This is a genomic window from Streptomyces sp. NPDC050147 (assembly GCF_040660195.1).
Classification (GTDB): Bacteria; Actinomycetota; Actinomycetes; order Streptomycetales; family Streptomycetaceae; genus Streptomyces.
Map to the genome: position 1 here is coordinate 1 of NZ_JBFALJ010000014.1, position 112,577 is coordinate 112,577.

Below are 112,577 nucleotides of genomic sequence, written 5' to 3' on the forward strand. Positions count from 1 at the left end.
GTCGGTGGGGGGGGCCCCGGGCTCCCGCGCGCGGCGGCCCCCCCCGCCCCCCGCGCGGCGGCGGCCGAAGACTCAAAGCCTCCCACCACCGTCCGCCACATGGCATGTCGAGGTGGTTCAGGCCCCGAAACCAAGCGCGTCGGAGGCTGCCTGCCGCGCCTTGATGACTTCGGCCTGGGTGTACCGCTCTTCGTGCTCGATCTCGTCCAGCCACGTGGTGATCTCGTCGGGGCTGCGCTCGGCCAGATCCGGGGGGATCGTCAGCCCGAACGGGGCGCACTCGTCATCGTGGTCCTTCCACGGGTCGAGACCCGTGCCACCGGACTCCACTGACGTCCGACGACACTGCGTACAGCGCACAACCCGCAGGCCGTCGGGGATCGGACCGGGGAGCCGGCGGCGCTGTTCGTCGTTCAGCTCCGCCACGTCGACCGTCTCGAATCGGTCCCCCACGTCTACTCTCCTTCCACTCGTGACCTGCGGCCGGCATGCAAGGGCCTCGTTCAAGGTGCCGCCCACGCGTTCACCACAAAGCGCGCCCCGTCCGGATCGCTCAGCTCTGCCTCATCGGAGTCCGTCCCTCTGCGCAGAACACGGCCGCCGTGGGCTGTAGCGGCCTGGACACATGCCGCTACGTCCGTGACCGTGAAGTGGATCTGCCAGCGCGGGCGGATGGCGGGATCGGGCGCGGCTTCCACCGCGCCCGAGTGGATGCGGGCCACGACGTCACCCTGGCTGCGCAGCACGACCTCTTCGTCTTCGTACTGGACTTCGCAGGATCCCGGGTCCGGGGTGGCCCAGCCGAGGACCTCCGCGTAGAAGATGGCCGCGTCGAAGGCGTTCCGGGTGTGGAGCTCCATGAAGGCCGGCGCCGCGCGACGCCAACGCTCCCAGTCCGCCAACAGTTCGCCCTCCCAGATCCCGAAGACCGCTCCATCGCGATCGGCGAGCAGAGCCGCCCGGCCCGGAGGGAAGGAGATGGGTCCCACGGCCGTCGTGCCCCCGCGCTCCCGGCCCCGGGCCACGGTTTCATCCGCGCTGGACGCAGCGAAGAACGGAGTCCATTCGGCAATCGCCCGCCCCATGCTCTCCACGGCAGACACCCCGGCCACCGGTACGCCGTTCACACTGGCGAACCTGTACTGGTCACCCAGCCTGCCGGTATGCCACTCCCAGCCCAGCACGGCGTGGTAAAACTCCTCCGCAGCCTGGAGATCATGCGTGGTCAGGCTGACCCAGCAGGGTGCGCCCACCACCGAACTGCTGATCACGTCACCGCTGCCGGCTGCCTTGCGACTGTTCATCTTCCTACGCCTTACCTTCGGGGCTACGGCGCTGACCACTACCGGAACGGAACCGCAGCGGACGCCCGAGGTTCGTGTTCCCCGGCAAGCCCATTATCCCCAACTGTCTATCCCCGGCTGTCGCATCGCATCCCGGAAGAAGCGCAGATAGAGGATGGTGCGCTCCCGCTCAGGCAGGTGCCGCAGTCCTGCCTTGGCTGCCTCGCGGGCGGCGACAAGATCGAACGACGGATCCGGCGCTCCGAGCCTGTCGGCCATGCTGCAGCCCTCACCGTCAGCGAAGGACAACTCGGCGTCCAAGCTGCCAGGCTGCTGTACCAGGTCACGGCGGGCGACGCGCACCTTGTTGCGCAGTTCCTGCACGCTGCGGGGCACGTGCACATCCCACCGATGGTCGCGAAAGTGCCGACGCAACTCGCCGGTGATGGTCGGCACCGCGTACGCCTCGAACGCTCCGCGCTCGGGGTCGAAGCGTTGCACCGCCTTGAGCGATCCCATGGCGGCGATCTGCTTCAGGTCGTCCAGGCTTTCGCCCTTGTTGCTGAAGCGGGTGGCCATACGGTGCGCCATGGGCAACCACGCCTCCACCACCTCCTCACACAGCAGATCACGCTCAGGGCCGGCGGCCAGGTGGGCCTGCCTGGCAAAGGCAGCCGTGGTGTCAGGGGAGTCGTCGTGGTCGCGGCGTGAGCGCCTGCATCGTGGCGGCTCGGAGATGCTGTCGGTGAGCGTAAAAAAACGCTCCTCAACGGGTCGGCCGGCATAGATCCGCGCGCTCGGCGGAACCCCCCGTTCCCGCGCCCCGAACGGATCCACCTGTCCCACCTGATCCACCTCCAGCCGAAGAGCAGCGGGCGCCCTACGAACAGGGGAGGCCCGACCGGCAGAGGCTGCGCGAGGATCTCACAGCGACGATCGAGGCGCTCCAGAGACGGAAAGACGCAGCTGAGGGAGTGATCGAGGCCCTGTGGGCGGACTGCGATCTCGATGCGGCGGACGTCGGCTCGACCCGCGCGGCCGTCGCGGAAGAACGAGTCCGCGCCGAAGAGGTGCGTCAGCAGCTGGAAAGGACCCTGGACGCCCGGCGCCGCCTGGACGACGGCACCTTCGGCTTCTGCGTCTCCTGCGGCACTTCCATCGACAGCGACCGGATGCTCGCTGTTCCCCACACCGAACTCTGCGTCTCGTGCCGCCGCGACCAAGAGAAACACGGAGCGAGCACTCAAGCGGCTCCGCCCGAGCGGTGAATTCTGAAGTACGGGTAGTCATTGTTCGAGGCCAAATACTCGGTCCCGCCGCACGGGCGAAGCCTGTCAGACCTACCGTTTTCTCCTCACTTCGTGGGGAACCGATTGGTTTATGGACCACTCGAAGGCACCGGTACTGGAAGCGCTCAGGGCCTACCACACCGAGGGACAGACGCCGTTCACCCCTCCGGGCCACAAGCAGGGAAAGGGCGCTGACCCACGTGTTCTCGCCGTCCTGGGTGACGCCGTCTTCCGCTCGGACGTGCTCGCCATCAGCGGGCTCGACGACCGTATGTCCTCACACGGCATTCTGGCCGAAGCCCAGGCACTGATGGCGGATGCCGTCGATGCCCAGCACACCTTCTTCTCCACCTGCGGGAGCTCGCTCTCCGTCAAGGCAGCCATGCTGTCGGTCGCCGGCCCGCACGAGACGCTGCTCATCGGCCGGGACGCGCACAAGTCCGTCGTGTCGGGCCTCATCCTCTCCGGTGAGAAACCCGTCTGGGTCGACCCGCAGTGGGACCCCGCCCTCCATCTGGCCCACCCGCCGGCCAGTGAGGCCTTCCAGGCCGCCTTCCGCGCGCACCCCGAAGCCAAGGGTGCGCTGGTCACCAGCCCCACCCCGTACGGCACCTGCTCCGATCTCCGGGCCACCGCGCGTGTCTGCCACGATCACAGCAAGCCGCTGATCGTCGACGAGGCGTGGGGAGCGCATCTCCCCTTCCATCCAGACCTTCCCACCTGGGCCATGGACGCCGGTGTGGATGTGTGCGTCACTTCGGTGCACAAGATGGGTTCGGGTCTGGAACAGGGTTCGGTCTTCCACCTTCAGGGGGACCTGGTCGACCCGCACGTGCTCAGCGCTCGGGAGGACCTGCTGGGGACGACCAGCCCCTCCAGCCTGATGTACGCCGCTCTGGACGGCTGGCGGAGGCAGATGGTCGAGCACGGCCACGCTCTCTACGACGAAGCCTTGGCCCTCGTCGCTGACGTACGGTCGCGCATCGACGCGATCGACGGCATGCACGTCCACGGGCGGGCCGACTTCGTGGGCCCGGGACGCGCCGCTGACATGGACCCGCTCCAGATCATCGTGGACATCTCCGGGCTGCACATCACGGGATACAGCGCGGCTGACTGGGTGCGCGAACACCACCGGGTCAACCTTCACCTCAGTGATCACCGCCGGGTCAACGCGCAATTCACCCACGCCGACGACGACAAGTCCGCGGAGCGGCTGCTCACGGCCCTCGAAGATCTCGCCCGGCATGCGCATGAGCTGCGGCCCGCACCGAAGATCTACGTCCCCGACCCCGCCGAACTGCGGTTGGAGCAGGCCATGCTGCCGCGTGACGCCTTCTTCGGCCCCACCGAGCAGGTGCCGTGGCGGAAGGCGGCCGGTCGTGTCAGTGCCGAGATGCTCACCCCGTACCCGCCCGGCATCCCCGCCGCCCTGCCCGGTGAACGGCTGACCTGCGACGTCCTGGAGTACCTGCGGGACGGGGTCGACGCCGGCATGGTGGTCCCGGACGCGGTGGACAGCGAGGTGACCAGTGTGCGCGTCGTGGTCGAGGAGTGAGAGCGCGCGGCCGAAGGAACGGGCGTTTGCGTTTGCGTTTGCTGGCGGATGTACGGGTACCTGTGGGGCATGGACGACAGGAAGCCTCTGGCCCTCGTCACGGGTGCCTCCAGTGGCATCGGGTACGAGCTGGCCAAGCAATTCGCCGAGAACGGGTACGACCTGCTGCTGACCGCGGAGGACGGTGAGCTGCATCTGGCCGGGGACGAGATTCGCGCCTACGGAGCCCGGGTCGAGGTCGTCCAGATCGACCTGGCGGAGCCGGACGGCGTAGAGCGGTTGCATGCCGCCATCAGCGCCCTTGGGCAGCCGGTCGCCGCCGCGGCTCTCAATGCCGGTGTGGGAAAGGGCGGGCCGTTCATCGAAACCGAACTGGCCGACGAGATCCGCCTCATCGATCTCAACGTCACCTCGACGGTCCGCCTCGCGAAGCGGCTGCTCCCGGACATGATCGCGCGGGGCGAGGGCAGGGTGCTGTTCACCTCCTCGATCGCGGCGAGCATGCCCGGATCGTTCCAGGCTGTGTACAACGCATCCAAGTCTTTCGTTCAGTCCTTTGCTCAGGCTTTGCAGAACGAACTGAAGGACTCGGGTCTCACCATCACTTCGTTCATGCCCGGCCCCACGGAGACAGAGTTCTTCCGACGTGCCGGCATGGAGGACACCAAGATCGGCCGGCAGGAGAAGGACGAACAAGATCCTCCCGGACAGCGCGAAGGCGGCCGCCCACCGACGGATGGCCGAGCCGGGTTCTGCCGACGAGGACAACACCGGGCAGTCACGAGGACGTCCCACGAGCTGACGTCCGACGTCCGATCGAAGCTCATCCCCGGCCGGCTGAGACGCACACCCCGGGCATCCCTCGCCCAGGCAGCAGCCGGCAGCAAACGTTCGTAGGAGGTCCCTCTCATGACAGACAACACCGCCGGTGCCCCCAACGCCGCGTCCGCCTCCGCCCAGGTGTCGGACGAACTCTTCCCGCCCTACCCGGTGCAACGCTTGCGGCGCCCAGGGCTCGAGTCCGAGATGGACCTCGCTCCCCGCTACCGGGCCGAGAACTACCAGCCGGCCGACAAGCTCGCGGGCAAGGTCGCGCTGATCACCGGCGGAGACTCCGGCATCGGACGCGCCGTCACCCTGCTGTACGCCCGCGAAGGCGCCGACGTCTCCATCGTGTACCTGCCCGAAGAAGAACCGGACGCCAAACACATCCAGCAGGAGGTCAACGCCCTGGGACGGCGCTGCCTCCTCATCCCCGGCGACCTGTGCGACGCCGACTTCTGCGCCGAAGCCGTACGCCGCACGGTCGAGGAACTCGGCGGACTGAACATCCTGGTCAGCAACGCCGCCTACCTCAACAGCCAGACGGAACTGGACCAGTTGACGGCAGAGGATTTCGACCGGGTCTTCAAGACCAACGTCTACGCCTACTTCCACTTGGTGATGGCAGCCGTCCCACACATGTCCCGGGGCGACTCGATCATCGCGACAGCATCAGAAGAGGCGCTCAAGGGAAGTGAACTGATGATGGACTACGCCGCTTCCAAGGCGGCCGTCGTGGTCTTCACCAAGTCCATCGCCTCGCACCTGGTGAAGAAGGGCATCCGAGCCAATGTCGTCGCGCCAGGACCCACCTGGAGCGCACTGAACCTCGCGGGCCAGCGCTTCACCGACGACTACCTGGAAAACCTGGGCGCACAGACCCCGCTGGGACGGGTGGCGCAGCCCGAGGAGCTGGCGCCGGCCTATGTCTACCTCGCCAGCGACGCCGACTCCAGCTACACCGTCGGAGAGACCATCGCCGCCACCGGCGGGTACACCGACTCCCGCTGAACCGCCCACCGAGCGGTTCGCTCACCCCTCGACGCCGGTGGAGGGGTGAGGTGCTCCGACGGGCTTGGACTCGGGGGAGCCGCGCTGGCGCAGGTAGACGGAGAGGATGGCCATGGAGGCGACGGCCAGGAGCTCGGACTGCCAGTTCTGCAGGCTTCTGTTCCAGAAGTCGGCAGACGCGATGTACTGCGTCCAGCTGATGGGTGCTTGGAGCTGCCTCAGCTGTTGCTCGTTGTAGGCGGCAACGCCGGCGATCGACTGAGCCAGCCAGGACAAGAGGAAGAGCAAGGCCATCACCAGGCCCAGTGAGCGGGAGAACACCGCCTGACGTGCCCCGCCCACTCCCGCCCAGCGTGGTGAGTCGGGCTGCGTGTGCGCCCCCATGCGCTGGTCCTGATCCGACTCCGGACCGTCCTTGTGCATCTCCTTCGATTCCGGTGAACCCCGTTGGAGGAGCCAGACGGTGGCGAAGATGTACAGGAAGAACTGCAGGTACTCCGACTGCCAGTTCTCCGTCACGTCCACCGCGAAATCGGAGGACGCGAGGTAGCCGAGGAAGCCGACGTGTGCGAGCCCATCGGTGGCGAGCTGGTTGTTGAACTCCGTCCACCCCGCGACCGCTTGCCCGGCCAGGGCCAGCAGGAATGCGATGCCGAAGCCCAGAGTCATGCCGTTGTCCCGTACGAAGCGGCGCATGCGGTGGTCCCTCGTGGTGTCGACCTCGGTCCGGCCCTGTACGTCGCGCGAGGGCGGCGACTTGTCGGCAGTCATCGCTGCATCAGTCCCACCGCGATGAAGTAGACCAAGCCGCCCACCACCAAGGTCAGACAGAGCGTGAACATGAACCGCACGTGTCAGCCTCCTTTGACCGAACACTGGTAGGGCCGGCCAGGGCGGGGCTCGCACCCCGCCGCCACGATCTTCCAGCCGTCCGGGAACCGAGACAGGAACAGCGTGTCCGACGCCATCACCGCTCGTGCCTGACGGCCATGGACATCCACGTCGCGGACCGGCCCACCGGCCGGAAGTTCCAGCGCGCTGATGGCGTCGGCGCACGCCTTCTTCTCCGACTCCTCCACCTCGCGTCGCGTTTCCGGTGCCAGAGCCGCACACATCGCTGCTCCGTCGCCCGTGTCCCGTGCGCGTTCGAAGGCCGTTGCCGCGGCAGAAGAGGCAGTACGGCGTTCTCCCGGGCCGCCACACGCGCTCAGACCCAGCAGGAGCGCGAAGAGGGGGAAGACGACCCCTGCGGTGCGCCGATGTCGTCCGCTCATGCTGTCTCCCCATTCCGCGGGCCATGTCCTGCCTCATCGTGGGTCGCCCTGGACCCGAAACCGCTGCGGGACACGCGTTGTCCCCCGGACCGTGACAATCACTCCTCACCCTCGACACCGGCTCCCGTGGCGGAACGGCGTGAGGATCCGCGGCTCCCGGGGTACCTACATGTCTGTCCGTCTCAGGTCTGTGAGGAAGGGTGCCCATGGTCCCGACGCGTCATTTTTTTGCGGACGCCTGGGAGCAACTACGCCGGGAAGCGAGCGCGATCGGGCGCAGCGCGAGCAACGCCGCTCACCGTCAGGGCCCCGAACGCGACACTCTGGTGCAGGCCTTGAAGGCCGCCGGGGCGGCTATCGCGGCGTGGGCCGTCGCCGGCTGGTGGTTGAAGGCACCGATGGCTCTGATGGCCCCCTGGACGGCGATGGCCCTGGTGGACGTGACCGTCTACCGCTCCCTGCGCGTGGGGCTGCAGCAGCTGGCTGTCATCGTCGCCGGCACCTTGGCGGCATCCTTCGCGATGGTCCTCACCGACGGGAACACCATGTCGGCCATGGCGCTCGCTCTCCCCCTCCTCACTCTGTTCGGAACCTACCGGCGGTTCGGTACGCAAGGTTTCTACGGTGCGAGCTCGGCTCTTTTCGTCATCACCTACGGCTCCTACCAACCGGCACAGATCGGTCACCGCCTCCTGGAGACCGCCATCGGCGCCGGCATCGGCATCGCCGTCAACGCACTGGTACTGCCGCCGGTGCACTTGCGCGATGTGCGCGAACAGCTCCAGCGCCTGGGCAACGAGAGCGCCGACCTGCTGGAATCCATGGCCCGCACCATGCGGGAGGACGCCGACTGGGGCGTGGGCGAGGCCGAGGAGTGGTATGACCGCGCCGGTCGGCTGGAGTCCGTCCTGGCAGCGGTGGCAGAAGCGCGCCAATGGTCGATGGAGAGCTCCAAGTTCAACCCCGGAAGCTACTTCCGCCGTACGGTGCAGCCCCCACCGGTCGAGACCGACGAGGAATGGAGGACCGTCGTCATGCACCTGGTGGCGGCCACCCGCACACTCGCCAGTGCCGTTAGGGAGCATGCTGACCTGACTGCGCCCACCGGCCCGTTCTCCTCAGCCCTCGCCGATGTCGCCAAGCAGGCGGCCCGCATCTGCCGAGCCGACGCCATCGCGCTCCAGCCCGCGAAGACGCACAGCGACGCGGTCAAGAAGGAGCGAGAGGAGGCCTGCGAGGACGCGCTGCGCGCCTACGAGAAGCTGAGAGACGGGTTCAGCAGGGAGCGCGGCCTGGCGGCGGCGGTCAGCGGCGGTCTTCTGGTCGAGACCAGGCAACTGCTGGAAGCCCTCATTCGTGGTTAGTCGGCCTCTGCTCGCCTGAGCCCCCTGAGCCCCCTGAGCGGGCACGGTTGGGCTTCCTGAAGCATCGCCGGGGTCGGGCGCGTATTCTGATTGGGGTAAGAACACGCCGTCTCCCGCGGCTGACCGCGGACTACACTCCGCCGCCCCGTACGGACACCGCTTCCGTATCGACGGGCAGTTTGCGCCCCTTTGCACAGGGGACCCGCAGAGGCAGGAGGTGATCGCCATGCCTGAACCCGGTAGCAAGAAGTACGACACCCGGCGTGCGCGGATACGCAAGGACGCCGAGGGCGCCGGAATCTCCGATCAGGACGCCAACGACAGGGCGAACGAAACACTGCAGGACGACCCCACGTGGCAGAGCCGTGGGCCGCGAACGGAACGGGGCCGCGGCCCCGAGGGCGAACGCTCGGGGAACGACAACACCGACTGAACCGACGGACCCGACTGACCGACGAACCCGACCGTGGGCCGGTCGCGGAACGCGGCCCACGAGGAGCGAGTCACCATGCGTCTTTCATTTCTGCAACCACTCCTGGACCGGCCAGGCCCCTGGGCGACGGTGTACTTCGATCCCGGCCAGGCGGACGAGGCGGGCGCCAAGCGCCGTGAACTGTCCGTACGGGAAATATGCCGGACCCTGGAACAGGAAGGTGCGGACGCGGCCACCGTCGCGGCGGTCCGCGACGACCTGACAGGCCTCTCACCCGCCGACGACCCGGCCGGACGCGTCGTCTTCGCCACCGGCGGCGAGGTCGTGCTGAGCCACCGTCTGTCCCGGCGCCCCGAGGGCGAGTTGGCCTGCTGGGCGCCCCTTCCGCGGCTGACGCCCCTGTTGGAGCTGTGCGGCCAGGACCCGGTGAGTCTCGTCGCCTACATCGACCGCACGGGCGCCGACTTCGAGTTGCGGACCGCGGCAGGGCCGCAGGACTCCGGGCACGTGGAGGGAGAACAGTGGCCGGTGCACCGCACCACCACCTCCGACTGGTCCGAACGGCACTTCCAGCTCAAGGTGGAGAACACCTGGGAGCACAACGCCGCGGAGATCGCCGAAGCGCTCGCCGCGGCCCACGAGGAGTCGGGCGCCGACCTGGTGGTGCTGGTGGGCGACCCGCGTGAGCGGCCCGCCGTGCGCGACAGGCTGCCGGAGGCGGTGCGCGCCGTGACGGTCGAGACGGAGCACGGTGGCCGCTCCGCCGGTTCGGGCTCCGCGGCACTGGAAGAGGCCATCGACAACGCCCGCCAGGAGCATCTGCACCGGCGCGTCGACGAGGCGCTGGACCGCTTCCGGGCGGGCCGCGTGGGCACGGAGCGGCCCACTGACGCGGTGGAGGGCGTGCCCGCCGTGGTGGACGCCGCCCGCGAGCACCGCATCGACACCCTCCTGGTGCGGCCCGACGGACCCGATCTGCACCGGGAGATGTGGGCGGGGGCCGATCCGGACCAGGTGGCGGTGCGGCGGACCGACGCCGACTTCCTGGGCGACGACGACCCCGTATCCGTACGCGCCGACGACGCACTGCTGCGCTTGGCCGCGGCCACGTCCGCCGATGTCCTGATCATCCCGTTCGAGGAGGTGACCGACGACATCCCGGCAGGAGGGCTCGGTGCCCTGCTGCGCTGGACGTACGAGCCGAGTGCGGCCTGAGTGCCAGGAGCTCGCGAAGAGGGAGGTGCATTGCCATGGACCGAGGCAGCAATCAGGTGAGTCCGCGCGAGGACGACGAGCTGAAACATGAACTGGAGGGCTACATGCGCTCCGGTCAGCACACCCACGTCGAGGAGGCGAACGACCCCGAACCACCGGCGGACGACGACATCGTCGTGGACCCGAGCGGCCCGGTGCCGCCACCGGGTGAGGAGCGCGACCGGGCGCGCGCGACCGCCGACGCCGATGCCCTGCGCCTGGAACTGAGCCGTCATCTGGAGCGCTCCACGTTCCCGGCCGACCGGCAGGCGCTGCTGACGACGCTGGAAGGTCACCATGCGCCGGGCCAGGTCCTGGAAGCGGTGCAGCGACTGCCTGAGGGAGAGACGTACAACGACGTGACCGAAGCCGTGCGCGCCCTTGGGGCCGCACCGTCCGGGGGCTGAGGCGCCACCGGCCTGTCCGCACAACAGAACCGCCAGTTGGAGGTGGACGCGATGACAACGTCCCCGAAGTCCCCGTCCGGAACCCCGTCCTCGATGTCCGGAGCCCATGCCCCCATGTCCGGGGCTCCGTCCGCCGCGTCCTCTATGGACACGCACCCCGACATCGTCGACATGCGTGCCCGTCACGAGAGCGCCGAGCGCGCGGCAAGCACACCCAAAGTGCAGGCCATCGACGCGCTGGCCTTCCTCACCGGCCTCTACCTGGCCGCATCGCCCTGGATCGCCGGCTTCAACAGCTTCACGCGGCTTTCGATCGTCAACCTGATCGTCGGCATCGCCTACGCGCTGTTGATGAGCGGCGGTTTCGGCCGGGCCTACGAGCGCACCCATGGCATGGCGTGGGCCGCGTGTGCGCTGGGCATCTGGACGATCGTCGCGCCATGGGTCGTGGCGGGTGACGCCAGTACCACCAGGACGGTGGTCAGCAACGTCATCACCGGCGCCCTGGCCACCCTCCTCGCCCTGGCCGCCGCCGCGGCCGCCAAGGCGGGAGAGTCGTCCGGCGCGGGCCGTGGAAAGAGCGGCAGGAAGGGAATGCAGGGCGTCGGCTCCGGCTGACCGGTCATGCCCCCTGCGACCGCGCCCCGTGGCATCGAGCCACGGGGCGCTGTCGTAGTCCGGTGTTCAGCCGTTCGCCGGTCCTCCGGTTTCGTTCGTACGCCGCAACGGGCCCCAGGCGCCTGCCTCTCGGGCCACCTTCTCGCGGGCCTCGGCGATCATCTTCGCGTCGATCCAGGCCAACGGCTCGACGTCGTCGACCAGCGGCTCGTTGTCGGGACCGCGGGCGCATTCGTGGCCGAGCAGCACCCAGGGACGGACTCCGGGGCCCTTCTCGCGCGGCAGATGCGAGTAGTCGTGCAGACGGCGGGCCACCCACAGCTCGACGGGCCGGTCCTCCCACCACGGCTCGACGTCGAGCGGGTTGGCCGAGAGCCCGGGCATGCGCATGCCCGTCAGGTCGTCTCTGCTCATCACCTTGCCGAGGTCCGTGGCGGGGCCGCGGGACCAGCGCACGTACAGGCCCTGATGGCGTTCTTCCACCAAACGGGCCAGTTCCCCCAGCGTGTGCAGGACCGGCAGGTCGTCCGAACCGCTCATGCGTCTGGTCACTCTCCTTGTCGCTTCTTCTCTCCTCGCGCCATCTCACGCCACCAGCCGCTGGGCCGCCTCCTCAAGGGGCACCCAGGTGGCCGGACCGCACGCCGCTGCCGCTTCTCACGCCTGTCCCAGGAGTGCCCACAAAGCGCGTCGGCAGACCTGGTGGCGACGCGTTTGGCGGAGTCCGCCACGGGCACTTCGAGCACCGACGCGCGACGATCTAAAGGCGAAGCGCGATCTCCCGAGACCCCTAGCACGAGGTAGTCATGAGCGACCAGAACATGGCGGACGACGCCTACCAGCCCACCGGCGACAACGAGGAGCAGGAGGACGCCGCCCCGCTGGACCTTCAGGACGCGGTGGACGAGCGTAGTTACGACGACATGCTCGACGAGGGCTATTCGCCGCCGGAGAAGCCGCTCGGCGTCACCAAGACGGGGACGACGGCGGAAGAGCAGCACGAGGGCGAGACGCTCGACGAGCGTCTCGAGCAGGAGGTCCCGGACGTCGAGCCGCCCGCCGGTGACGGCATCGGTGATCTGCCCGGCGGTGAGGGCGAGCCCCTCGACCCGGAGTCCGGTGAGAGCCGCGCGGGGCGTCTGGTGGCGCCGGACGAGGGCGCTCATCCGGACACCACCAAGGAGGTCATCGCCACGGACGAGGGAATCGACGGCGGCGCGGCAGGGGCCGAGGAGGCGGCGGTACACATCGTCCCCGACGAGGAGCTGCCGCCCGCCCCCGGGGGACGTGACTGACAGGGTGGGCGGCTGGGCACCCGGATCGGGCACGCACGATCACGCACCAGGGTGTCCCGGTAGGCCGGGGCGCCGGAACGGACGGCTATGAGCAGCGGTTTCATCGGGCCGGAAGGATACGGACAGGATCCGTTCGGGGAGCTCTTCGCGCGCTTCCTCGGCAGCGGCCGACGGCAGATCGACATCGGCAGGATGATGAGCGGCCCGGCACGGCAGCTGGTGGCCGCAGCGGCGTCGTACGCGGCGGAACACGGCAAGAGCAACCTCGACACGGAGCATCTGCTGCGGGCGGCGCTGACCATCGAGCTGACCCGTGGTCTGATCGCACGCTCGGGGGCCGACCCCGAGCAGCTCGCCGAGGAGATCGACCGGCACTCCACGGGGACCGAGAGCCCCGTGCCCACCCAGGCGGTCGCGCTCACCCCGGCCGTCAAGCGGGCGCTGCTCGACGCGCACGAGGTGGCGCGGGCCGTCGGCGCCGGTTACATCGGCCCGGAGCACATCGTGATGGCACTGGCCGCCAACCCCGACTCCGCGGCGGGCCACATCCTCAGCGCGGCCCGCTTCGATCCCGGTCCTGCCCCACAACCGTCGCAGGGCCAGCCCGGGCACGCCGAACAGCGGCCGCAGGGTGGCGGCGGCGGATCCACGCCCACGCTGGACCAGTTCGGGCGCGACCTGACGGCGCAGGCCGCGGAGGGCCGCGTGGACCCGGTCATCGGCCGTGAGGAAGAGATCGAGCAGACCATCGAGGTGCTCTCCCGGCGGGGCAAGAACAACCCCGTCCTCATCGGTGACGCGGGCGTCGGCAAGACCGCCGTGGTGGAGGGCCTCGCCCAGCGGATCGCCGACAGCGACGTACCGGACACCCTCGCGGGCCGTCGTGTCATCGCCCTCGACCTGTCGGGCGTGGTGGCGGGCACCCGCTACCGCGGCGACTTCGAGGAGCGCCTGAACAACATCATCGAGGAGGTGCGCGCCCACTCCGACGAGTTGATCGTCTTCATCGACGAGCTGCACACCGTGGTCGGGGCCGGCGGCGGTTCCGAGGGGGGCGGCTCGATGGACGCGGGCAACATGCTCAAACCGGCGCTGGCCAGGGGTGAACTGCACGTCATCGGCGCGACCACCCTGGAGGAGTACCGGCGGTACATCGAGAAGGACGCGGCGCTCGCCCGTCGCTTCCAGCCGATCCTCGTCGCGGAGCCGACGGCCGCGGACGCGGCGGAGATCCTGCGCGGGCTGCGCGACCGCTACGAGGCACACCACCAGGTGCGCTACTCGGACGAGGCGCTGCTCGCCGCCGTGGAGCTGTCCGACCGTTATCTCACCGAGCGGTTCCTGCCGGACAAGGCCATCGACCTCATGGACCAGGCGGGAGCCCGGGTGCGGCTGCGGGCCAGCACGAAGGGCACCGACGTGCGGGCGCTGGAACGTGAGATGGAACAGCTCACCCGCGACAAGGACCAGGCGGTGGCAGCGGAGCAGTACGAGCGCGCCACCGAACTGCGGGACCGCATCAACGACTTGGGCCGCAAGATCGGGGCGGGGCAGAGCCGCGAGCCGGGTGACGGGCAGATCATCGAGGTGACCTCCGAGGACATCGCCGAGGTGGTGTCCCGGCAGACCGGCATTCCGGTCAGCACCCTCACGCAGGAGGAGCGGGACCGGCTGCTCGGCCTGGAGGAGCATCTGCACCAGCGGGTCGTCGGGCAGGAGGAGGCCGTCAGCGCCGTGGCCGAGGCGGTCCTGCGCTCACGTTCCGGCCTGTCGAGCCCCGATCGGCCGATCGGCAGTTTCCTCTTCCTCGGCCCCACCGGAGTGGGCAAGACGGAGCTGGCCAGGGCCCTGGCCGAGGCGCTGTTCGGCAGCGAGGAGCGGATGGTGCGCCTCGACATGAGTGAGTTCCAGGAACGGCACACCGTGAGCAGGCTGGTCGGGGCGCCGCCCGGTTACGTGGGCCATGACGAGGCCGGCCAGCTCACCGAGGCCGTACGGCGTCACCCGTACTCGCTGCTGCTGCTCGACGAGGTGGAGAAGGCCCACCCGGACGTCTTCAACACCCTGCTTCAGGTCCTCGACGACGGTCGCCTTACCGATGCTCAGGGCCGGACGGTGAACTTCACCAACACCGTCATCGTGATGACCAGCAATCTCGGCTCGGAGGCGCTCACCGGGCGCGGCGGAACCCTCGGTTTCCGGGTGGACGGATCGGAGGCCGACGAGGAGGCACGGCGCGAGCAGGTGCTGCGGCCGCTGCGCGAGCACTTCAGGCCCGAGTTCCTCAACCGCATCGACGAGATCGTCATCTTCCGGCGGCTGACGGACCAACAGCTGCGGCAGGTCACCGATCTGCTCCTCGAGGAGACCCGGCGCAGGCTGCACGCGCAGGACGTGACCATCGAGTTCACCACCGAGGCGGTGGACTGGCTCGCCCGGCGGGGGCATCAGCCGGAGTACGGCGCGCGTCCGCTGCGCCGCACCATTCAGCGTGAGGTGGACAACCGGCTCTCACGGCTGCTCCTGGACGGGAAACTCACCGCGGGCAGCCGTGTCCGGGTGGACGTCGAGGGCGACACGCTGGACGTGCGGGTCGCGGCGGATGCAGCGGCGGGGTGACGGGCCGTGGGGGGGTGCCCGGCCCGGGGTCCGGCTCACGGGCGGGGGTTCTCCCGCCGCCACGGAGACCGGGCGTCGGCCCCCGCGCGTCCTGCCACGGAGGCGCACCGCCTGCACAGCCGCTGGACACGGTCGGCCGCGCCGCCGGACTCGGGGATGACGTCCGTCCAGGGCACGTGCGGGAAGCGCGTGAGCTGCGAGCGGCTGAGGGAGAGACCGCAGACGGTCTCGTTGCGGCCCTGTTCCCAGGCGTGCGCCTCACCGGCGGGCAGTCGCCGCCGCCCCTCTTCCTCGTCGACCCACTGACCGGAAGCCGCCACCGCGTATGTCGTCCGTTGAGCGTGCCGAGCCATGCTCACCGATTCCTTTCACTTTCACACCTTGATGTGCTACTCCCCCCACCCCTCACTGGAGGCGTCATGACAGCCGCTGAGAAGCGTTTCGGCCATGAATACGATGAGAGCGGAAACGTCCCGCTCGCGGGTTACGCCGTTCTCGCGGCGACGTTCGCGGCCACAGCCGGCGGCCTCGCGTTGCTGGCGCGCCGGCGCGGTGTCGTCCTGCCGGAGCGTGTGCCGCCGTGGGATGTGGCGCTCCTCGGCGTGGCGACGTACAAAACCGCACGTCTGCTCACCAAGGACAAGATCACCAGTTTTCTCCGGGTGCCGTTCACCCGCCGCGTCGAGGACACGACGGCGGGCGAGGTCATGGACGAGCCACGGGGCACCGGCCTCAGGCTGGCGGTGGGCGATCTGGTGTCCTGCCCGTTCTGCGCGGCGTCCTGGGCAGCCACCGGATTCCTGGGGGCCTACACCCTCGCTCCCCGGGGCGCCCGGCTGGTGGGAGCCGGCTTCGCCGCCATGACGGTGGCCGACTGGTTGCAGTACGCCTGGACGTACACCCAGGAGAAGGCCGAGGGCTGACGGACCGCGCCCACGCTCACGACCGGCCCGGGTGGCCGGTCGTGAGCGTGGGCGAGACCTCTCCGGGGACCTCTATCGAAGTCAGCGGGTCACGACGTGCCGCTCGTCGGGGACACAGTGCGTCATGGTCAGCCCGTTGACGTCCCGCGGCGGGTTGTCACCCAGGGAGCCGAGCCGCTTGCGGTCCTCCTCGGTCAGGTCCTGGCTGGCCAGCGGCTGGAGCCCCGCGACATCCTTCGGACCGATACCGAGTCCTTCGCCGACCTTGAGGCCGAGCTCGTTCTCGACGAGGAGGAAGTGCCAGACCATCCGCTCCTGGACCGCCCGGTCGCACTGCGACAACAGCCCGATGAAGTTGGCCACGAGATCGTCGCGCTCCCACTGCTCCATCAGGAGGTAGCGCTGCCCGGCCTGGAGGTAGTCGTTGGTGCGCGGGATGCGCTTGCGCGTCAGTCGGCCGTGGATCTCCGGACCCACTTCGTCGTGGGTCGGGTACTGGGCCTCCCGCAGGCCGCCGGTGATGGACGGCTCGTAGTTGACGATGGGGTTCTCGCCGCCGCCGTCGACGTGATAGGTCATCAGGCCGTCGCGCTGGTTCGTGCGGACCTCGGCGTTCTTGGCCTGGTTGACGGGCAGTTGCAGGTAGTTGGGGCCGACGCGGTAGCGCTGGGTGTCGCTGTAGGAGAAGGTGCGCCCGACCAGCATCTTGTCGTCGGAGAAGTCGAGGCCGTCCACCAGGACGCCCGTGCCGAAGGAGATCTGCTCGTTCTCCGCGAAGTAGTTCTCCGGCATCCGGTCGAGCACCATCCGGCCGACCGGCTTGGGCGGGAAGTCCTGCTCGGGCCAGGTCTTCGTGTCGTCGAGCGGGTCGAAGTCCAGCTCCGGGTGGTCGTGGTCCTCCATGACCTGGACGAGCAGCTCCCACTCCGGGTACTCGCCGCGCTCGACCGCCTCGTACAGGTCCTTGGTGGCGTGTCCCAGACCCTCGGCCTGTACGTTGGCCGCGTCCTCCTCGGTCATGCTGCGGACGCCCTGCTTGGGCATCCAGTGGTACTTCACCAGGAGGGACTCGCCCTGTTCGTTGACCCACTTGTACGTGTTGACGCCGAAGCCCTGCATGTGCCGGTAGTCGGCGGGGATGCCACGCGGGCTGAACAGGTTGATCAGCATGTGCATGGACTCGGGCGTCTGCGACATGAAGTCGAAGATGCGCCGGGGCTGCTGCTCGAACGTCACGGGGTCCGGCTTGAGTGCGTGGATGACGTCGGGGAACTTGATCGCGTCCCGGATGAAGAAGACGCCCAGGTTGTTGCCGACCAGGTCCCAGTTGCCGTCTTCGGTGTAGAACTTGACCGCGAAGCCGCGTGGGTCGCGGGCCGCCTCCGAGGAGTCGCGGCCTCCGATGACCGTCGAGAAGCGCACGGCGACATCGGTGCGCTTGCCGCGCTCCTGGAAGAGCTTGGCTCGGGTGAAGCGGGCGATGGGCTCGTCACCGAAGGCGCCGTACGCCTCGAAGTACCCGTAGGCCGTCACGCCGCGGGCGTGGACGACGCGCTCGGGGATGCGTTCGCGGTCGAAGTGGCTGATCTTCTCGAGGAACTGGTAGTTCTCCAGCGTCGCCGGGCCGCGTGAGCCGACGGTGCGCTGGTTCTGGTTGTCGTAGACCGGATGGCCCTGCCGGTTGGTGAGCGCCTCCCGACCGTCGTCCGACGCGGGACCCTTGCTCGATACATCCGTCACGTTCGTCGTCTCCTTCGACCCGAATGTGTTCGTTTTGCTCCGATTCATAAAGCTATGCGAGGTTGCAGACCGGAGAGCTGACGGGCAGGTGACCCTGTCAGCGCGTCGGCCCCGTACGGCTCAGCCGTCCGTGCCGCCCTCGCCCTGTTCCTTGTCTCCCTCTGCCTGCGACGGCGTCGTCCGGGGAGGCTGGGTCCGCTCGTTCTCCGCCGGCTCCCCCGCCTCGTCGTCCGTCGTCTCGCGCTCGCCTTCGGCCTTGGACGGGGTTGGTTCGCTCATCATGTGTCCTGCCTTCGGTCCTCACTGATGCCTGTTGGGTCGCTCCTTCACGTCCCACCACCTTCCTCGGCCCCTCCCCCGCGTTACAGCAGCAGCACGAGCGCGTAGACGAGGAAGAACGCCGCCACCAGCGCCACAAGGCCGATGATCACGGCCAGCGGCCCCTTCGCCCAACCCTTCGGCGGATTGTGCGTCTCCTCCGGACCCGCCCCCGACATGCTGCTCTCGGCGGGCGGGGTCTCTCCCGGTGGCACGCCCCCTCCGGGTTCGAGTCCCGTGGAGCCTTCGGGATCGGGATCGGGGCCCGGCAGGTCCGGGTCGGGGTTCGAGTCCGGGTGGTGAGAAGGAGTCATGTGATCCAAGTTCCCACGCCGTCCGAGCCCTCACCTCTCCACAGCGACCGATTTGGGCCCGTGCGCGACTCGGGGCCCTGCGCGGTGATTGCGTCGCGCTCTCGAAGGGTCCGCAAGCGCGCATGACCGAGCCTCGAACCGAGGCGGCAAGCGAACCGTCCATCGGCCCGCCCTGACGCCCCACCCGACCCTCCTGGCCCTTCGTCCGGCCGGGCCCCGGCCGTGGCCACGAGGAGGGTTTACGACCGACCGGCCTGGTACTACCGCCCGGTGCACCCGGAGGACAGCCGAGGAAGCGCACGGGCACGGCCGACGCGCGGCCGTCGCCCACGTGGACCTGTCCTGACTGCCCGTCCCGCCTGCCCGACGCCGGGAGGCCGCCGACGGCCTCGCCCGAGTGGTTCGGCCGAAGCGATGTGGCGGCCCGCGTAACAATGTCCCGCCTACCGCCAGTCGAGGCACCCGTGGCTCACACCGATCCGCCCGTCTGCCGCCTGGTGCGCTGTGGGGCGTGGCGCCCGCGATGGCGGTTGGCCGTTGGCAGCTATCAGCCAGTCGCTCACAATGCCTCGCGCGCTCGCCCCGGCTACGGCCCGGTACGCGCCCTGGCGCCGCCTCGCCGACCACGTCCGTGCGGGCCCGCTACCCGCCGCCCCAGAAATGTGGTGGCCGCGTGTATCGCCGCCACCACATCACTTGTGCCGGTCATCTCACACAGCGTGCCTGCGCGCTCCTCGCGCGCCCGAGCAGTCTCGGGCGTCGAGCGTCGCTCGTCCTCCAGGACCGCTTCGGCATAGCGAGTCAACGCCTGACGCAGATCGATCGCCATGGACAGCAGCACTTCTCTCTCCTTACACAAACGTCCGGTACGCCGGGCCCCGGGCCCAGCGTCAGCTCATCTGCCGTGCCGATTGCCTCGCAAGCGGGCGTGCCGAACAGGGCTTTGGTCCCCGTTCGAGTCGTTACGCCCATCGCGTCCGGCCATGGGTCTATGCCAGTGATCAGTCGGTTGTTCCTGGCATCGCGCCTCCAAGAGGAGCGACTTTGCGCCGTGTTCAGCGTGTATGACCTCCGCGTGCCCTGGGCACCCGGTCTGCGTGCACAGGTCCGGCCACCTCACGGCCGGAACGCCCATCGACCGGCAAGGAGTTCCACGTGACCACCGCACGCGACATCATGACCCCCGGCGCCGAGTGTGCCGGGGCGGAGGAGACCATCTCGCAAGCTGCCGCCAAGCTCACCGAGCTCGACGTGGGGGCGCTGCCCATCTGCGGGACTGACGACCGCCTCAAGGGCGTCCTCACTGACCGTGACATCGTCATCAAGGTGCTCGGACAGGGCAAGGACCCGTCCAAGGTCCTCGTCGGGGAACTCGCGCAAGGCGAAGCCGTCACCATCGGTGCGGACGACAGCGTCGACGAGGTTTTCGCGACGATGACCAACCACAAAGTGCGGCGGCTACCCGTGATCGACGGGCACAGCCTCGTAGGCATGGTCGCACTTGCCGATGCTGCTCGCGCCCTGAGCGACCCCAAGGCCGGACAGCTCCTGGAAGCCCTCTCGACTGACTGACGCCCAACCGCAAGAGCCCTGCCCCTAGGAGGGCAGGGCTCTTGGTCCGGCCGCGAAACGCGGCCCGCAACCGCTCGATCTCCTCTGTCAGACTGCCCGAGGCCAGTGGGGCATTGTCCTGCACCGTCGGCAGCCTCGTCGACGGGCTCGCCACAGCGCCGACTGCGTCCCGGGCGCGCCCCGCGTGCGTCCCGTAGATCTTCAGCCGCGTTGCGCCCGATGGACACTGACGGCATAGCCGCCACCTTCGTACGGGTCGCCGTCCCACGTCGCGAAGCGGTCTACGAGGGTGAGGCGGGCCTCGGCGCAGTAGGCGTCGAACTCGGGCAGGGTGATGGTGGGCGGTACCGGCAGGTGCGCTTCGTCCAGGCCGAATCCGGCGACCATGAAGCCCCCGGGACGCAGGACCCCGGCCAGGCGGCTGACCACCGCGGCCTCAGTGCCCGAAGCAAGGAGGGGGAAGATGTTGCCGGCGGCGACCACGAGATCGAAGCCCGCCCCCGCCTGGAGTTCGGCCGGGTCGAACGTGGCCAGGTCTGCCTGGATCCAGGGCAGTTCGGGCGCCTGCCTGCGCGCCACGGCCAGCATGGAAGCGTCCAGATCGACCCCGACGCAGTCATACCCGAGCTCCGCCAACCGGATCATGACCCGGCCGGTACCGCACCCGGCATCCAGCACCCGCGCTCCGGCGGGCACCAGCTTGGCGCACAACCCCGCCTCACCGTGCATGTCCTTGCCGCTTCCCTCCAGGGCGGCGAAGCGGGCGGCATAGTCCTCCCCGGATGTCCCACCGGTCAACTCTTCCCAACGGCTCATGACAGACACGGTAGACGCATGAGACACCTGCGCAGCAGGCGTGCTCGGTCTCTACCAGCGCACCGGCACCTCGCTCAGGCTCCGCATGAGACTGGTGCGCCACTGCGGTGTGCCGTCGCCGTCGAAGGCCAGGCGCGGGAAACGGTCCAGCAGGATGCGCAGCGCCACGGTCGCTTCCAAGCGGGCCAGCGGGGCCCCCAGGCAGTGGTGCAGGCCGTGCCCGAAGGCGAGGCGTGCGCGGGTCACGCCGGGATCGCGGCGAATGTCGAACCGTTCGGGATCGCAGAAGCGCGCGGGATCGCGATTCGCGGCGGCGATGGAGAGCACGACACGCGCCCCGGCCGGTATCCGCGCACCACCGAGGGCGATCGGTTCGGCGGTGTAGCGGTAGGTGCCCGCTGGTGCGGGCGCTTCAAAGCGGAGCGTCTCCTCCACGGCGCCGGTCAGCAACTCGGGGTCGGCGCGGAGGGCGGCGAGCTGGTCGGGGTGGCCGAGCAGCAGGTGGACGGCGTTGGCGATGAGGTTGACGGTGGTCTCATGACCCGCGACCAGCAGCAGGAAGGCCATGCCGAGCAGTTCCTCCGGGGTGAGCCGGTCGGCGCCGTCCCCGTCGTGGGTGCGGACCAGGGCGTGCAGCAGATCGCTCTCCGCCGCGTCCGGCAGCCGCCGCTTCTGCTCCGCCAGCCCCGCGAGGTACGCGGCCATCTCCTGCGAGGCGCGGGCTGACTGCTCCGGTTCGTCGAGGGCGACGACCTTCGTGGACCACGCGCGGAAGGCGGCCCGGTCCGCGTCTGGCACACCGAGCAGCTCGCAGATGATGGTGAGCGGCAGCGGATAGGCGTAGGCGGCCACCAGGTCCGCACGGCCCTCGGCGGCCACCGCGTCCAGCAGCGCGTCGGCCGCTTCCTGAACGCGGGGCCGCAGCGCCTGGACGCGGCGGGCGGTGAACTCGCGGGCCACCAGCGTCCGTAGGCGGGTGTGGTCGGGCGGATCGGTCTGGAGCATGTTGCGGCCCACGGCGTACAGCCCGTCGTCCTCGAAGTCGGCAGAGTGCCGTACGTCGTTGCGCAGCCTGGGGTCGGCGAACGCGGCGCGCGCTTCCTCGTACCCGACCACCAGCCACGATTCGCCCCCGGTGGGGAAACGTACGTGATGGACAGGCCCGCGGGAGCGCAGTGCGGCGAAGGCGGAGTACGGGTCGGCGGTGAAGTCCTCGGTGAGGTCGGCGAGTCGGACGGTGGGCTGCTGCGTGCGCATCGATGGCTCCCGACAAGAAGTGGGGAATACTCCCCGTTTAGGTGACAGGGGCGACCATACAGGAAGCGGGGAATGGCCCCCGCTTCGAGGTCGCCAGGAAGCCTGCGGTCAGGGCGCCGGGCCCTGGAGTCGCCGGGTCATCGAGTCGCCGGGGCACGGGGTCGGCGCTCAGGCCGAACTGCGGATGACCGGACGGGTGGGGGTGATTACGGTCGGCGAGGTGGCGGACGGCTTCCCGGGCGCCGCCGCGGTTGTCGGCGTCGACGTACGTGTAGACGTCGCCGCGATGCACGGGGCCGAGGAGGACAGGAGTCGACGAAGAGCCGGTTCTGAGGTTCGGTGACCACCACGGCGACGGCGTTGTTGCGGCGGGTGACGAGCCTCCTGGCAGCCTGATTCAGCACATATCCAAGCTTCTCCAGCGCTTCCCGAATACGTTCGGCAACCACTGGCCGCACCGTCGGCTCGCCGTTGATCATCCGCCACACCGTGGACTTCGACACCCCTGCTCGCGTCGCCACGTCCTCAAGGGTGGGGGGTTGCCCTATCAGCCTTTCAGCCAATTCCATCTCCAGCTTCCGCAGTTCAGCGTTACCGCTGGATACGACAGTCGCCCGTGGGGCCATACCCAGCGACGAGCCGGTGGAGGGGCAGTCAACACGCCTCGCGGAGCAGCCACTTGATGCGGCTCGGTATCACGATGGCGGTATCGGCGCCAACAGCGCCTGGCAGCCCGGGTGTTGCCGGTGCCGACCGCTCAGAAAACTCCCGTTGTCACAGGTCACAAGGCGCCCCTCCCATATCAAGGCGCCGCAGGTGATCACCGGCCAGTTGAACAAGCTTCAAAGGTTGACCACAAATTACACACATCCCCTCTTCAGACCGGCGCCAATGGTCTAGATTGACCGTGCTTCACAGGCGGACACGAGCGACAAATGATGATCTATAAATCCGGTGCCATGAACGATCAGTAGTCGCGTATCCCGGCGCCGGGCTCGGGGGAGATCAATTCGTGCTGCCCGAAAAGGGCTTGGGGTGTGGGGAACACCCGGGGTTTCCACGGGGTCTTGCACACGTAAGGGGGCCGACAGGGCATGCGTGTCCGTTGGCGCCTGGGTGGGATGTTCGAGTAACGCCGCAATAGCCGGGATGTCATTCGCTGGGGGCGGGGACCTCCCGGGGGGAGGAACAGCGTGGCGTGGCGGGAGGCGGGGGCCTCCCGAGGGGAGGACACATCACGGGGGGCGGGGGCCTCCCGAGGGGGAGGAACCGTGTGGAGCGAACGCGTCGAGCCCACTGACGACCTGGGGGGGTCTGTGCAGCAGGGGGAATTAGTCAGCCCGTTTCCACCGGCGCACAGGCGTCCGGGGAACGGGTCAATCACCAAGCCACCGATCGACTGGGAGCAGCGCTACCGCCGTGCCGTGATCACCAGCGATGCCGTGGTCACCGCCCTCGTGGTGGGGGCGATCGGAGGCTTCTTCGGGGTCCGGGATGCCGCGAACTGGCACGAGAAGTGGCGCATCCTCGCCTTCGGCACCGAGCTTCTCGTGATCGGAGCGCTGGCGGCGAACCGGGCGTGGGCGCCGGCCGTGCTCGGCCAGGGCGCCGAGGAGTTCCGTCGGCTCGGGCGCTCACTGTTCACGGCGGCCGTCGTACTGTCGCTCGGCGGGATCGCCCTCACCTCGCGCAACATCAAACTCTGGATATTCGTCGCGATCCCGGCGGTCGCCCTCGTCATCATGACCGAGCGGTATCTGTTACGCCTGTGGCTGCACAGACATCGCAAGGAAGGACGGTGCCTGCGCCCGGTGCTCGCCGCCGGGAGCCCGGCCACCGTACGCGACCTCATCGCCCGCACCCGTAAGCTCCCGCACCTGGGTTGGCGAGTCGAGGCGGTGTGCACGCCGGACGGTTACGGGCTCGACGGCGATCACCTGGATGGAGTGCCGATCGTGGGCCGGCTGACGGACGTCGCCGACCACGTCCGCCGCGACGGCTACCGAGTCGTGGCGGTCACACCGGACCCGCACTGGTCACCGGACGGACTGCAGCGACTGGCCTGGAACCTGGAGGGCAGCGACGCCGAGATGGTCGTGGCTCCCGTACTGATGGAGGTGGCCGGACCGCGGCTGCACGTCGACGCGGTGCTCGGCATCCCCCTGCTGCGGGTCAGCATGCCGACCTTCTCCGGGGGCCGCCGGGTGGTCAAAGGGGTCGTGGACCGGACGGGCGCGGCAGTCCTGCTGATGCTGTTCGCGCCGCTGATGGTGCTCGTCGCGTTGCTCGTGCTGATGGACAGCCGGGGCGGGGCGGTGTACCGCCAGCGCAGGGTCGGCAAGGACGGCCGCGAGTTCACCATCTTCAAGTTCCGCACCATGGTCGTGGGAGCCGACGGGGCACGTGCCGAGCTGGCCTCCCGCAACGAGGGTGCGGGGCTGCTGTTCAAGCTCCGCCGGGACCCCCGGGTGACCCGAGTGGGAGCGGTGCTGCGTCGTTACTCGATCGACGAGCTGCCGCAGCTCTTCAACGTGCTCACCGGCTCGATGTCGCTCGTCGGCCCGCGGCCTCCGCTACCGGAGGAGTCCGCTGCGTACGGCCCGGACATCCGGCGGCGGCTCCTGGTCAAGCCCGGGCTCACCGGCCTGTGGCAGATCAGTGGACGCAGCGACCTGCCCTGGGAGGAGGCGGTCCGCCTCGACCTGCGGTACGTGGAGGACTGGTCGCTCGCCCTGGACACAGTGATCTTGTGGAAGACGCTGCGTGCGGTGCTCCAGGGCCAGGGGGCCTACTGATGCGACTCATGCGACTGATGCGCGGGGACCGTGGTCCGGCCGGCGCACGGAAGGCACGCCGGAAAGGCGTGCCTGGGGGGAGGAACGGGATATGAGGGTCTGCGTCTTAGGGCTCGGCTATGTGGGCTGCGTGTCGGCCGCGTGCCTGGCAGGCATGGGTCACGAGGTCACCGGGGTGGACGTCAGCCAGGTGAAGGTCGACCTGGTCAACGACGGCAAGGCCCCGGTGGTCGAGGAGCGAATCGGCGAGCTCGTGGCCGAGGCCGTGCGGACCGGAGCGTTGCGCGCCACCAGCGACGTCCGCGAGGCGGTCATGGGCAGCGACGTGTCGCTGGTCTGCGTGGGTACGCCGTCGGAGCCCAACGGCAGCCTGTGCACCACGTACTTGGAGCGGGTCACCGAGCAGATCGGCGCCGCGCTGGCCGAGCGGGGCGGGCGGCACACCGTCGTGTTCCGCAGCACCATGCTCCCGGGCACGTGCCTGAATCTGCTGGTACCGATCCTGGAGAAGCACGTCGGGGGCACGGCCGGGGTGGACGTCGGGGTCGCGGTCAGCCCGGAGTTCCTGCGCGAGGGCACGAGCGTGCGGGACTTCTTCGATCCACCCAAGACCGTCATCGGCGAGCTCGACCCGGCAAGCGGCGACGTGGTGGCGGCGCTGTACGAGGGGCTGCCCGGCGAAGTCTTCCGGGTGCCGGTCCCGACGGCCGAGGCGATCAAGTACGCGGACAACGCGTTTCACGGTCTCAAGATCGGCTTCGCGAACGAACTGGGCGCGGTGTGCCAGGCGCTCGGGGTGGACTCGCACCAGGTGATGGACGTGTTCCTGGCCGACCGGAAGCTCAACATCAGCCCCGCCTATCTGCGACCCGGCTTCGCCTTCGGCGGCTCCTGCCTGCCCAAGGACCTGCGCAGCCTGGTCCACGCGGCGCAGCGGGCCGACGTCTCGGTGCCCATCCTCTCCCACGTACTGGCCTCCAACTCCGACCATCTGCAGCGCGCGGTGAAACTGGTCGAACGCACCGGCAAGCGCCGCGTGGGCCTGTTCGGACTTTCGTTCAAGCCCGGCACCGACGACCTCCGCGAGAGCCCGCTCGTCGAGCTCGCGGAGAGACTCCACGGCAAGGGCTACTCCTTGCGGATCTACGACGCCAACGTGAGCCTCTCGCGGCTGATCGGCGCGAACCGGGAGTACATCGAGACCCGGCTGCCGCACCTCGCGCAACTGATGGCGGACTCCGTCGACGAGGTGCTCGCGCACGCGGACGTGTGCCTGGTCGGAACCAGGGATCCGGACGTCCTCGCGGCGCTGCCCCATGGCGACGGACCGGTGATCGTCGACCTCATCCACCTTCCTGACGCCGACGCGCGCCGAACCGAACCGGGGTACATGGGCCTTGCTTGGTAACACATCGTTCGATGACACAAGTGGTGGCGACCGGAAAGACCGGCGCGCGCTGATCCTGGTGGAGAACCTGTCGGTGCCGTTCGACCGGCGGGTGTGGCAGGAGTGCACGACGCTGCGCGACGCGGGCTGGAAGGTGCACGTCATCTGTCCCCAGGGGGAGAAACGGGACACGGAACCAGAGGCGGAGATCGACGGGGTGCGGATCCACCGCTACCCGTTGCGCGCGGCCACCGGAGGACCGGCCGGCTACCTGCGGGAGTACGGATCGGCGTTGTGGCATACGGTCCGACTGGCCCGGAAGGTCGGCCCGGTCGACGTCGTCCACGCCTGCAACCCGCCCGACCTGCTGTTCCTGCCGGCACTGTGGATGAAGCGGCGCGGAGCGCGGTTCGTCTTCGACCAGCACGACCTGGTTCCCGAGCTGTACCTCTCCCGGTTCGACCGCGGCGAAGACCTGCTCTACCGCGCCGTGTGCGCGCTGGAGCGGCGGACCTACCGCGCCGCGGACATCGTGCTCGCCACGAACGAGAGCTACCGCGACGTCGCGGTGCGCCGTGGCGGCCGGCGACCGGAAGACGTGTTCGTGGTACGCAGCGCACCCGACACCGCACGGTTCCAACCCGTGCCACCTGAGCCGGAGTTGAAGCGCGGCAAGCCTCATCTGCTGTGCTACCTCGGCGTGATGGGCCCGCAGGACGGCGTCGACTACGCCTTGCGTGCCCTTGCCAAGCTGCGCGACGAGGTCGGGCGGAGCGACTGGAGCGCGGTGTTCGTCGGCGGCGGCGACACCTACGACGCCATGGTGGAACTGTCCCGGAGGCTCGGGCTCTCGGAGCAGGTGCACTTCACCGGGCGCATTCCGGACGCCGACCTGGTGCGCTACCTGTCCACCGCGGACGTGTGCCTCTCCCCCGACCCGCACAATCCGCTCAACGACGTGTCGACCATGAACAAGGTTCTGGAGTACATGGTGATGGGCCGGCCGATCGTCTCGTTCGACCTGCGCGAGGCGAGAGTCTCCGCCGGTGACGCCGCCGTCTACGCGCCCGCCAACGACGAGGCCGAGTTCGCCCGGCTCGTCGCGCTGCTCCTTGACGATCCGGAGCAGCGGGAGCGGATGGGCAAGATCGGCCAGGAGCGGATCAGTGGAGAGCTTGCCTGGCGGAACTCCCAGCGAGCGCTGCTCGCCGCCTACACCGCTGCCTGCCGTGACCACACCCCCGTCTCGGCGGGCGGCCGGACAGGGCGGAGGCAGCGCCGTTGAGTGATGACCCGATACGCCTGGTCACGATCGGGCGGATCTTCCGTCGGCGCTGGCGACTGCTCGCCATCGTCGCCGTAGTGGGCGCGCTCGTCGGCTACGGCACCTCTGTGGTGTTCCCGCCGAGTTACACCACCTCGGCATCGGTGCTGCTGCCGGGGCAGTGGGAAGAGCGCGAAATGCTGACCCAGGTGGACGTCGCGACCAGTTCGTCGGTGACCGACCGTGTGGCCGACAGGCTCGGCTGGAGCGGAGTCAGCGGCAGCGAGCTGCGGGACCAGGTGGCCGCGAAGGCGACCAACGGGAACATCATCAAGATCTCGGGTACGGCAGAGACTCCGGAGCGCGCGCAGCAGCTGTCCGACCAAGTGGCCCGGCAGTTCGTCAAGTTCGCCGCGGGGATCGCGGGCGGCGCCACCGACACCGAAGCCCCCTCGGAGCCCGAGGCGCTGCGGAAGAAGGTCGAGGAGACCAACCGCCGCATCACCGACCTGGCCGACGCGGCCGATCCGGGGCGGACCGTCGAGAGCGTGCAGGCCCGCACCTCGCTCGAGAAGCTGCGCACCTCGCTGGAAGAGGCCATGACGAAGCTGGACCGGGCCGACCCGGCGAACGACAAGGCCGGCATGGTCGTCATGGGGTCGGCCGCCCGGCCGACCGGTGAGGCACCGCCGACGAGAACGCAGCTCATCGTCGCCGGGGCGCTGCTGTTCTTCCTGCTGGCGGTGATCGGCCATCTCACCGCCGCACGGATGAACCGCCGGCTGCGCACCGAACCGGAGATCGCCGCGGCGCTGGGCTCGACGTTCCTGGGCGCCGTCGACGTACCCGACGAACCGCCGGTGCAGCGGTCGGGAGGCCGTGGCGCGCGGGCTCGGCTCCGCCGGCTCCTCGGCCTCGACACCCGGTGGGACACACCGACCCCGCAGAGGTCCGGCGACGAGGCCGGCAGGCGGATCCGCTACCGGCGGGTGTGCGCCCGCCTCCGTGCTCAACTGCCAGGCCTGCGGCGGCTGTTGGTCGTCGTACCGGAGGGTGACGAGATCGCCCGCCGGGCGGCCGCGCAGCTCGTCGCCTCGGCCGAGAGCGACGCTTCCCCAAGCTCTTCGAGCAAGGGGTACCCCATGCTGCGGGTGGTGGAAGTCTCGATGGACCGGCCGACGGTGCCGGACCGCGACACGGAGTCCGGTGCCCTGGTCGTCCTCAGCGCGGGCAACTGGACCGCGGAGGAGATCGCCGGCATCGCCGAGGCGTGCGCGGACGGCAGGCACGAGGTCGTCGGCGTCGTCGTCGCCGGCCCGGTCCGGGTCCGCACCACGACTTCCGCCGAGCAGCCCCCGGACCACGCCGATCCGGCGCTCGCGGTTCGCGGCCAGGCGACGGGAGGTTCAGCGTGACGACCACGACATCGGAGTCGGCGGCCACTCCGCTCTTCGACCTTCAGGCGCTGCTGGTGGCGGTGCGCAGACGCCGCCGCCTCTGGCTCTCCATGGCGCTCCTCGGCCTGCTCGTCGGCGCGGCGCTGGCGGTCCTGCTGCCGCCGCCACCGAGCGCGGTGACCAAGGTGCTCGTCGCACATGCGCAGGACCAGCCGAACGACACCGGAACGCTGATGCGCACCGATGTCGAGGTGCTGAGAACCACGCGGATCGCCGACCAGGCCCTGCGGTCCCTCAAGTCCTCGGAGAAACCCGAAGACTTCATGGAGGACTACCGGGGCACCGGCTTGACCAACAACGTGCTGCAGATCGACGTGACAGGCGACAGTGACGCGGACGCGGTGGCCCGGGCCAAGGCGCTGGCCGACGCGTTCGTCGCGGACCACCTGCGACGGATGCGGGACACGGCGAAGGCCGAGGCAAAGGCCCTGCTGGACCAGCGTGACCGCATGCGGGGCGAACTCGCCGAAGTCAACGAGGAGATCGGGGACCGGTCGCCGGGTACGGAGACCGACCCGCGGGCCTCGGCGAGCATCGAGTCGCTCTTCGCCCGTCGGGCCGAGCTCAACTCCCGGATCGCCGATTTCGACGAACGCGCCGCGGACGCGCGCACCGGCACACCCCAGATCATCGCCGGTACACAGATCGTGGACGCTCCCCGCGCGCTGCGACACTCCATGCCCAAGGCCGCTGTCACCAACGCCGCGATCGGCCTTCTCCTCGGGCTCGTCCTCGGGCTCGCGGTGGCCGCGATCGGCGCGGTGGTGGCGAACCGCCCCGTGCTGCGGCGGGAGATCGCGACGAACCTGGGCGCCTCGGTCATCGCGGAGCTGCGGCGCGCGTCCCGCCTGCCGGCCCGCCCCTGGCAGCGACGACGGACCCGGAAGGCGCACGAACGGCTCACCACCACCCTGGCCCGCACCGTGCGCGGCTCCGCGGAACCGGTGTCGCTGCTCGAACTGGGCTGCGCGCGCACCACGAGCGAGCTCGCCCTGGACGTCGCCAGGACGCTGGCCGCGGATGGGCCGGTGGTCGTCATCGACGGTCTGCCCGGCCCCCAGCTCTCGGGCCGACGCCCGAAGCCAGGAGACCCGACCGTGGTCAGCGGTGAACGTGCCACGGCCGTGGCACGTCAGCAGCGCCGGCTCGGCGTCGGCTCGGTCGCGCCCGGCACGGCGTGGACCGACCTTCAGTACCTCGGTACCCAGACCGTGCTCGTCGTGCGTGCCGGGCACGGCAGCGCCGCATGGCTGCACACCGTGGCGCGGCAACTCGCGGACCAGCGCATTTTGGTGATCGGTGTGGTGCTGATCGACCCCGACCCGCGTGACCGGACCGACGGCACGCTGTGGGACGGGATGCACATCGCGCTACGGGGCCACAGCGAGCGGCTGGCCCGGCAGAACGGGATGAGCGAGCAGCGCACGGAGCGATCGGCGACGTGGGCCGCACGGGTCCCGGACAGTGACCAGGAGGCGCGCTAAGACATGTGTGGCATCGCAGGCACATACCGATGGCCGGACGGGAAGGTCGTGGCAGACCGCCTCACCGACACCCTCGCCCACCGCGGGCCGGACGGGTCCGGCCGCTACAGCCACCGCGCCGGGGACGGCGAAGTGCACCTCGGGCACCGCAGGCTGGCCATCATCGACCTGTCGGAGACCGGCGCCCAGCCAATGGTCTCGGACGGCCTCTCCCTCACGTACAACGGCGAGCTGTACAACGCGCCGGAACTGCGGACCGAGCTGGCCGCCGCCGGGGTGCGCTTTCGCGGTACCTCCGACAGCGAGGTGCTGCTGGAGGCGTGGCGGCGCTGGGGAACCGGCTGTCTGCCCCGGCTGCGCGGCATGTTCGCGTTCGGAATCTTCGACGAGCGCACCGGCGAACTGGTGCTCGTCCGCGACCAGCTCGGCATCAAGCCGCTGTTCCTGCTCCGGCGCGGCGAGGGCCTGGTGTTCGCCTCCGAGCTCAAGGCGCTCGCCGCCGTGACCGGCGGGTCGCTGGAAGTGGACCACGCGGCGCTGGTGGCGTCCCTGCTGTACTACTGGGTGCCGGACTCGCGTTGCGCGTTCCGCGAGGCGGAGAAGCTGCCGCCGGGGAGCTGGCTGCGGTGCCGGCCCGACGGCCGGGTGGAGCGCGGCCAGTACTGGAGCCTCAAGGACGTCGCCGCCGAGGGCCAGGACCGGGCCCGCAGCGGTGAGCAGCCGGACCTGGCCGCGATCGTCGAGGAATCGACCCGGCGGCATCTGCTCTCCGACGTACCCGTGGCGACCTTCCTCTCCGGCGGTCTCGACTCCAGCTACCTGACCGCGCTGGCCGCCCGGGACCGACCCGGGATCTCCGCGTACACGATCGGGTTCCGCGCCGAGGACGCCAAGTTCGAGGCGATGCCGGACGATCTGCGCTATGCCCGGCAGGTCGCCGAGCAGTTCGGCGTCGACCTGCATGAGATCGAGATCGCTCCGAACGTGCTCGACCTGCTGCCGCGGATGACGTACCACCTGGACGAGCCGATCGGCGACCCCGCCGCGATCAACACGTTCCTGATCTGCGAGGCCGCCCGGGAAGCCGGGGTCAAGGTGATGCTCTCGGGAATGGGCGCCGACGAACTGTTCGCCGGTTACCGCAAGCACCTGGCCAACACCCTGGCGCTGCGCTACCAGCGCGTCCCGCGGCCCCTGCGGCGCGGCCTGTCCAGGGCCGTGGACCGGCTGCCGGTCGCCACGGCCCGCCGGGGGTATCGGTCGGTGCGCTTCGCGAAGCGGTTCCTCTCCTTCGCCGATCTGCCGGAGGAGGCCGCCTTCCGGCGCAGCTACACCATGTACGACCAGAACGAGCTGCTCGGCCTGATCAATCCGGACCTGGCCGGGACGGTCGACGACGTGTTGACCGAGCACGCGGACATCTACGAGGACAACGACCTGGACGACTTCGTGAACCGCATGTGCCTGGGCGACGCCCGGATGTTCCTGCCGGGCCTGAACCTCGCGTACACGGACCGCTCCAGCATGGCCGCGTCGACCGAGGTACGGGTGCCGTACGTGGACGTCGAGGTGGTCAAGGCGGCGTTCGCCGTGCCCGGTGATCGCAAGATCGTCGGACGGCAGGGCAAGGCCGTCCTCAAGGAGGCGGCCACCTCGATCCTGCCCCGGGAGATCGTGTACCGGCCCAAGGGCCTGTTCAGCGCCCCGCTGCGGGCCTGGATGAGCCGGGATCTGGCACCGCTGGTGCGCGAGGTGGTGAACGACGGCGTGCTCGTCAATTCCGGGATCCTGCGCCGCGACGCGCTGGCGCGGATGGTCGCCGAGGACGCCGCCGGGCAGCGGGACTTCTCCAAGCATCTGTGGCATGTGCTGACCCTCGAGTACTGGTATCGCGGCGCGACCTCTGGCTCCGGCCAGAGCCAAGCGGCCTGACGACGTTGAACGTAGAAATAAGAGGAGCTCGGGTGAAACAGGTCGTTCAGAATTACAAGAGTGGCGAACTGGCGCTGCTTGAGGTACCGGTGCCGGGGTGCAAGCCGGACGGCGTGCTGGTGCGGAGCGTCTACTCGCTGATCTCCACCGGGACCGAGCTCATGAAGGTGTCCGAGGCCGGCATGTCGATGGTGGGCAAGGCCCGCTCCCGTCCCGACCAGGTGTCCAAGGTCATGCAGAGCGTGGCCACCAACGGAGTGCCCGCCACCTACCGCAAGGTGATGGGCAAGCTGGACTCGTACACGCCGCTCGGCTACTCGCTGTGCGGGGTGGTCGAGCAGGTCGGGACCGGGATCGACGACGTGGCGGTCGGTGACCTCGTGGCCTGCGCCGGCAACGAGCACGCCTTGCACGCCGAGCTGAACTGGGTGCCCAAGAACCTCTACGCCCCGGTGCCGGACGGCCTCGCGCCCCGGCACGCGGCCTTCGGCACCGTGGGGTCGATCGCGATGCAGGGCGTGCGCCGCGGCGAGCCACAGCTCGGCGAGGTGGCGCTTGTCATCGGCCTCGGTCTCATCGGGCAGCTGGTGGTGCAGCTCCTCACCGCCTCGGGAGTGCGCGTCGTCGGAGTCGACCCCGACCCGGTGCGCTGCGAGCTCGCCGAGCGCGTGGGCGCCGCGGCCTGCGGCGATCCGGCCTCCGCGGCCGTGGAGAGCGCCGTCGCCGAGCTCACCGGCGGTCACGGCGTGGACCAGGTGTACCTGGCCGCCGGAGGCGCCGGCAACCAACCCGTCGAGCTGGCCGCCCGGTTGAGCCGGGACCGCGGCCGGGTCGTCGACATCGGCAAGTGCAGCCTCGACCTGCCGTGGAACGCGTACTACGAGAAGGAACTGGACGTCCGGTTCTCCCGCTCCTACGGCCCCGGGCGCTACGACCCGGCGTACGAGCTCGAGGGACGCGATTACCCGATCGGCTACGTGCGCTGGACCGAGCGCCGCAACCTGGCGTGTTTCCTCGATCTCGTCGCTCGCGGCAGCGTCGACGTGGAGCCCCTGATCTCCCGCATAGCCGACTTCGACGACGCCGTCGAGACGTACCAGAGCCTCAAGGACGGCGACCTGAAGGCGGTGGCCGTGCTGTTCCGGTACCCCGGCCCCGCCGGCCCCCCAGCGGAAGCGGTGGCCCCGGCGGTGGCCGTGCCCGCGGTGAAGCGACCCGGCGGCCAGGTGTCCGGCCCGGTCCGGTCCACCACGACGCCGGTGCGCCTTGCCTTCGTCGGCGCGGGAAACTACGCGACGTCGATGCTGCTGCCGCATCTGGCACAGCGCGACGGCGTCACGCTGTCGACAGTGGTCACCACGACGGCGCTGTCCGGAGCCAACGCGCAGCGGAAGTTCGGCTTCGCCGAGGCGACCACCGATCTCGACGCGGTGCTCGGCGACAAGTCCATCGACGCGGTGTTCGTGGTCACCCGGCACAGCTCCCACGCCGAACTGACCCGCAAGGCCCTGCTCGCCGGCAAGACCGTGTTCGTGGAGAAGCCCCTGGCCCTCACCGAGGACGAGCTGGCCGGCGTGCTCGCGGCCGTGGAGGAGTCCGGCAACGACCGGCTGCAGGTGGGCTTCAACCGCCGGTTCGCGCCGATGCTCCAGGAGGCCGGGAAGCGGTTCGGCGCCCGGACCGGCCCGGCGAACCTGCGCTACCTGGTCAACGCGGGCCAACTCGGGCACGGCAGCTGGTACCTGCGACAAGGCACCGAGGGTTCGCGGTTCGTCGGCGAGGGCGGCCACTTCATCGACACGGCGAGCTGGCTCCTGGGGGCCGACCCCGTATCGGTGTACGCGGTCGCCTCGTCCGGCAACGAGGACCTGCAGGTCGTGCTGCGCTACCCGGACGGGTCCACCGCCACCATCAGCTACGTCACCACCGGCCCGGCCGGCTTCCCCAAGGAGACGCTGGACCTGGTCGCGGACGGCCGTGCGCTGCGGCTCGACGACTTCGTCCGCGCCTCTGTCTACGGCGGCAGCCGCAAGCGGTGGGTCAGTTCGCGGCTGCCCAAGGCCCGCGACAAGGGCCAGAACGCGGAACTCGCCGCGTTCATCAAGGCCGTGCGGTCCGGCGGGCCGATGCCGGTGCCGCTGGAGTCCCTCGTCGCCACCACGGCGGCCACCCTCGCCGTGCCGGCCTCTCTGGCCGCCGGGGCTCCGGTGTCGTTGGCGAGGGCGTGATGACCACGAGCGCCGGCTGGTACCTCCGGCGACTGTCCCGGATGGGGCCGCGGGAGGTCGGCGGCCGGGCGAGCGACGCGGTACGCAGGCGCCGGTGGCGGTCGGCGCGGCCGGTCTTTCCGAGCGTGACCGGCGCCCGGTTCACCGCGGTACTGCCCGCCGGGACGATCGCCGCCGTGGAGCCGGAGGCCGCCAAACGCCTCGTCGCCGAGGCCGACCGGCTGATGGAGGGGCACGCCGAGTACTTCGGGGTGCCCCGTCACGACCTGGCCGACCCGGACTGGTGGTACGACCCGAAGACCGGGCGCCGGGCTCCGTGGGGCTACGCCTTCGACGTGCCCTACCGCAACGAGGACGCGGTCGGGGACATCAAGCAGATCTGGGAGCTGTCCCGGCATCAGTACCTCACCGTGCTCGCCGCCGCCTACGCGGTCACCGGGGAGGAGCGGTACGCCGAGCGAGTGGCCGAGCACCTGCGGTCGTGGTGGGCGGCCAACCCACCGCTGCGCGGCGTGCACTGGATCAGCGGCATCGAGCTGGGCATCCGGCTGCTCTCCTGGGTGTGGATCCGCCGACTGCTCGGCGGATGGACGGGCGTGACCGGTCTTTTCGAGGACAATCCGGTGGCGCTGAACCAGATCTGGCACCACCAGCGCTGGCTGTCCGCCTTCCCCAGCCGGGGTTCTTCGGCGAACAACCACGTCATCGCCGAGGCCGCCGGGCAGTTCGCCGCGGCCTGCGCGTTCGGATGGTTCCCCGCCTCGGCCCGCTGGCGGGCCGAGGCACTGCGGTCGCTGGAGCGGCACTTGCGCGGCAACACCTTCCCTTCCGGCCTCAACCGCGAGCTGGCCACCGAGTACCACGGACTCGTCCTTGAGCTCGGCCTGGCCGCGGTGGCCGAGGCGGATGCCGCAGGTGTGCCGGTCCCCACGTCGGTCCGCCTCGTGCTGCTGCGGATGACCGACGCGCTCGCGGCCGTCGTGGACAACCGATTACGGCCGCCTCGCCAGGGGGACGCGGACGACGGGCACGGTCTGGTCGTGGACGGCGCGGGCACCGACCGCTGGGCCTCTTTGCTCGCCACCGGGGGCGCGGTGTTCGGCCGGCTCGCCTGGTGGCCGGAGGTGACCGCCACCGATGTGCGCACGCCGCTGCTCGCGGCGTTCATCCGGCCGTACGCGAAAGACGGAACACCGGCCGTGACCCGCCCGGCAAGGCGGCCGAATCACTTCGCCGACGCGGGCATGACTATCCTGCGCGGTCCGGAAGAGATCTGGTGCCGCTGCGACGGCGGTCCGCACGGCTTCCTGTCCATCGCCGCGCATGCCCATGCGGACGCGCTGTCCGTGGAGGTCCGGCACGACGGGGTCGACGTGCTCGCCGACCCGGGAACGTTCTGCTACCACGGGCAGCCCGAGTGGCGGCAGTACTTCCGCTCGACCCTCGGCCACAACACCCTGGAGCTGGACGGCGCGGACCAGTCAGTCTCCGGCGGCCCGTTCCTCTGGACCCGCCACGCCCGCACCCGCGTCCTGGCCGCGGACACATCCGACAAGGGTGTGACCCGCTGGTCTGCCGAGCACGACGGATACCGGCGCTCCGTGCACCGCCGCCGAGTGGAGCTGACAGGCACGAGCCAGGAGCTGCGGATCGTCGACGAGGTGCGCGGCCCACGCCGGGCCGTACGACTGGCGTTCCACCTCGGCCCCGCGATCGCCGCGGAGCTGGTGGGCGATTGGGCCATGCTCACCTGGACCCGGGACGGCGAGGACCGTTTCGCGGTGCTCGACCTGCCAGGACAGTTGCGCTGGCAGGCACACCGCGGCGAGAGCGATCCGCCGCTGGGCTGGTACTCCCCTGGCTTCGGGCGCAAGGAGCCCACCACCACGCTGGTCGGCACGGGTTTCGCCGACGGCACGGAGGGGTTCACCACCGTACTCAGGTTCCGGGACTAGGGAAGGAGGACGCGTGGGGTTCAAGTGGCGCAACCGGGCATGGCCGACGGCACCGTTGGCGCTGGCCTTGCTGGCCGCGACCGGCTGTACGAGTTCGTCGGACGGCCCGGCCAAGTCGACCAGTACACCGTCGACGTCCGGGGCGCCGTCCGCGTCCGGGGCGCCTGCCGCGTCCGTGGCCCGGGTGTGCGCCAAACCCGCGGCCGGTCCCGCGAAGGCACCGAAGGGCGCGGTGACGGTCGATCCCTCGGTCGTCGGTGACCTGGCCGCGAAGACCAAGAGCAGCCCCGCCAACACGACGTTCTGGCTTCGACCGGGCAAGCACAGGCTTGAGCCGGACCGTTACGCCCAGGTCATGCCCAAGAAGGGCAACCGCTACCTCGGGGCGCCGGGCGCGGTGCTCGACGGCCGCAAGACCAACAACTACGCGTTCAGCGGCACCGCCCGTGACGTCACCATCCGCCATCTGACCGTGCAGCGCTTCGTCGCGCCGACCGACGAGGGCGTGGTCAACCACGACATGGCCGATGGATGGGTGATCGAGCACGCGAAGATCCAGTACAACTCCGGCGCCGGGCTGATGGCCGGTGCCCGCCAGAAGGTCCGCGCCAGTTGCCTGCGCGACAACGGACAGTACGGAATGAACGCGTACAAGACCGGTGACTCCATCAAGGGCCTGGTGGTCGAGGGCAACGAGATCGTGGGCAACAACACCGGCGACTGGGAGCGGCGCAAGCCCGGCTGCGGCTGCACCGGAGGCATCAAGTTCTGGGCCGTCAACGGCGCCGAGGTACGCGGCAACTGGGTGCACGACAACCGCGGGGTCGGGCTCTGGGCGGACAACAACAACAACGACTTCCACATCGAGAACAACCTGATCGAGGCCAACGACGGTGCCGCGGTGATGTACGAGACCAGCTACAACGCGGTCATCCGGAACAACACGATCCGGCGGAACAATTGGGTCGAAGGCCGTAAGTACGCAGGCCGGGGCGACAACTTCCCGTACGCGACCATCTACGTGTCCGAGGCCGGCGGCGAACCACGGATCCGCGCCCGCACGGACAAGATCGAGATCTACGGGAACGTGCTGGAGAACAACTGGAACGGCATCACTCTCTGGGAGAACGCCGACCGGTTCTGCAACAGCCCCGCCAACACCTCGACCGGTTACTGCACGTTGCTCGTGAAGGACACCGACCGCTGCGCGAAGCCGGCGATCTCCAAGGCACCGCTCTACGCCGACTGCCGGTGGAAGACGCAGCGGGTGGACATCCACGACAACCGCTTCCTGCTGGACACGTCGGTCGTCAAGTGCGAGACGGAGTGCGGCCGCATGGCGGTCCTCTCCAACTACGGCACCTACCCGAAGTGGTCGCCCTACAAGGGCAAGCGGGTGGCCGACGCGATCACCCACAAGCAGGACAACCGCTGGCACGACAACGTCTACCGAGGGCCGTGGAGCTTCGTCGCGGAGAACACCGACCAGAGCCTCGACCCCGGCCAGTGGCAGGAAACGCCCTACCGGCAGGACACGGACAGCACCTTCGCCCGACGGGCCGGTGGTTGAGATGAGCGGGGACCTGATGCGCGGTGGGCCGCCGCGTGGCCCGGCCACGGCGGACACACGGCCCGGTGCGGAACCACGCCCTGCCCGCACACCGAAGGCCGTCGGTGTCGCCTGGGCGTTGCTGGGCCTCAACACGCTCGGCTCCGCCGGGGCCAAGACCATCGTCCCGCTGCCCCGCTCCCTCATCCAGATGGCCACCATGGGCGCGCTGGTCGCCGCGTTCGCGCTGGCCCTCGCGCTCAATCTCCGGCTGCGCATCCGGGCCAGCGCCTTCTTGCTGCTGCTCACCCTGCTGCTCGTGCCGAGCGTGATCTCCAGCGCGAACCTGGAAGTGGGGTACGGCGCGCTGTTCCGCTGCGCCCGGCTGGCTCTCTTCGTCGCCACGCTGTGGCTGCTCAGCCGCTGGTGGAACGGCGACCTGACGTTCGTCCGGCACCACATCCGTATGTACTTCGCGGTGCTCGGGTCGGTGGCCGCCGGCCTGGTCATCTCACCGGGCGCGGCGATGCCCGAGCTCTACGGCGGTCGCCTCGTCGGCGCGTTGTGGCCGCTCACCCCGCCCCAGATCGGCCAGTACGCCGCGGTCATCATCGGGCTCACCGTGCTGCTCGTACTGGGCCGCCGGATCGACAGGGCCGGCGCGGCGGTGGTCATCGTGCCGTCACTCATCCTGCTCGCGCTGACCCATACCCGGACGGCCACGCTAGGTCTGCTCATCGGGGTGGTGCTCGCGATCGGCTCGCTGCTCCTGACCAGCGCCGCCGCCCGCAGGTTCTTCACCTGGACGGTGCTGTGCGCCACGGTCGCCGCGGTGGCGTTCAGCTCCGCGCTGCAGGCGTGGTTCCTGCGCGGACAGAGCCAGGAGAACTTCTCCAACCTCACCGGCCGGGCCAAGGTCTGGGACGCACTCCTCGCGGCGCCCCGGTCGACCTCGGAGCGGGTGTTCGGCATGGGCCTGGGCGACAAGTCGTTCGGCGGGCTGCCCATCGACAACAGCTGGCTGGCCGTCTACAACGAGCAGGGGCTGATCGGTGTCACCCTCGTGGCGGCGCTCGTCATCGTCCTCGGGGGCGTCGCGTTGCTGCGGCCCCCGTCGCTGCAGAGAGCCTGCGCGATCTTCCTGATCAGTTACGTCGCGATCTCCTCGTACACCGAGGCCGGTCTCGGCGACGCCTCGCCGTATCTGCTGCATCTGGCCCTGGCCGCCTCGCTGCTCGCGGCCCCTGTCACGGACACGCCCCTGCCGACAACAGCCGAAGTTCCTCGACGACGTATCCCCCGATGGGCCAGGAGGTGACCTGAGCATGCATGTCCTTGTGGTGCACAACCGCTACTCCTCGGCACAGCCGAGCGGAGAGAACAGAGTCGTCGACGAGGAGGTGAAGCTGCTGCGCGCGGCCGGCCACCGGGTCGAGGTGTTCGAACGACGCAGCGACGACATCGCCGCCCGCTCCCTCCTGGCCAAGGCCGCGGTGCCGCTCCTCGTGCCATGGAATCCGGCGGTCCGCTCGGAACTGGCCACCCTGCTCCGCACCGAGCGGCCGGACGTGGTGCACGTCCACAACGTCTTCCCGCTCCTGTCGCCCGCGGTGATCGCCGCCTGTGCCGACGCCGGCGTGCCCGTCGTCGCCACGCTGCACAACTACACCCAGGTCTGCCCGCCCGGCACGCTGCACCGGGACGGCCGGCCGTGCTACGAGTGCGTCGGCTCCAAGGCGGCGCTCCCCGCCATCCGGCACGGCTGCTACCGCGACTCCCGGCTTGCGACGGTGCCGCTCGCGGTCAGCCTGGCGGTCAACCGGCGGCGGTGGTGGTCCGGCGTGGAGCGGTTCTTGTGCATCTCCGCGGCGCAGCGCGACGTCCTGGTGCGATCCGGCATGCCGCCCGAACGGCTCACGGTGAAGCACAACTTCGTGCCCGACCCGGGCGCCCGCCGATCGGGCGACGGCGAGCATGTTCTCTACCTCGGGCGGCTCGCGGAGGCCAAGGGAGTGCGGCTGCTCATGACCGCGTGGGACCAGATCACGGCGAGCGGCGGTGTGGGCGTGCCGCTCGTGATCGCCGGCGCGGGGCCACTGGAGCCAGAGGTGACCGCCTGGGCGGCGGGCCGGGACGACGTGCGCTACGTCGGTCTGTACGACCCCGCCCAGTGCCGGCAGGCCGTCGCGCGGTCGGTGGCCGTGGTGGCTCCCTCCATGGCCCTGGAGACGTTCGGCCTGGTGGTCGCGGAGGCGATGGCGGCGAACGTCCCTGCCGTCGCCGCCCGACACGGCTCCTTCGTCGAACTCGTCGAGGAGGGCGTGACCGGGTCGCTGCACCAACCGGGCGACGCCGCCTCGCTCGCGTCCTGCCTACGTCGGATCACGGCCGAACCGGCCCGCAACCAGGAGATGGGCCAGGCGGCCCGGCTCCGTTACGAGCAGGGTTTCAGCCCGGCCGTCGGCCTTGAACGACTGATGGACGAATACCGAGCCGCGATCGCGGGTCGGCCCGGCGGCGGGGACAGCCCGCGGCCGGCAGGAGAACCAAGCACAGGCTCGCGGTGGGGGCACCGTGCGAGCAGAAATGGGGGAAGTAGATGACACGATGCCGACTCTGCGGCTCGGCGGCGATGGGGAGCGTCGTCGATCTGGGGGCGACCCCGCCGTGCGAGAGCTTTCTCGCCGCGGACCAACTGGACGAGCCGGAGCCCGCGTACCCGCTGCACCTGCGGGTCTGCACCGAATGCTGGCTCGCGCAGTTGCCTCCACTGATCACGCCGGAGGAGACGTTCAGCGAGTACGCGTACTTCTCCTCCTTCTCGACCTCATGGGTGGAGCACGCGCGCACCTTCGTCGCCGACGCCGTGGAGCGGGTGGGGCTGGGCCCCGACGCCTTCGTGGTGGAGGTCGCGAGCAACGACGGGTACCTGCTGAAACACGTGGTGGACCGGGAGATCCGCTGCCTGGGCATCGAACCGTCGGTCAATGTCGGCGCCGCGGCACGGGACGCGGGCGTGCCCACGCTCACGGAGTTCCTCAGCCCGGACACCGGCTCGGCCGTCCGCGCCGAGCACGGCCCGGCGGACCTGGTCGTGGCCAACAACGTGTACGCGCACATCCCCGACGTGGTCGGGTTCACCGAAGGGCTGCGCGCCCTGGTCGCCGACGACGGCTGGGTCTCCATCGAGGTGCAGCACCTGCTGACCCTAATCGAGGAGAACCAGTACGACACGATCTACCACGAGCACTTCCAGTACTACACGGTCGCGTCCGCGACCCGGGCACTCGCGAGCGGCGGACTCACGCTCGTGGACGTCGAGTTGCTGCCCACGCACGGCGGCTCCATCCGGCTGTGGGCCCGGCCGGCCGAGGTGGCGGGCGAGCCGACCCAGCGCGTGGCCGAGGTGCTCGACCGGGAGAAGGCCGCCGGACTCCAGGAGCTGTCCGGGTACACCGAGTTCTCCGCTCGGGTGGCGAAGGTGCGCCGGGACCTCCTCAAGTTCCTCATCACAGCGGCCGAGCGCGGTCAGACGGTCGTCGGCTACGGCGCCCCCGGCAAGGGCAACACCCTGCTCAACCACTGCGGCATCCGGCCCGACCTGCTCGCGTACACCGTCGACCGCAATCCCTACAAGCACGGCAGGTTCACGCCCGGCACCCGCGTCCCGATCCTGCCGCCGGAGCAGATAGCCGCCGACCGACCGGACTACGTCCTCGTCCTGCCGTGGAACCTGCGGGCCGAGCTGGTCGAGCAGCTGTCCTTCGTACACGCCTGGGGCGGCCGTCTGGTCTTTCCCATCCCGGAACTGAGCATTGTCGAGGGCGCATCATGAAGGTCGTACTGTTCTGCGGCGGCTACGGGCTGCGTATGCGCGCCGGAGCATCCGACGACGTACCCAAGCCGATGGCGATGGTCGGCCCGCGGCCGCTGATCTGGCATGTCATGCGCTACTACGCGCATTTCGGGCACACCGAGTTCATCCTGTGCCTGGGGTACGGGGCTCACCACATCAAGGACTTCTTCCTCAACTACGAGGAGACGACGTCCAACGATTTCGTGCTGCGGGGCGGAAAGACCGAGCTGCTCTCGACCGACATCTCGGACTGGACGATCACGTTCGCGCAGACGGGCGTCGAGTCACCGATCGGGGAGCGGCTGCGCCGGGTACGGCACCACCTGGACGGCGACGAGATGTTCCTCGCCAACTACGCCGACGTGCTCACCGACGCCCCGCTGCCGGAAATGATCGACCAGTTCGCCCGGCGCGACGCCGGTGCGTCGATGATGGTCGTGCCGCCGCAGTCCTCCTTCCACTGCGTGGACCTGGGCGAGGACGGCCTGGTGGGAGGCATCACCGCGGTGAGCGAACTGCCGCTGTGGGAGAACGGCGGCTACTTCGTGCTCCGCCAGGAAGTCTTCGACCACATACCGGAGAACGGCGACCTGATCGCCGACGGATGCGCCCAACTGGCCAAGCGGGGCCGGGCGGTGGCTTACAAGCACCGCGGCTTCTGGAAACCGACCGACACCGTGAAGGAGCGGGCGGCGCTCGACGCCGCCTACGCCCGCGGAGAGCGACCATGGGCCGTGTGGGAACGGGACCCCGCCGGAGCCAAGGCGTGATCCGGCTCGGGACCGGGCGCCTGGACCGGATCGTCGCGGTGGGCGCGCACTGCGACGACATCGCCATCGGCGCGGGCGGCACGCTCCTGACGGTGTGCCGCGCGCGGCCGGGCATCCGCGTCGACGCGCTGGTGCTCTCCGGCGGCGGCAGCGAGCGGGAGCAGGAGGAACAGGCCGCGCTCGCCGCCTTCTGCCCGGGGGCCGAACTGCGCCTGACCGTGCTCAAACTGCCGGACGGCCGGATGCCGACGCACTGGGACGAGGCCAAGGCCGCGGTCGAGGAGCTGCGCGGTCAGACCGAGCCGGATCTCGTGCTCGCCCCGCGCACCGATGACGCGCACCAGGACCACCGCGGCCTGGCGCAGCTGATACCCACCGCGTTCCGCGACCACCTCGTGCTCGGCTACGAGATCGTCAAATGGGACGGCGATCTCGGCCGTCCGGCGGCCTACCAGCCGCTGTCGCCGGAGATCGCCGAGCAGAAGGTGCGACTGCTGCAGGAGCACTACCCCTCGCAGCGGCACCGGCCCTGGTACGACCGGGAGGCATTCCTCGGTCTCGCACGGATCCGCGGCATCGAATGCCACGCGCGCTACGCCGAGGCGTTCGCGGTCACCAAACTCACTCTCGACCTGGGGGAATGAACCTTGCGCGTACTGCTCACCGGACACCAGGGGTACCTGGGCACCGTCATGGCCCCGGTGCTCACAGCCGCCGGACACGAGGTCGTCGGTCTCGACGCCGGCCTGTTCGCCGACTGCGTCCTTGGCCCGCCACCCGCGGACCCTTCGGGGCACCGGGTGGACCTGCGCGACGTCACGGCCGCACACGTGGCCGGGGTGGACGCCGTGATCCACCTGGCCGCGCTGTCCAACGACCCCCTGGGAGCGCTGGCGCCGGACCTCACCTACGACATCAACCACCACGCGTCGGTACGCCTTGCCCGGCTGGCCCGCGAAGCCGGGGTGCGGCGCTTTCTGTACGCGTCGACCTGCTCGGTCTACGGAGCCGCCGGCGGCGAAGGGTTGGTGGGGGAAGACGCCCCGCTGCGGCCTGTGACGCCGTACGCGGAGTCCAAGGTCCGCGTGGAGGACGACCTGCACGCGCTGGCCGACGGCGACTTCAGCCCGGTGTTCATGCGCAACGCCACCGCTTTCGGCTACTCCCCCCGGCTGCGCGCCGACATCGTGCTGAACAACCTGGTGGGCCACGCGCTCCTGTCCGGCGAGGTGCTGGTGCTCTCCGACGGGACCCCCTGGCGGCCGCTGGTGCACGCAGGCGACATCGCACGGGCCTTCGCGGTTGCGCTGACAGCGCCGCGGGAAGCGGTGCACGACCGGGCGTTCAACATCGGCAGCGAGATCAACAACGTCACGGTCGCCGAGATCGCCGAGCAGGTCGCCGAGGCGGTGGCCGGCGCGAAGGTGCGGATCACCGGGGAGAACGGCGCCGACCCGCGGTCCTACCGGGTGGACTTCTCCCGGTTCCGTGCCGCGATACCCGGCTTCGACTGCGAGTGGACCGTGAAGCAGGGCGCACTGGAACTCGCCGACGCGTACCGGAAGTTCTCTCTGACCCGGGAGGACTTCGAGCGACGCTTCACCCGCCTTGCCGTGCTGAGCGCGGCGTCCGACGCCGGCACCGTCGACGACACCCTGCGGTGGCGCCGATGACCGAGGCCGGTGAAGAGATGCACGCTCTGGTGCAGCGGTTGTACCCGCTGTGCCGGAGCATCACCGGTGACGGTGTGCGCGCCACCCTGGAAATCGTCGGCGAGTACGTCCCGCTGCGGGTGCACGAGGTGCCGACCGGGACCCAGGTGCTCGACTGGACGGTGCCGCAGGAGTGGAACATCCGCGACGCGTACATCGCCGACGGCGCGGGCAACCGGGTCGTCGACTTCGCCGCGTCCAGCCTGCACGTGCTCGGCTACAGCGTGCCGGTGTCGAGGACCATGCCGCTGGCGGAGCTGCGCGGACATCTGCACACCCTGCCGGAGCACCCGTCCTGGGTGCCGTACCGCACCAGCTACTACAAGCCGGAGTGGGGGTTCTGCCTTTCGCAGGAGGCCCTGGACGCGCTGCCGGACGGCGATTACGAGGTGCGCGTCGACTCCGAACTCGCCGACGGGCACCTCACCTACGCCGAGCACGTGGTCCCCGGTCAGGTCCCCGACGAGGTGATCGTCTCCTGCCACGTCTGCCACCCGTCGCTGGCCAACGACAACCTGGCCGGCATCGCGGTGGCGACGTACCTGGCCCGGGCGCTGGCGGAGCGAACGCCTTACTACACCTACCGGTTCATCTTCGCGCCCGGCACCATCGGGGCCATCACCTGGCTGGCCCGCAACGCGGAACGGATCGAGCGGATCAAGCACGGCCTCGTGCTGGCCTGCGCGGGTGACCGGGGCCAGCTCACGTACAAGCAGAGCAGGCGCGGTGACGCGGAGATCGACCGGGTGATGCGGCACGTCCTCGCCACCTCCGAACGCCCGCACAGCGTCGCCGAGTTCACTCCGTACGGCTACGACGAGCGGCAGTTCTGCTCCCCCGGATTCGATCTCGGCGTGGGGTCGCTCAGCCGGACCCCGTACGCGAGCTACCCCGAGTACCACACCTCGGCGGACAACCCGGACTTCGTCTCCCCGGAGGCGATGGCGGACACGCTCGCCGTCTGCCGCGAGGCGTTCGCCGTCCTTGACCGCAACCGGCGCTACGTCAACCTCAGCCCCTACGGCGAACCGCAGCTTGGCCGACGCGGGTTGTACGACTCGCTCGGCGGCCGCAGCGACGCGAAGCAGGCGCAGATGGCCATGCTCTGGGTGCTCAGCCTCTCCGACGGCGAGCACGGTCTGCTGGACGTCGCCGAGCGGTCCGGGCTGCCGTTCAGCGCTGTCGCCGCCGCGGCCGACGCTCTGCACGGCGCCGGACTGCTCAAGAAGTGACACCGATGACCACCGAGGGGGAGAAGACGACGGCACCGGCCGGATCGGCCCGGCAGGGCATCGTCGGCCGGCTGTCCTGGGGCCTCGCCGACCAGGCGGCCTCCAGCATCAGCAACTTCGTGGTGGGCGTCTACGTGGCGCGCTCGCTCGGGCTTGCCGCGTTCGGCGTGTTCAGCCTGGCCTGGGTGACCTACGGAGTGGTGCTCAGCGTCTCCCGCGGGGTGGCCACCGACCCGCTGGTGGTGCGCTTCAGCGGGGTGCCGGTCGCGTCCTGGCGCGGGGCGGTGGCCCGGTCCTCGGGCGCCGCGCTGGGCGTCGGTGCCGCCATCGGCGCGGCGTGCCTGGCGGGCGGGCTCGCGGTCGGCGGCAGCGTGGGGCTCGCGTTCGCCTGCCTCGGCGTCATGCTGCCGGGGCTGCTGCTCCAGGACGCCTGGCGGTACTCGTTCTTCGCCGCCGGGAGCGGACGCAAGGCGTTCGTCAACGACGTCGTGTGGGGCGTCGCGCTCGTCCCGGCCATGGTGGTGGCGGCCCATGTGGGCAGCGTGGCCGCTTACGTGCTCGCCTGGGGCGGGTCCGCCTCGGTGGCCGCGGTGTACGGCTGCTTCCAGTCCGGCATCCGGCCGCACGTGACCGGAGCGCGCCTGTGGCTTCGCGAACACCGCGACCTCGGCTACCGGTATCTGGCCGAGAACACCTGCGTCAGCGGCGCGAGCCAACTCCGGGCGTACGGGCTCGGCGCGATCGTCGGGATCGGCTCGGTCGGCGCGGTTCGTGGTGCCGAGCTCCTGCTCGGCCCGTTCATGGCCGTCCTGATGGGTCTCTCGTTGGTCACCGTCGCGGAGGCGGCACGGGTGCTGCGGCGGGCCCCGCACCGTCTCGGCGTGTTCTGCCTCCTGCTCGGCGGCGGTCAGGCCGTCGCCGCGCTGCTCTGGGGCGCGGCGCTGCTGCTGATGCCGGACCGGGTCGGCGAGCTCGTGCTCGGCGGCGTCTGGCACTCCGCCTCCGAGCTCATCGTGCCCGCCACTCTCGGCGTCGCGGGCGCCGGCCTCGGCACCGGCGCGGCAGCCGGACTCCGCGCGCTCGCCGCGGCCCGGCGCAGCCTGCGCAGCCAGCTTTTCGCCTCCGCCTGCTATGTCGGCGGCGGACTCGGCGGAGCGGCCGTGGCCGGCACGGTCGGCTCGGCCTGGGGCGTCGCCGCCGCGACGCTCTGCGGCTCGGCCGTGTGGTGGCTGCAGCTGCGGTCCGCCGTGCGCGAGCGCCACGACCATCCCATTCCCGAAGTGAGGACGCAATGACCGCCCAACCCCGGCTGAGCATCGGCCTGCCCGTCTACAACGGCGAGGAGTACCTCGCGCAGGCGCTCGACGCCTTGCTCGGCCAGACCTACGAGGACTTCGAGCTGGTCATCTCCGACAACGCCTCGACCGACGCGACCCAGGAGATCTGCGGCAAGTACGCCGCACAGGACTCGCGTATCCGGTACATCCGGCTGCTCCGGAACATCGGCGCCGCGCCGAACCACAATTACGTGTTCACCCAGTGCCACGGCGAGCTCTTCAAGTGGGCCTCGCACGACGACCTGTACGCCAGGAACCTGCTGCGGCGCTGCGTGGAGGCGCTCGACGAGCGGCCGGAGGTGGTCCTCGCCCACTCCGGCCAGGCGGTCATCGACGAGGACGGCCAGGTGAAGGTCCCCTACGAGTACACGCTCGCCACCGACTCGCCGCACGCGCCGGTGCGCTTTCGCAGCATGCTGTTCGAGCCGGGCGGCGACGACTTCTACGGCGTGATGCGGGCCGACGTGCTGCGCCGGGTGAAACCGCACGACAGCTACCACCACGCGGACCGTACGTTCGTCGCCGAGATCGGCCTGCACGGGCCCTTCCACCAGGTGCCGGAGCTGCTGTACTTCCGCCGCGACCACCCCACCCGCGCCGAGCGGGCCAACCCTTCCAAGCGTTCCCGGTGCGTCAACCTGGACCCGCGCCGGGCGGGCCCGCTGCACCCGACGCCCCGGCTGCTCGTCGAGTACGTCTGGGGTTTCGTCGCGGCGATCCAGCGGGCGCCGTTGTCCGCGGCCGACCGTCGTGCCTGCTACCGGCACCTGGCCGCCTGGATGAGCAGCCGGGCCCGGCCCGGCTCCGGCGAGCGGGTCGAGGACCGCGCCCCGGTCGACCCGGGCCGGCTCGACGTCTCCGTCGATGCCCTCGTCGCCGGCCGTGAGGGCAGGCAGGCATGACGTCCGCGGACGAGACTCCGGTACGCGTCGGGGTGTTCGGTCTGCTCGGCTCCGGCAACCTTGGCAACGACGGGTCGCTCGAGGCCGTGCTCGGCTATCTCCGCGCCGAGCATCCGAACGCGGTCGTGGACGCGCTGTGCGGCGGACCCGAGGTCGTCGCGGCCCGGTACCGGATCCCCGCGACACGGCTGCACTGGTACCGCGGGGAGTACCGGACCGCGTCACGCGCCGGTGCTGTCGCGGCCAAGGGGCTCGGCAAAATCGTCGACGCCGTCCGCACCGCTGCCTGGGTGCGTCGGCACGACGTGGTGATCGTGCCGGGCATGGGCGTTTTGGAGGCCACGCTGCCGCTGCGGCCGTGGGGCTTCCCGTACTCGCTGTTCCTGCTCTGTGCGAGCGGCCGGCTTTTCGGCACGCGGGTCGCGCTGGTCGGCGTGGGCGCCGCCGCCATCGGCAGCCGGCCGACCCGGACTCTGGTGCGGTGGTCGGCGCGGCTCGCCGCTTACCGGTCGTACCGGGACGCCCTGTCCCGCGACGCGATGCGGGCGATGGGCGTGGACACGGCGCGCGACGAGATCTACCCGGACCTCGCCTTCGCCCTACCGACGCCGGCGGCAAGCGCTCCATCGGGCCCAGCGGGCTTGCCGGGCCCGGTCTGTGTCGGCGTCATGGCCTTCCACGGCGGCGACGACGACCGCGCCCGGGCCGAGGAGATCCACCGGTGCTACCTCGACGGGACGACCGGGTTCGTCCGCGCGCTGGTCGAGGAGGGCAGACAGGTCCGGCTGCTCACCGGCGACGAGGTCGACCGGCCGGTGGTCGCCGCGATTCTCGACGCGGTGGACTCGCCGCTGGTCACCGCCGCCGAGGCGGCCTCGCTCGCCGATCTGATGAAGGAGATGGCGGCTGCCGAAAGCGTGGTGGCGACCCGGTACCACAACCTGGTCTGCGCACTGAAGGTCGGCACACCGACACTCGCACTCAGCTATGCGGCGAAGAGCGACGCGCTCATGGCGGACATGGGGGTCGGCGCCTACTGCCACCCGGCCCGCGAGGTCGACGCCGACCGGCTGCTCGAGCAGTTCCGGGCCCTTGAACGACGATCGGCGGAGCTGCGGCGGATCCTCTCCGAACGCAATCTGGTCGCCGCCCGGCGCCTTGAGCACCAGTTCACCGCCTTGACCGCGGCCCTGTTGCCGACGACCGACCACACCCACGCGATGCGGGAGACTCCTTGAAAGCGACCGAAGTCCCGGCGATCGACGGCGCGTACCTGTTCGAGCCGACGCCGTACGCCGACGAACGCGGCTTCTTCTGCCGTACTTTCGACGCCGACGTGGTCCGCTCGGTGGGCCTCGACCCGGACTCCTTCCTCCAGGACAGCCTGTCCCGCTCGGTCCGGGGCGTGCTGCGCGGCCTGCATCTGCGCTCCGGCGCGGGCGAGGCCAAGCTGGTGCGGTGCTCGTACGGACAGATCTTCGACGTCGTCGTGGACCTGCGGGCGGACTCGCCGACGTACCGCAACCGGGCCTTCTTCGAGTTGTCCGGCGAGACGCAGACGACCCTCTACATCCCGGCGGGGTGCGCGCACGGCTTCCAGGCGCTGACCGAAACCGCTGACACCTCGTACCGGATCGACCGCCCGCACGATCCGTCCGAGGACGTGACGATCGCCTTCGACGACCCGGAGCTCGCCATTCCGTGGCCGCTGCCGGTCACCTCGATGTCCCCGCGGGACCGGGAGGCGCCGAGCCTCGCCGAGGTCCTGAAGCACAAGGAAGGATGAAGACGGCGTGGACAACGAAGAGTTCGGCCTGCCGAGATCGCGGACGGCGAACGAGCGGCTGCACGCCCTGATCCCCGGTGGCGCGCACACCTACGCCAAGGGCGACGACCAGTACCCCGAGGACCTGGCCCCGGTCATCAGCCACGGCCACGGTGCCCACGTGTGGGACATCGACGGCAACCGCTACATCGAGTACGGCTCCGGCCTGCGGTCGGTCAGCCTCGGCCACGCCCACCCACGCGTCATCGAGGCGGTACGACGGGAACTCGACCGCGGCAGCAACTTCGTCCGGCCTTCCATCGTGGAGGTCGATGCCGCGGAACGCTTCCTGACCACGGTGCCGACCGCCGACATGGTGAAGTTCGCGAAGAACGGCTCCGACGCCACCACCGCCGCCGTACGCCTCGCCCGCGCCGCCACCGGGCGCCGGCGAGTGGCCATCTGCGGCGACCATCCGTTCTTCTCCGTCGACGACTGGTTCATCGGCACCACGCCGCTGTCCGCCGGCATTCCGGCGGCGACCACCGAACTCACCGTGGCGTTCCCGTACGGGGACCTGGCCGCCACGGAGGAACTGCTCACCGGGTACGAGGGCGAGATCGCCTGCCTGATCCTCGAACCCGTCGGCCGCGCCGAGTACCTCGTGGGGCTGCGCGAGCTGGCCGACCGGCACGGCTGTGTACTGATCTTCGACGAGATGATCACCGGGTTCCGCTGGTCCGAGGCGGGTGCCCAAGGGCTGTACGGCGTGGTCCCCGACCTCTCCACGTTCGGCAAGGCGCTGGGCAACGGATTCGCCGTCTCCGCGCTGGCCGGACGCCGCGAGCTGATGGAGCGGGGCGGGCTGCGTCACTCCGGCGACCGAGTGTTTCTGCTGTCCACCACGCACGGCGCGGAAACGCACGCGCTGGCCGCCGCGATGGCCGTGCAGACCACCTATGCCGAGGAGGGCATCACCGCTCGGCTGCACGCCCTGGGCGAGCGGTTGGCCGCCGGTGTCCGTGAAGCCGCGGCCGGCATGGGCGTCGGCGACCACGTCGTCGTCCGGGGCCGGGCCAGCAACCTGGTTTTCGCCACCCTCGACGAGAAACTGCAGCCGTCGCAGCACTACCGCACGCTGTTCCTGCGCCGGCTCCTCATGGGCGGGGTGCTCGCCCCGTCGTTCGTGGTGAGCAGCGCGCTCAGCGACGCCGACATCGAGCACACCATCGAGGTGGTGGCCCAGGCATGTGCCGTCTACCGGAAGGCACTTGACGCCGGTGACCCCACTCCCTGGATGGCGGGGCGGCCGGTGAAGCCCGTATTCCGCCGCTTGGCGTGAGGTGACATGGCCCGCCATGACGTGACGTGGCGTGAGGTGACCTGACGCCACGTGGCGCAATGTGACGCGACGTCAGCGGCGTCCCCGCGGGGCGGCGTCGGCCGCCCGGTCGGCCAGTGAGTCGGCCGACCGGTCGACCAGCCACGCCGTCGCCGGAACCACCGCCAGCGCGGTGCACCAGCCGCCCAGGACGTCGGTCGCGTAGTGCGCGCTCAGGGCCACCTGCGCCCAGCCCATGGCGGCGCCGGCGACCAGCGCCACGGCGAGCACCAGTAGCGTGGCGGCCTTCCTGCCGAGGCCGAGCCGGCCGGCGGCGAGCAGCGCCACCACCAAGGCGAGGGCGGTGAAGAAGCCAGTGTGCCCGCTCGGATAGGACAGGTTGCCGTCGCCGTGGATGGTGCGCCCCGCCAAGGGCTTGATCAGCGTCGTCGTCACCACGGTCATACCGGCGCCGCCTACGACGAGGACCGCCCCCCGCGGCAGCCGAAGCAGCAGACAGCCCGCCACGGCGGCCACGACCAGCGTCGCCGCCCCGGCGGGCTCCCCCCAGAAATCCGTGGCCAGAGCGACGTACCGCCACGGCGGCCGCACGCTGTCCGCGGTCGGCTCGACGACCCATCGGTCCACCCTGCCGGGCTCGCTGTGGCCTGCGTACAGAACCCCGAGCGTGACGACCACCAGCGCGGCGAGGGCCGCGATCAGTCCGAGCCACGCACGCAGCGGCGGGGGCAGCACCGCGGGCGTCGGCCGCCCGGTCACACGCACCCGCGGAAATGTAATTCCGCTCCGGGTCCCGCTTCGGGTTCCACTCCGGCCAGGCGATCCAACGCGAGCCCCCCGTCGTGTCCGACTCCCCCTCCAGCGACCATGACCGCACCGCGGATCAGCCTCTGCTTCGTCACCCTAACCAACGACCCGGTCGCGCGGCACGCGTTCCTCCGCGCTGTTTGACCTTGACACGGTGTCAAGGTCTTCACTGCTCGGCGAGGAGGTGGTCCAGATGACCGTCACTAGAGGGGACACAGAGGCGCTACGAGCACTTCAGGGGCTGGAGGACGGCCGTTCGTCGGTCCGACTGCGAGCCGCTCTGGCGGTCGGCACGGCGCCTGACCCGCGCTTCGTCGACAAGCTCATCGAGCGATGCGCGATCGAGCCGGAGTTTTTCGTCCGCGACATGCTGACCTGGGCGCTCACCCGCCATCCGGTCTCCATGACACTCCCCGAGCTGGTCCGCGAGCTCCGCTCGGAGCGGGCACAGGCCCGCAGCCAGGCGCTGCACACGCTGTCGAAGATCGGGGACCGGCGGGCGTGGCCTGCGATCACGGGGGCGTTGCTCTGCGACCCCGACGAGGAGGTGGCCCGTAGCGCTTGGCGGGCCGCGGTCATCCTCGTGCCGGATGGCGAGGAGTCCGCGTTGGCCACGGTGCTTGCGACGCAACTGGGGCGCGGTGAGCGGGAGACGCAGCTGAGCCTCAGCCGGGCCATGGTCGCGCTGGGGGAAGCGGTTGAGCCGGCACTGCTCGCCGCGACGACGGCTCCAGAGCCACGAACGCGCACGCACGCGCTCGCCACACAGCGGCTGCTGCGCGACCCGGACGCCGGTTTCGAGTTCGCGATCGAGGAGGCGAAACGCGTGGTGGCCCTCGGCGGGGCCGGCCCGGAGGGACAATGAAGCGTGTTGATCGGTGAGGTGGCGCGACGGTCCGGGGTCAGTGCCCGCATGCTCCGGCATTACGAGTCGCTCGGCCTGGTACGGCCCTCCGGCCGTACCAGCTCCGGTTACCGGGAGTACTCCGGGCAGGACATCCGGCGCATCTTCCATGTCGAGAGCCTGCGGTCGCTGGGACTGTCGCTGCGTGAGATCGGGCGCGCGCTCGACGAATCCGGTTTCACGCCCTCGGCCCTCGTCGGAGACCTCGTCCTGCAGACACGCGAACGCATCGCGGCCGAGACCGAACTGCTCACTCGGCTGCGCCGGATCGATGCCGCTGACCCCGCCGACTGGGAGGACGTCCTCCAAGTCGTCGCGCTGCTCCAGGCCCTGGGCTCGAAGAGCGCCAGTGCGCGTCAGCGTGCGGCCCTCTCCTCGGACGACGAGGTTCCGGTGCCGGTGGAAGCCCTGGTCGAGGCGGTACTGGACGAGACGGACCCGAACGTCGCCGGAGCCCTTCGGTGGGCGCTCGCGCGATCAGGCGACGACGGTGCGGCGTTGCTGGCGCAGGGCCTTTGCTCACCGGTGGCGGCGGTGCGGGAACGCGCCGTTCAGTCCCTCGCCGAACTGCCCGGCGATGAGGCCGGGGCTCTGCTGCTCCAGGCCCTTACGTGCCCCGACGCGGTGGTCCGCGGGTACGCGGCTCTGGCGCTCGGGGCGCGTGGGGTCGCCGATGCGGTTCCCGCGCTCATCGACATGATCGTGGAAGGGCGGAACGACACCGATGCGGCCGACGCGCTGAGCGTGCTGGCGAGCGACTCCGCGAGGGCGGACCACATCGCGACGAGGCTCGTCGACCGCCTCGCCGACGACACCAGCGGAGCGCCCGCACGCGGACGGCTGACGCAGGCGATGGCGGGCATCCCGGGGACGACGACGTCACGTGCGCTCGTCGAGCTTTCCCACGACGAGGACCGTGCCGTCGCGCTGACCGCGACGTACCTTCTCCGGCTGCGCGAAGCGCCCCCGGAAGCAGACACCCCGACGGCCCCGAGCCGAGCCAAGCGACAGGACGGCCGTGCGGGCTCGCGACCGAGCCCTCGCGAGGGGGCGGCGCACGATGACTGATCTCGCATAGTGGTCGCACCCTGGACCCGGATGCCGCTCAGTATGTTTACATGCGCGTAACACAATGAGTGTCACGCGCACGGCAACGGCGCCGAGCGCCCCGACCGGGCAGTACCGGAGTGCGCCGCCAGCGCGCCGCGCCCCGTACTGGATCCCCGGTGTCAGCCGTGCCAGAAAGGGCCCCCTTGACCACGCGATCCGAGACGAAGACGACGCTCGCGCAGTTGCTCGGCGAGATCGAGCACCGCAACCCGGCCCAGCCGGAGTTCATCCAGGCCGTACACGAGGTCCTGGAGACGCTGGCGCCGGTCGTCGCAGCCCGCCCCGAGTACGCCGAGCCCGGACTGATCGAGCGGCTGTGCGAGCCGGAGCGGCAGGTCCTGTTCCGGGTGCCGTGGCAGGACGACCGGGGCCGCGTCCACGTCAACCGCGGTTTCCGGGTGGAGTTCAACAGCGCGCTCGGCCCGTACAAGGGCGGCCTGCGCTTCCACCCGTCGGTGAACCTCGGCGTCATCAAGTTCCTGGGCTTCGAGCAGATCTTCAAGAACGCGCTGACCGGCCTCGGCATCGGCGGTGGCAAGGGCGGCAGTGACTTCCAGCCGCACGGCCGCAGCGACGCGGAGGTCATGCGTTTTTGCCAGTCGTTCATGACGGAGCTGTACCGGCACATCGGCGAGCACACAGATGTGCCCGCGGGTGACATCGGCGTCGGCGGCCGGGAGATCGGCTACCTGTTCGGCCAGTACCGGCGCATCACCAACCGCTGGGAGGCCGGCGTCCTCACCGGCAAGGGCCAGGGCTGGGGCGGTTCGCTGATCCGTCCGGAGGCCACCGGCTACGGCAACGTCCTGTTCGCGGCGGCGATGCTGCGCGAGCGCGGTGAGGACCTGGAGGGTCGTACGGCGGTCGTCTCCGGCTCAGGAAACGTCGCCATCTACACCATCGAAAAGCTGGCCGCCCTCGGTGCCAACGCCGTGACCTGCTCGGATTCGTCCGGTTACGTGGTCGACGAGAAGGGCATCGATCTCGATCTCCTCAAGCAGATCAAGGAAGTCGAGCGCGGCCGGGTCGACGCCTACGCCGAACGCCGTGGCGCCTCGGCCCGCTTCGTGCCGGGCGGCCGGGTCTGGGAGGTCCCGGCCGACATCGCGCTGCCGTCGGCCACGCAGAACGAGCTGCAGGCCGATGACGCCGCCGCGCTGATCCGCAACGGCGTGAAGGTGGTCTCGGAGGGCGCCAACATGCCGACGACGCCCGATGCCGTGCACCTGTTCCAGCAGGCGGGTGTCGCCTTCGGGCCCGGCAAGGCGGCCAACGCGGGCGGCGTCGCGGTCAGCGCGCTCGAGATGGCGCAGAACCACGCCCGTACGTCGTGGTCGGCGGCACGGGTCGAGGAAGAACTGACGCACATCATGAACGACATCCACACCACCTGCCACGAGACCGCCGAGCGCTACGACGCCCCCGGCGACTACGTGACGGGCGCGAACATCGCGGGCTTCGAGCGGGTGGCGGACGCGATGCTGGCCCAGGGCGTCATCTGAACCAGAGCTCCGACGGGTGGGTGGCGAAGAGCGGGTGCGCGCCGGGCAGCGGCGCGCCGCTCTCGCCGACTTGGCGGTGGGCGACGCCGTAGCGGCCGTGAGTGGGTGCAACACCCCGGCAGCCGCGGCATGACCCTCCTCCCGCCCGGCGAGCGAGGCTGCCGCGCGCCGCCGCTCGCCGGGACAGGCCCTGACGCGGCCCGGCCGCAAGGGTCAGGTCTTCCGCTGGTTGTAAGCGTCGGAGGCCCGCTCGTTCAGGGCGCTCCCCCACGTCTGGAAGCGGCCGCTGACCGCTCCCTTCGGCGGCTCGACCTCGGCGCCGCGACGCAGGCTCGGGCGACCGGGGGGCGCCTGCGGCAGCAGGCGCGCCACCAGGCCGTTGAGGCGCGTCGTCGCGGCGGGGGCCACGCCGTGGGCCAAGTCGGCCGCACGGGCCAGAGGCGTCAGGACCAGCCGTGTGCGGCGCCGTACGACGGCCTTGACGATGCGTTCGGCAGCGCGTTGCGCGTTCATCGAGACCAGCGGCGCTCCCGCCACCGTGGAAAACCAGCCGAACTCCTTGCTGCGCGCGCCGCCGAACTCGGCCTGGAGATGCGACCCGGTCCGCATCAGTCCCGGATATACCGCGGTGACGCTGACCCCGCTCGCGGCGAGTTCGGCGTGCAGACCTTCCGCGAAAACGCCCGCGGCCGCTTTCGCGCCGGCGTACGGCAGAAGGTGAGGCACGCCCATGAGCCCGCCCACCGAGGAGATGACGCCCAACCGTCCTCCCCGCTCGCTCTCCTTGAGATACGGAAGCGCTTCGAGGCAGGTGTGCACGGCCCCCATGTACATCGTGTCCATGGCGTCCTTGAACTCCTTGGCCCCGATGGCTGCCAGCGGTGCCACTTGGATGATGCCGGCGTTGGCGATGACGATGTCGGGTCCGCCGCAGGTGTCGTGAGCGGCCCGGAACATGGCGTGCACCGCCTCCTGGTCGCGCACGTCGCAGACCGAGGTGTGAACGGCGACGCCGGGTCGGCGGTGCAGCAGCTTCTTCTGGGCGACCGCGAGCTCGTCGGCGTCACGGGCCGCGAGGATCACTGTGCAGCCGCGGGCGGCCAGTTGGTCGGCCATGAGCAGACCGAGGCCCCGCGACCCTCCGGTGACGAGCGCGGTCTGTCCTGCCAAGGACTCTTCTGTGGTCTGTGCCATGAGCGCTCGGCGCTCCTTTCCTCAGATACCGCGGCACCGCGGCAGCGGCACCACGCGGTCCGCCCGTGAACGGTCGTCGACGCCGAGCGTCGAGTTCCCCGCTCGGGACGCTTCGACCCCTGTGGCGTCAGGACTTCGTTCCGGCGCGCGGGATGTTGCCCGTGTGCCCTCCTGTTTCACCCGGTGTGTACCGGGAACCCGCGCTGTGGTTCAGCGTGAACACGGCACAACCGATCTGGCGGCGCGGCTTGAATCCAGCGCCGCAAGGAGGCGTCATGGAGCTGTGGTGGCGGCAAGCCGCCTGTGCTGATGAAGATCCCGAGTTGTTCTTTCCGGTCGGCACCTCAGGCCCCGCCGAGGAGGACCTGCTCGCCGCGAAGCGGGTGTGCCATCGCTGCCCGGTCATCGACCGGTGCCGGAACTGGGCACTGGAGACGGGGCAGGCCTCGGGCGTATGGGGCGGCATGGGAGAGGACGAACGGTCGCGGCGGCGACGCAGGGCGACGAGGACCGCAGCCCGCAAGAGCCCGGCCAGAACCTGACCCCTTCGTCCTTCACCCCTTCACCGTGTCGGACCGGCCTGGTAAGCCAAGACAGCTCCTCCTTCCGGCGAACTTCCGGCGAGCCCGCTCACGAATGCGGGGCCCTGGACTCTCAACGTAGGCCGATCACGTAGGCGTCGCCTGTTCAGCGGCGGCACCCGGCCGCCGAAACCCACACCTGGGCCGGGATCGCGCCGCTTTACACGTCCGTGTCCCAGCGGCTGTCGAGTGCCAGCTCCGTCCCGTCGTCGGGATGGAGAGCGGCGATGTGTCCGGGGGGCAGTTCGGGCGGAGTCTCCCCCGCGGCCAGGTGCTCCAGGACTTCGGCGAGTTCCTCACAGGCACTCTGCACCGACCGTCGAGTGGCACGCTGTTCGGCGACCATGGCGGACAACAGGAGCGCCGTCAGCGCGGTGGCGCCGTTGAACGCCTGAAGTTTAGTCATGATCTCGATGGCCGACAGGTCGAGAAAGGCGCCCTGCCGCCTGTTCGCCTCGAAGGTGGTCAACACGGACGCGAACAGCGCGCACAGCATGCTCCCGGCCAATTGGAAGCGCAACGCCACCCAGATGAGCAGCGGGAAGACGAGGAAAAGCAGGCTCAGTTCACCGACCACGGCCAAAGGCAGGACGATCAGGGCCGTGAGGGTCAGGAACAGCATCTCCTTCCATCGCCTCAGCCGCAGCGGCCCAGTGGCTCCCACCAGCACGAGCAGAAGCGGAGTGACGAGCAGGACACCCATCGCATCGCCCACCCACCAGGCCAGCCATACGGACCAGAACTCCCCCGTCGCCAGTCCACCGGTCACCACCTGCAGACCGACCCCCGTAGTGGCACTGATCAGCATGGCGCCGAGCCCACCGAGGAAGACCAGGGCGAGGCCGTCGCGCAGCCGTGAGATGCCGAGCCGGAAACCGACCCGGCGCAGCATCAGGTAGGCGCAGAGCGGGCCGACGGTGCTGCCCGCCACGGTGACGAACGTGGTGAGCTGCGGGGTGGTGAGGGACGTGATGATGAGGAAGGACCCCACGGCGATCCCGGGCCAGACCGACACGCCGTAGACGAGCAGTGCGGCAACGGCGAAGCCGGTGGGCGGCCAGATGGGTGTGACGATCACTCCCTCGACGGTGAGGCGCCCGAGCAGGCCCATACGCCCGGCCACGTAGTAGCAGGCGGCCACGGCCAGTGTCTTGAGGACCACCTCCAGGGACAGCCGGAACCGCCGAGTCACCAACACAGCAGCCATCAGACACCGAGCGGACCACTTCGGCCATGCGAAGGCCCCTGTCCGTGTCCCGTCGCGTCCCGTCGCGTTGCGTCCCGTCGCGTCGTGTCCCTTCACGGCGCGTCGGGTGGGCGCCGCTACAGCGCGCCGCCGTCGTGGCCCACGACGAGGACGGCGGCATCGTCCTCATGCCCCACCGTGTCCGCCAGCCGCATCACACCCCCTACGAGAGCGTTGATGCCCAGCCCGGCAGCGGTAGTGATCTCGGCGAGCCGCATCACCCGCCGCAGGCCTTCGTCGAGACTCAGTGACGGCCCCTCCACCACCCCGTCGGTCAGCAGCACGACGACGCCGTCCGTGGTGAGCCGGTGGCACACCACGGGGTACTCGGCGCCTTCGAGCACGCCGAGCGGAGGCCCGCATTCCCCCTCGTCGACACCGGACCGGCCGTCGGCCGTGGCCCAGATGTGAGGAATGTGGCCGGCCCGAGCGCACTCCAGGACGCCGGTAGCCGGGTCGAGCCGGAGAAAAGTGCACGTCGCGAAGAGGTCCGCGCCCAAGGAGATGAGGAGGTCGTTGGTGCGCGTGAGCAGTTCCCCCGGGTCACCCGTGACGGAGGCCAGCGCGCGCAGGCCCACACGGACCTGCCCCATGAACGCCGCGGCCTTGATGTTGTGTCCCTGTACGTCTCCGATGGACAGCCCGATACGGCCGTCGGGCATGGTGAAGGCGTCGTACCAGTCGCCTCCGACGTTGAGCCCGTGATTGGCGGGCATGTAGCCCACAGCGAGCCGGACGCCCGGAGGCTCCGGAAGATCGTGCGGCAGCATGCCGCGCTGCAGGGCCACTGCCAGCTCGACCCGGGAGCGCTGCATCTCCGCGAGCTCCCGTGCCCGGGCAGTCAGAGCCCCGAGCCTGGCAAGCAGCTCGTCGCCGTCGTCGGCCGCCTGCGTACGGAACATCGATCGCCCCGGTTCCGCGAGAGCACCTCGCGTCAGTTCAGCTGTCCTTCGCCACGTGCACCACTGGCACAACCTCGCCCACAACTCTGCCCGGAGATGACGGCGGGCGCACCCTGTCGCGCCTCCCCCGGCAATCCGAGCCGGTCACGGGAACGGCAAACAACAAAGGCAAGGAGAGAACTCTCCTTGCCTCTGTCAACTTATAACCCAGTAGGGGGCTTGCCACAAGACCCGGGTCAGGGCGCAGAATCGGCCGCCGACGCCACCACCAGCGCACATGAGGGCCTGACGTGCGTGTGGCGAGACAAGAAGTTCCATGGAGTTGGAGGCGCCCGTGATTCGATCGGCCGCCCCAGTACAACGCAGCACGGCTGCCCCGGAGGTATCGCAGTGACTGAGCAGTACGTGTTGGATTTCCAAGAGGTGGACGAGACGCAGGTCGCGCTCGTCGGCGGCAAGGGCGCGCACTTGGGCGGGCTGTCGCGGATCGAAGGCATCCGCGTGCCGCGTGGCTTCTGCGTGACGACGGACGCCTTCCGGCGGATCATGGCGGAAGCGCCGTGGATCGACGAGGGGCTCGATCAGCTCTCGCGCGTGAGCCCGGACGACCGGGAGGCGATCCGCACGCTCAGCGCGCGGATTCGTAGAACCATCGAGGAGATCGCGATCCCGGCCGATCTGGCGGCGGCGATCTCCCGCGCGCTCGAACGGTGTGGCGAGCATGCCGCCTACGCCGTCCGCTCCAGCGCGACGGCGGAGGACCTTCCCACGGCCTCCTTCGCCGGCCAGCAGGACACGTACCTGAACGTCGTGGGCCCGAAGGCGATCCTCCAGCACGTCAGCCGGTGCATGGCCTCGCTGTTCACCGAGCGGGCCGTGATCTACCGCCGACGCAACGGCATCGACCACCGCACGGTCCACATGGCCGTGGCCGTGCAGCAGATGGTCTTCCCCCACGCGGCCGGCATCCTGTTCACGGCCGACCCCGTCACGGGCAACCGCTCGGTCGCCACCGTCGACGCGGGCTTCGGCCTCGGCGAAGCGCTGGTCTCCGGCCTGGTGAACCCCGATGTCTTCAAGGTGCGCCACGGCGAAGTCGTCGCGAAGACCATCGCCGCCAAACAGCGTGCCGTGCGGGCTCTGCCGACCGGCGGCACTCAGGAAGTGACGGTCGATTCGCGGCGGCAGGGGCAGCCGACGCTGACGGACGGCCAGGTCCTGAAACTCGTGGAGCTCGGGCGGCGGATCGAAGCGCACTTCGGCTGCCCTCAGGACATCGAATGGTGCCTGTCCAATGACCCTGGCAGTGACGGTGGCGATGGCAATGGCGATGGCGATGGCGATGGCGATGGGAGCTTCCACATCGTTCAGAGCCGACCGATCACCACTCTCTTTCCCGTCCCCGAGGCCGGTGACCAGGACAATCACGTCTACGTCTCCGTCGGCCATCAGCAGATGATGACCGACCCCATGAAGCCCCTGGGGTTCTCCATGTGGCAGCTGACGGCCCTGGTACCGATGCACGAGGCAGGCGGAAGGCTGTTCGTCGACGTCGCCCCGCGCCTGGCCTCGCCCGCGAGCCGCGCCCCCCTCCTGGACCTCATGGGGAAAGGCGATCCGCTGGTCAGGGACGCGCTGGAAACCCTCATCAACCGCGACGATTCCATCCCGTCGCTCCCGGACGCGGGACTTGGCGGGCCGTCGGCCGGCGCTGCGTCCGCAGCCCCGGTCGAGACCGATCCGGCCGTCGTCACCGAGCTGATCGCGCGTAGCCGGGAGTCCGTCGTCGCGCTGGAGCGCGGCATCCGGACGAAGACCGGACCGGCTCTGTTCGACTTCCTGCTGGAGGCCTTCGAGGAGCACAAACGAGTCCTCAGTGACCCCTTGAGCATGCAGGCGATCATGGCGGGGATGGAGGCCACGTGGTGGCTCAACGACAAGTTGCAGGAGTGGCTCGGCGAGAAGAACGCGGCTGACACCCTCACGCTGTCCGCCCCCGACAACATCACGTCGGAGATGGGACTGGCGCTGCTCGACGTCGCGGACGTGATCCGCCCGCACCCACAGGTGGTGGCCTTCCTGCAAGGAGTCGAGGACGAGGACTTCCTGGACGAGCTGGCGAAGCTCGCGGGCGGGACCGAAGCGCGCGACGCCATTCAGGCCTACCTCGACCGGTACGGCATGCGCTGCGTCGGCGAGATCGACATCACGAGGCCACGTTGGAGCGAGCGCCCCACCACACTCGTGCCCGTGATCCTCGACAACGTCAGGAACTTCGAACCGGGCGCCGCCGAAAGGCGCTTCGAGCAGGGGCGGCAGAAGGCGCGGAAGAAGGAACAGGAAGTGCTGTCACGCTTGCGGGACCTGCCGGACGGGGACCGGAAGGCCGACGAGGCCAAGGGGATGATCGACCGGGTCAGAACCTTCATCGGGTACCGGGAGTACCCGAAGTACGACATCATCCGCCGCTACTTCGTCTACAAGCAGGCCCTGCTCGAGGAGGCAGGACGCCTGGTGGAAGCGGGCGTGCTTCCTGACAAGGAAGACATCTTCTACCTCACGTTCCAGGAACTCCACGAGGTCGTGCGCTCGAACCAGGTGGATGACCGGCTCATCCAGCAACGTAAGGACGCGTTCCGGTCGTACCACGCACTCACGCCGCCCCGGGTGCTCACATCGGACGGCGAGGCCCTCACCGGGTCCTACCGGCGCGACGACGCACCGACCGGGGCGCTGGTCGGGCTGCCGGTCTCCACCGGGACCGTCGAGGGACGCGCCCGCGTCATCCTCGACATGGCGGATGCCGATCTCGAAGCGGGCGACATCCTGGTCACGGCTTTCACGGACCCGAGCTGGTCACCGCTGTTCGTCGGCATCGCGGGCCTGGTGACGGAGGTGGGCGGCCTGATGACGCACGGCGCCGTGATCGCCCGCGAGTACGGCTTGCCGGCCGTCGTGGGCGTGGAGCGAGCCACCCGCCTGATCCAGGACGGGCAGCGCATCCGCGTACACGGAACCGATGGGTACGTCGAGATCCTGCCTTGACCGACCCCACCGGACAGACCGGCCCAAAACCGAACCGAGCGACCCCACCGAACTCACCGAGCCGAGCGAACCGAGCGAACCGACGAGGGCGGTGCACCGCTCCTGCCGTACGTCATACGGCAGGCCGGTTGCCGCTCTCGTCCGGATCGAGGTCCGGTGTACCGGCGAGGCCGAGTCCGCTGACCACAGGCCGCGTCCGGGCGCGTGAGCAGCGGGACAGCACGTATCCGGCCAGTGCGGCGGCGACGCCGGCCAGCCCGGCCGCCACGAAGCCGCCGCCCGGCACGGAGACGTCGATCGCCACCCCGACGATCGGGGTTCCGAGCGCGAAACCCGAGCTCAGCGCCGAGGATTGCAGGCCCGTCGCCTCACCACGTACGCCGGCGGGCGCGAGTCGGATCACCGCGTCGGCCACCGTGGAAAGCGTCGGCGCGACGAGCAGGCCCGCGCCGGCAACGGCCACGCACAACCAGGGCCAATCATGGGCAAGCCCGGCGGGAATGGTCGTCAGACCGAGCAGACCGAGCAGCAGCCAGGTCGGCAGTGACCGGGACAGCGCGCCGTACACCAGACCGCCGACGACAGAGGCCACGCCGTACGTTGCCACGACCACGGCGGCCCAGGACACCTGGCCGGCCTCTTCGAGGGTGGCGACGATGGCCAGGTCGGTGCCGCTGAGCAGCATCGTGGTGCCGAACGCCATCATCAGCATGGCGATCATCCCCGGGCCCAGCCATTCCCGGCGACGCGGACGCCCGACCGGGTCGGCATCCGCCTCGTCCTTGGTGCGCAGCGGCGGGTCGAGAAGGGCGATTCCCGCTCCCCCGACCACGATCGCGGCGCCCACTCCCCATGCCATCGTCTCGGGGGACATCTTCGCCGCGCAGAGGATCACGATCGGCGGGCCCACTATGTACGACAGTTCGCCCTGCACCGCTTCCAGCGCGAACGCGGCGCGCCGCTGTTCAGGCGTCGTCATCACGGCGATCGCCTGCCTGGTCACCGGCTGCGCCGGCACCATCAGGAGACCCGCCACGAAGGCGGCGCCCAGCAGAATCCCGTACGGCAGGGTCGGCAGGCTCAACCAGAACACGACCTGCACCGCGACAGTTGCCAGCAGCACCGCACGCAGGCCCCGCCGGTCGATCATGCGGCCGAGCAGCGGGCCGCCCAGTGCCAGCCCAGCGGTCAGCGCCGCAGCGACGCCTCCGGCTGCCGCGTAGCTCATGTCCAGACCCAGTACGACGTACATCGTCAGCGCCATCACGTCAGCCGTGATGGCGGCACGCGCGAGCAGCGAGACGCCCAGCAGCGATGCCATCCCTGGCACGGCGAGTATCTGGCGGTATCCGGTCACCTGCGTGACGTTAGATTCTTCGCCACGGCATAGGAAGTGGTTGATTTGCTGGAGCCGCCATAATGAATTTTTATGGCCCCGGACCTTGAGACCGCGTTGCTGCGCACGTTCGTGACCGTCGTGCGGGCGGGCAGCATCAGCCGTGCCGCGTCCGCGCTGGGAAGGACCCAACCCGGGCTCAGCCAGCAGGTTCGCAAACTGGAGAGCGCTGTCGGCCGCCCGCTGCTTCACCGGTCGCCGTCCGGCGTCTCGCTGACCCGGGCGGGCGAGGAACTCCTGCCGTACGCCGAACGCATCCTCTCGCTCAGCGCGCAGGCACTGACCGAGACCGGGCGCGCGCTGACCGGTCGCTGCGGTGTCGGGCTGCTCGAAGACCTCGCCGCGGCCCAGCTTCCGCAAGCTCTCGCCGACCTCGCTCGACTGCACCCCGGCGCGACGCTGGAGGTGCTGAGCTGTTCCAGCCCCGAAATGCGGGAGGCCTACGACGCGGGCAACGTGCAACTCGTGCTCGACGAAGTACCGGTGCTTCCCGCGGTGCCGCGCTGGACGGTACGCCGCCCGCTGGTCTGGGCGATCGGCCAGGGCGTGGACGTGACCGCCGATCCGCTGCCGGTGGTGCTGTTCTCGGGTACGTGCACCTGGCGTACGTCAGTGCTGGAGACCCTGGAACGTGCCGGTCTGCGTTGGCGGGTGGCGTTCGAAAGCAACAGCCTGGTCGGCGTGCTCGCCGCGGTGCGGGCCGGGCTAGGCGTGGCGGCACTCATGCCCACGAATCTCGAACCGGGCATGGTCGGCCACGACACGAACGTCCTGCCCACACTGCCGGACGTCGAACTCGGCCTCGCACGGCACCCGCGGACCGAAGGCGATCCGCTGATCGATGCCGTGGAGACGGCGCTGCGACGCACGATCTGAGAAGCACCGTGCCCTTGTGTCTCCCGCCGCCTGAGCGCGCCACCACATGGATCTGGTGCATCGTCCTCAGGCACACACATCTGCCACCAGGGCCGCCAGCGCCTCCCCGAGCGGTAGCTCGACTCGTTGGGTCGCCCAGCGGTCGCCTCGGGTCGGGCCCTGGTTCACGATCAGGACCGGCGTGCCCGACTGCGCGGCCTGGCGCACGAAACGCAGTCCGGACATGACGGTGAGGGAGGAGCCGAGCACGAGCAGGACGGCGGCCTCATCGACCAGGCGACGGCAGGCCGCGACGCGCTCCGGGGGAACGTTCTCACCGAAGAAGACGACGTCCGGCTTGAGCACCCCATGGCCGCACGCCGCACACGCCGCCACCCGGAATTCGCGGACCGCCTCGTCCGGCAGTTCCACGTCGCCGTCCGGATTGACGCGCGCGGCGCGGTAGCGCTCGGCGGCGGCCTCGAACCCCGGGTTGGCTTCCCTCAGCCGGTGATCGAGCTCCGCGCGGGTGCTGCCTCGCCCACAGGTCAGGCAGACCACCCGGCTCAGGCTCCCGTGCAGCTCGATGACGTCCGGGGCACCCGCCAACTGCTGCAGCCCGTCGACGTTCTGTGTGATCACGCCGGTGACGAAGCCCGCTTCGGCCAGCGCGGTCACGGCTCGATGACCGGCATTGGGGCGGGCCCGCGTCATCGCCCGCCACCCCAGCTGACTGCGCGCCCAGTAACGCCGGCGAGCCTGCTCGGTGCCGACGAACTCCTGATACGTCATGGGAGTGTGCCGGCGCAGGGAACCGTGCCGTCCGCGGTAGTCCGGGATACCTGACTCGGTGGACAGCCCCGCACCGCTCAGCACCACGGCTCCGCCGGCGCGCACCGCTTGGACGACCGCGGTGAGGTCACTCGATGCCGGCAGCAGACCTCCACCAGGTTCCGGCTCCCAGGTCAACGTGGGTCGCATCCGCATGCCTGCCAGCTTACGTTCCTGGCGCCCGAGCGCCGCGATCAGGAGCGGGCGGCGCTCGAACTGACCGAGGCCGCCTCCCGCCTCCAGGACGGCGCGCCGGGCGTGACCGACGAGATCTGGGACGCCGCCGCGGAACACTTCAGCCAGGAGCAACTGGGCGCGATCACCCTGAAGGTCGCGATGACCAACTTCTTCAACCGCATCAACCGTACGACCGGGAACAGGCCGGGTCACCCTTCCAGTACGTCCACGTTCGTCAGTGAGCGGTGCCTGTGGTGCGCCCCGGCGATGGCCGTCAGCGCGGGACGGTCCAGCGTGCGATAGGCGAGCAGGAGGAGTTCGTTCGCGAGGGCCTCGCGGTCCGGGTCGCCCGCCGACGCCCAGTGCAGGTCGCGGCCCAGGAGCAGGGCTTCTGTGGGGTCGCCCTGCGCACAGCGGCGGCGGGCGTCCTCCACGTTCGCCCGCAGGGCGGTGACATCGTCGAACAGGGCGTACATGTAGGTCGCGAACTTGTACTCGTCGGCGCCTCGGTGACCGGGGCGGTCCAGGGTGGACGCGCCCGGAGCGAGCCCGCCCGCGCCGTCCAGCGTGGTGATCCGGTCGGGATCCACGGGCCCGGCGGCCCTGTCGTACCTCGTGGAATAGGCCAGGCCCACTTCAGGCCGGTCCCCGGTCTCCAGGGCGGTCAAAGCGTCCCGCAGCAGGGCCAGTTGTTCGCGCCGCGCGGGCACGCCTTCCTCCTGTACGTCGTCCTCAAGGTCGCGCCACACGCGTTCGAGGACGGCGCGTACCGCCTCCAGGGGCGTACTTGCGGTGGTGTCGATTCCACCGCCGTCGTTGTTGTAGTAGGAGGCCACCGTGTTGCAGGTACGGCCGTCGTCGAACCACAGGCCGAAGTGCAGACCGTCGGAGCCGCCGTGCATGAAGGTGAGGAATTCGGGCGGGTCCCTGTAGTAGCGGCCGTGCACTCGTACGTCGATGCCCTCGGCCGGCAGCCGGCCAGGGTCGGCGAACAGATCCATGATGCCGCACGGGCTGACGCCCAGGTCTCCCAGGGCGCGCTCTTCGACCGGGCCGAGTGACCCGAGGAACGACCAGAACCGGAAGATCGACTCAGGCAGTTCGAGCCCCCAGTCCCGCAAGAAGCGCTCTTCGATGGCGGTTCTTCCTGCTGGGTTCTGCGCGTTGACGCTCATCGATAGGCCCCCAGGGTGTGGCGTTCCAAAGTGTGGCGTTCGTACGCCGACTCATGACGACGAAGGGCGAGGCTATCGAAACTGCGCGAACGGAGCCCGCTGGTGCTCTCACGCTCTGGCGTCGTGTGCGCCGTACAGACGCAGCACCGAGGTCCGGAACTGATCCGCCGCGGCCTGCGCGTCGAGGCGGCCGATACGGATTTGGTGGTCCGCGGCATGACCAAGGGCGATCGTTGCGGCGATCAGCCAACCGGTCTCCAGGTCGGTCGTGAACTCGCCGCTGTCACGGCCACGGCAGATCAGGGCCTCCAGGCGCTGCTCAACGGGCAGGTGACGTGCCGCGTCCCCATCCCCATCCCCGCCCCCGTCGGGATACGCGCGACCGGACGCCGTCTGTTCCGCCAGGAGTGTTCCGGTCGCGTCGAGGAATCGGCCGAGGGCTTCGGTGGCGGTGCCCGACTCGGTGTCGGCGGCATCGAGCACGGCGACCGCCCGACGGCTCAACTCGTCGCGCACCGCGGCGAGTAGCACGTCGCGGGTGCCGAAGTGCGCGTACGCGGTCTGGCGCGCCACGCCTGCCGCGGACGCGATGTCGGCCATGGTCGCATCTGGGCGCTCGGAGAGCGTCCGAATCGCTGCCGAGACCAGGGCGGCACGGTTGCGTCCGACCTCGGCCCGCTGACGACGACGTCTTATCTCTGACACGGTTGACAAGGATAACAGCCGGCTCAAGGATGACACGCATGTCAGAGATAACCGCAGCGGCCGCGCGCCGCCTTCTGGTCGACTACACCCGCGACATGGCCCTCTCCGACGAGGAACCGGAACGGATCGTGGACAAGACCCTGACCGACGATGTGGTCTGGGTGACCGACGGCAACGAGCTCACTCGCGCCCAGCTGATCGCGCACGCGCGCCCGGCCCGCAAGAACGTCACCGCCTGCGAGACGCGCATTGACGATCTCCTCGTCGACGGCAACCGGTTCGCCGCGCGCTGCCTCCTCAGTACCGATCACCGCGGACTCGGCCACCTGCAGATCGAGCTGCTGCTGATCGGCGAAGTCGCCGAGGACGGACGGGTCAGGCGCATCGACCAGTTGGGCCGCACCCTGGGCCATGCGAACGGCAGCCGGTGAAGTCGCCGTCGACTCCGGACCCGGCGTTCGACACGCAGGACGGCGAACCGCCCTCGTCGTCCCTCGGGCCGGCCTCACGCACCAGCGCGACCAGGACGGAGACCGGGGCGGTGATGCGCAAGCGGGTCCGGCTCCTCCTGGGCCTCGCCCTGATGTCCACCGGCACCCTCGCCGGCGCGTTCGGCTACGGAGCGGCCAACCTCGTCCCCACGTTCAACTCGGTCCCGCTCGACATGAGGTTGTCCTTCCACGCCCAGTTGATGCAGATGAACGGCATCACCATGCAGGGCGCCATGGGTACGTCGGCCATCAGCGCCCTGGCGCTCGCCATCATGACGCGCGGCACCTCACGGCGGCTGGCCGCAGGAGCCGGACTCCTCGCTGTCGCGTCCTTCCTCATCACCCGTCTCGGCAACGTCCCCATCAACGGCCGCATCAAACAGTGGGCGGCCACCTCCGCGCCCGCCGATCACGCCGAGATCCTGGCTCGCTGGGAGGCGTTCAACTACGCACGCACGGGCGCCGCATTCCTTGCCTTCGCACTACTGATCCTCCTCTGCCTGCGCCGAAGCGGTGGGAGAACGGCAGCCATGCGGCACCCCATGCATGGGTCCGGCACCGATGGGCACTAGGCGAGGGCTGGAAGGGGAGGACCGTCACGCCTGGGGAGGTCGCAAGGGCCTTCCCTTCCACCCGACTTCACCAGCTGATCCCGGCCGCCACCGGCAGATGGTCACTGCCCGTGGCCGGCAGCACCCACGAACTCGCCGGCTCCACGCCCCTGACCAGGATCTGGTCGATCCGCGCCACTGGAAAGGACGCCGGCCAGCTGAAGCCGAGGCCCTCGCCGGCCGCGTCCTGGGCCGAGCGCAGCCGCGCGGTGACACCGGCCAGCGCGCGGTCGTCAGTCGTGCCGTTCAGGTCGCCGAGCAGCAGCATCCGCTCGTTCTGCTCGGCGGCGACGGCCTCGGCGAGCGCCTTCGCGCCACGGTCCCGGCTCTCCGTCCAGAAGCCGTCCCTGGGAGTCACGCGCACGGACCCCAGGTGGGCCACATAGACCGCCAGGGGCCCCTGGTCCGTGGCCACCGTGGTACGCAGCGCCCGGTCGTAGGTCATCTTGACGGCGGCCGGCTTGGTGTCCGCCAGCGGCCCGTAGTCCATCTTGACGTCGACCGGCCGGGTGCCGGACAACGGCAGCTTGCTCCACACCCCGACCGTCCCCTTCACCACGTGGTACGGATACGCCTTCGCCAAGACCTTCTCGTACGACGGCTTCGCCTGCTCTGTGATCTCCTCCAGGGCCAGTACGTCCGCATCGGAGGCGGCCAGGGCTCGGGCGGTGCCGGCCGGATCCGAGTTGTCGGCGCCGACGTTGTGGCTGACCACGGTGAGGTCGCCGCCGGAACGGGACTTGTCGATGAGCAGCCCACCGAAGAGGTTCAGCCACACCAAGACCGGCACCAGCAGCGCCACCACCGCGCAGGCGGACCGACGCCACAGCGCCCCGGCCAGCAGCACCGGCACGAACAGGCCGAACCACGGCAGGAAGGTCTCCACCAGACTGCCGAGGCCCCCGTAGTCCGTGATCTGCGCGTGCAGCGACAGGAACAGACCCAGCAGCAGGGCCGATCCCGCGAGCACCTTGCCGCGCTTCCATGGCCCCGGCCGGGAGGCGATGCCGGCCGCCCGGCGGATGCGTGCGCGCCAAGCGCCGGAGGGGGTGTGGCCCTCGGCGTCCCGCTGCCCGGTCTGCTCCCTCGCGTCGACCTGCACCATGGTCTGTCCTCGCTCACTTACGGTCACTGCTGCATCCTGGGGTCTTGAGTCGGGTTGGCATACATGCGCGGACAGCCGTGATCGATCGCTTCGGGGCGGAGTTCGTAGTGCCACGGTTCGTTCTTGTAGATCTGGCACAGCCCGTGCTCGGCACCGTGTTCGGCCAGCCACTCCGTGGCGTCGGAGTGGCCAAGGTCGGCCGCATTCCCTGACACGTGGGGGGACGTCTCCGCGGTGGCCACCCATCGGGCAGCCGCGTCTTTGGACCCGTACTCGGAGATCGCCTCACGAAGAAGCTGGTTCTGGTAGTCCGGGGAGCGCCAGCCGCTGTTGACGTAGACCTCTACTCCGTCCTCGGCCGCATCCGTTGCTGCTCGGCGGAGAGCCTTGAGCAGACCTGGGTCGAGGCCGTCCACGGCCGGAATCGCGTCATCGAAGACCGTCACTCCGTCGGGAACGACGCCGTCATCCTCACCGAGCGCATCACTGTGCTCGCCACCAAGAGAACTCAGGGGTGAGGCGGCCGAGGAGTGCGAGGGCTTCAGTAATCGCCCGCCGAGGGCCGCGGTGGTCGCCGCTATGACGACTGCCAGGCCCAGCAGACCGATCAGGCCGACGGCAAGGCGTCGGCGAAACCGCCGGGGCGTTGTTCGTGCTGATGACCGGGTTCGATTCATGCCGCCAGTCAAGGCAGCGCGGTGTTGCCGGCACGTATGCGGTTTTCGATACGCCGACGATAAGCACCCTCTCGTAGCGTCGGGAGCATGCGCGTGCCGCTTGTGGAGGACGAGCGGCTGGGAAACCTCGCCGGACGGACGGCGGGGCGGACTCTGATCGGAGCCCGCCCCGCGGCTGTCGAAGTTCTCTACGACATCAGCAGTGTCCGTCCGCCTCGAACATGACGAGTCCGGTCAGCGGCCGGTGCAGGGCTCGCACAGGAGTCCCTGGGCGAAGCGTTCGAAGGCCGCCTTGGTTCCTGCTCCGGGGATTCCGTCGATCGCGCCGTTGTAATTCCAGCTGTCGTGGCTGAGCTTGCGCTGCAACGCCTTGATGGTGCCGCTTCCGACGACTCCGTCGATGGCTCCGTTGTAGCCGTGCGCCCTGAGGTGGCGCTGGAACGCCTTCCAGCTACCGGTGCCCAGGTAGCCGTCGATGGATCCCCTGTAGCCGTGGAACGCAGCCAACCACTCCTGAACGGCCCTGGCCTGCCTGCGATCGAGACCGAGGTTGACCACCGCCTGCGTGGTGGCGCCTGACGTACTCACCGTTGCCGCCCTCGGCGCCTCCGCCGGAGTCGCCGCGAACCCGTTTCCCGTTGCCGCAAGGCTGGCGCCTACCACGCCGGCAACCAGAGCAAGACGGACGAGTGGTCTGGCCGACAGTTTCATGTACATATGCAACTCCCCGTTGACGCATCGCATGCGGCCCGAGCACGACTTTCGTGGCGTGTGACGAGCCCTTCTCTTCATCGGCAGACGGTAGGAAAGATATGGGGCCGTTGGCATGAGTATGGGTACTCAATGGGTAACCCCGGTCTCTGCCAACAGGCGTGTGACAGAGGCGAGTTCGGCGGCGCCGTCGAACTGCTCCACCTCGGCCTGCCCGGCCGGTTCGGCCGCCGCGCGCAGACGCTGCTCACCCCGGACCCGGCCTCCGACCTCAATCGACTGCACCGCAGATGGAACGGTCTGCCAGCCCGCCGCACCAACGGGCGAACACGTCGGCCGCGCTCGTCGACGCCCAAAGACGGCAGCGCCGCACAGCTGCACCTGACGGCAGTCGGCCGGCCATTTCGCCGCCCGCGCCCGGCACAACTGAGCCGTCGTCACGTACGACAGCCTGCCCTGGTCGTCCGCGCGTACGTCGTGAAGTGAACTCCGGCGGTATGCGCCGCCTCGCTACCTCCCTGGTTGCAACCAGAGGCCCCCCTGGCTGACGCCCGCTAAGCCCGGCCCGCCGTAGGTTCCATCAATGCGGCGCGCTCCAGAGGGCGCCGCAACGGCAGCTTCTGGGGAAAGTTCTACGACCACAAGATCGACGGGAAGTACGTCCTGCTCCAGGCCAAGTGGAAGGGGCAGGCCTGGACGACCATTCGTACCGCCGCGAATGACGAAGGCTTCAAGGGCAATTACAGCAAGCTCAACGGATCGAATCGGGCCTCAGGATGCGGCTCCCTCACAAGGAGCCGCATCCAGGGTTCGCCAACTGGGCCACGGATTCAGGGCCGTTGTGGGAATTGCCGCCCAAGTCCCCACACGAGAACCGCCTCCCACCGTCACACACAAGGCCACCATGACCAGCAAACCACTTAGACAACATAGGCCATATGCCCCTTTTGACGCACAAAGAACGCCCTCGCGTTATGTCCGAATTGAGGATTAAGGCCACTTCTGCACCCAGTTGGGATTGCGCTTCAGTGGAATGAGTCACACCCGACTGCGCGACCGCTCAAGAGCCGCTCGGCGCATTTTCGTTTCACGCAAAGAAAGTTGAGGCTATTTGATCAATGGGGCCAAGGGATTTCGATCACTAGAATCGCCCCCGCGCATTCCCCCCATCGAATTCCGCCCTTGTTCTGTCCGGGCTTTCTCGCCTAACCTCACCGTCAATCCGGATGGAACGCCGAATCCTGCCGCTGTCCGGAAACCCTTCCCGTACTCACTCACTTACGCACGGCAGGAGCGGGGGAACCAGGTAAGCCGCCGTTCCGGACTCCGGAACGGCTCGGGGTGAAGTCACATTCGCAGTGTGACCGGACATCTCCCGTCCGAACCCGACAGCTCACCTCGTAGGCGACGGAGAGGAAATTCGTCATGCCTGCAAAGGGAAAGCACCGCCGTCCCAAGTCCAGCTCGTTCCGCCGGGGCATCGCCGCGGCGGGCACGGGCGGCGCCGTGCTCGTCCTCCCGGTGATCGGCGCGACCTCGGCCGGCGCCGCGCAGCCCGCGGCGGCCGCCAAGCCCGCCGCCCCCAAGACCTACGTCATCGCCGAGGGCGACTCGCTCTCCAAGATCGCCCGAGAGCACTCCGTCAGCGGCGGCTGGAAGAAGCTGTACGAGGACAACCGCAGCGTGCTGGGTGACAACCCGAGACTGATCCACCCCGGTCTCAAGCTCACCATCGGGCAGAAGGCCCCGGCCAAGCCCGCGGAGGATGCGACCGCCTCCAAGGCGTCCGACGAGCGCGCGGACCGCTCCAAGCGCACGAACACCGCCGCCGAGCCCGCCGCCGCACCGGCGAAGAAGACGTACACCAACAACCTCGACGGCTGGATCAAGGAGTCGCTCGACGTCATGGCCCAGCACGGCATCCCCGGCACCTACGAGGGCATCCACCGCAACGTGATGCGCGAGTCCTCCGGCAACCCGCTGGCCATCAACAACTGGGACGTCAACGCCGCCGCAGGGACCCCGTCCAAGGGGCTCCTGCAGGTCATCGCCCCCACCTTCGACGCCTACCACGTGCCCGGCACCTCGCTGGACAGCTACGACCCGGTCGCCAACATCACCGCCGCCTGCAACTACGCGGCCGACCGGTACGGCTCGATCGACAACGTGAACGGCCCCTACTAGGAGCCCCCTCTCGACCGCCCCGAGCCCCGGCACGCACTGCGTCCGGGGCTCAGGCGCGAGCCTGTCCGGGGCTCAGGCGCGGGCCGTAGATTGGCATGCACCCGTCTATTCACAGACGGGTGCATGCCAATAAGGTGAGCGACCTTCGCGTTCTGGGAGGTCTCATGAACGGTCTCCGTGCGGTCATCATCGGTCTTGTCGTCGCGTGTGCAGCAGCCGTGTCGCCCGTCACGGCCGGGTCGCCGGCCGCGGCCGTGCCGCCTGCCGATGCCGGTACGCCGAGCGTGACGCCAAGGTGGTCGGCGCTGCCGGTGCCCGCGGCTGCCCCTCCGGTGACCGTGTCCGATCTCGCCGCCCGCGGGGCGGGCGACGCCTGGGCGACCGGGTACGAGCACACCGCCGACTGGGTGCGGCCGATGCTCTACCGGTGGGACGGCGCGGCGTGGAGCCGGGACACCACCTTCCCCGGCGCCGATGAGTCGGGCTGGCTCGGCAAGGTGCGGTTCGTCGGCAAGGAGGCGTGGATCTTCCACAACCGCGCCGGGACGGGAGAGATCCTGCGCCGGTCGGCGGGAGGGTGGATCACCGTCCCGCTGCCGCAGACCCTGTGGACCTATCAGGACTTCGCCGCGGTACCGGGCGCCGCGTGGGTGGTCGGTGAGGACGACACCGGGCCGAAGGTGTTGCACTACGACGGTTCCGACTGGACCACACAGCCCACCCCGGACGGTGTTCTGTACGTGATGGGCATCACCGCGCGTTCGGCCACCGACGCCTGGGCCTGGGCGGACACCACCAGCGGGACCACCGTCCTGCGCTGGGACGGCACGGCATGGCGGGACGCGAAGGTGTCGCTGCCGCCGAACAGCAACGTACACACGATGCTGCTCGAACCGTCCGGCCGGGTCACGATCGGCGGCAGCCAGTACACCGACGGCGGGACGCGCACCTACCTCATGAGCTGGAACGGCCACACCTGGCGCACCACCTACCCGCCGCTGGGCAATATCCACATCGAGGCGATGGTGCGCGGCGCGGACGGCGCGCTGTGGCTGCCGGTGCGCAGCGACCGCGCGTTCCAGTCGAAGTACGCGCGGGTGAACGGCTCCCGCATCACCTTCTCCTACGGCCCTGAGCGCACGAACGCGATCGACGTGAAACCGCGTGCACTGGCGAAGACCGGGTCCACGCTGCTGTCCTTCGGGACCGTGGAGATCTACGGCTCGAAGCCGAACCTGATGAGCGAGCGGCTGGGAGGCTGACCATGGTGCGCCGACTTCTCGTCGCGGTCCTCGCCGTCGCGATGACCGCCGTCACCGTCATGAGCTCGGCCGCGTCGGAATCCCCTGCCTGGCAACACGTCCCGGTTCCGGCACAGGTACGCCCCCAGGCCGGGCTGAACGAGGCCGTGGCGTTCGGGCCGGACCGGGCGTGGGCGGTGGGTTCCGACGCCGTCGGTCGCGAGGCGCCGGGCTTCCCGCTGATGCTGCGCTGGGACGGAACCGCGTGGCAGCGCCAGAGCCTGCCCAAGGCCGACTGGCAGGGAGACCTGCTGTCCATCGCCGCGACCTCGGCGACGGCGGTCTGGGCGGTCGGCCGCGACTCGGCGGGCGGCGCCCGCCTGCTCCGCTACGACGGCACCGCCTGGCGCGAGACCCGGCCGCCGCGCGGTGTCCTGCTGACCAAGGTCGTCACCGGCGGCGGCGAGACCTGGCTGATCGGTTCGCGCGACGGCGCCCAGGTACTGCTGCGGCGGGACGGGAGCGGCTGGCAGGACATGCCGGTGCCGCCGGGAGCCGTGTACGGGATGCACATCGTGGCGGCGGACGACATCTGGGCCGCGGGCTCCACCAACTCGGCTGCGGCCGTGTCGCATTGGAACGGGCAGGAGTGGCAGCAGACCATTGTGGACGGGTTCCCGCGGTCGGCCGTGGGCAGTGTGCTGGCGGTCTCGCCGACGGAGGTATGGGCGGGAGGCACCGCCGGGTTCATCGGCGGACCGGCGGGCAAGCCGATTCCGCCCCTGCTGGTCCGCTGGGACGGGAACGGGTGGAGCCGGGTGACCGTGCCCACCACCTTCGGCTCGATCACCTCGCTCGCGCCCGCCGCGTCCGGCAAGCTGGGCTGGGTCTCGGTGACCAACTCGCAGAAGTGGGGCCCGCCCGGCAGCTATCCGCCGTTGGTCCCGGGGCCGGACTTCCTGTCCTGGGACGGCCAGTCGTTCGCCGAGTACAGCGAACCGGCGGTGGCCGGGGAGGGCGACTCCCGGACGCTGCAACTGGCACCGGTACCGGGCACGTCGTCGGTGTGGTCGGTCGGCCGCGCCGCCGGCCCCGAGGGCACCTTCGCTCCACGCACCCAACGCTTCGGCTGAGCCTACGGGCCGGGCCCCGTCCGAGGTGGACGGAGCCCGGCTCGCGTGGAGAACGTATGCGGTGAGTCCCGGTCAGGGAGCGTTCCGGAAGTGGATCACTCAAGTGATCCAGTCCTCAGAACAGGTTTTAGCATGGGCACATGTCCCCTACGCCGTCGCGGGTGGAACTGTGGCCGCTCACTCTCGCCGACCAGGACGAGTTCTGCTCGCTCGTGCGGGCAAGCACCGAGCTCCATGCGCCGTGGATGCAACTGCCCACGACCTCAGGCGAGTTCCAGGACTGGATGCGCCGCTTCAGCGACGGCACCAGCCTGGGTTTTCTGATCCGCGTTCAGGAGACCGGTGCGGCTGCCGGGATGGTGAACATCAACTCCATCATCCGGGGCCGCTACCAGGGCGCGTCCCTCGGCTACGCGGCCTTCGTCCCGTCCGCAGGGCGGGGTTACATGACCGAAGGGCTCACCGTCGCCCTGCGACACGCCTTCAACGACCTGCGGCTCCACCGGCTGGAAGCGAACATTCAGCCGGCCAACAAGGCGTCTTCGGCCTTGGTTCAGCGCCTGGGCTTCCGTTACGAGGGCCTGTCCCCCGCCTATCTCTACATCGACGGGGCCTGGCGCGACCACGAACGGTGGTCGATCACCACGCCCCTGCCCTGGACGCCGGATCCTTCCCTCCCCCGGGTCTGACCGACAGTTCCACGGACGTCCACTCCCGGCCCGGGGAACAACGCCGACGCCACCACCAGGCCGACACGCTCTCGGCTTCCGAGCGAAATAGTGGAATTGGCCGATAATGCGAGGGTGCTCAAAACCACGCTGCCCCGACTGCTTCTCCCCTTGCTCGTCTGCGCGGTTTCTGTCAGCGGATGCGGCGACGTAAGAGCTCCGGCCGACAGCCGGTCGGGCAATCACGCGCCGCCGCACAACGCCTACAACAAAATCCCGCCCCCGCAGCGAGCCACCGCGATCCCCCAACTCGGGCCAAAGATGCAAAAGGCCGTGGACCGGCAGGGCGCCAGACAGGTCGTCCTCGTATCGGGGGACGCGCCCGACTCCAGCTACTCAACGGTCCACTTGTTCGAACGCGACGCCATGGGCGGATGGCGCAGGGTCTTCGAGCCCTGGCCCGCCCGCAACGGCCAACGCGGCTGGACCGCTCACCACACCGAGAACGACCTGAGTACTCCGGTAGGGGTGTTCGGCCTGAGTGACGCCGGGGGTCTCCTGCCCGACCCAGGGACCAAGCTGCCTTACGACCAGTCCCCCGTGTACGACCAGGACGGCGTCGGCTTCTTGGGCCAGTCCCTCAGAGGTGCCCTCGACCACGTGGTGGCCATCAACTACAACCGGGAGCCCGGCTCCCCGCCCAAAGACCCCGCACGACCACTGGGGCCCGAACGCGGCGGCGGCATTTTCATCCACATCGCACACGGTGGGCCGACACAGGCATGCGTGGCACTGCCGCGCAAGGAGATGACCGAACTCCTGAAGTGGCTCGACCCCAGGATGAAGCCTGTGATCGCCATGGGTGACGTCGAGTCAGTCGCTCGTTGAAGCCACGTCCGCTCCGCGCTCGGCCGACCGCCCGGGTCGGCCGCGCTCGCCGCGCCGCAACGTAGAGCCCCCGCGGCCGGCAACCGGAACCCGTGTGCGGGGGTGATCCTCACGCGGTTCGAGCAGGACGCTCTGATCGAATGGACCATCTCCGCCAGATACAGCCTCCCAACCGGCACCTCTACGGCTACCGGCTCAAGGCCGACGAGGGCGGCACACTGGTGACCTCGCACTACGACTGGAGCGAGATCGAGGAGCGGTACCGAGAAGCGGGCATCTTCCCGGTCATCCCCGAGGCAGGTCCGCGCGCGCCCACGCGCCCGGCTCCCGTTCGGCCGGTGCGTAGTCGGTCAGCACGCCGTAGTGGTCACTCGCCTGCACGCCCGCCACGGGCCGGTCGAGGAACAGCTCGCAGGCGGCCACACGCAGGGTCGGTCCGTGGAGACCGCAGCGTGCCATGACGTGATCGATGCGTCGCCCCGGCTCCAGCGGCATGTCGCCCGCTCGTACCAGCGGGTTGCGCGGGCTGAAGGTGTGGCCCGGAAGCCCGGGGTGCGCCGCCTCCCACGCGTCCTGGTAACAGACGCTCACCCCGTCCAGAGACTGCAAGCCCCGCAGAAACCGCAGGCTCGCGGCCTCCGGCCCGGCATCGAGGTCACCCAGCAGGAGGGCGTGCCGCAGCCGCTGCGTCCCTTCGGCGAGCATCTCCTCGGCCAGCATCGCGGCTGCCCTCGCCTGCGCTTCCCGCTCGGCCTCGAAGCCGTAGGGCCAGCTGGGCTTGTGATGGACGAGGAGGACGCCGCCGAGCGGATCGTCGTAAGCCGCCTCGGCGGCGACGACACCGCACCAGGGTGTGCGAGCCGTCCGCTCGGACACCTGGAGGGCGTCGGTGCGGACGCGGCCGAGCGGGGCGCGGGCGGCGAGCAGCGCGCCGACGCCGTCCGGCGAGGTGTGCGGGTGCGGCAGCACGTTCCAGCCGTCCGCGGCAAGTCCCCGCGCGTCCTCCGCGACCACCTCCTGCAACGCCAGCACGTCCGGGTCGGCCGCGGCGACGGCGTCGGCCAGGACACGACGCCGTGCGGGGCCGTCCGCGTAACGAGGTTCGAGGATGTTCATCGTCAGCACGCGCAGGGCGGTCGTGGTCACTTCGGGCACCCGCCTTCAGGCCGCGCGCAGCCGTGGCAGCACCTCGCCGCGGTAGAAGTCGAAGAAGCCCTGCTGCTCGGGCCCGATCTGACCGACGTACACCTCGTCGAAACCGGCCTCGGTGTACGCGGAGACGGCGGACACATGCTCGTCCACGTCGTCTCCGCAGACCGCCTGCTCGGCGACGGTCTCCTCCGTGACGAGGGTCGAGGCCTGTTCGAAGTGGGCCGGGTCGGGCAGTACTTGGCCGAGCTCTCCCGGAAGGAACTGGCTCGGCCACTTGCGGTGCACCGTCTTGACGGCCTGCGCGCGGTCAGTGCCCCAGCAGACCTTGAGACCTCCGAGGACCGGTTTCTGACCGCCGCCCGCGCGGCGGAACCGACCGATCAGCTCCTCGTCCGGCGTCATCGTGACGAACCCGTCCCCGATGCGTCCGGCCAGGGCCGCGGCCTTCTGGCCGAACCCGGAGACGTAGATCGGCACGGGTTCGTCCGGGGTCGTGTAGAGGCGGGCGTTCTCCACGGTGTAGTGGCGGCCCCGGTGGGTGATCTGGTCGCCGGTCAGCAGGTCGCGGATGACCTGTACCGCTTCTTCGAGCATCTCCAGGCGTACGTCCACGGCCGGCCACGCATCGCCCAGGACGTGCTCGTTGAGCGCCTCCCCGCTGCCCACGCCGAACCGGAAGCGGCTGCCTGTGACCACCCCAGCTGTTGCGGCGGCCTGTGCGTTCAGCGCCGGGTGCATACGGACGGTGGGACAGGTCACGAACGTGGTGACGGGCAGTGAGGTCACCTGGGAAAGGGCGCCGATCACCGTCCAGACGAACGCGCTGTTTCCCTGTTCTCCGGTCCACGGGTGGAAGTGGTCGGAGATGGCCAGGCATTCGAAGCCCGCCTGTTCCGCGGCCCTGGCCTGGTCGAGCATTTCCGCCGGCGAGAACTCCTCGCTCGCCAGGAAGTATCCGTAGCGTGTCATCGCGTACTCCTCGAGTGCGCCGACCGGTGGTGTGGCGGCGCGGGACTGGACGGGATCAAGGCTTCAGGAGCGTCTTGATCATGCCGTCTTCCTTCGCCTGGAAGGTCGCGTACGCCTGGGGCGCGTCCTGCAGGGGCAGGTGGTGCGTGGCGAAGCCGTCGACGTCCAGGGGGTCGTCGTCGGTGAGATGGGGGCGGATGTCGTCGATCCAGCGCCAGACGTTGGCCTGCCCCATCCGCACCTGCAGCTGCTTGTCGAACATCTTCAGGAGCGGCATGGGGCTCGCGGCACCGCCGTAGACGCCGCTGATGGAGAGCGTGCCACCGCGGCGGACGATGTCGATGCCCGCGAACAGGGCGCTCATGCGGTCGACGCCCGTTTTCTGCATCATCGGTCGGGCCAGCTTGTCGGGCAGGAGACCGGTGGCCCACTGCGCGGCTTGCGCGACGGGCGCGCCGTGCGCTTCGAGGCCGACCGCGTCGATAACGGCGTCCGTGCCCCGGCCCTGGGTGAGATCGCGGACGGCGTCGCCCAGATCCTTCTCGTGCTCGCGCAGGTCCAGGACGGTCACGCCGTGGCGCCGGGCCCGTTCGAGGCGATCGTCGACCAGGTCGACGCCGATGACGAGTTCAGCGCCACGCAGGCGCGCGATGCGGGCGGCCATGTCGCCGATGGGCCCGAGGCCCAGCACGGTGACGCTGCCGCCCGCGGGAATGTCGGCGTACGCGACGGCCTGCCACGCGGTGGGCAGCACGTCGGAGAGGTAGACGAACCGGTCGTCGGGCGGCCCGTCGGGCACCTTGATGGGCAGCGTGTTCCCGAACGGGACCCGCAGCAACTCGGCCTGCCCGCCAGGGACTTGGCCGTAGAGCTTGGTGTACCCGAAGAGGGAGCCGCCGCTGCCCATGGAGGTGACCTGGGTCGTCTCGCACTGCGAGTGCAGCCCGCGGTCACACATCCAGCAGCTGCCGCAGGAGACGTTGAAGGGGATCACCACGCGGTCTCCGACCGCCACGCCCGTGACGTCGGGGCCGGTCTCGGCGACCACGCCCATCGTCTCGTGCCCGAGGATGTCACCCGGCTCGAGGAACGGTCCGAAGATCTCGTAGAGATGGAGGTCCGAACCGCAGATCCCCGTCGAGGTCACCTGGACGATGATGTCGTCGGGCTTCTCGATGCGAGGGTCGGGGACCTCCTCGACGCGAACATCGCGCTTGCCGTGCCATGTCAGTGCGCGCATTCTCACGCGCCTCCTAAGTTCGGTGGCGTACTGCTTCTGTCCATGGACCCCTTTATGGGCCCTTTACCAGGCTGGTCACACTGCTGTCCGTCCCGCCACAGGAAGCCGGTGCCCGGTGATCACCTCGGGTACCTGGGAATGGCCGAGTAATGCATGACGTCAGCCGTGGGGCAGCAGGGAGCCGAGCGGTCCCAGGTCGGGATCGAGGTCTTCGCGACGCAGTCCGTGCCACTCGCAGAGGTCGGTCACGCGTTCGTCGAGGAGCATGAGCGCGGTGCCGACTCTCTCCTCTTGTTGGTCGGTGAGGTCGCCCGCGTAGAACCGGCGCACGGCTCGGCGCTCCATGAGCCGGCGACGCAGTTCGGCGACGGTCAGGACGAGGGAGGCCAGGACGCGTTCGCCGACCGGCGGGGGGCGGCGGGCTGGCTGCGTCATGAGCGCTCGGTCATGCGACCACTCTTGAACGCCCGGTCCTCGACGGCACGGGCTGATAGCCCGATCAGGTGCCGCGACAGCCATGAAAGCGCCGAAAAACCAGTGGTGCGGCGGGGTCGTGCGTGGTTAGCGTGCTGCCGAACCGAGTTGTCCAGGCAAGGACGTGCCCGTTGTACACCGTGTGAGTCCCCCCAAGTGCTGAATCGTCGCGCGTCGCGCCTGTGCGCCGCGCTTCTTTTTGCTGCGGACTTCTCACTGAAACCGGTGTACTTCTGTGCTCAACAACTGGGTGGTCATGCCCACCTGCCTGCCGACCGTTCTGCGCCGCTGCCACGCGTGCGCGTCCGGTCGCTTCCGGGCCAACGGCAAATTCCGCGTCAACGCGAACCACAAGGTTCTCGACGCCTGGCTCCTCGTGCTCTGTGACACTTGCGGGGACACGGCGAAGCTCACGGTCCTGGAGCGGGTGAATGTGCGCTCCGTGCGGCCTCGGCTGCTGGACCGGATGCACGACAACGACCTTGGCCTGGCAGCCGAGCTGCTCCAGGACCCGGCCGTGCGGCGTCGCAATCGCGTCGCGCTCGACTGGCACGACGCCTGGCGCCTCGACACCGGTGGTTCGGATCATGTGGACCGCGAGGTGATCGACGTCTCGGTCCGCTTCGCGGCGCGAATCCCTGTCCGGCCGACGCGCCTGATCGCTGAAGGCTGCGGTCTTTCGCGGGCCGAGGTCGGGAGACTGATCGCCGAGGGGAAGGTCGTTTCCGCAGTCCGGCTGAGCGGCAAGCTCTCCGGCGACTTCGCCTTCATGCTCAAGCGCTGAGCACCCTCGAAGTCCGGGGCCTGACCGGCGAACCGTCGGTCAGGCCCCCGTACACAAAATTGGTCGGCACGCCCGACCCGCGGAATCCGCGCCATATCCGCTCGGAGCACGACGCCAGGTGCCGAACACGCGTGGCGAGGGCCACACTGTCGGCCTGAGGGCTTATCGGGCGAGCGGCTGGCGACCGAGCGGGAGTTGCTGGCCGACGAGCGCGAAGCCGCCGCGGACGCACGGGAAGCCGCAGCGGATCGACGCGAGACCAGGCTGTCGGCATGGGAGGGCCAGCTCGATGAGCGGGCCCGCGCGTTGGGAGAGGTCGCTGACAGTGAAGGGCCCATCCGGCGTACCCGAGTCGCGAGAAGCGCAGGCGCGGCCTTAGACCGGAACCATGAGCGACAGCGAGAAACAGGTCTACAACCCGGGCGAGATCGTCCCCGATTCCGGGATCTACGAGTGCGACTGCCAACAGCACCACGGCTACAGCACCGACGTACGCGGCCACCGTTTTCCGCCGCCGCCCGAGGGCTGCTCCGGGCACGGCTGGAAACTCAAGGACGCGGCGCATCCGGACTCCTGACGCGCCGGGAGGTGCCTGAGGCAGGGGTTTGCCCGCCACCCGCAAGGGCAGGCGAGATCACAGTGCTTCGGACAGAAGGCACACCCGTGGAGGCCGCCCGTGCGGCCGTTCATTCGGAGGTGCTCAGACGCAGCGGGCGCGCGCTTCCACGGCGACTGGTCCCACTGCACCTCTGTTCAGGAAGTGGAAAACCTGATGCCCACCAACGCAGCGGCAAAGCGCTCCCCCCGTCACGACCACCACGACGCCCCGGACACCGCAGCCGACTTCCGCAAGCTGTGCAGGCTCCCCCACGGCCCCGAGCGGGACAGGCTGCGCCAGCAGCTCGTCTCCGCGTGGCTGCCCATGGCCGAGCGGCTCGCGGGCCGGTTCCGCAACCGCGGCGAGAGCTACGAGGACCTGTGCCAGGTCGCGGCTCTTGGCCTGGTCAAAGCGGTCAATCGCTACGACCCCGAGCGCCGCAACGCCTTCGAGAGCTACGCCATCCCCACGATCAACGGTGAGATCAAGCGGCACTTCCGTGACCACATGTGGACCCTGCACGTGCCGCGCGGCATCCAGGAGCTGCGCAACCGAGTGCGCGTCGCCCAGCAAGAACTGGCCGGAACGGGCGCGGGTCCTGCTCCGACCTGCAAGGAGATCGCCGACCGGGCAGCCCTGAGCGAAGAGGAGGCACGCAAGGGCCTCACGGCGCTCGACAGCTTCAAGGCACTGTCCCTGGACGCCGAGCAGCCGGGCGGTGAGGACGGCTACTCACTCCTCGACACGCTGGGCTCCCCGGAGCCCGCGATGGACGTCGCCGTCGACCGCGAGGCCGTCAAGCCCTGCCTGCGGGCCCTCCCCGAGCGGGAGCGCGCCATCCTCTACATGCGCTTCTTCGACGACATGACGCAGAGCCGCATCGCGGAACAGCTCGGCATCTCACAGATGCACGTCTCACGGCTCATCAGCCAGAGCTGCGACCGGCTCCGCGACGAGGTCCTGCAAGACGCCGCGTGACCGCGCCGCCGCGTCACGTCAGCAGCCGCAGCACCGCCTCCTCGATGGCTCCCTGGGTCGCCGGGTGCCCGAACTCGGCCCCGTCGCCCAGCTGCTCCAACGCGGGGGCGATCGTGCGGCCCTCCTCGAAGAGCTCGATGACGCGCGGGTTGATGTAGGAGGCCCGGCACACCGCGGGCGTGTTGCCCAGGTACTGACTGACCTCGCGGACGGCCCGGGTGACGGCGCCCTTGCGTGCGGTGCGGGACTCGTCGGCGACGGGTGCGGACACGGCGAGGGCGACCGCCGCGAGGACGGTCGCGTGCCAGGTGCGGAAGTCCTTCGCGGTGATGTCCTCGCCCGCGCACTCGCGAAGGTAGTCGTTGAGTTCGGCGGCGTTCAGCTCGTGCCAGGTCCCGCCCTGCCGATAGGCGAACAGCCGTTCGCCACCGTCGTCCCGGCGCAGCAGGGCGCGCAGCACCTTGCAGGCGGGCGGATCGACGAGCGCGCGGGTCTGCGTCTTGGAGTACTTCGCCGGATACGTGAGAGTGACCTCCCCAGCGTGGCAGGAAGCGTGTTCCTTGAGCAGGGTGGTCAGTCCGTACGTGCCGTTGTCCCGCCGGTAGGACTCGTTTCCGACGCGGAAGAACCCGAGGTCGAGCAGGCGGGCGGCGCAGGCGATGACGCGTTCGCGGCAGAGACCGCGGCGGCCGAGGTCCTTTGTCACGTGCGCGCGCACCTCGGGGAGCGCGCGGGCGACCTCCAGCACGTGGTCGTGCTTCGCCGCCTCCTGCCGCTCGCGGAACTGCGGGTGGTACAGGTACTGGCGCCTGCCCGCCGCGTCGGTGCCGACAGCCTGCAGGTGTCCGTTGGGCCAGGGACAGATCCAGACGTTCTCCCAGGCCGGCGGGATGACGAGCCGCCGCAGGCGCTCCTTCTCCTCGGGGTCGGTGATGGGGCGCCCGGAAGCGTCCTTGTAGCGAAATCCGCGTCCCGAACGGACGCGGGAGATCCCGGGTTTGTCGACGTGGCTCGTCCTCAGCCGCCGCTTCTCGCGCATGATTCAGGAGTGCCCCCCACAGCGCGGCGTCAGACCTGGGTTCGGGGTGTTCGGCGCAGCTCGCCGCTCACTTCTCCCACCGCAACCCGTACGGGCCCCACGCGATGGTTGCCTCGCGTTCTCAAGGAGACCCGGAAGCGTGCATGACCGAACCTGGACCCAGGGTCCCCAGTGATATGCCCGACGGCCCGACCTGACGCCCCACGGTCCGCCGACCGCCCGGGGCCCGGCACACGAGGAGGTTGCATGACCGACCACACCACCGCCACCGCCAGAGCGGCCGTCGTCACCGGCGCTGACTCCGGCATCGGCCGGGCGACGGCAGTCCGTCTCGCCGAGGCCGGGATGGACGTCGGGATCACCTGGCACAGCGATCAGGAAGGCGCCGAGAGGACGGCCGAGGAGGTACGCGGGCACGGCCGGCGCGCGGCCGTCGCCCAGATGGACCTGTCCCGGCTGCCCGATGCCGCGCAGGTGGTCGACGAGCTCGCGGAGCGGCTCGGCCGCATCGACGTCCTGGTCAACAACGCAGGCACAGGCACCTCGACCCCGTTCCTGGACCTGAAGCACGAGGATGTCGTACGAGTCCTCGACGTCGACCTCGTCGGCCCGTTCCTGTGCAGCCAGCTCGCCGCCCGCCGCATGATCCAGCAGGGTGACGCCGGGCGGATCGTCAACGTGACCTCGGTGCACGAACACCAGCCCCGCGTGGGCGCGGCTCCCTATTGCGCCGCCAAGGGCGGGCTCGGGCTGCTGACGCAGGTGATGGCCCTGGAACTCGCGGAGCACGGCATCACCGTCAACTCCGTCGCGCCCGGTGAGATCGCCACCCCGATGACCGGGCAGGAGAACACGGACGTGCATGGTGTGAGCCGCCCCGGCATCCCGCTCGGCCGGCCCGGTGACGCCCGTGAGATCGCCGCCGTCATCGCGTTCCTCGCAGGGCCCGATTCCTCGTACGTGACCGGCGCGTCCTGGGTCGCGGACGGCGGCATGGTGCGGATGGGCCCCCAGGCCGGTTCCCACCTCCAGAGCGATGAATGGCGGCGGCCCTGAGATTCCAGGAGAGGACACAGCCCTCGCCGCCGTCACCCTGCGGCAGGGGGGAAGGGCGACACCCCGCGCACCGGTGCGCGGCGGCGCCGCACAGTGGACCGGGCCGGATAGAAGTCGGCGGACCGGGTATCGGATGTGCCTGGATCGGAGATCGTCGGAGACTGCCGACCTGCGCGATCAGTGCAGCAGCCGGTGTCCGGAAACGGAGCAGCAGGTGACGCGGAACGCGGAAGACGCCACCCCAGGCCCCCTCACCGACGACCGGCAGAAGCCGGTCACCGAACGGTCCTCGGCGGGAGAGCCCATCGAGGTGAGAACAGAGCAGGCTCCCGCGGAGGAACTTCCCCCTGACCTCAACCAGGCCATCCTCGAGGCGGCCAAGCAGGTCGGTGCCGTACTCAAGAGGGGCGGGCACGACTTCGCCCTCGCCGGCAGCGTCGCCGCATACGCGCACGGCGGGACCGGGAACCTCCAGCACGACGCCGACTTCTGCATCAAGCCCGAGGACGCCGAGGCGGTCGCGGCGACCCTGACCGATGCCGGGCTGACCGTGTACGCGCCGCCGGAGGACTGGCTGCTCAAGGCCAAGTGCCTGGGGCAGGACATCGACCTCATCTTCGAGCTGGCCCACCAGCCGGTCAACGCCGAGCTCCTCGGCCGCGCCTCGGAGCTGCCGGTGGACTCGGTGCAGATGCCGGTCCTGGCGCCGACGGACCTGGTGCGGGCCCTGCTCGCCGCCTTCTCCGAGCATCACTGCGACTTCGGCGCCGTCCTGCCGATCGCACGGCAACTGCGCGAGAAGATCGACTGGGAGGCGGTCCGCCGTGATTGCGGGGATGCGCCGATGCCGGCGGCGTTCCTGTATCTGCTGGAGCGCCTGCAGGTCATCGCACCGCAAGGAAACGCACCGGAAGGAGGAGACCGATGAACGACCAGGCACATGCCGACTATCGCATCGCCCACCTCAAGGAGCGGCTCGCCGCCGAGGAGCTGGGCGAGCTCGGCATCCGCATCGAGAGCCGTGGACCGTCCGTGATGGTCGCCGGGACCGTGCCCACGACGCACTGCCGCGATGAACTGCGGCGCACCGTGAACGAGGAGCTTGACGGCCTGACGATCCACTTCGACATCGTGGTGGCCGAATCATCGGCCCCCGACCACCCCGAGGAGCTCGCATGATCCGCGTCGCAGCCGTGGGGGACATCCATATGGGCCTCGACAGCCAGGGCGTGCTCAGGCCCGCCTTCGAGACCCTCCCCGACTGTGCGGACCTGCTGCTCCTCGCGGGGGACCTCACTCGTCACGGCACGCCGGAAGAGGCCCGCGTGGTGGCCCGGGAGGTCACCGGTCTGGCGGTCCCGGTCGTCGCGGTGCTCGGCAACCACGACCATCACGACGAGCGGCCCGAGGAGGTCACCTCCATCCTGCGCGAGGCGGGCGTCCAGGTGCTCGAGGGACAGGGCACGGTCGTCGAGGCCGACGGCAAGCGGGTGGGGGTGGCGGGCACCAAGGGCTTCGGCGGGGGGTTCATCGGCCGCAGCGGCAGCGAGTTCGGCGAACCCATGATGAAGGAGTTCATCCGGTACACCCGCCGCTGCGCCGACGGGCTGCGGACGTCGCTGCGCGAACTGGCGGAGCAGGAGTGCGAGGCCCGGGTGGCGCTCATGCACTTCGCGCCGGTGCCGGACACCTTGGCGGGCGAGCCCCTGGAGATCTACCCGTTCCTCGGCAGCTATCTCCTGGCCGAGGCGGTCGACGAGGCGGGCGCGGACCTGGCCGTCCACGGCCACGCGCACGCGGGTAGCGAGCACGGCATGACCAGCGGCGGCGTACCGGTCCGCAACGTCGCGCAGCCGGTCATCCGCAAGGCGTTCAACGTGTACCACCTGCCGGACCACGGAGGTTCGGCGCAGACCGCGACCGCCTCGGCTTCCGCCGAGCGGTCGGGCTGACCAAGATTTCGGCAACGACGGCGAAGGGCCGGACCAGGACGGCGAAGGCCCGCACCAAGAGGCGAGGCCCGGACCAAGTGGTCCGGGCCTCGCCTTGCCTGGTAGGGGTCAGACCTCGCCACGCCAGGCGCCGGTCTCCACGCCACCACGCTGCTCGATGAACTGCTTGAACCGTCCCAGGTCGCCGGTGACCTGCCGCTTGATGAAGCCGAGCTTGTCGCCGACCGTCTCGGCCAGGCCTTCGGGGGCGTAGTCCATCTGCAGCATGACCTTGGTGTGCGTGTCGTCCAGGCGGTGAAAGGTGACGACGCCGGCCTGCTTGGCCTGGCCCTCCACCGTGGTCCACGCCACGCGCTCGTCCGGGATCTGCTCGGTGATCGTGGCGTCGAACTCCCGCTCCACGCCGTCGATCTTCGTCACCCAGTGGGTGAGTTCGTCGGTGCGCTGTTCGATCCGCTGCACACCTTCCATGAACTCGGGGAACGTCTCGAACTGGGTCCACTGGTTGTATGCCGTGCGGACCGGCACATTGACCGCGATGGACTCTTCGACTCGCGACACAGATGACACCTTTCCTCGTGAACTCGTCCGGCCCCTTCTGCGCCGGCGCCGGACGGTGCGGCACTTTCTCTCCGCCCGGGTGCCCAGGACGTCCGCTGTCACACCCGCCGCTCTCACCTCTTCCCCCGGCGCCGCGCGCCGAGCGCCACCGCTCCGCACGCGGCGCCCGCCGCCGCGACGGCGGCGAGCGCCGGATGCCGGGAAGCCCAGAGCTGCGGGTCGCGTCGGCGGGATTCCTGATCGAAGGAGCCGTGCGCCCCGTAGTCGGTGTCGTCGTCCACCGGGTGGAAGAGGTTGTTTCTGCGGTTCTGCTGCGCCGCCTCGTCGGTCTGCTGGGCGTCATATCCGGTGCGCGCGAGATATCTGTCGAGCAACCCCGGTGCGATCTTGTTGGCGACGAGGGTCGCCGCCGTACTGGACCCTACGAAGTACTGCTTGCGGCCGGGGTGATCGGCGGCTTGCAGGACGGCGTCCGCAGCGACTTCGGGCTGGTAGATCGGGGCCACCGGCTGCGGTCGGCGGGGCAGCCGGGAGAGGACCCAGGAGAACTGAGGGGTGTTGACGGCGGGCATCTGGACCACGGTGATCCGGATGCCGCTGCCCTGGTGCATGAGTTCGGTGCGTACCGATGAAGTGAAGCCGTTGATGGCGTGCTTGGCCCCGCAGTAGGCGGACTGCAGGGGGATGGATCGCGCGCCGAGCGCGGAACCGACCTGCACGATGGTGCCGGTGTCACGGGGCGTCATATGGGCCAGCGCGGTCCGGGTGCCGTTGACGAACCCCAGGTAGGTCACCCGCGTGACGCGTTCGTACTCCTCCGCCGTGATCTCGGTGAAGGGCGCGAAGACCGAGGTGAACCCGGCGTTGACCCAGATGTCGATGCGGCCGAAGGCCCGCACGGCCGCGTCGGCCGCCGCTTCGACCGCGTGGTGGTCGGCGACGTCCGTGGGAACGACGAGCGCGCGCCCGCCGGCTTCCTCGACCTCGCGAGCCGCCGCGTCGAGTCCGGCCCGGCCTCTGGCCAGCAGGACGACGTCGTCGCCGCGCGCCCCGAACGCGCGGGCCGTGGCCCGGCCGATCCCCGCGCTCGCTCCGGTGATGACAACGGCCTTCGTCATGACGGCTTTCCTTCCGATCCGGGTGCTGTGGTGAGGCGGACGGAGGATTCGAGCATCAGGGCGTGGACGAAGGCCTGCGGCACGTTGCCGCGGAGCTGTCGCTGGCTGATGTCGTACTCCTCCGTGAAGAGGCCGGGCGGCCCGCAGGCGGCCCGATTGCGCTCGAACCAGCGCAGGGCCTCCGCCTGGTTTCCCTGCTGGTGTTCGGCGAGCGCCATGACGTATCCGCACAGCAGGAAGGCGCCCTCGGCTTCTTCGAGGGGCCGTTCGTCGTGGCGGAAGCGGTAGGCGTAGTAGTCGTCGGTCAGTTGCTCGCGGTAGGCCTCCAGCGTCCGCACGGTCCTCGCGTCGGCGGCGGGCAGCGCACCGCGGATCGGCGGGATCAGCAGCGCCCCGTCGAGGCCGGGGTCGTCGGCGGCGCGCTGCCAGCGTCCGGTGGGGTGCGTGCTGGTCGCGGACGTCTCGGCGACCAGCGTGTCGGCGAGAAAGGCCCACCGGGCGGCGCGCGCCGGCGACGCGTACGTCGCCATGGAGCGCAGGCCCGCAGCGCAGATGAGACGGCTGTGGGTCCAGACGCGGTCGTCCAGCTCCCAGATCCCCGCGTCCGGTTCGCCCCGGCGCCGGGCGATGGTGTCGGCCGCGATGCCCGCCGCGCGCCAGCCGTCGCTGTCGAGCCTGTCCGCCCGGGCCGCGGCGGCGAAGAGCAGCAGCGCCTCGCCGAACGCGTCGAGCTGGAACTGGTGGTTGACCCAGTTGCCGGTGAGGTCGTGGCCTCCCGGATAGCCGGGAAGCTGCAGGCATTTCTGGTCCGGGACCTGATCGCCGGTGACGGTGTAGGCGGGCGCCATGCGGGGCCCGTCGGCGTGCAGACGTGCGGAGACGAACCGTACGGCGCCGTCGGTGAGGGCATGGTCGCCCGCGACAGCGGCGGCCTGCCCGGCATAGCACTGGTCGCGGATCCACACGTACCGGTAGTCGTAGTTGCGCCCCGCTCCGACCCGCTCGGGGAGGCTGGTCGTGGCCGCCGCGACCATGCCGCCCGTCGAGCTGGTGAGGCCGCGCAGCACGGTGCACGAGTGCCGGGCGTCCGCGGGTGCCAGGGAGGCGGGCAGCGGGGGCACCGCGCGTTTCCAGGCGAGTTCCGTGGCGTTCCACGCCCGGTCCGCGTCGACGGGGTGGCCGAGTTCCGCGTCGGAGAGTTCGAGGACCAGGTCGTGGTGGCCGCCGGGCGACAGCACGAGGTCGGCTTCCAGTCCCGTCGTGCGCAGAGCGGCGCGGACGGGGCGGGCCGCTGTGGCGCCCGTCCAGCGCCAGCGCAGGGGGCCCGCGTGTCCGGTCCACACGCCCGAGTCGCCGCGGCGCACGTGCCGGGGCGGGCTGTCACCGAAGTCGGCATGCGGATCGAGACGTACGGTGACACGCGCCTCGCCCTCGACGGCGGTGATCCTGCGCAGCAGCACGGCCCGTCGCGTGTCGCCGGGGAAGGCGAGCGCCTCACGGCATTCGATGACGCCGGTGGTGGTCACCCAGCGGCTGCGCCAGATCAGGGTGCCTTCCTCGTAGTAGCCACCCCAGACGAACCGGTCGCGAGGGGCGACGGTGTAGTGGCCCGCGCCACCGATGAGGGCGGAGAACACCGCGCCGGAGTCCCAGCGCGGTGCGCACATCCATACGATGTCGCCCTCGGGCCCGACCAGCGCGCCGCGTTCACCGTCGGCGAGCAGCGCGTATTCGCGCAGTACGTGCGGTGGGGGTACGCCGTCGTGCGACTGGTGCGGGCGGGTCATGCGCCTCCCTCGGCATCGGTGCCCGGTCGTTCACCGGACGCGGTGGACCGCCGCGGTCCTCGCGTCAGGTCACTTGCCTGCCGGTCCCTGCTCGCCGCCGGGACCGGACTCCCGGCGGCGGCCGGGCAGCATTTCCTGGACCTTGGCCTTGAACCCCTGGCGCACGACCGCGGTCTTGTCGCTGTCGCCCTTGAGGAGCGACAGGGCCGCTGCCTCGATCTGGTCGAGGGTGGCGTGCGGAGGGATCGGCGGGACGGCGGGATCGGTCCGGAAGTCGATGACGAACGGCCGGTCGGCGCCCAGGGCCCGGTGCCACGCGGACTCCACGTCGCCCGGCTTCTCCACCCGTACGCCTTCGAGGCCGATCGTGCGGGCGAAGTCGGCGTACGGGACATCGGGCAGCGCCTGCGAGGGCAGGAACTGCGGGGCGCCGGACATGGCGCGCATCTCCCAGGTGACCTGGTTGAGGTCCTGGTTGTTCAGGACGGCGACGATCAGCCGCGGGTCTTCCCACTCCTGCCAGTACTTGGCGACGGTGATGAGTTCGGCCAGGCCGTTCATCTGCATGGCGCCGTCCCCGACGATCGCGAGGGCGGGCCGGCCGGGATGGGCGAACTTGGCGCCGATGACGTAGGGCACGCCCGGGCCCATCGTGGCGAGCGTGCCGGACAGCGAGCCGCGCATCTCGCCACGCATGCGCAGGTGGCGGGCGTACCAGTTCGCGGCCGAACCGGAATCGGCGGCGAGCATCACGTTGTCCGGCAGCAGGGCGTCGAGGGCGTGCACGACGTATTCGGGGTTGACCGGGTCGGCGTCCACCGCGGCGCGCCGTTGCATGACCTCCCACCACCGGGCGGTGTCCTTCTCGATCTTCTTGCGCCAGGCGCCGTGCTTCTTGCGCTTCAGCCGCGGGATGAGGGCTTCGAGGGTCGCGCGCGCGTCACCGACGAGGTTGACCTCGAACGGATACCGCAGTCCGATCATGAAGGGGTCGATGTCGATCTGCACCGCGCGGGCCTGGTCGAACTCCGGCAGGAACTGGCTGTACGGGAAGCTGGAGCCGATCACGAGCAGGGTGTCGCACTCCTGCATCATCTCGTACGAGGGCCGCGTGCCGAGCAGGCCGATGGAACCGGTCACATACGGCAGATCGTCGGGAAAGGCGTCCTTGCCGAGCAGTGCCTTGGCCACTCCGGCGCCCAGCAGGTCCGCGAGCCGCTCGACCTCGGCGCGGGCGCCGCGTGCGCCCTGGCCGACCAGGATGGCGACCTTCTCGCCGGAGTTGAGCACCTCGGCTGCCCGTTCGACGTCCTTGGGGGCGGGGGCCGGGGCATAGCTGCTCAGGCCGAGGCTGGAGGGGACCATCTTGAACGCGTGCGTCGGGGGCGTGTACTCCAGCTCCTGGACGTCCGCGGGGATGATCACCGCGGTGACCGTCCGCTTGGCGTACGCCGTGCGCATGGCCCGGTCGAGCACGTTGGGCAGCTGCTCGGGGACCGTCACCATCTCGCAGAAGTCGGACGCGACGTCCTTGTAGAGGCTCAGCAGGTCGACTTCCTGCTGGTAGGAGCCGCCCATCGCGCTCCGGTTGGTCTGTCCCACGATGGCGACCACGGGTACGTGGTCCAGCTTCGCGTCGTACAGGCCGTTCAGCAGGTGGATGGCTCCGGGGCCCGACGTGGCGGCACAGACGCCGACCTTGCCGGAGAACTTGGCGTACCCCACCGCCTCGAACGCGGCCATTTCCTCGTGCCGGGCCTGCACGAACTTCGGGTTGTTGTCCGCGCGGCCCCACGCGGCGAGGAGACCGTTGATCCCGTCGCCGGCGTAGGAGAAGACGTGGTCGACGTCCCACTCGCGCAGGCGCTGCAGAACGTAGTCGGAGACCTTGGTCGCCATGGCGTTGTTTCCTTTCGGGGGTGCGGGGCCCCGGGGGTGCGGGGATGTGTTGGGCGTGCGGATGGGTGCGTGGCGCTCGGGCGCGTGAGGGACCAGGACGAACCGGGCGCAAGAGCCCGGTACCCGAAGTCGTCGGGTTCACGTGTCGGATGTCGGGCCGCTGCCCCGATCGGCCCTGTCAATAGCCACGAGTGGCAGCGGCGCGGTCCGTCATTCGACTGCAGAAGCACCGTCTGTGCCCTCTGAGTAGATTCGGGAGACCGATCAGGAATAAGAAGTGGGATGCTCGGGCATAATCGGCCCCTGCTTGTGAGCCCGCCCATAGGGGCCACATCACACGCTAAGGGCGGTAGTAGACGCCTGAGCCGCTCACAGGCCGTGGAATTACCCGGAACGCACCCATGGCGAAAACGCCTGGCGCAGACCTACGTAACCGGGTAGTACGTCACATCCTTGCGTCCCTTTCTCCTCGCCGCTAACCATGGTCGACATCGCAGGGTTTCGGAACTCGGACAGCGCGAATTCATCGCCATTCCGAACGCACCGGCCTCGCGCCACGTCCCCCATGGAAAAGGTTCACTCCCGTATGACCACGCGTACCAGCACCGCCCGCACCGCCCGTATCCGCTCGTTCTCCATCGCGGGCCTCGCCACGGCCGGAGCCGCCGCCGCTCTGCTCACCGTCGCCCCCTCCCCCGCCCAGGCAGCCGAGCCGGCCGCCGTGAGCAAGCAGGTCTCCCAGGCCGCCGCGGCCGACAAGAAGTACGCCGACAACCTCGACGGCTGGATCAAGGAGTCCCTGGACATCATGAAGTCCAAGGGCATCCCCGGCTCCTACGAGGGTCTGCACCGCAACATCATGCGCGAGTCCGCCGGTGACCCGAACGCCCAGAACGGCTGGGACGTGAATGCCCAGAACGGCACCCCCTCCAAGGGCCTGCTCCAGGTCATTCAGCCCACCTTCGACGCCTACCACGTCAAGGGCACGCCGAATGACCTGACCGACCCGGTCGCCAACATCACCGCCGCCGCGAACTACGCCGCCGACAAGTACGGCTCGATCGACAACGTCGACTCCGCCTACTGAGCCGTTCTCCTTCCCGGCACAGCCACACCGTGACCGCCCCCCATTCGACCTTGCGGCCACAAAGAAGTGCCCCAGGTCCCAGAAGTGAGTGAAGAAAGTCCCGGCATACGCCCTGCCGCCCCGCGGCACCCCCTGGGAGACCGTACGGACCAGGGTGAGGAGAGGCGCGATGCCAGGTGACATCGGCGGCAGCCACCAGCGAGAGCCGCGGGTGCGGCAGACGCAGCGAGCGTCACCGGCTCCGCGCGCGAGGATCGGGGGCCGGGAGGTTCGGCCCGCGTGGGTCGGCGACAGGCCCTTCCGGAGTGCGCTGGGACTACGCCTGGTCCCGCAAGGCGACCGGCAGCCGCCCGCGAGCCGAGAGAGCCCACCGCCGGGAGCTTGAGCGGGTGCTACGCCCTCTGGCGCCCTCGGCGGGGGTGTGCTGAGGTGCACGCAGCCCCGGAACCCCACCCCGGCCATCGGAGAGCGACTTTGCGCAGTCTGACCTTCGTCATCGGTACCGGCCGCAGCGGCTCCACCGCTCTGTCCCGCATCCTCAACACCCACCCCGACGTACTCAGCCTCAACGAATACCTGGCTTCCGTCGGTGACGCGGCCTTCCCCGAAGGCCGGGGCCGGATCTCGGGCGCGGAATTCTGGGAGGCCCTTTTCCGGCCCACCCCGTACTTCGCGAGCATGATCCGCAGTGGGCTTCTTATGCCCGAGTTCCTCTACACACGCCGTCCGGGGCGATACACGGCGCGGAGCGCCGGCATCCCCGCGCTCTCCCTCATGGTGTTGCCCCACCTCACCGACGACCCCGACGGCCTGCTCGACGAAATCCGCGCGTCGGTTCTCGACTGGCCCGACCGCCCCGCCGCCGAGCACCACGAAGCGCTCTTCGAGTGGCTCGGCGGGCGATGGGGACGCACCGCCGTCGTGGAGCGCTCCGGTTACTCGACGGGCTGGGCTCCCGGGCTGCGAGCCGCTTTCCCTCACGCGAAGTTCGTGCACCTCTTACGGGACGGACCCGACTGCGCTCTGTCCATGAGCCGTCACCCCGGGTACCGCGTGATCACTTTGATGCGCGAGATCAAAGAACGGACGGGCGTCGAGAACTTCGGCGACCTGACCGACGAGCACGTGCGCTCCCTGCCGCCCGATCTGGCGCCCCTGCTCGACGAGCGGTTCGACCCCGCCCTCGTACGAGACCGGACCTTTCCCCTGCGCCGGTTCGGCGCCCTGTGGTCCGAACTCGTCATCCAGGGTGCACGGTTCCTCGACGGCCTGCCCGCCGCTCACCGCATGGCACTCGCCTACGAAGACCTCCTCGACTCCCCGCGTGAGGAGCTCACCCGTCTCGCCACGTTCGTCGGGGTCGAACCTTCCCGCCAGTGGCTGGACGGTGCCTGCGCCCAGCTCGACCCGAGCCGCCGCGGCTCCGCCGGGAAGCAGCTGACGGCCGCCGAACTCGACGAGCTCAAGGAGAGTTGCGCTCCGGGCGTCCGCGCGCTGGAGAGAAAGCCGAGCTGACGGCAGCCCCGGCGGCCCCCGGCCGCCCGGACCTGGAAGACAGATCCGGGCGGCCAGGTCGAACGGGCCGGATGACTCAGTCGGCCGACGGAGCGCTACAACTTCTTGCCCGGTCGCTACAGCCCTTGTCTGGTCCCCGGTACCGCGGGGTCGATGCGCGCGTTCGCTCCGTTGATCACGAACTGCGAGCCGGGCTCGATCAGGACGTCCCCGTCTCGTGAGTCGCTGATCTTCACGTTGCTGAGCGTCGCGCTGCCGCGCGCGCCGCCCATGGCGAGGATGCCGGAGCCGTTGTTGGACTTGGAGATCGTCACGTTGCTGATCTTCACGTCCGGCATGGCACCTCCCCCCGTCTTGAACTGGATGCCGTCGTACGTCGAGTCGTGGATGTCGGTGTCGCGGATCGTGACACCCGGGATGTTCGGGCCCTGGGCGAACAGGGTGATCGCGCCGAACTCCTGGTCCTCGTTCCAGAACGCCCCGCCGGTGCGGTAGAGCCCGTTGTTCGCGATCAGCGTCTGCCCGGAGAAGGGAATCGGGTCGTGGTCGGTCGCGAGCATGATGCCGGGGTAGTTCATGGTGTCGTACACCAGGTTGTTCTCGATCTTGTTGCCGTAACCGCCGTACACCGCTATGCCGTTGGCACGCCACGGCAGTTGCACCGTGTTGTTGCGGAACACGTTGTCGTGGCCGATGTCGGTCGACTGGTCCTTGACGTACTTGCTGGCCCACACGGCGAGTGCGTCGTCACCGGTGTTGCGGAACGACGAGTTGAAGACGGACGAGTTGCGGGTGCCGTTGGTGAAGTTGACGCCGTCCGCGTAGGTGTTGCGAATGCGCATCCCGGTGAACTCCAGGCCGTCGCCGGGTCCCCACAGCTCAGGGATGTTGCTGTAGTCGCGGCCGACCCAGGCGCCGACGTTGGCGTGCTCGATCCACACGTTCGCGATCTTGGTGTTCTTGCCGAAGCGGCCGTTGAGACCGACGCCGCCCTCGGCGTTGCCGTCGCCGCCCCGGATGGTGCCGGAACCGAAGATGGCGATGTCGGAGATCTTGGTGTTGTCGTCGATGTCGAAGCCGAAGTTGCCCTCGTGCGGATGGTTGATGCCGCCCGCGTCCTGCGGTGGTGTCAGCGAGTAGAGCTGTGAGTGCCACATGCCGGCGCCCCGGACCGTCACGTCCTTGATGCCCACCTGGTTGTACTGACCCCGGTTCAGCGGGTCGTCGGTGAGGATCTTCCTCTCCTGGCGCCACTGTCCGGCCGGGATCCACACGCAGTCGATGTCGCCGTTCTGGTCGGCGGTCACCGCCTTCTGAATCGCGTGCGCGTCATCGATCCCGTCGTTGGGAACCGCCCCGTACTCGGTGATCGACCTGCACGAGGCGGGCTTGCTGGCCGCCGGTGCCACCTGCTCCAGATCGATCACGTCGATCGCGTAGTACGCGGCGTCGTCACCGGCGTCACGCTGCAGGCGGAACGTGGTGCCTTCGGGGTAGGTCCGCGTGAGCAGGGCGTGTGATTCGTCGAAGAGGCGACGGGCGTCACCGCCCGGGGTGTTGGTCAGCCCCTCGGGCTGGTCCGTGTTGCCGTACAGCCAGCTGTGCTTGGACGACAGGGACAGCTTCTGGACGAACTCGCCGTCCGCGTAGAGGCTCAACGTCTTCTCCTGGCCGCCGCCGCCCGGAGCGTCGGGGATGGAGTTGCGTACGACGATGGAGTTGGTGGCGCTGGTCGAGGTGAACTGCACGTGCTGGCCGGTCGAGTTGAGCCGCACGGACTTGCGCCCCGAGGACTCGGTGGCGAAGTTCGTGTGTCCGAACGTGCGCTCGGCGTCCGCCTCCAGCAGCGTTCCGTCGTACCGGCCGTCCTCGGCCTCGTATGCGACGTACGGTGACGCCGCGCCGCGCCCGATGACGATGGAGCGCGCGAAGACGTTGTTCTCCTCGTTCGTCTCGTCCACGACGTCCGTGGCGTCGGCGGTGGCTGTGAGTGTGGCGCCTCCACTGGTGGCTGTCCACTTGCCCGAGATGTCGACGGTGGCGCTCCCGCCCGCGGCCATGGCGGGCGCTGTGCCGTTCAGCGTCTTGTCGCCCACGGTCAGGCGAGTCACCGAGCCGGCGCTCACCGCGCTGGTCCCGCGGTTGCGCACCTTCACCGCGAAGGTGACGTCGGCTCCGACCGCGGGGTTCGCCGGGTTCGACGTGATGCCGGTGACCTCCAGGTCGGGCCCCGGACTCTGGCCGACCGACAGTTTCGCGTCGGCGGTGCGGCTGTTGTTGTCGTTGTTCTGCTCGGCGACGGTGTCGCCGGGATCCACCACCGCGGACACCGTGTAACTGCCTTGCGCCCGCTTGCCGATGTCGACCGGAACCGTGGCCGACTCACCGGCGCCGAGCGCGCCCACCTCGGCGTTGCCCGCGATCGTTCCGCCCAGACTGACGTCGACGGTGGTGGCGGGCGAGGCCGCCGAACCGGTGTTGCGCACGGTGGCGTCGACCTTGATGGCGTCGCTCTCACTGGGCTGCGCGGGCCGCCAGCTCAAGTCTGCGACGGTCAGGTCGGGGTTGGGCGCCGGGGCGCCGTTGACCTCGAACTCCGCGACCTGGCCTCCGTACCCGGAGCTGTTTGAGTAGATCTTCAGCCGGACCTCGGCATAGCGCCCGGAGACCGGGATCGTCACACTGTTGCGGTTGCCTGTGGGGTCGAAGGTGTAGTCGGCACGGGCCTTCACCGTGCTGAAGTCGGCGGCGGACTGTGCGCGGCCGAGCACCTCGATGTTCTGCTTACGGGTCGCCCAGGCCGCGTCCGGGTTGAGTTTGAGGACGACCGAGTCGAGCTCTGCGTCGGCGCCGAGCTTCACGGTCAGCGTCGACGGATGTCCGCTGGACTCCCAATAGGTGTTCGTGCTGCCGTCGTTGGCGTTGGGCGCGTAGTAGTTCTGGGTGGACGTGGACGCCTCGATCGGCTTCTTCAGTGCCAGGTTCGTGGCCGCTTTGGACGCCGTCGGCGCCGCGTGGGCGGCCACGGGCAGAATCCCGGCGGCCAACAGGGCTGCGGTGAGCCAGACGCCGATGCTGCGTCGGCTCCACTGTCTCCATCTCACGGTGTTCCTCTCGACGTACGGGGACTGACGCGTTCATGACATCTCGACGTATCCGCGGCACGCCGTCAGGGGCGGGGGCGTGGTGGCGACGGCAGCACTCAATCGCCATTACGGTGAGAGCGCAAGATGTGTGGCATGAATCGCAAATAGTCGACAGAATTACGAGATCCTTAGCGGCACCATAGGATCTGTCGAACTGCTCGCTGTTCGTCCCATGCCGATACAAACAGCAACCAGGACACAAGGGCTATCCTCCCAGCACGGATGACTGGAGGGTGATTTGCGGGATCGTCCCGGCGGTCGGGGGGGTACCCCACTGCCCGGCAGAGCAGACAGCTCTTCAGGCCGCTTCGTAGTGGTGCGCTCGCCCACCGCGCCACTTCACCCACGCCGGATCATCGAGGAGCCCCTCCGCGTCGGGCAGGCCCGCACGCCGCAGGAACTCGACCACGTCGTGGTCGCTGTGGGCGAGGCCGAGGATCTCCCCGCGCGCCGTCACCCTGCGCCCGCCGGTGGGCGAGAGGGGGTGCACGACTATCGGCGCGGAATCCATGCCTCCAGGGTGCGGGGACGCCTACGGCAGCGCATCCCGAGCGGCTGCGCCGATCAGGGCCCGGCGGTCGTTCGTCGGTACGTCAGCCGCCGGTAGGTCACTCGTCCGCACGTCAGTGGGGGGAATGCGCTGCACGCGCATTCCCCCCGGCTTACCGCTCGTCACGGATGGTCGGGCGCCTGCTCCGGCGGTGTACTGCCGCCCTTCCCCCCGCCCTTGGCACCCCGGTCAGTTCCGTGCGCCTCGCCGCCCTTGCCCTGGGAGGTCCGGGGCTCCGATGCCTTTCTCTCCCCGCTCTCCTGGGGAGTAGCGGCACCCTTTCCGCTGCGCCGCACCTCGGGTTGCTGTGGATTCGACATTCCAGCTCCTCTCCGGGGGCCATAAGCCTCAGGGCTGCCCCTGTGCCTCATCTGGGTCTCCCGGCATCTGAGTTCCGGGACGTCCGGCAGGCGGCCTCAGTCAAGAAAACGGGCGGCCACCCGCAGGTCCGACACAAGCCCCCCGTACGCCTCATCTCTGTCCTTGGCCCTGAGCACCGCCGAGGGGTGCACGGTGGCGAGGAAGCGACGGTGGGCATCACCCTCCTCGTCGGCAGCCAGGGGGAGGTCGTGGCCCGACGCCAAGCAGAGCAGAGCGCCGCGCGACTCGGTCACCTTGAAGGAGTTGCCAAGGACGGACTTGCCTGCGGTCGCTCCGAGCGCGACGAGCAGCTCCGGATTCACCCGTCTCACCTCCGCCGCGAGCCAGGGGCGACAGGCGGCGAGCTCCCTGAGGTTGGGGGCCTTGTGGATGCGGCGCTTGCGGCCCTCGGTGACGGGCGCGAACTTGAAGTGCTTGACGGCGTTGGTGAAGTAGGCCTGCTCCTCATCGATTCCGGCCTCGCCGAGTGCCTTGCGGAGCAAGTGCCCGGCCGGGCCCACGAACGGCTCACCGGCCTTGTCCTCCTGGTCCCCCGGCTGCTCTCCGACCAGCATGAGACGAGCACGGGCGCGACCGGCACCGAACACGGTCTGCGTGGCGTCCGCGTACAGAGGGCAGCCGCGGCAGTCGGCAGCGGCTCGGCGCAGGGCCGGGATTCCGCCGCGCGCCGGCACGTAGGGAAGTGCCCCGCCGTGAGCCGCGTCTCGCGAGCCCGGCATAAGCGCCTCCTAGAAGAAGTCCTACGTCAACGGTCCCTCAGCACAGTCGCCCCCGCAAACCCCCGCCGGGGCACGTGGCGCAGCCGATCAGCCGGTCAGCCGGTCAGCCGGAGCGGTCCTCGTCGAGGTGTCCGGTGAGGGCATCGAGCTGTGCGGCGACATCGGGGTGGGTGCGTGCCAGGAACGAGCGGGCCGTGTTCAGGGGCTCGATCAGGGCCGCGGGGTCGTCGTCCGCGAGAGCCGCGTCGAGCTGCCCGATCGGCACCTGGGCTTGCGGCGGTAGACCGGTGAGCGACATGACCTGGCCCGCGAGACGCCGCAGGGCGGCGGCATTGGTCCGGGCCCAGGTGGTGCGGGAGCGGTCGGCGGCGCGGCGTCGGCGGGTGGCCTGCACGCGCTGCTCGCCGGTGCTACCGGTCGGGCCGGGGCGCTGACGCAGATAGCGGCGTTCGGCGGCCTGGCGGCTCGCGACCCCCAGGGGATGGGCGAGGTCGGCCCAGCTGGCGCCCGCGTGACGGGCCGTCTCGATCAGGCCGGCTTCCCATGCGGCGAGCTGTTCGCGGACCTCGCGCAGCAACAGCAGGGAGGCCAGGGCCTGTTCGGGGTCGGCACGGGTGGGTGACGCGTCGGTGTCCGTCTGCTGGGCGACCCGCATGGCGTCGCTGATGGTGGCCAGGGCGTCGGCCGCGGCAGGGAAGGACGCGGGCTTGTGGGGCTGGGCACGGGTCGGTTCCGGGGGGCCGGTCGCTGCCATGGGGCCTCCTCTTGTCGGCGTCATCGCTTGGACGACATGCAACTTGTCATCCATTGGACGACATGCTACAACCAGATGCAGGTGAAGCGCATTGGCAGGTACTGCCCGGACCTTCTGGAGGTGTTTCGCGATGTTGATGCGCACCGACCCCTTCCGCGAGCTCGACCGCATCGCCCAGCAGCTGGTCGGCCCCGGCACATGGTCACGGCCGTCCGCGATGGCCATGGACGCCTATCGCGAGGACGACGAGTACGTGGTGGCCTTCGATCTGCCCGGCGTGAGCGCCGAGGCGATCGACATCGACGTGGAACGCAACATGCTGACCGTGAAGGCCGAGCGCCGGCCGGTCGCCCCTTCCGAAAACGTCCAGATGGAGCTGTCGGAGCGGCCTCTGGGCGTGTTCTCCCGCCAGATCGTGCTGGCCGACACGCTGGACACCGAGCGCATCAAGGCCGATTATGACGCGGGTGTGCTGACCCTGCGCATCCCGATCGCCGAGCGCGCCAAGCCCCGCAAGATCTCCGTCGGGAACGACACGTCCCGCAAGGAAATCAGCGGCTGAGCCGCAGCCGCGCACGAGTGGCGCGGGGGACGGGCCATCTCCCCCTGACTCCGTCCTCCGCGCCCGACGGGGCGCGACAAGGAGCGCCAGGAGCGGCGCCCGCTCCCCCGCCCGCCCCAAGACCACCCATGGGTGCTGTCCGGCTGCCGGCACCCGCGACACGACCTCCGCGACGAGAAAGGCGCGCACTCAGCGATGTTCGAACGACCTGAACCCACCCGGCCCTTCCCCGCGATGACCTACCACCAGATGCTGGAGAAGGTCCGCTACGAAGGCGCGTACCCCTCCCGGGAGCGCGCCGAGGAAGCCGTGCGGCTGGTCCTCGGCGGACTCGGCAGGCAGCTGACCGGGGAGGAACGCGTCGAACTGGCCGCCCGCCTTCCCGTCGAGGCAGCCCTCATCCTCACCGCCCAGATCCCCGATCCCGAGCCCCTCACCGGCTGGGGCCTGGTCAAGGACCTCGCCGGCCGAGCCGGGGCGAGCCTCGCCACCACGCGCTGGGACACCGGCGCCGTCCTGGCCGCCGTCGCCGTGCTGGCGGGCCCCGAGCTGGTGACCCGCATCCTGGCCCAGCTCCCCTCCGGCCACGCGCTCCTGTTCGGGCGAGCCGAACTCATCCAGGCCGCGTAAGGCACCGCGCGGACTCAGGGGCGCCGGCGCCGGCGTACGGCGGCGACGGCGCCCAGTACCGCGCCCACCAGCAGGACGGCCCCACCCCGCAGCCACACCTCGCGCTCGATCTGCGTCGCGAGCACGACGCAGGACACCGCTCCGAGCACCGGTACGACCGTCGGGGCCCGGAAGTGGTCCCGCGGGGTGGCGTCGTCGCGACGCAGCACCAGAGCCGCCGTGTTGACCAGGAAGAAGACCACCAGCAGGAGGAGAACCAGAGTCGAGGCGAGCGTCGACACGTCACCGGTCAGCGCGAGCAGCAGTGACAGCGCGGTGGTCGCGGCGATCGCCGCCCACGGCGTACGCCTGCCGGGCAGCACCTTGGTGAGGAAGCCCGGAAGCAGCCGATCACGTGCCATGCCGTAGGCGAGGCGCGAGGACATGATGCCGGTGAGCAGGGCGCCGTTGGCGACGGCGACCAGGGCGATGGCGCTGAACAGTTCCGTGGGGACGCCGCCGGCCGCCCGGACGACTTCGAGGAGCGGTCCGCTGGACTCGACGAGGGTCTTGGTCGGCACGGCGGCCGCCGCGGCGGCACCCGCCAGTGCGTAGACCGCTCCCGCGGTGATCAGCGCGCCGAAGAGCGCCCGCGGATAGGAGCGGCGCGGATCACGCGTCTCCTCCGCCACGTTGACGGAGGTCTCGAACCCGACGAACGAGTAGTAGGCCAGGACCGCCCCGCTCAGCACCGCTGGCACGGGTCCGTGTTCCGGTGTCCCCAGGTCGGTCAGCCGCCCTACGTCGCCGTCGCCGCGCAGCACGATCCACACGCCGAGCCCGATCACGACCAGGAGTCCGCTCACCTCGATGACGGTGGCGACGACGTTGGCCCGTGTCGACTCGCTGATCCCCCGCGCGTTCAGCAGAGCGAGCGCGGCCAGGAACACCACCGCGACGAGCGCCACGGGAAGGGTGACGAACTCCGCCAGATAGTCGCCGCCGAATCCGCGCGCCAGGGCGCCCACCGACACGATCCCGGCGGCCAGCATGCAGAAACCGGCGAGGAACCCGGCGAAGGGCCCATAGGCCAGGGTCGCGTAATGCGAGGCGCCGCCGGCCCGGGGGTACTTCGTGGCGAGTTCGGCGTAGGAGGCGGCCGTCAGCAGCGCCAGGCACAGCGCCACGACGAGGGGCACCCACACGGCGCCGCCCGTGTCGGCCGCGACCTGGCCCACCAGGACGTACACGCCCGCGCCGAGGACGTCTCCCAGGATGAAGAAATAGAGCAGCGGGGCGGTCAGTGCCTTCTTGAGCGGAGTCGACGAGTCGGACGCCGCTGTAACGGTGCTGGGTGATTTCACGCGCACACATGTACCCGGTTCGGCGTCCGGCAGACGGCGAACCCCTCGAACGCCTGCGAGGGTGAACAGGAATGACGACGAACGGGCCGGGTACCGGGGAGCCGTCGCATCCGACGCAGCTTGCCGCGTCCGAGGAGGACTGGAGAGTCGAATGGCCGTACGACACCGATTGATCAAACGGTCCGTGGCAGACGTCTGGGCGGTACTCGCGGACGGTTCACTCTACGGAGACTGGGTAGTGGGCACGGCCCGGTCGGAGCCCAAGGAGGGCCGTTGGCCCGAGGTCGGCTCCAGCATCACGTACACCGTGAAGGTGGGCTGGCGGACCCTGTCGGGAACGACGACCGTCCGGCGGTGCGAAGAGCCCCGCATCCTGGAGCTCGAGGCCGACAGCGGATGGCTCGGTGCCGCGCGGATCGCCGTCGACGTACGCCCCTGGGGTGAGTACGCCCTGGTCATCGTCGACGAACACCCGCTGACCGGGCCTGGCGGGATGCTCCACAACGTGGCCGTGGACGCGCTGATCCAAGTGCGGCACCGCGCGATGCTCGCCCGACTGGCGGATGTCGTGGAGAAATCTTCGAAGCGCACGTACGAATCGGCCTGAGAGCCGTTCGAGCAGGTGGACGCAGGGCCTCGCGGCCCCGACACACGATCGATGGGCTCGATGAGCTCGCGCGAACGTCAGGAGTCAGGAATGCCGGACGCGGTGGTCATCGGCGCGGGGCCCAACGGTCTCGTCGCGGCGAATCTGCTCGCCGGTGCCGGATGGAGCGTGGAGGTTCTCGAGGAACAGGACGAGCCGGGCGGCGCCGTCCGCAGCGACCGCGGCGTCCATCCCGACTACGTGAACGACCTCTTCAGCACCTTCTACCCACTGGCCGCGGCCTCCCCGATCCTGGCGGACCTGCAGCTCCAGCAGGAAGGCCTCAGCTGGAGCCACGCCCCCCGCGTACTGGCGCACCCCCTGCCCGACGGCCGGTGCGCGGTGCTCGCGCGCGGGGCGGCGGAGACGGCGGCGGGTCTTGACACGTTCGCGGCGGGCGACGGCGCCGCCTGGCTCAATCTCTGCGCCACCTGGAACCGCGTGGGCCCCGACATCCTCGGAGCTCTGTTCACGCCGTTCCCGCCCGTACGGCACGGCCTTCGCCTCGCCGCCAAGCTGCGGGGCGCCGGCGGTCTGCGGATGGCCCGGACGATGGTGCTGCCGGTACGGCGCCTGGGCGAGGAGGAGTTCCGCGGCGAGGGCGGCCGGCTCCTGCTCGCGGGCAACGCACTGCACGCGGACCTCGGCCCGGAGGCGGCCGGCAGCGGAGGCTTCGGCTGGCTGATGTCGATGCTCGGCCAGACATACGGCTTCCCTGTCCCGGTCGGCGGCGCGGGCGCGCTCACGGCGGCCCTGGTGCGCCGACTCGAACGGTTCGGAGGCGTGGTCCGGTGCCGGGAGCGCGTGAGTGAAGTCGTCGTGCGGGGAGGTCGCGCTGTCGGTGTGCGCACCGCCGGAGGCGAGAGCGTGCCCGCCTCCCGCGCGGTTCTCGCCGACGTGTCCGCTCCCGCCCTGTTCGGCGAGCTGGTCGACGAACGCCACCTGCCCGGGCGGCTGCTGGGGGATCTGCGCCGGTTCCAGTGGGACTTCGCGACCTTCAAGATCGACTGGGCGCTGAACGGCCCGGTGCCCTGGACGGCACCGCAGGCGGCCACCGCGGGGACGGTCCACCTGGCCGACGGCGTCGACGGGCTCACCCGGTTCGCGGCACAGATCGCCATGGGGCAGGTGCCCGAGCACCCCTTTCTCCTCTTCGGGCAGATGACCACCACCGACGCCTCACGCTCACCGGCCGGCACCGAATCAGCCTGGGCCTACACCCATGTCCCGCAGCGGATCAAGGGCGACGCGGGCGCCGACGGCCTGTCCGGATCCTGGGACCGGCGGGAACAGGAAGCGATGGCGGACCGGATGGAGAACGAGGTGGAACGCTGGGCGCCGGGATTCCGCTCCCGCATCCGGGCCCGGCGCCTCCTCGCCCCGCCCACCCTCCAGGCCATGGACGCCAATCTGCACGGGGGCGCCATCAACGGCGGCACGGCCTCCGCCCACCAGCAGTTGGTGTTCCGCCCCACGCCGGGTACGGGCCGCCCCGAGACCCCGGTCAAGGGCCTCTACCTGGCATCGGCCGCCGCCCACCCCGGCGGCGGCGTGCACGGGGCCCCCGGTGCCAACGCCGCCCGCGCCGCGCTGCGGGGCCGACTGGACCGCCGCTTCCGACGAAGCTGACCCGGTGTTCACGGGATCCGCCGCGTTCACGTGATCCGCCAGCGCGCGGGACTCAGTCGGGGATTTCCGCCGCACGTCCGCCGGGCCCGAGCAGGCCCGTGGGCGAGAACTCCGAGCGCATCAACTCCTGGCGCGAGTACTTGCTGACGAGCGGCGGCAGCCCGGCCCGAACCGCCTGCAGGGCACGGAGCCAGCCCGGTACGTACACGGTGGCCGACCGGCGTTCGATGGCGTCCACCAGGCAGCGGGCCACCTGGCCCCGGGGGTATACCTTGCGGGCCGGCGGCGGCATGTGCGCACGGAGTTCGCGCAGCACGGCGAGCCGGTCGGCGTCACGGATCATGTCCGTGTCGGTCCAGCCCAGATAGGCGGTGCCCACGCCCACGCGTCGCGGGGCCAGCTCCGCGCGCAGCGAGTGGGTGAGGGACTCCACGCCCGCCTTGGAGGCGCAGTAGGCGCTCATCAGCGGCGCGGCGCCGATGGAGGCGAGTGAGGCGATCTGCAGGAAGTAGCCGCGGGTGTCGAGCAGTTGGGGCAGAAAGACCCGAGCGGTGTTCGCGCTGCCCACCAGATTGACGTCGATGACGCGCCGCCAACTGGCGGGATCGGAGTCGACGAACGGCCCGCCCTCGGCGACCCCCGCATTGGCGACGACGACCGAAGCGGGGCCCTGACGATCACGTACCTCGTCGGCCACGCGCGCCATCGCCGCGTCGTCGGTGACATCCACGTACCAGTGCCGCGACGGCGTAGGAAGCTCCTGGGCCACTCGGGCGAGTGACTCCTCCTCCAGGCCGAGCAGCGCCACCGCGGCTCCCCTGGCCGCGAGCTCTCTGGCCACGGCCTCTCCCACACCGCGCGCGGCGCCGGTCACGACAGCTGTGCGACCGCGCAGGACATGCTTCCGGTCGGTCACGAGAACTCCTCCGGGTGAGAGGGCAGCGACGGGTGCTCCACCCGCCAGGACGCACACGGTCATGGTGGCAGGCGGCGCCGGGGGCCGCATACCAGGCGTCGGCGGTCGCAAACCCTTGACGCGTGCGGCTCACGTCACAGCGCCGGGTGGCGTTCGGCGCGCTCTCGTGGGCACACTGACCTTGAGGTCGGGAAGCAGCCGCGCCCAAAAGCCCCTGCTTCCACGGAGCAGGTGTTGTTCTTCCTCAACCCCCATCCACAGAAAACCCCGCCCCGGCGGGGATTTCGTCGACCTCGGCGAAAGAGTCGAGACCGGGCAGGAATCCGGCGCCCGCCGCCCTGTACCGGCTCGCGCACCGTGGTTGTGGACAGGTACGCGCCGATAGTCACCTCGCCCACTCTCCGCCTGCCGTGGTGCGCGCACGCACGCGCAAAAAGGGCGGCCAAGTACCCCCGCACCACTGCCTGTCGAGGGCGTGTACCACCGCCCGCTGAGAGCGAAGGAGACCTGCCGTGCTGATGGCCGACCCGAGAGTACTGCGCGACCTGGTGGAGCAGTACGACGCACTGAGTGCGCTGCATGCGCGGAACGGGGCCGTCGAGGCCCGCAAAAGGCTCGAGGACATCGCGTACACCCTCTGCGTCTCCACCGGCACCCGTGACGTGCGGTCGGCGCTGCTGGCCGCCCGGGCGCAGATGACCATGGCCGAGGGTGAACCGGAGGCCCCGCAGCCCGTGTGAGAGGTCTGTCGGGCCGCGGCGCTCGTTCAGGACGCTGTCAGGAGCGCTGTGACCAGCTCGTCCAGGCCCAGCGCCGCGCTCTCCTCGGGGGCGGGCAGGAGAGCGTACGACTCACTGATGAACGCTTCGACGGGTGCCCGCTCAAGTTCGCTGCGGACCCGTCCGTTTGGGGACGTGAGAGTCACGAGCACCCGGTGACGCCCCGTCGGGCGGACCACGACGTCGCCTTCGCCCGCGCACGCTTGAAGCCCCGACGCCAGCAGATCCCTGGAGAAGACCCAGGTCGTCGGGGCCTGCTCGGCCGAGGGCGGCGGAAACGCGAGGCTGACGGCCAGCGGGTCGTTCGTCGTGTACGTGAGGTTCAACTCGGCTTCGAGCACGAAATCGAGGGCGTCGACGCACAGGTGTGACCTGATGGGGCAGGTGAGGCTGGATTCCATGGGACACGGGGTTCCCGGCAGTCGCTCATGCATGCACAGCGTCAGCTATCCGAGTGACGGACGCGTCGGAGGTTGACGTGGCCTGCCCCTGGCCTGCTCGTTGAGCGCATTCGCGACGCCGTGACCCCGCTCGGCGTACGGACGGCGCCCACGGCGGTACCCACCGCCGTGGGCGCATGACCGCTCAGCGGCCGAGCGCCTTCTTCAGCTGCTGCTTGTTCATCGACGAACGCCCGTCGACGTTCTTCTTCTTGGCCTCTTCGTAGAGCTGGTCCTTGGTGGGGCCCTGCGACCCGCTGTGCGAGCGCTCTCCGCCGCGCTGTGGCGCGGACTTCGGGTCCTTGGTCGACGTCTTGCTGGCGGTCTTCGACTCCCCGGAGCGGGCCCGCTCCTTGTTGACCGTGCGCGCCGCCATCTCCTTGGCCCGTCCCTCGGAGGAACCGCGTTCCTCGGCACTCTCCTTGATGTGTTCGTACTGACGCTCACGCTTATTGCTGGATCCAGCCGGCATGCCGACCTCGCTTTCTTGATGGCCCCGGTCACGGCGTGTGCTCGCTGTGGCCGGATTTTCGGGCAATTCCCAGTCTCACACCGGTATCCGTGCTGCGCCCGGTCAAGCATTCCGCGATTCAGGCGGACAAGCGGGCGTCTTCCCGCGAGTGCACTCCCGCGAGTTGGGCACGCGCCGCGGCGAGAGCCGTCTCAGGGGTGCGTGTACCCGTCGAGACGCACAAGGTGTACGAGACGTCGTCGAGTTGGCGCCGCACCTCCGCCGAATTCTCTCTGGCCTGCAGATGCCGGAGCGAGGCATGTGTTTCGAGCAGGGACTGCAGGAACGTGGGGTGAGGCCTGAGCACGGGGTGCTCCTTTCAGTGGTTGCGATGAAATGCCGCTGGCCGACACATGGTGCCCGTGCGGGCGATCGGTATTCACAGCACTTCGGAACGGATTTCTCTCTGTTCGACGCCGCTCACAGGGCGATCGGCAAGGGACGGCTCGGGCCATGCCGGTCAGTCCATTCCTCTGGGCAGGCACACAGCTCCGTACAGCACCCGCCTCAGACGCCTGATCGTTCGCACGGGCTGTTCCCTCCTCCGGTCCGTCCGGCCTCCCTGTCCGGCTGTCTTCCCTGTGCCCCGGAAACGCGCTCGTCCATCGGGCCCAAAGGCCCGCGCGGGGGTGACTTTCGAAATGCATGATGGGGGCCCACCAGGGCACCCGCCCCGTGATCGCGAAGCGTTCAGTGCCGCTCCAGTGGTGTTCGTGCCGTGACCGGCAGAGGCTGGAGCCCGGGTCTCGCTGAGCGGCTGGAGCGCGAGTCCCGCTGAGCGGAAAGTCATCCAGGAGGAATCTGATGCTGGACAGCACCCTGCCATTCCTGTCGCGGGGGTACGCGTGGCTTCCCGATCTGAGCCGTCGCAAGGGCCCAGGACCCGTCCGTACACGCCTTCTGGGTAAACCCGCCATCGCACTGCGGGGGCCGGCCGCCGTCACGTTCTTCTACGACGAGAACCATGTACGGCGGCGTACCGCCCTGCCCGAACCGGTGCTGAGCACACTGTTCGGCAAAGGTGCGGTACACACCCTCGACGGGTCGCAGCACCGCGGACGCAAGGCGCTCTTCGTCTCGCTCCTCAAGGACGCGTCCGGCGTCGCCCGTCTGGCGCAGCAGGTGGCCGAGGAGTGGGAGCGGTCGAGCAAGGAATGGACGCGCCGACCGCAGGTGACGCTGTTCGACGAGGTGAGCCTCCTGATCACGCGTGCCGTGTGCCGGTGGGCGGGAGTGCCTCTCGCGGAGCGCCCGGACGACGACGAGGCACGCTGCACCGCGCGGGATCTGGTGGCCATGGTCGACGGATTCGCGACCGCCGGCCCCCGGCACTGGCGGGCCCGGCGGGCCCGGCGCCGTCAGGAGGAGCGCCTGGCCGCGCTGGTGGAGGAGCTGCGGGCGGAAGAAGGCACCGCGTCGGCGGACGGGGCGCGGCCCGACTCCGCGGTGCGGGCCGTGGCCGTGCACCGCGACGCCGACGGCGAACTCCTCGATCCGCGGACCGCCGCCGTCGAGATCCTCAACGTCATCCGTCCCACCGTCGCCGTCACCTGGTACACCGTGTTCGGCGCCCATGCGCTGCACCGCCATCCCGCACTGCGACAGCGCCTGGCCCAGGACCGTGACGGCTATGCCCGGGCGTTCGCCCACGAGCTCCGGCGCTTCTACCCCTTCGCGCCGTTCGTCGCTGGACTGGCTCCCGAGGATCTGGAGTGGCACGGCGACGCTGTCCCGGAGGGCTCCCTCGTCCTCCTCGACCTCTACGGACAGAATCACGACCCCGAGCTGTGGCACGACCCCTACCTGTTCGACCCCGAACGTTTCGTGGGCCGCGAACCCGGTCGCGACGAGCTTGTTCCGCAGGGCGGCGGAGACGCTTCCGAGGGCCACCGCTGCCCGGGCGAGGACATCACCTTGGCGGTGTTGAGCACCCTCCTCCCGCGTCTCGCCCGGCTTGAGTACGACGTGCCCGACCAGGACCTGCGCATCCCGCTGAACCGGATGCCGACGAGGCCCCGCAGCGGCTTCGTCATCACTGCGGCGCACTGACACGCGCTGACTGGCACGGACACGTGCGCTGCTCCCCACCACACCCGAACCAGACGGATGGAGGTCCGCCATGAACCACAAGCACGGCAAGGAGCACGAGAAGGGCCAGGAGCCGAAGCACGCGGAGACGGCCGCCGAAGAAGTCTTCGACGAGGCGGAAGACGCGGAAACCCGTGTGCCCGGCGAGGAACGGGACAGCAAGAAGGACGGCGAAGCCGCGGACGCGCTCACCCCCAACCCCTCCGCGCAGGATGATGTCCAGCGCGGTGACGCTCACAGGGAACGCGGCGGCGAGGGCGGGCGACAGCGGTAGCGGCAGCGGGCGCAGTGGTCGATCCTCTCGACCGGACTGCTCGGCGGGTGTCCGCGTGTCCGCGCCCGGTCGTCGTCAAATGTCCCGACCGCGCGACACAGCCCCTGTCCTGTTTCGACAGCCTTCTATGTTGACAGTCCTCGATCCAAGGCGCACGGTTGTATCGAGATGCATCGATGCAGCTCGCTCCGGTCCTGCCGGGCCCCCTCATCGAGGAGCCGCCGCCATGAGCGACAACGCCGAACTGCGCGAGAACGTCCGCCGCCGCTATGCCGCGGCCGCCGTCCAGGTCACCGAGGGCGGCACGGCCTGCTGCGGCCCGTCCGTGATCGAGGCCGACGACAACTTCGGCTCCGCCCTCTACGCCGAGGGAGAGCGCGACGAACTGCCGGCCGAGGCCGTCGCCGCTTCCCTCGGCTGCGGCAATCCCACCGCCGTCGCCGATCTCCACGCGGGTGAGCGGGTGTTGGACCTCGGCTCGGGCGGCGGTATCGATGTCCTGCTCTCCGCCCGCCGCGTCGGCCCCACCGGCAGGGCGTACGGCCTGGACATGACCGAGGAGATGCTCGCCCTCGCCCTCGAGAACCGGAAGAAGGCCGGTGCCACCAACGTCGAGTTCCTCAAGGGCGCCATCGAGGCCATCCCGCTGCCCGCGAACACGATCGACGTCGTGATCTCCAACTGCGTGGTCAACCTGTCGACCGACAAGCCCGCCGTGTTCGCCGAGACCTTCCGCGTCCTGACCCCCGGCGGCCGCATCGGCATCTCCGACGTCGTCGCCGACGACACTCTGACCCCCACGCAGCGCGCCGAACGCGGCGACCACGCCGGCTGCATCGCCGGCGCGCTCTCCTTCGCCGAATACCGCCGAGGCCTCGAAGCCGCCGGATTCACCGGCATCGAGATCACCCCCACCCACGCGGTCGCCGACGGCATGCACTCGGCCCTCGTCCGCGCCACCAAACCCGCTGCCCGCAACTGACCGCTCCACGGGAGGACTTGAACGCCCCGACGGTGACGGACACCGCGCCCCACCCGCCGGGGCGGAACCCCGGACACCGGCGGTCGGACATCGGCGATTCGGCCAACCCGGCGTCGCCCCGCGACCGCTCCAGCACGCCGTCCACGCGCGACGCCCCTTGTGGCTGAAGGGCCCCAACCAGTCCTGAATCGAGCGCGTTCGATTCCGTCGTCCTGTCGTTGAACCCAGCACCGCCGAGCCATCCAGGTGCGGCACGCTCCCCATGGAGGGACGCAGGTGACTGTGAACGACACCTCGACCGACTACGTGAAAACGCCACCCCCTCCCCCGCCCGCCACCCTCACCTTCGGCGGGAAGCACGGCAAGAACCCCCTGTCCGAGGCCACCTTCGGCACCATGTGCAGGCGCCTTCCCTCCGTGCTCAGGCACACCGCGCGGATGGCATGGGCCGTGGACAGGCCCGGCGTCGTACTGCTCCTCGTCTGCCAACTCCTCACCGGCGTGGCGGCCGCCGTCGTCCTGGCCTTCACCGCGCAGGCCATGACCCACATCCTCGGCACGGGCAGCGTGCCCGAACGCCTGCACATGGCGCTCCCCGCCCTGGTGGTCGTCACGGCCGCCGCCGCCATCGGTCGTATCAGCGGCGCCGTGTCGTCGTACGCGGACGGGCGGATCACGCCACTGCTGATGACGGAAGCGGACATCGCCCTCGTCGCCGCCGTGTGCCGCGTGGAGTCGTCCGCAT

Annotated in this window: 110 protein-coding genes, 1 pseudogene and 1 riboswitch (1 of these 112 running past the window's edge); of the genes and pseudogenes, 67 read left to right on the forward strand and 44 right to left on the reverse strand. The window is 69.9% G+C overall.

Annotation, left to right across the window (positions count from 1 at the left end; genetic code table 11):
- Positions 1-117: 117 nt before the first annotated feature.
- The 3 genes from AB0I94_RS21770 to AB0I94_RS21780 all read right to left on the reverse strand — a co-directional run bounded on the left by AB0I94_RS21770 (position 118) and on the right by AB0I94_RS21780 (position 2,021).
- The gene (locus tag AB0I94_RS21770) at positions 118-453 is read right to left on the reverse strand and encodes a hypothetical protein (protein ID WP_363311234.1); all 336 of its coding nucleotides are present in this window, start codon (positions 451-453) and stop codon (positions 118-120) included.
- A 50-nt stretch (positions 454-503) separates the two neighbouring features.
- Positions 504-1,304, reverse strand: coding sequence for a VOC family protein (locus tag AB0I94_RS21775; protein WP_363311235.1), 801 nt, complete (start codon positions 1,302-1,304; stop codon positions 504-506).
- A gap of 93 nt (positions 1,305-1,397) precedes the next feature.
- Positions 1,398-2,021 carry a sigma-70 family RNA polymerase sigma factor gene (locus tag AB0I94_RS21780; RefSeq protein ID WP_363311431.1) on the reverse strand — a complete coding sequence of 208 codons (624 nt, stop codon included), beginning with the start codon at positions 2,019-2,021 and terminating at the stop codon, positions 1,398-1,400.
- Between the two features lie 236 nt (positions 2,022-2,257).
- Here AB0I94_RS21780 and AB0I94_RS21785 point away from each other — a divergent pair, with 236 nt between their 5' ends.
- The 4 genes from AB0I94_RS21785 to AB0I94_RS21800 all read left to right on the forward strand — a co-directional run bounded on the left by AB0I94_RS21785 (position 2,258) and on the right by AB0I94_RS21800 (position 5,963).
- On the forward strand, positions 2,258-2,551 hold the full coding sequence (locus tag AB0I94_RS21785) for a TraR/DksA C4-type zinc finger protein (protein WP_363311236.1): 294 nt from the start codon (positions 2,258-2,260) through the stop codon (positions 2,549-2,551).
- A 112-nt stretch (positions 2,552-2,663) separates the two neighbouring features.
- Positions 2,664-4,130: an ornithine decarboxylase gene (locus AB0I94_RS21790; protein ID WP_363311237.1), complete on the forward strand. Its 1,467-nt coding sequence runs from the start codon at positions 2,664-2,666 to the stop codon at positions 4,128-4,130.
- A 69-nt stretch (positions 4,131-4,199) separates the two neighbouring features.
- The gene (locus AB0I94_RS21795; RefSeq protein ID WP_363311238.1) at positions 4,200-5,027 is read left to right on the forward strand and encodes an SDR family NAD(P)-dependent oxidoreductase; all 828 of its coding nucleotides are present in this window, start codon (positions 4,200-4,202) and stop codon (positions 5,025-5,027) included.
- Between the two features lie 12 nt (positions 5,028-5,039).
- Positions 5,040-5,963 (forward strand): SDR family oxidoreductase, encoded by a 924-nt coding sequence (locus AB0I94_RS21800; RefSeq protein ID WP_363311239.1) that lies wholly within the window; start codon positions 5,040-5,042, stop codon positions 5,961-5,963.
- 21 nt (positions 5,964-5,984) lie between these two features.
- Here the strand turns inward: AB0I94_RS21800 and AB0I94_RS21805 are convergent, their stop codons facing one another.
- Together AB0I94_RS21805 and AB0I94_RS21810 are read right to left on the reverse strand one after the other, a co-directional pair.
- Complete coding sequence (locus AB0I94_RS21805; protein WP_363311432.1) at positions 5,985-6,659, reverse strand: DUF6766 family protein; 675 nt, start codon at positions 6,657-6,659, stop codon at positions 5,985-5,987.
- Between the two features lie 158 nt (positions 6,660-6,817).
- On the reverse strand, positions 6,818-7,237 hold the full coding sequence (locus AB0I94_RS21810; RefSeq protein ID WP_363311240.1) for a hypothetical protein: 420 nt from the start codon (positions 7,235-7,237) through the stop codon (positions 6,818-6,820).
- A 206-nt stretch (positions 7,238-7,443) separates the two neighbouring features.
- Between AB0I94_RS21810 and AB0I94_RS21815 the strand changes: the two genes are divergently transcribed.
- The 5 genes from AB0I94_RS21815 (at position 7,444) to AB0I94_RS21835 (ending at position 11,313) form a co-directional block, all read left to right on the forward strand.
- Positions 7,444-8,601 (forward strand): FUSC family protein, encoded by a 1,158-nt coding sequence (locus tag AB0I94_RS21815; protein ID WP_363311241.1) that lies wholly within the window; start codon positions 7,444-7,446, stop codon positions 8,599-8,601.
- 226 nt (positions 8,602-8,827) lie between these two features.
- Positions 8,828-9,034, forward strand: coding sequence for a hypothetical protein (locus tag AB0I94_RS21820; protein ID WP_363311243.1), 207 nt, complete (start codon positions 8,828-8,830; stop codon positions 9,032-9,034).
- Positions 9,035-9,109: 75 nt separating this feature from the next.
- Positions 9,110-10,249 carry a Vms1/Ankzf1 family peptidyl-tRNA hydrolase gene (locus AB0I94_RS21825; RefSeq protein ID WP_363311245.1) on the forward strand — a complete coding sequence of 380 codons (1,140 nt, stop codon included), beginning with the start codon at positions 9,110-9,112 and terminating at the stop codon, positions 10,247-10,249.
- Between the two features lie 35 nt (positions 10,250-10,284).
- Positions 10,285-10,695, forward strand: a complete 411-nt coding sequence (locus AB0I94_RS21830; RefSeq protein ID WP_363311246.1) for a DUF2795 domain-containing protein — start codon at positions 10,285-10,287, stop codon at positions 10,693-10,695.
- Between the two features lie 144 nt (positions 10,696-10,839).
- Positions 10,840-11,313, forward strand: a complete 474-nt coding sequence (locus AB0I94_RS21835) for an SPW repeat protein (RefSeq protein ID WP_363311247.1) — start codon at positions 10,840-10,842, stop codon at positions 11,311-11,313.
- Between the two features lie 66 nt (positions 11,314-11,379).
- Here the strand turns inward: AB0I94_RS21835 and AB0I94_RS21840 are convergent, their stop codons facing one another.
- Positions 11,380-11,853 (reverse strand): DUF6098 family protein, encoded by a 474-nt coding sequence (locus AB0I94_RS21840; protein ID WP_363311248.1) that lies wholly within the window; start codon positions 11,851-11,853, stop codon positions 11,380-11,382.
- Positions 11,854-12,119: 266 nt separating this feature from the next.
- On the opposite strand from AB0I94_RS21840, the gene AB0I94_RS21845 reads away from it, so the two are divergent.
- Positions 12,120-12,608 carry a DUF5709 domain-containing protein gene (locus AB0I94_RS21845; RefSeq protein ID WP_363311249.1) on the forward strand — a complete coding sequence of 163 codons (489 nt, stop codon included), beginning with the start codon at positions 12,120-12,122 and terminating at the stop codon, positions 12,606-12,608.
- Between the two features lie 87 nt (positions 12,609-12,695).
- Positions 12,696-15,227 (forward strand): ATP-dependent Clp protease ATP-binding subunit, encoded by a 2,532-nt coding sequence (locus AB0I94_RS21850; protein ID WP_363311250.1) that lies wholly within the window; start codon positions 12,696-12,698, stop codon positions 15,225-15,227.
- Positions 15,228-15,262: 35 nt separating this feature from the next.
- Here AB0I94_RS21850 and AB0I94_RS21855 read toward each other — a convergent pair whose 3' ends face one another.
- Positions 15,263-15,580 carry a hypothetical protein gene (locus AB0I94_RS21855; protein ID WP_363311251.1) on the reverse strand — a complete coding sequence of 106 codons (318 nt, stop codon included), beginning with the start codon at positions 15,578-15,580 and terminating at the stop codon, positions 15,263-15,265.
- A gap of 66 nt (positions 15,581-15,646) precedes the next feature.
- On the opposite strand from AB0I94_RS21855, the gene AB0I94_RS21860 reads away from it, so the two are divergent.
- Positions 15,647-16,150, forward strand: coding sequence for a DUF1360 domain-containing protein (locus AB0I94_RS21860; protein ID WP_363311252.1), 504 nt, complete (start codon positions 15,647-15,649; stop codon positions 16,148-16,150).
- 81 nt (positions 16,151-16,231) lie between these two features.
- Here AB0I94_RS21860 and AB0I94_RS21865 read toward each other — a convergent pair whose 3' ends face one another.
- The 4 genes from AB0I94_RS21865 to AB0I94_RS21880 all read right to left on the reverse strand — a co-directional run bounded on the left by AB0I94_RS21865 (position 16,232) and on the right by AB0I94_RS21880 (position 19,363).
- On the reverse strand, positions 16,232-17,890 hold the full coding sequence (locus AB0I94_RS21865) for a catalase (RefSeq protein WP_363311253.1): 1,659 nt from the start codon (positions 17,888-17,890) through the stop codon (positions 16,232-16,234).
- Between the two features lie 120 nt (positions 17,891-18,010).
- Positions 18,011-18,169 carry a hypothetical protein gene (locus AB0I94_RS21870; RefSeq protein ID WP_363311254.1) on the reverse strand — a complete coding sequence of 53 codons (159 nt, stop codon included), beginning with the start codon at positions 18,167-18,169 and terminating at the stop codon, positions 18,011-18,013.
- 83 nt (positions 18,170-18,252) lie between these two features.
- Positions 18,253-18,522: a DUF6480 family protein gene (locus tag AB0I94_RS21875; RefSeq protein ID WP_363311255.1), complete on the reverse strand. Its 270-nt coding sequence runs from the start codon at positions 18,520-18,522 to the stop codon at positions 18,253-18,255.
- Between the two features lie 586 nt (positions 18,523-19,108).
- Positions 19,109-19,363, reverse strand: coding sequence for a DUF5133 domain-containing protein (locus AB0I94_RS21880; protein ID WP_363311256.1), 255 nt, complete (start codon positions 19,361-19,363; stop codon positions 19,109-19,111).
- 314 nt (positions 19,364-19,677) lie between these two features.
- On the opposite strand from AB0I94_RS21880, the gene AB0I94_RS21885 reads away from it, so the two are divergent.
- Positions 19,678-20,094 carry a CBS domain-containing protein gene (locus AB0I94_RS21885; RefSeq protein ID WP_363311257.1) on the forward strand — a complete coding sequence of 139 codons (417 nt, stop codon included), beginning with the start codon at positions 19,678-19,680 and terminating at the stop codon, positions 20,092-20,094.
- Between the two features lie 201 nt (positions 20,095-20,295).
- On the opposite strand, the gene AB0I94_RS21890 is transcribed toward AB0I94_RS21885, so the two are convergent.
- Genes AB0I94_RS21890 through AB0I94_RS21905 form a run of 4 tightly spaced genes read right to left on the reverse strand, consistent with a single transcriptional unit; the run spans position 20,296 to position 22,793 of the window.
- A complete protein-coding gene (locus tag AB0I94_RS21890) occupies positions 20,296-20,910 on the reverse strand; it encodes a class I SAM-dependent methyltransferase (protein ID WP_363311258.1) in 615 nt (204 codons plus the stop codon).
- A gap of 51 nt (positions 20,911-20,961) precedes the next feature.
- A complete protein-coding gene (locus AB0I94_RS21895) occupies positions 20,962-22,167 on the reverse strand; it encodes a cytochrome P450 (RefSeq protein ID WP_363311259.1) in 1,206 nt (401 codons plus the stop codon).
- Positions 22,168-22,204: 37 nt separating this feature from the next.
- Complete coding sequence (locus tag AB0I94_RS21900; protein WP_363311449.1) at positions 22,205-22,459, reverse strand: hypothetical protein; 255 nt, start codon at positions 22,457-22,459, stop codon at positions 22,205-22,207.
- Positions 22,374-22,793, reverse strand: a complete 420-nt coding sequence (locus AB0I94_RS21905) for a LacI family DNA-binding transcriptional regulator (protein ID WP_363311260.1) — start codon at positions 22,791-22,793, stop codon at positions 22,374-22,376. The genes AB0I94_RS21900 and AB0I94_RS21905 overlap by 86 nt, the downstream gene beginning before the upstream one ends.
- Before the next feature lie 690 nt (positions 22,794-23,483).
- On the opposite strand from AB0I94_RS21905, the gene AB0I94_RS21910 reads away from it, so the two are divergent.
- The 21 genes from AB0I94_RS21910 to AB0I94_RS22010 all read left to right on the forward strand — a co-directional run bounded on the left by AB0I94_RS21910 (position 23,484) and on the right by AB0I94_RS22010 (position 51,134).
- On the forward strand, positions 23,484-24,962 hold the full coding sequence (locus AB0I94_RS21910; RefSeq protein ID WP_363311433.1) for a sugar transferase: 1,479 nt from the start codon (positions 23,484-23,486) through the stop codon (positions 24,960-24,962).
- A gap of 91 nt (positions 24,963-25,053) precedes the next feature.
- Complete coding sequence (locus tag AB0I94_RS21915; protein ID WP_363311261.1) at positions 25,054-26,370, forward strand: nucleotide sugar dehydrogenase; 1,317 nt, start codon at positions 25,054-25,056, stop codon at positions 26,368-26,370.
- Positions 26,360-27,634 carry a glycosyltransferase family 4 protein gene (locus AB0I94_RS21920; protein ID WP_363311262.1) on the forward strand — a complete coding sequence of 425 codons (1,275 nt, stop codon included), beginning with the start codon at positions 26,360-26,362 and terminating at the stop codon, positions 27,632-27,634. Before AB0I94_RS21915 ends, AB0I94_RS21920 begins: the two co-directional genes overlap by 11 nt.
- Positions 27,631-29,028 carry a Wzz/FepE/Etk N-terminal domain-containing protein gene (locus AB0I94_RS21925; RefSeq protein ID WP_363311263.1) on the forward strand — a complete coding sequence of 466 codons (1,398 nt, stop codon included), beginning with the start codon at positions 27,631-27,633 and terminating at the stop codon, positions 29,026-29,028. Before AB0I94_RS21920 ends, AB0I94_RS21925 begins: the two co-directional genes overlap by 4 nt.
- Entirely contained in the window at positions 29,025-30,554 is a 1,530-nt protein-coding gene (locus AB0I94_RS21930; protein ID WP_363311265.1) for a Wzz/FepE/Etk N-terminal domain-containing protein, read from the forward strand. Before AB0I94_RS21925 ends, AB0I94_RS21930 begins: the two co-directional genes overlap by 4 nt.
- 3 nt (positions 30,555-30,557) lie before the next feature.
- Positions 30,558-32,486: an asparagine synthase (glutamine-hydrolyzing) gene (gene asnB / locus AB0I94_RS21935; protein WP_363311266.1), complete on the forward strand. Its 1,929-nt coding sequence runs from the start codon at positions 30,558-30,560 to the stop codon at positions 32,484-32,486.
- Positions 32,487-32,518: 32 nt separating this feature from the next.
- On the forward strand, positions 32,519-34,714 hold the full coding sequence (locus tag AB0I94_RS21940) for a bi-domain-containing oxidoreductase (RefSeq protein WP_363311267.1): 2,196 nt from the start codon (positions 32,519-32,521) through the stop codon (positions 34,712-34,714).
- Positions 34,714-36,669 carry an alginate lyase family protein gene (locus AB0I94_RS21945; protein ID WP_363311268.1) on the forward strand — a complete coding sequence of 652 codons (1,956 nt, stop codon included), beginning with the start codon at positions 34,714-34,716 and terminating at the stop codon, positions 36,667-36,669. Before AB0I94_RS21940 ends, AB0I94_RS21945 begins: the two co-directional genes overlap by 1 nt.
- A gap of 13 nt (positions 36,670-36,682) precedes the next feature.
- Positions 36,683-38,239: a right-handed parallel beta-helix repeat-containing protein gene (locus tag AB0I94_RS21950; protein WP_363311269.1), complete on the forward strand. Its 1,557-nt coding sequence runs from the start codon at positions 36,683-36,685 to the stop codon at positions 38,237-38,239.
- 1 nt (position 38,240) lies between these two features.
- Positions 38,241-39,536, forward strand: a complete 1,296-nt coding sequence (locus AB0I94_RS21955) for an O-antigen ligase domain-containing protein (protein WP_363311270.1) — start codon at positions 38,241-38,243, stop codon at positions 39,534-39,536.
- A gap of 7 nt (positions 39,537-39,543) precedes the next feature.
- Positions 39,544-40,821: a glycosyltransferase gene (locus AB0I94_RS21960; protein WP_363311271.1), complete on the forward strand. Its 1,278-nt coding sequence runs from the start codon at positions 39,544-39,546 to the stop codon at positions 40,819-40,821.
- Positions 40,818-42,053 carry a class I SAM-dependent methyltransferase gene (locus AB0I94_RS21965; protein ID WP_363311272.1) on the forward strand — a complete coding sequence of 412 codons (1,236 nt, stop codon included), beginning with the start codon at positions 40,818-40,820 and terminating at the stop codon, positions 42,051-42,053. Before AB0I94_RS21960 ends, AB0I94_RS21965 begins: the two co-directional genes overlap by 4 nt.
- Positions 42,050-42,844, forward strand: coding sequence for a sugar phosphate nucleotidyltransferase (locus tag AB0I94_RS21970; RefSeq protein ID WP_363311273.1), 795 nt, complete (start codon positions 42,050-42,052; stop codon positions 42,842-42,844). The genes AB0I94_RS21965 and AB0I94_RS21970 overlap by 4 nt, the downstream gene beginning before the upstream one ends.
- Positions 42,841-43,488, forward strand: coding sequence for a PIG-L deacetylase family protein (locus AB0I94_RS21975; RefSeq protein WP_363311274.1), 648 nt, complete (start codon positions 42,841-42,843; stop codon positions 43,486-43,488). Before AB0I94_RS21970 ends, AB0I94_RS21975 begins: the two co-directional genes overlap by 4 nt.
- 3 nt (positions 43,489-43,491) lie before the next feature.
- On the forward strand, positions 43,492-44,517 hold the full coding sequence (locus AB0I94_RS21980) for an SDR family oxidoreductase (RefSeq protein WP_363311275.1): 1,026 nt from the start codon (positions 43,492-43,494) through the stop codon (positions 44,515-44,517).
- A complete protein-coding gene (locus AB0I94_RS21985; protein ID WP_363311276.1) occupies positions 44,514-45,788 on the forward strand; it encodes a DUF4910 domain-containing protein in 1,275 nt (424 codons plus the stop codon). Before AB0I94_RS21980 ends, AB0I94_RS21985 begins: the two co-directional genes overlap by 4 nt.
- Positions 45,789-45,793: 5 nt before the next feature.
- Positions 45,794-47,083, forward strand: a complete 1,290-nt coding sequence (locus AB0I94_RS21990; RefSeq protein WP_363311277.1) for a hypothetical protein — start codon at positions 45,794-45,796, stop codon at positions 47,081-47,083.
- Complete coding sequence (locus AB0I94_RS21995; RefSeq protein ID WP_363311278.1) at positions 47,080-48,027, forward strand: glycosyltransferase family 2 protein; 948 nt, start codon at positions 47,080-47,082, stop codon at positions 48,025-48,027. Before AB0I94_RS21990 ends, AB0I94_RS21995 begins: the two co-directional genes overlap by 4 nt.
- Positions 48,024-49,265 carry a polysaccharide pyruvyl transferase family protein gene (locus tag AB0I94_RS22000; RefSeq protein WP_363311279.1) on the forward strand — a complete coding sequence of 414 codons (1,242 nt, stop codon included), beginning with the start codon at positions 48,024-48,026 and terminating at the stop codon, positions 49,263-49,265. The genes AB0I94_RS21995 and AB0I94_RS22000 overlap by 4 nt, the downstream gene beginning before the upstream one ends.
- Positions 49,262-49,813, forward strand: coding sequence for a dTDP-4-dehydrorhamnose 3,5-epimerase (gene rfbC / locus AB0I94_RS22005; RefSeq protein ID WP_363311280.1), 552 nt, complete (start codon positions 49,262-49,264; stop codon positions 49,811-49,813). The genes AB0I94_RS22000 and rfbC overlap by 4 nt, the downstream gene beginning before the upstream one ends.
- A 7-nt stretch (positions 49,814-49,820) precedes the next feature.
- Positions 49,821-51,134, forward strand: coding sequence for a glutamate-1-semialdehyde 2,1-aminomutase (locus tag AB0I94_RS22010; RefSeq protein ID WP_363311281.1), 1,314 nt, complete (start codon positions 49,821-49,823; stop codon positions 51,132-51,134).
- Between the two features lie 72 nt (positions 51,135-51,206).
- Here AB0I94_RS22010 and AB0I94_RS22015 read toward each other — a convergent pair whose 3' ends face one another.
- Entirely contained in the window at positions 51,207-51,893 is a 687-nt protein-coding gene (locus AB0I94_RS22015) for a phosphatase PAP2 family protein (protein WP_363311434.1), read from the reverse strand.
- Between the two features lie 241 nt (positions 51,894-52,134).
- Between AB0I94_RS22015 and AB0I94_RS22020 the strand changes: the two genes are divergently transcribed.
- From AB0I94_RS22020 to gdhA, 3 genes are all read left to right on the forward strand, one after another.
- Positions 52,135-52,806: a HEAT repeat domain-containing protein gene (locus tag AB0I94_RS22020; RefSeq protein WP_363311282.1), complete on the forward strand. Its 672-nt coding sequence runs from the start codon at positions 52,135-52,137 to the stop codon at positions 52,804-52,806.
- A 3-nt stretch (positions 52,807-52,809) separates the two neighbouring features.
- On the forward strand, positions 52,810-53,913 hold the full coding sequence (locus AB0I94_RS22025) for a HEAT repeat domain-containing protein (protein WP_363311283.1): 1,104 nt from the start codon (positions 52,810-52,812) through the stop codon (positions 53,911-53,913).
- A 185-nt stretch (positions 53,914-54,098) separates the two neighbouring features.
- Positions 54,099-55,457 carry an NADP-specific glutamate dehydrogenase gene (gene gdhA, locus AB0I94_RS22030; RefSeq protein ID WP_363311284.1) on the forward strand — a complete coding sequence of 453 codons (1,359 nt, stop codon included), beginning with the start codon at positions 54,099-54,101 and terminating at the stop codon, positions 55,455-55,457.
- Between the two features lie 213 nt (positions 55,458-55,670).
- Here gdhA and AB0I94_RS22035 read toward each other — a convergent pair whose 3' ends face one another.
- Positions 55,671-56,651 carry an SDR family oxidoreductase gene (locus AB0I94_RS22035; protein ID WP_363311285.1) on the reverse strand — a complete coding sequence of 327 codons (981 nt, stop codon included), beginning with the start codon at positions 56,649-56,651 and terminating at the stop codon, positions 55,671-55,673.
- 275 nt (positions 56,652-56,926) lie between these two features.
- Here AB0I94_RS22035 and AB0I94_RS22040 point away from each other — a divergent pair, with 275 nt between their 5' ends.
- Positions 56,927-57,193, forward strand: coding sequence for a WhiB family transcriptional regulator (locus AB0I94_RS22040; protein ID WP_363311286.1), 267 nt, complete (start codon positions 56,927-56,929; stop codon positions 57,191-57,193).
- A 199-nt stretch (positions 57,194-57,392) separates the two neighbouring features.
- Here the strand turns inward: AB0I94_RS22040 and AB0I94_RS22045 are convergent, their stop codons facing one another.
- Together AB0I94_RS22045 and AB0I94_RS22050 are read right to left on the reverse strand one after the other, a co-directional pair.
- Entirely contained in the window at positions 57,393-58,439 is a 1,047-nt protein-coding gene (locus tag AB0I94_RS22045) for an MASE1 domain-containing protein (protein ID WP_363311287.1), read from the reverse strand.
- Positions 58,440-58,555: 116 nt separating this feature from the next.
- Positions 58,556-59,380: a PP2C family protein-serine/threonine phosphatase gene (locus AB0I94_RS22050; RefSeq protein ID WP_363311288.1), complete on the reverse strand. Its 825-nt coding sequence runs from the start codon at positions 59,378-59,380 to the stop codon at positions 58,556-58,558.
- A gap of 390 nt (positions 59,381-59,770) precedes the next feature.
- Between AB0I94_RS22050 and rph the strand changes: the two genes are divergently transcribed.
- The gene (rph, locus tag AB0I94_RS22055) at positions 59,771-62,425 is read left to right on the forward strand and encodes a rifamycin-inactivating phosphotransferase (protein WP_363311289.1); all 2,655 of its coding nucleotides are present in this window, start codon (positions 59,771-59,773) and stop codon (positions 62,423-62,425) included.
- A gap of 112 nt (positions 62,426-62,537) precedes the next feature.
- On the opposite strand, the gene AB0I94_RS22060 is transcribed toward rph, so the two are convergent.
- Positions 62,538-63,782, reverse strand: a complete 1,245-nt coding sequence (locus tag AB0I94_RS22060; RefSeq protein WP_363311290.1) for an MFS transporter — start codon at positions 63,780-63,782, stop codon at positions 62,538-62,540.
- Positions 63,783-63,854: 72 nt separating this feature from the next.
- On the opposite strand from AB0I94_RS22060, the gene AB0I94_RS22065 reads away from it, so the two are divergent.
- Positions 63,855-64,697: a LysR family transcriptional regulator gene (locus AB0I94_RS22065; protein ID WP_363311291.1), complete on the forward strand. Its 843-nt coding sequence runs from the start codon at positions 63,855-63,857 to the stop codon at positions 64,695-64,697.
- 66 nt (positions 64,698-64,763) lie between these two features.
- Here AB0I94_RS22065 and AB0I94_RS22070 read toward each other — a convergent pair whose 3' ends face one another.
- The gene (locus tag AB0I94_RS22070) at positions 64,764-65,663 is read right to left on the reverse strand and encodes an NAD-dependent protein deacetylase (protein ID WP_363311292.1); all 900 of its coding nucleotides are present in this window, start codon (positions 65,661-65,663) and stop codon (positions 64,764-64,766) included.
- Positions 65,664-65,699: 36 nt separating this feature from the next.
- Here AB0I94_RS22070 and AB0I94_RS22075 point away from each other — a divergent pair.
- Positions 65,700-65,876 (forward strand): annotated as a pseudogene (locus AB0I94_RS22075) (carboxymuconolactone decarboxylase family protein); the annotation flags it as partial.
- Positions 65,877-65,893: 17 nt separating this feature from the next.
- Here the strand turns inward: AB0I94_RS22075 and AB0I94_RS22080 are convergent.
- A complete protein-coding gene (locus AB0I94_RS22080; RefSeq protein ID WP_363311293.1) occupies positions 65,894-66,859 on the reverse strand; it encodes an ADP-ribosylation family protein in 966 nt (321 codons plus the stop codon).
- A gap of 108 nt (positions 66,860-66,967) precedes the next feature.
- Positions 66,968-67,564 carry a TetR family transcriptional regulator gene (locus tag AB0I94_RS22085; RefSeq protein ID WP_363311294.1) on the reverse strand — a complete coding sequence of 199 codons (597 nt, stop codon included), beginning with the start codon at positions 67,562-67,564 and terminating at the stop codon, positions 66,968-66,970.
- 38 nt (positions 67,565-67,602) lie between these two features.
- Here AB0I94_RS22085 and AB0I94_RS22090 point away from each other — a divergent pair, with 38 nt between their 5' ends.
- Positions 67,603-67,995, forward strand: coding sequence for a nuclear transport factor 2 family protein (locus AB0I94_RS22090; RefSeq protein WP_363311295.1), 393 nt, complete (start codon positions 67,603-67,605; stop codon positions 67,993-67,995).
- Positions 67,992-68,627, forward strand: a complete 636-nt coding sequence (locus tag AB0I94_RS22095; RefSeq protein WP_363311296.1) for a DUF1772 domain-containing protein — start codon at positions 67,992-67,994, stop codon at positions 68,625-68,627. Before AB0I94_RS22090 ends, AB0I94_RS22095 begins: the two co-directional genes overlap by 4 nt.
- Before the next feature lie 67 nt (positions 68,628-68,694).
- On the opposite strand, the gene AB0I94_RS22100 is transcribed toward AB0I94_RS22095, so the two are convergent.
- From AB0I94_RS22100 to AB0I94_RS22110, 3 genes are all read right to left on the reverse strand, one after another.
- Complete coding sequence (locus tag AB0I94_RS22100) at positions 68,695-69,798, reverse strand: endonuclease/exonuclease/phosphatase family protein (protein WP_363311297.1); 1,104 nt, start codon at positions 69,796-69,798, stop codon at positions 68,695-68,697.
- Positions 69,795-70,448, reverse strand: coding sequence for a M15 family metallopeptidase (locus AB0I94_RS22105; RefSeq protein WP_363311298.1), 654 nt, complete (start codon positions 70,446-70,448; stop codon positions 69,795-69,797). The genes AB0I94_RS22100 and AB0I94_RS22105 overlap by 4 nt, the downstream gene beginning before the upstream one ends.
- Positions 70,449-70,682: 234 nt before the next feature.
- Positions 70,683-71,036 (reverse strand): peptidoglycan-binding protein, encoded by a 354-nt coding sequence (locus AB0I94_RS22110; RefSeq protein WP_363311299.1) that lies wholly within the window; start codon positions 71,034-71,036, stop codon positions 70,683-70,685.
- Positions 71,037-71,291: 255 nt separating this feature from the next.
- Between AB0I94_RS22110 and AB0I94_RS22115 the strand changes: the two genes are divergently transcribed.
- The 6 genes from AB0I94_RS22115 to AB0I94_RS22140 all read left to right on the forward strand — a co-directional run bounded on the left by AB0I94_RS22115 (position 71,292) and on the right by AB0I94_RS22140 (position 77,273).
- The gene (locus AB0I94_RS22115) at positions 71,292-71,645 is read left to right on the forward strand and encodes a hypothetical protein (RefSeq protein ID WP_363311300.1); all 354 of its coding nucleotides are present in this window, start codon (positions 71,292-71,294) and stop codon (positions 71,643-71,645) included.
- A gap of 779 nt (positions 71,646-72,424) precedes the next feature.
- Positions 72,425-72,581: riboswitch (cyclic di-AMP (ydaO/yuaA leader) on the forward strand.
- Positions 72,582-72,584: 3 nt separating this feature from the next.
- Complete coding sequence (locus AB0I94_RS22120) at positions 72,585-73,343, forward strand: LysM peptidoglycan-binding domain-containing protein (RefSeq protein WP_363311301.1); 759 nt, start codon at positions 72,585-72,587, stop codon at positions 73,341-73,343.
- A 164-nt stretch (positions 73,344-73,507) separates the two neighbouring features.
- Positions 73,508-74,605: a hypothetical protein gene (locus AB0I94_RS22125; RefSeq protein ID WP_363311302.1), complete on the forward strand. Its 1,098-nt coding sequence runs from the start codon at positions 73,508-73,510 to the stop codon at positions 74,603-74,605.
- A gap of 2 nt (positions 74,606-74,607) precedes the next feature.
- On the forward strand, positions 74,608-75,717 hold the full coding sequence (locus AB0I94_RS22130; RefSeq protein ID WP_363311303.1) for a hypothetical protein: 1,110 nt from the start codon (positions 74,608-74,610) through the stop codon (positions 75,715-75,717).
- 140 nt (positions 75,718-75,857) lie between these two features.
- On the forward strand, positions 75,858-76,406 hold the full coding sequence (locus tag AB0I94_RS22135) for a GNAT family N-acetyltransferase (RefSeq protein WP_363311304.1): 549 nt from the start codon (positions 75,858-75,860) through the stop codon (positions 76,404-76,406).
- A 300-nt stretch (positions 76,407-76,706) separates the two neighbouring features.
- Positions 76,707-77,273 (forward strand): L,D-transpeptidase family protein, encoded by a 567-nt coding sequence (locus tag AB0I94_RS22140; protein ID WP_363311305.1) that lies wholly within the window; start codon positions 76,707-76,709, stop codon positions 77,271-77,273.
- 285 nt (positions 77,274-77,558) lie between these two features.
- Here AB0I94_RS22140 and AB0I94_RS22145 read toward each other — a convergent pair whose 3' ends face one another.
- The 4 genes from AB0I94_RS22145 to AB0I94_RS22160 all read right to left on the reverse strand — a co-directional run bounded on the left by AB0I94_RS22145 (position 77,559) and on the right by AB0I94_RS22160 (position 81,069).
- Complete coding sequence (locus tag AB0I94_RS22145; RefSeq protein ID WP_363311306.1) at positions 77,559-78,419, reverse strand: endonuclease/exonuclease/phosphatase family protein; 861 nt, start codon at positions 78,417-78,419, stop codon at positions 77,559-77,561.
- A 15-nt stretch (positions 78,420-78,434) separates the two neighbouring features.
- Complete coding sequence (locus tag AB0I94_RS22150; protein WP_363311307.1) at positions 78,435-79,394, reverse strand: TIGR03557 family F420-dependent LLM class oxidoreductase; 960 nt, start codon at positions 79,392-79,394, stop codon at positions 78,435-78,437.
- A 55-nt stretch (positions 79,395-79,449) separates the two neighbouring features.
- Positions 79,450-80,634: a zinc-dependent alcohol dehydrogenase gene (locus AB0I94_RS22155; RefSeq protein WP_363311308.1), complete on the reverse strand. Its 1,185-nt coding sequence runs from the start codon at positions 80,632-80,634 to the stop codon at positions 79,450-79,452.
- 159 nt (positions 80,635-80,793) lie between these two features.
- Complete coding sequence (locus AB0I94_RS22160; RefSeq protein WP_363311309.1) at positions 80,794-81,069, reverse strand: gas vesicle protein K; 276 nt, start codon at positions 81,067-81,069, stop codon at positions 80,794-80,796.
- 274 nt (positions 81,070-81,343) lie between these two features.
- On the opposite strand from AB0I94_RS22160, the gene AB0I94_RS22165 reads away from it, so the two are divergent.
- From AB0I94_RS22165 to AB0I94_RS22175, 3 genes are all read left to right on the forward strand, one after another.
- Positions 81,344-81,892: a DUF1062 domain-containing protein gene (locus AB0I94_RS22165; RefSeq protein WP_363311310.1), complete on the forward strand. Its 549-nt coding sequence runs from the start codon at positions 81,344-81,346 to the stop codon at positions 81,890-81,892.
- Positions 81,893-82,280: 388 nt separating this feature from the next.
- Complete coding sequence (locus AB0I94_RS22170; protein WP_363311311.1) at positions 82,281-82,469, forward strand: hypothetical protein; 189 nt, start codon at positions 82,281-82,283, stop codon at positions 82,467-82,469.
- A 195-nt stretch (positions 82,470-82,664) separates the two neighbouring features.
- Positions 82,665-83,468, forward strand: a complete 804-nt coding sequence (locus AB0I94_RS22175) for a SigB/SigF/SigG family RNA polymerase sigma factor (protein ID WP_363311312.1) — start codon at positions 82,665-82,667, stop codon at positions 83,466-83,468.
- Between the two features lie 13 nt (positions 83,469-83,481).
- Here the strand turns inward: AB0I94_RS22175 and AB0I94_RS22180 are convergent, their stop codons facing one another.
- The gene (locus AB0I94_RS22180) at positions 83,482-84,507 is read right to left on the reverse strand and encodes a DNA topoisomerase IB (protein WP_363311313.1); all 1,026 of its coding nucleotides are present in this window, start codon (positions 84,505-84,507) and stop codon (positions 83,482-83,484) included.
- A 246-nt stretch (positions 84,508-84,753) separates the two neighbouring features.
- Here AB0I94_RS22180 and AB0I94_RS22185 point away from each other — a divergent pair, with 246 nt between their 5' ends.
- From AB0I94_RS22185 to AB0I94_RS22200, 4 genes are all read left to right on the forward strand, one after another.
- On the forward strand, positions 84,754-85,563 hold the full coding sequence (locus AB0I94_RS22185; protein WP_363311314.1) for an SDR family oxidoreductase: 810 nt from the start codon (positions 84,754-84,756) through the stop codon (positions 85,561-85,563).
- 304 nt (positions 85,564-85,867) lie between these two features.
- Positions 85,868-86,491 (forward strand): hypothetical protein, encoded by a 624-nt coding sequence (locus AB0I94_RS22190; RefSeq protein ID WP_363311435.1) that lies wholly within the window; start codon positions 85,868-85,870, stop codon positions 86,489-86,491.
- Positions 86,488-86,742, forward strand: coding sequence for a hypothetical protein (locus AB0I94_RS22195; RefSeq protein ID WP_363311315.1), 255 nt, complete (start codon positions 86,488-86,490; stop codon positions 86,740-86,742). Before AB0I94_RS22190 ends, AB0I94_RS22195 begins: the two co-directional genes overlap by 4 nt.
- Entirely contained in the window at positions 86,739-87,515 is a 777-nt protein-coding gene (locus AB0I94_RS22200; protein WP_363311316.1) for a metallophosphoesterase, read from the forward strand. The genes AB0I94_RS22195 and AB0I94_RS22200 overlap by 4 nt, the downstream gene beginning before the upstream one ends.
- A gap of 108 nt (positions 87,516-87,623) precedes the next feature.
- On the opposite strand, the gene AB0I94_RS22205 is transcribed toward AB0I94_RS22200, so the two are convergent.
- The 4 genes from AB0I94_RS22205 to AB0I94_RS22220 all read right to left on the reverse strand — a co-directional run bounded on the left by AB0I94_RS22205 (position 87,624) and on the right by AB0I94_RS22220 (position 92,880).
- Positions 87,624-88,076 (reverse strand): SRPBCC family protein, encoded by a 453-nt coding sequence (locus tag AB0I94_RS22205; RefSeq protein ID WP_363311317.1) that lies wholly within the window; start codon positions 88,074-88,076, stop codon positions 87,624-87,626.
- 113 nt (positions 88,077-88,189) lie between these two features.
- Positions 88,190-89,194 carry an SDR family oxidoreductase gene (locus tag AB0I94_RS22210; protein ID WP_363311318.1) on the reverse strand — a complete coding sequence of 335 codons (1,005 nt, stop codon included), beginning with the start codon at positions 89,192-89,194 and terminating at the stop codon, positions 88,190-88,192.
- Positions 89,191-90,981: a glycoside hydrolase family 15 protein gene (locus tag AB0I94_RS22215; protein WP_363311319.1), complete on the reverse strand. Its 1,791-nt coding sequence runs from the start codon at positions 90,979-90,981 to the stop codon at positions 89,191-89,193. The genes AB0I94_RS22210 and AB0I94_RS22215 overlap by 4 nt, the downstream gene beginning before the upstream one ends.
- A gap of 69 nt (positions 90,982-91,050) precedes the next feature.
- Positions 91,051-92,880, reverse strand: coding sequence for a thiamine pyrophosphate-requiring protein (locus AB0I94_RS22220; protein WP_363311320.1), 1,830 nt, complete (start codon positions 92,878-92,880; stop codon positions 91,051-91,053).
- A 586-nt stretch (positions 92,881-93,466) separates the two neighbouring features.
- On the opposite strand from AB0I94_RS22220, the gene AB0I94_RS22225 reads away from it, so the two are divergent.
- Together AB0I94_RS22225 and AB0I94_RS22230 are read left to right on the forward strand one after the other, a co-directional pair.
- Positions 93,467-93,967, forward strand: coding sequence for a transglycosylase SLT domain-containing protein (locus AB0I94_RS22225; protein WP_363311321.1), 501 nt, complete (start codon positions 93,467-93,469; stop codon positions 93,965-93,967).
- 474 nt (positions 93,968-94,441) lie between these two features.
- Positions 94,442-95,482: a sulfotransferase gene (locus AB0I94_RS22230; RefSeq protein ID WP_363311322.1), complete on the forward strand. Its 1,041-nt coding sequence runs from the start codon at positions 94,442-94,444 to the stop codon at positions 95,480-95,482.
- Between the two features lie 116 nt (positions 95,483-95,598).
- Here the strand turns inward: AB0I94_RS22230 and AB0I94_RS22235 are convergent, their stop codons facing one another.
- The 4 genes from AB0I94_RS22235 to AB0I94_RS22250 form a co-directional block, all read right to left on the reverse strand.
- Positions 95,599-98,586, reverse strand: coding sequence for a CARDB domain-containing protein (locus tag AB0I94_RS22235; RefSeq protein WP_363311323.1), 2,988 nt, complete (start codon positions 98,584-98,586; stop codon positions 95,599-95,601).
- Between the two features lie 340 nt (positions 98,587-98,926).
- Entirely contained in the window at positions 98,927-99,139 is a 213-nt protein-coding gene (locus AB0I94_RS22240; protein ID WP_363311324.1) for a hypothetical protein, read from the reverse strand.
- Positions 99,140-99,594: 455 nt separating this feature from the next.
- Entirely contained in the window at positions 99,595-100,278 is a 684-nt protein-coding gene (locus tag AB0I94_RS22245) for a UdgX family uracil-DNA binding protein (RefSeq protein WP_363311326.1), read from the reverse strand.
- 103 nt (positions 100,279-100,381) lie between these two features.
- On the reverse strand, positions 100,382-101,032 hold the full coding sequence (locus tag AB0I94_RS22250) for a type III effector protein (protein ID WP_363311327.1): 651 nt from the start codon (positions 101,030-101,032) through the stop codon (positions 100,382-100,384).
- Positions 101,033-101,162: 130 nt separating this feature from the next.
- On the opposite strand from AB0I94_RS22250, the gene AB0I94_RS22255 reads away from it, so the two are divergent.
- Both AB0I94_RS22255 and AB0I94_RS22260 read left to right on the forward strand, forming a co-directional pair.
- Entirely contained in the window at positions 101,163-101,594 is a 432-nt protein-coding gene (locus tag AB0I94_RS22255; protein WP_363311328.1) for an Hsp20/alpha crystallin family protein, read from the forward strand.
- A gap of 195 nt (positions 101,595-101,789) precedes the next feature.
- A complete protein-coding gene (locus AB0I94_RS22260; protein WP_363311329.1) occupies positions 101,790-102,224 on the forward strand; it encodes a DUF2267 domain-containing protein in 435 nt (144 codons plus the stop codon).
- Positions 102,225-102,238: 14 nt separating this feature from the next.
- Here AB0I94_RS22260 and AB0I94_RS22265 read toward each other — a convergent pair whose 3' ends face one another.
- Positions 102,239-103,567 (reverse strand): APC family permease, encoded by a 1,329-nt coding sequence (locus AB0I94_RS22265; RefSeq protein ID WP_363311330.1) that lies wholly within the window; start codon positions 103,565-103,567, stop codon positions 102,239-102,241.
- A 151-nt stretch (positions 103,568-103,718) separates the two neighbouring features.
- Between AB0I94_RS22265 and AB0I94_RS22270 the strand changes: the two genes are divergently transcribed.
- Together AB0I94_RS22270 and AB0I94_RS22275 are read left to right on the forward strand one after the other, a co-directional pair.
- The gene (locus AB0I94_RS22270; protein ID WP_363311331.1) at positions 103,719-104,174 is read left to right on the forward strand and encodes an SRPBCC family protein; all 456 of its coding nucleotides are present in this window, start codon (positions 103,719-103,721) and stop codon (positions 104,172-104,174) included.
- 90 nt (positions 104,175-104,264) lie between these two features.
- Positions 104,265-105,842, forward strand: a complete 1,578-nt coding sequence (locus AB0I94_RS22275; RefSeq protein ID WP_363311332.1) for an NAD(P)/FAD-dependent oxidoreductase — start codon at positions 104,265-104,267, stop codon at positions 105,840-105,842.
- 52 nt (positions 105,843-105,894) lie between these two features.
- Here the strand turns inward: AB0I94_RS22275 and AB0I94_RS22280 are convergent, their stop codons facing one another.
- Positions 105,895-106,758 (reverse strand): SDR family oxidoreductase, encoded by an 864-nt coding sequence (locus AB0I94_RS22280; RefSeq protein WP_363311333.1) that lies wholly within the window; start codon positions 106,756-106,758, stop codon positions 105,895-105,897.
- 512 nt (positions 106,759-107,270) lie between these two features.
- Between AB0I94_RS22280 and AB0I94_RS22285 the strand changes: the two genes are divergently transcribed.
- Positions 107,271-107,498 (forward strand): DUF5133 domain-containing protein, encoded by a 228-nt coding sequence (locus AB0I94_RS22285; protein ID WP_363311334.1) that lies wholly within the window; start codon positions 107,271-107,273, stop codon positions 107,496-107,498.
- A gap of 26 nt (positions 107,499-107,524) precedes the next feature.
- Here the strand turns inward: AB0I94_RS22285 and AB0I94_RS22290 are convergent, their stop codons facing one another.
- The 3 genes from AB0I94_RS22290 to AB0I94_RS22300 all read right to left on the reverse strand — a co-directional run bounded on the left by AB0I94_RS22290 (position 107,525) and on the right by AB0I94_RS22300 (position 108,795).
- Positions 107,525-107,938, reverse strand: coding sequence for an SsgA family sporulation/cell division regulator (locus tag AB0I94_RS22290; protein WP_363311335.1), 414 nt, complete (start codon positions 107,936-107,938; stop codon positions 107,525-107,527).
- 184 nt (positions 107,939-108,122) lie between these two features.
- Entirely contained in the window at positions 108,123-108,449 is a 327-nt protein-coding gene (locus tag AB0I94_RS22295; RefSeq protein ID WP_363311336.1) for a plasmid stabilization protein, read from the reverse strand.
- A gap of 118 nt (positions 108,450-108,567) precedes the next feature.
- Entirely contained in the window at positions 108,568-108,795 is a 228-nt protein-coding gene (locus AB0I94_RS22300) for a DUF5133 domain-containing protein (RefSeq protein ID WP_363311337.1), read from the reverse strand.
- A 497-nt stretch (positions 108,796-109,292) separates the two neighbouring features.
- Here AB0I94_RS22300 and AB0I94_RS22305 point away from each other — a divergent pair, with 497 nt between their 5' ends.
- The 4 genes from AB0I94_RS22305 to AB0I94_RS22320 form a co-directional block, all read left to right on the forward strand.
- On the forward strand, positions 109,293-110,537 hold the full coding sequence (locus AB0I94_RS22305; protein WP_363311338.1) for a cytochrome P450: 1,245 nt from the start codon (positions 109,293-109,295) through the stop codon (positions 110,535-110,537).
- Between the two features lie 70 nt (positions 110,538-110,607).
- On the forward strand, positions 110,608-110,850 hold the full coding sequence (locus AB0I94_RS22310; RefSeq protein ID WP_363311339.1) for a hypothetical protein: 243 nt from the start codon (positions 110,608-110,610) through the stop codon (positions 110,848-110,850).
- 226 nt (positions 110,851-111,076) lie between these two features.
- Positions 111,077-111,832: an arsenite methyltransferase gene (arsM, locus tag AB0I94_RS22315; RefSeq protein WP_363311340.1), complete on the forward strand. Its 756-nt coding sequence runs from the start codon at positions 111,077-111,079 to the stop codon at positions 111,830-111,832.
- Between the two features lie 276 nt (positions 111,833-112,108).
- Positions 112,109-112,577 carry the start of an ATP-binding cassette domain-containing protein gene (locus tag AB0I94_RS22320; protein WP_363311341.1) on the forward strand. Its footprint extends 1,421 nt past the window's final position, so the window shows 469 of its 1,890 coding nt (coding positions 1-469); it begins with the start codon at positions 112,109-112,111; its stop codon lies off the right edge, out of view.

Bases quoted from the DNA above. Each gene is read 5' to 3' on its own strand.
- AB0I94_RS21775 (WP_363311235.1), bottom strand. From the start codon at position 1,304: ATGAACAGTCGCAAGGCAGCCGGCAGCGGTGACGTGATCAGCAGTTCG.
- AB0I94_RS21790 (WP_363311237.1), top strand. From the start codon at position 2,664: ATGGACCACTCGAAGGCACCGGTACTGGAAGCGCTCAGGGCCTACCAC.
- AB0I94_RS21795 (WP_363311238.1), top strand. From the start codon at position 4,200: ATGGACGACAGGAAGCCTCTGGCCCTCGTCACGGGTGCCTCCAGTGGC.
- AB0I94_RS21800 (WP_363311239.1), top strand. From the start codon at position 5,040: ATGACAGACAACACCGCCGGTGCCCCCAACGCCGCGTCCGCCTCCGCC.
- AB0I94_RS21805 (WP_363311432.1), bottom strand. From the start codon at position 6,659: ATGCGCCGCTTCGTACGGGACAACGGCATGACTCTGGGCTTCGGCATC.
- AB0I94_RS21810 (WP_363311240.1), bottom strand. From the start codon at position 7,237: ATGAGCGGACGACATCGGCGCACCGCAGGGGTCGTCTTCCCCCTCTTC.
- AB0I94_RS21815 (WP_363311241.1), top strand. From the start codon at position 7,444: ATGGTCCCGACGCGTCATTTTTTTGCGGACGCCTGGGAGCAACTACGC.
- AB0I94_RS21820 (WP_363311243.1), top strand. From the start codon at position 8,828: ATGCCTGAACCCGGTAGCAAGAAGTACGACACCCGGCGTGCGCGGATA.
- AB0I94_RS21825 (WP_363311245.1), top strand. From the start codon at position 9,110: ATGCGTCTTTCATTTCTGCAACCACTCCTGGACCGGCCAGGCCCCTGG.
- AB0I94_RS21830 (WP_363311246.1), top strand. From the start codon at position 10,285: ATGGACCGAGGCAGCAATCAGGTGAGTCCGCGCGAGGACGACGAGCTG.
- AB0I94_RS21835 (WP_363311247.1), top strand. From the start codon at position 10,840: ATGGACACGCACCCCGACATCGTCGACATGCGTGCCCGTCACGAGAGC.
- AB0I94_RS21840 (WP_363311248.1), bottom strand. From the start codon at position 11,853: ATGAGCGGTTCGGACGACCTGCCGGTCCTGCACACGCTGGGGGAACTG.
- AB0I94_RS21845 (WP_363311249.1), top strand. From the start codon at position 12,120: ATGAGCGACCAGAACATGGCGGACGACGCCTACCAGCCCACCGGCGAC.
- AB0I94_RS21850 (WP_363311250.1), top strand. From the start codon at position 12,696: ATGAGCAGCGGTTTCATCGGGCCGGAAGGATACGGACAGGATCCGTTC.
- AB0I94_RS21855 (WP_363311251.1), bottom strand. From the start codon at position 15,580: ATGGCTCGGCACGCTCAACGGACGACATACGCGGTGGCGGCTTCCGGT.
- AB0I94_RS21860 (WP_363311252.1), top strand. From the start codon at position 15,647: ATGACAGCCGCTGAGAAGCGTTTCGGCCATGAATACGATGAGAGCGGA.
- AB0I94_RS21870 (WP_363311254.1), bottom strand. From the start codon at position 18,169: ATGAGCGAACCAACCCCGTCCAAGGCCGAAGGCGAGCGCGAGACGACG.
- AB0I94_RS21875 (WP_363311255.1), bottom strand. From the start codon at position 18,522: ATGACTCCTTCTCACCACCCGGACTCGAACCCCGACCCGGACCTGCCG.
- AB0I94_RS21890 (WP_363311258.1), bottom strand. From the start codon at position 20,910: ATGAGCCGTTGGGAAGAGTTGACCGGTGGGACATCCGGGGAGGACTAT.
- AB0I94_RS21895 (WP_363311259.1), bottom strand. From the start codon at position 22,167: ATGCGCACGCAGCAGCCCACCGTCCGACTCGCCGACCTCACCGAGGAC.
- AB0I94_RS21905 (WP_363311260.1), bottom strand. From the start codon at position 22,793: ATGGCCCCACGGGCGACTGTCGTATCCAGCGGTAACGCTGAACTGCGG.
- AB0I94_RS21915 (WP_363311261.1), top strand. From the start codon at position 25,054: ATGAGGGTCTGCGTCTTAGGGCTCGGCTATGTGGGCTGCGTGTCGGCC.
- asnB (WP_363311266.1), top strand. From the start codon at position 30,558: ATGTGTGGCATCGCAGGCACATACCGATGGCCGGACGGGAAGGTCGTG.
- AB0I94_RS21945 (WP_363311268.1), top strand. From the start codon at position 34,714: ATGACCACGAGCGCCGGCTGGTACCTCCGGCGACTGTCCCGGATGGGG.
- AB0I94_RS21955 (WP_363311270.1), top strand. From the start codon at position 38,241: ATGAGCGGGGACCTGATGCGCGGTGGGCCGCCGCGTGGCCCGGCCACG.
- AB0I94_RS21960 (WP_363311271.1), top strand. From the start codon at position 39,544: ATGCATGTCCTTGTGGTGCACAACCGCTACTCCTCGGCACAGCCGAGC.
- AB0I94_RS21965 (WP_363311272.1), top strand. From the start codon at position 40,818: ATGACACGATGCCGACTCTGCGGCTCGGCGGCGATGGGGAGCGTCGTC.
- AB0I94_RS21970 (WP_363311273.1), top strand. From the start codon at position 42,050: ATGAAGGTCGTACTGTTCTGCGGCGGCTACGGGCTGCGTATGCGCGCC.
- AB0I94_RS21985 (WP_363311276.1), top strand. From the start codon at position 44,514: ATGACCGAGGCCGGTGAAGAGATGCACGCTCTGGTGCAGCGGTTGTAC.
- AB0I94_RS21990 (WP_363311277.1), top strand. From the start codon at position 45,794: ATGACCACCGAGGGGGAGAAGACGACGGCACCGGCCGGATCGGCCCGG.
- AB0I94_RS21995 (WP_363311278.1), top strand. From the start codon at position 47,080: ATGACCGCCCAACCCCGGCTGAGCATCGGCCTGCCCGTCTACAACGGC.
- AB0I94_RS22000 (WP_363311279.1), top strand. From the start codon at position 48,024: ATGACGTCCGCGGACGAGACTCCGGTACGCGTCGGGGTGTTCGGTCTG.
- AB0I94_RS22020 (WP_363311282.1), top strand. From the start codon at position 52,135: ATGACCGTCACTAGAGGGGACACAGAGGCGCTACGAGCACTTCAGGGG.
- AB0I94_RS22035 (WP_363311285.1), bottom strand. From the start codon at position 56,651: ATGGCACAGACCACAGAAGAGTCCTTGGCAGGACAGACCGCGCTCGTC.
- AB0I94_RS22040 (WP_363311286.1), top strand. From the start codon at position 56,927: ATGGAGCTGTGGTGGCGGCAAGCCGCCTGTGCTGATGAAGATCCCGAG.
- AB0I94_RS22045 (WP_363311287.1), bottom strand. From the start codon at position 58,439: ATGGCTGCTGTGTTGGTGACTCGGCGGTTCCGGCTGTCCCTGGAGGTG.
- AB0I94_RS22050 (WP_363311288.1), bottom strand. From the start codon at position 59,380: ATGTTCCGTACGCAGGCGGCCGACGACGGCGACGAGCTGCTTGCCAGG.
- AB0I94_RS22065 (WP_363311291.1), top strand. From the start codon at position 63,855: ATGGCCCCGGACCTTGAGACCGCGTTGCTGCGCACGTTCGTGACCGTC.
- AB0I94_RS22070 (WP_363311292.1), bottom strand. From the start codon at position 65,663: ATGCGGATGCGACCCACGTTGACCTGGGAGCCGGAACCTGGTGGAGGT.
- AB0I94_RS22080 (WP_363311293.1), bottom strand. From the start codon at position 66,859: ATGAGCGTCAACGCGCAGAACCCAGCAGGAAGAACCGCCATCGAAGAG.
- AB0I94_RS22090 (WP_363311295.1), top strand. From the start codon at position 67,603: ATGTCAGAGATAACCGCAGCGGCCGCGCGCCGCCTTCTGGTCGACTAC.
- AB0I94_RS22105 (WP_363311298.1), bottom strand. From the start codon at position 70,448: ATGAATCGAACCCGGTCATCAGCACGAACAACGCCCCGGCGGTTTCGC.
- AB0I94_RS22115 (WP_363311300.1), top strand. From the start codon at position 71,292: ATGGGTAACCCCGGTCTCTGCCAACAGGCGTGTGACAGAGGCGAGTTC.
- AB0I94_RS22120 (WP_363311301.1), top strand. From the start codon at position 72,585: ATGCCTGCAAAGGGAAAGCACCGCCGTCCCAAGTCCAGCTCGTTCCGC.
- AB0I94_RS22125 (WP_363311302.1), top strand. From the start codon at position 73,508: ATGAACGGTCTCCGTGCGGTCATCATCGGTCTTGTCGTCGCGTGTGCA.
- AB0I94_RS22130 (WP_363311303.1), top strand. From the start codon at position 74,608: ATGGTGCGCCGACTTCTCGTCGCGGTCCTCGCCGTCGCGATGACCGCC.
- AB0I94_RS22135 (WP_363311304.1), top strand. From the start codon at position 75,858: ATGTCCCCTACGCCGTCGCGGGTGGAACTGTGGCCGCTCACTCTCGCC.
- AB0I94_RS22140 (WP_363311305.1), top strand. From the start codon at position 76,707: ATGCAAAAGGCCGTGGACCGGCAGGGCGCCAGACAGGTCGTCCTCGTA.
- AB0I94_RS22150 (WP_363311307.1), bottom strand. From the start codon at position 79,394: ATGACACGCTACGGATACTTCCTGGCGAGCGAGGAGTTCTCGCCGGCG.
- AB0I94_RS22155 (WP_363311308.1), bottom strand. From the start codon at position 80,634: ATGCGCGCACTGACATGGCACGGCAAGCGCGATGTTCGCGTCGAGGAG.
- AB0I94_RS22160 (WP_363311309.1), bottom strand. From the start codon at position 81,069: ATGACGCAGCCAGCCCGCCGCCCCCCGCCGGTCGGCGAACGCGTCCTG.
- AB0I94_RS22170 (WP_363311311.1), top strand. From the start codon at position 82,281: ATGAGCGACAGCGAGAAACAGGTCTACAACCCGGGCGAGATCGTCCCC.
- AB0I94_RS22175 (WP_363311312.1), top strand. From the start codon at position 82,665: ATGCCCACCAACGCAGCGGCAAAGCGCTCCCCCCGTCACGACCACCAC.
- AB0I94_RS22180 (WP_363311313.1), bottom strand. From the start codon at position 84,507: ATGCGCGAGAAGCGGCGGCTGAGGACGAGCCACGTCGACAAACCCGGG.
- AB0I94_RS22185 (WP_363311314.1), top strand. From the start codon at position 84,754: ATGACCGACCACACCACCGCCACCGCCAGAGCGGCCGTCGTCACCGGC.
- AB0I94_RS22195 (WP_363311315.1), top strand. From the start codon at position 86,488: ATGAACGACCAGGCACATGCCGACTATCGCATCGCCCACCTCAAGGAG.
- AB0I94_RS22200 (WP_363311316.1), top strand. From the start codon at position 86,739: ATGATCCGCGTCGCAGCCGTGGGGGACATCCATATGGGCCTCGACAGC.
- AB0I94_RS22210 (WP_363311318.1), bottom strand. From the start codon at position 89,194: ATGACGAAGGCCGTTGTCATCACCGGAGCGAGCGCGGGGATCGGCCGG.
- AB0I94_RS22215 (WP_363311319.1), bottom strand. From the start codon at position 90,981: ATGACCCGCCCGCACCAGTCGCACGACGGCGTACCCCCACCGCACGTA.
- AB0I94_RS22220 (WP_363311320.1), bottom strand. From the start codon at position 92,880: ATGGCGACCAAGGTCTCCGACTACGTTCTGCAGCGCCTGCGCGAGTGG.
- AB0I94_RS22225 (WP_363311321.1), top strand. From the start codon at position 93,467: ATGACCACGCGTACCAGCACCGCCCGCACCGCCCGTATCCGCTCGTTC.
- AB0I94_RS22240 (WP_363311324.1), bottom strand. From the start codon at position 99,139: ATGGATTCCGCGCCGATAGTCGTGCACCCCCTCTCGCCCACCGGCGGG.
- AB0I94_RS22245 (WP_363311326.1), bottom strand. From the start codon at position 100,278: ATGCCGGGCTCGCGAGACGCGGCTCACGGCGGGGCACTTCCCTACGTG.
- AB0I94_RS22250 (WP_363311327.1), bottom strand. From the start codon at position 101,032: ATGGCAGCGACCGGCCCCCCGGAACCGACCCGTGCCCAGCCCCACAAG.
- AB0I94_RS22255 (WP_363311328.1), top strand. From the start codon at position 101,163: ATGTTGATGCGCACCGACCCCTTCCGCGAGCTCGACCGCATCGCCCAG.
- AB0I94_RS22260 (WP_363311329.1), top strand. From the start codon at position 101,790: ATGTTCGAACGACCTGAACCCACCCGGCCCTTCCCCGCGATGACCTAC.
- AB0I94_RS22270 (WP_363311331.1), top strand. From the start codon at position 103,719: ATGGCCGTACGACACCGATTGATCAAACGGTCCGTGGCAGACGTCTGG.
- AB0I94_RS22275 (WP_363311332.1), top strand. From the start codon at position 104,265: ATGCCGGACGCGGTGGTCATCGGCGCGGGGCCCAACGGTCTCGTCGCG.
- AB0I94_RS22290 (WP_363311335.1), bottom strand. From the start codon at position 107,938: ATGGAATCCAGCCTCACCTGCCCCATCAGGTCACACCTGTGCGTCGAC.
- AB0I94_RS22295 (WP_363311336.1), bottom strand. From the start codon at position 108,449: ATGCCGGCTGGATCCAGCAATAAGCGTGAGCGTCAGTACGAACACATC.
- AB0I94_RS22305 (WP_363311338.1), top strand. From the start codon at position 109,293: ATGCTGGACAGCACCCTGCCATTCCTGTCGCGGGGGTACGCGTGGCTT.
- AB0I94_RS22310 (WP_363311339.1), top strand. From the start codon at position 110,608: ATGAACCACAAGCACGGCAAGGAGCACGAGAAGGGCCAGGAGCCGAAG.
- arsM (WP_363311340.1), top strand. From the start codon at position 111,077: ATGAGCGACAACGCCGAACTGCGCGAGAACGTCCGCCGCCGCTATGCC.